The organism is Mycobacterium sp. ST-F2 (genome assembly GCF_001905655.1).
GTDB lineage: Bacteria > Actinomycetota > Actinomycetes > Mycobacteriales > Mycobacteriaceae > Mycobacterium.
Window position 1 is genome coordinate 57,020 of the sequence record NZ_JMHT01000008.1, and the last position, 99,525, is coordinate 156,544.

Annotated in this window: 100 protein-coding genes, 3 tRNA genes and 2 pseudogenes (1 of these 105 running past the window's edge); 59 read left to right on the forward strand and 46 right to left on the reverse strand. The window is 66.8% G+C overall.

Features of this window, described 5'->3' with window-relative positions; translation table 11 throughout:
- On the reverse strand, window positions 1–547 hold the beginning of the coding sequence (locus EB75_RS04790) for an acyclic terpene utilization AtuA family protein (protein WP_073694425.1). Its footprint begins 1,154 nt before the window's first position; the window shows 547 of its 1,701 coding nt (coding positions 1–547); it begins with the start codon at window positions 545–547; the stop codon falls past the left edge of the window.
- A gap of 241 nt (window positions 548–788) precedes the next feature.
- Here EB75_RS04790 and rpmF point away from each other — a divergent pair, with 241 nt between their 5' ends.
- The 5 genes from rpmF to EB75_RS04815 all read left to right on the forward strand — a co-directional run bounded on the left by rpmF (window position 789) and on the right by EB75_RS04815 (window position 5,344).
- Window positions 789–965: a 50S ribosomal protein L32 gene (gene rpmF, locus EB75_RS04795; protein ID WP_061005745.1), complete on the forward strand. Its 177-nt coding sequence runs from the start codon at window positions 789–791 to the stop codon at window positions 963–965.
- A gap of 78 nt (window positions 966–1,043) precedes the next feature.
- Entirely contained in the window at window positions 1,044–1,730 is a 687-nt protein-coding gene (locus tag EB75_RS04800) for a response regulator transcription factor (RefSeq protein ID WP_020099048.1), read from the forward strand.
- A gap of 53 nt (window positions 1,731–1,783) precedes the next feature.
- Window positions 1,784–3,271, forward strand: a complete 1,488-nt coding sequence (locus EB75_RS04805) for a HAMP domain-containing sensor histidine kinase (RefSeq protein WP_061005743.1) — start codon at window positions 1,784–1,786, stop codon at window positions 3,269–3,271.
- 112 nt (window positions 3,272–3,383) lie between these two features.
- Window positions 3,384–4,799 (forward strand): S1C family serine protease, encoded by a 1,416-nt coding sequence (locus tag EB75_RS04810; protein ID WP_073694340.1) that lies wholly within the window; start codon window positions 3,384–3,386, stop codon window positions 4,797–4,799.
- A gap of 20 nt (window positions 4,800–4,819) precedes the next feature.
- On the forward strand, window positions 4,820–5,344 hold the full coding sequence (locus EB75_RS04815; protein ID WP_174557624.1) for a MogA/MoaB family molybdenum cofactor biosynthesis protein: 525 nt from the start codon (window positions 4,820–4,822) through the stop codon (window positions 5,342–5,344).
- A gap of 795 nt (window positions 5,345–6,139) precedes the next feature.
- On the opposite strand, the gene EB75_RS04820 is transcribed toward EB75_RS04815, so the two are convergent.
- The 3 genes from EB75_RS04820 to EB75_RS04830 form a co-directional block, all read right to left on the reverse strand.
- On the reverse strand, window positions 6,140–6,955 hold the full coding sequence (locus EB75_RS04820) for an ExeA family protein (RefSeq protein ID WP_073694342.1): 816 nt from the start codon (window positions 6,953–6,955) through the stop codon (window positions 6,140–6,142).
- The gene (locus tag EB75_RS04825) at window positions 6,952–8,397 is read right to left on the reverse strand and encodes a DDE-type integrase/transposase/recombinase (protein ID WP_073694343.1); all 1,446 of its coding nucleotides are present in this window, start codon (window positions 8,395–8,397) and stop codon (window positions 6,952–6,954) included. Before EB75_RS04825 ends, EB75_RS04820 begins: the two co-directional genes overlap by 4 nt.
- A 107-nt stretch (window positions 8,398–8,504) precedes the next feature.
- Complete coding sequence (locus tag EB75_RS04830; protein WP_073694344.1) at window positions 8,505–9,104, reverse strand: hypothetical protein; 600 nt, start codon at window positions 9,102–9,104, stop codon at window positions 8,505–8,507.
- Window positions 9,105–9,274: 170 nt separating this feature from the next.
- On the opposite strand from EB75_RS04830, the gene mspA (EB75_RS04835) reads away from it, so the two are divergent.
- The 4 genes from mspA (EB75_RS04835) (at window position 9,275) to mspA (EB75_RS04850) (ending at window position 12,306) form a co-directional block, all read left to right on the forward strand.
- Window positions 9,275–9,919, forward strand: a complete 645-nt coding sequence (gene mspA / locus EB75_RS04835; protein ID WP_073694345.1) for a porin MspA — start codon at window positions 9,275–9,277, stop codon at window positions 9,917–9,919.
- Between the two features lie 149 nt (window positions 9,920–10,068).
- The gene (gene mspA / locus EB75_RS04840) at window positions 10,069–10,713 is read left to right on the forward strand and encodes a porin MspA (protein WP_073694346.1); all 645 of its coding nucleotides are present in this window, start codon (window positions 10,069–10,071) and stop codon (window positions 10,711–10,713) included.
- Window positions 10,714–10,863: 150 nt separating this feature from the next.
- Window positions 10,864–11,508 carry a porin MspA gene (mspA, locus tag EB75_RS04845; RefSeq protein WP_073694347.1) on the forward strand — a complete coding sequence of 215 codons (645 nt, stop codon included), beginning with the start codon at window positions 10,864–10,866 and terminating at the stop codon, window positions 11,506–11,508.
- Window positions 11,509–11,661: 153 nt separating this feature from the next.
- Window positions 11,662–12,306, forward strand: a complete 645-nt coding sequence (mspA, locus tag EB75_RS04850; protein WP_073694426.1) for a porin MspA — start codon at window positions 11,662–11,664, stop codon at window positions 12,304–12,306.
- A gap of 76 nt (window positions 12,307–12,382) precedes the next feature.
- Here mspA (EB75_RS04850) and mscL read toward each other — a convergent pair whose 3' ends face one another.
- The 4 genes from mscL to EB75_RS04870 all read right to left on the reverse strand — a co-directional run bounded on the left by mscL (window position 12,383) and on the right by EB75_RS04870 (window position 14,783).
- A complete protein-coding gene (gene mscL, locus EB75_RS04855) occupies window positions 12,383–12,751 on the reverse strand; it encodes a large-conductance mechanosensitive channel protein MscL (RefSeq protein WP_073694348.1) in 369 nt (122 codons plus the stop codon).
- Between the two features lie 142 nt (window positions 12,752–12,893).
- Complete coding sequence (locus EB75_RS04860) at window positions 12,894–13,559, reverse strand: SAF domain-containing protein (RefSeq protein WP_073694349.1); 666 nt, start codon at window positions 13,557–13,559, stop codon at window positions 12,894–12,896.
- Between the two features lie 63 nt (window positions 13,560–13,622).
- Window positions 13,623–13,940, reverse strand: coding sequence for an FmdB family zinc ribbon protein (locus EB75_RS04865; RefSeq protein ID WP_073694350.1), 318 nt, complete (start codon window positions 13,938–13,940; stop codon window positions 13,623–13,625).
- Between the two features lie 267 nt (window positions 13,941–14,207).
- Window positions 14,208–14,783: a 5-formyltetrahydrofolate cyclo-ligase gene (locus EB75_RS04870; RefSeq protein WP_073694351.1), complete on the reverse strand. Its 576-nt coding sequence runs from the start codon at window positions 14,781–14,783 to the stop codon at window positions 14,208–14,210.
- A 135-nt stretch (window positions 14,784–14,918) separates the two neighbouring features.
- On the opposite strand from EB75_RS04870, the gene EB75_RS04875 reads away from it, so the two are divergent.
- From EB75_RS04875 to hchA, 6 genes are all read left to right on the forward strand, one after another.
- The gene (locus tag EB75_RS04875) at window positions 14,919–15,833 is read left to right on the forward strand and encodes a sugar phosphate nucleotidyltransferase (RefSeq protein ID WP_073694352.1); all 915 of its coding nucleotides are present in this window, start codon (window positions 14,919–14,921) and stop codon (window positions 15,831–15,833) included.
- Between the two features lie 86 nt (window positions 15,834–15,919).
- On the forward strand, window positions 15,920–17,158 hold the full coding sequence (glp, locus tag EB75_RS04880; RefSeq protein ID WP_073694353.1) for a molybdotransferase-like divisome protein Glp: 1,239 nt from the start codon (window positions 15,920–15,922) through the stop codon (window positions 17,156–17,158).
- A gap of 3 nt (window positions 17,159–17,161) precedes the next feature.
- The gene (locus EB75_RS04885) at window positions 17,162–17,815 is read left to right on the forward strand and encodes a GNAT family N-acetyltransferase (protein WP_073694354.1); all 654 of its coding nucleotides are present in this window, start codon (window positions 17,162–17,164) and stop codon (window positions 17,813–17,815) included.
- A gap of 182 nt (window positions 17,816–17,997) precedes the next feature.
- Window positions 17,998–19,170 (forward strand): divisome protein SepX/GlpR, encoded by a 1,173-nt coding sequence (sepX, locus tag EB75_RS04890; protein ID WP_073694355.1) that lies wholly within the window; start codon window positions 17,998–18,000, stop codon window positions 19,168–19,170.
- Window positions 19,171–19,218: 48 nt separating this feature from the next.
- Window positions 19,219–19,291, forward strand: a tRNA-Ala gene (locus EB75_RS04895).
- Between the two features lie 124 nt (window positions 19,292–19,415).
- Window positions 19,416–20,291, forward strand: coding sequence for a glyoxalase III HchA (gene hchA, locus EB75_RS04900; RefSeq protein ID WP_073694356.1), 876 nt, complete (start codon window positions 19,416–19,418; stop codon window positions 20,289–20,291).
- Window positions 20,292–20,318: 27 nt separating this feature from the next.
- On the opposite strand, the gene EB75_RS04905 is transcribed toward hchA, so the two are convergent.
- The 7 genes and pseudogenes from EB75_RS04905 to EB75_RS04935 form a co-directional block, all read right to left on the reverse strand.
- Window positions 20,319–20,579, reverse strand: a complete 261-nt coding sequence (locus tag EB75_RS04905; protein WP_073694357.1) for an SHOCT domain-containing protein — start codon at window positions 20,577–20,579, stop codon at window positions 20,319–20,321.
- Window positions 20,580–20,699: 120 nt separating this feature from the next.
- Window positions 20,700–21,941: an MgtC/SapB family protein gene (locus EB75_RS04910; RefSeq protein WP_073694358.1), complete on the reverse strand. Its 1,242-nt coding sequence runs from the start codon at window positions 21,939–21,941 to the stop codon at window positions 20,700–20,702.
- 14 nt (window positions 21,942–21,955) lie between these two features.
- Window positions 21,956–22,753 carry an enoyl-CoA hydratase/isomerase family protein gene (locus EB75_RS04915; protein WP_073694359.1) on the reverse strand — a complete coding sequence of 266 codons (798 nt, stop codon included), beginning with the start codon at window positions 22,751–22,753 and terminating at the stop codon, window positions 21,956–21,958.
- 69 nt (window positions 22,754–22,822) lie between these two features.
- A complete protein-coding gene (locus tag EB75_RS04920) occupies window positions 22,823–23,737 on the reverse strand; it encodes a lysophospholipid acyltransferase family protein (RefSeq protein ID WP_073694360.1) in 915 nt (304 codons plus the stop codon).
- A gap of 301 nt (window positions 23,738–24,038) precedes the next feature.
- Window positions 24,039–25,085: pseudogene (locus EB75_RS04925) on the reverse strand (MFS transporter); the annotation flags it as partial.
- Between the two features lie 119 nt (window positions 25,086–25,204).
- Complete coding sequence (locus EB75_RS29565; protein ID WP_073694361.1) at window positions 25,205–25,435, reverse strand: WhiB family transcriptional regulator; 231 nt, start codon at window positions 25,433–25,435, stop codon at window positions 25,205–25,207.
- A gap of 125 nt (window positions 25,436–25,560) precedes the next feature.
- Window positions 25,561–25,812, reverse strand: a complete 252-nt coding sequence (locus tag EB75_RS04935) for a type B 50S ribosomal protein L31 (protein WP_073694427.1) — start codon at window positions 25,810–25,812, stop codon at window positions 25,561–25,563.
- Window positions 25,813–25,959: 147 nt separating this feature from the next.
- Between EB75_RS04935 and pat the strand changes: the two genes are divergently transcribed.
- Window positions 25,960–26,958, forward strand: a complete 999-nt coding sequence (gene pat / locus EB75_RS04940) for an acetyltransferase Pat (protein WP_073694362.1) — start codon at window positions 25,960–25,962, stop codon at window positions 26,956–26,958.
- Window positions 26,958–27,794 (forward strand): shikimate 5-dehydrogenase, encoded by an 837-nt coding sequence (locus EB75_RS04945; protein WP_073694363.1) that lies wholly within the window; start codon window positions 26,958–26,960, stop codon window positions 27,792–27,794. Before pat ends, EB75_RS04945 begins: the two co-directional genes overlap by 1 nt.
- Window positions 27,795–27,797: 3 nt before the next feature.
- On the opposite strand, the gene EB75_RS04950 is transcribed toward EB75_RS04945, so the two are convergent.
- Entirely contained in the window at window positions 27,798–28,502 is a 705-nt protein-coding gene (locus EB75_RS04950) for an LpqN/LpqT family lipoprotein (RefSeq protein WP_073694364.1), read from the reverse strand.
- Window positions 28,503–28,651: 149 nt separating this feature from the next.
- Here EB75_RS04950 and EB75_RS04955 point away from each other — a divergent pair, with 149 nt between their 5' ends.
- Together EB75_RS04955 and EB75_RS04960 are read left to right on the forward strand one after the other, a co-directional pair.
- Window positions 28,652–29,317 carry a DUF5642 family protein gene (locus tag EB75_RS04955; protein ID WP_073694365.1) on the forward strand — a complete coding sequence of 222 codons (666 nt, stop codon included), beginning with the start codon at window positions 28,652–28,654 and terminating at the stop codon, window positions 29,315–29,317.
- A gap of 10 nt (window positions 29,318–29,327) precedes the next feature.
- Entirely contained in the window at window positions 29,328–29,990 is a 663-nt protein-coding gene (locus EB75_RS04960) for a DUF5642 family protein (protein ID WP_073694366.1), read from the forward strand.
- Window positions 29,991–30,042: 52 nt separating this feature from the next.
- Here EB75_RS04960 and EB75_RS04965 read toward each other — a convergent pair whose 3' ends face one another.
- Both EB75_RS04965 and EB75_RS04970 read right to left on the reverse strand, forming a co-directional pair.
- Window positions 30,043–30,654: an alpha-ketoglutarate-dependent dioxygenase AlkB gene (locus EB75_RS04965; RefSeq protein ID WP_073694367.1), complete on the reverse strand. Its 612-nt coding sequence runs from the start codon at window positions 30,652–30,654 to the stop codon at window positions 30,043–30,045.
- A gap of 101 nt (window positions 30,655–30,755) precedes the next feature.
- Entirely contained in the window at window positions 30,756–32,294 is a 1,539-nt protein-coding gene (locus EB75_RS04970; protein WP_073694368.1) for a dolichyl-phosphate-mannose--protein mannosyltransferase, read from the reverse strand.
- 23 nt (window positions 32,295–32,317) lie between these two features.
- On the opposite strand from EB75_RS04970, the gene rsmI reads away from it, so the two are divergent.
- A complete protein-coding gene (gene rsmI, locus EB75_RS04975; protein WP_073694369.1) occupies window positions 32,318–33,172 on the forward strand; it encodes a 16S rRNA (cytidine(1402)-2'-O)-methyltransferase in 855 nt (284 codons plus the stop codon).
- Here the strand turns inward: rsmI and EB75_RS04980 are convergent.
- From EB75_RS04980 to metG, 5 genes are all read right to left on the reverse strand, one after another.
- Window positions 33,156–34,385 carry an aminodeoxychorismate synthase component I gene (locus tag EB75_RS04980; RefSeq protein WP_073694370.1) on the reverse strand — a complete coding sequence of 410 codons (1,230 nt, stop codon included), beginning with the start codon at window positions 34,383–34,385 and terminating at the stop codon, window positions 33,156–33,158. The two genes, rsmI and EB75_RS04980, sit on opposite strands and share 17 nt — an antisense overlap.
- Before the next feature lie 13 nt (window positions 34,386–34,398).
- Window positions 34,399–35,316 carry an RNA polymerase sigma-70 factor gene (locus EB75_RS04985; RefSeq protein ID WP_142239425.1) on the reverse strand — a complete coding sequence of 306 codons (918 nt, stop codon included), beginning with the start codon at window positions 35,314–35,316 and terminating at the stop codon, window positions 34,399–34,401.
- Entirely contained in the window at window positions 35,313–36,482 is a 1,170-nt protein-coding gene (locus EB75_RS04990; protein WP_073694371.1) for an NAD(P)/FAD-dependent oxidoreductase, read from the reverse strand. Before EB75_RS04990 ends, EB75_RS04985 begins: the two co-directional genes overlap by 4 nt.
- A gap of 170 nt (window positions 36,483–36,652) precedes the next feature.
- Complete coding sequence (gene gdhA / locus EB75_RS04995; RefSeq protein WP_073694372.1) at window positions 36,653–38,008, reverse strand: NADP-specific glutamate dehydrogenase; 1,356 nt, start codon at window positions 38,006–38,008, stop codon at window positions 36,653–36,655.
- A 9-nt stretch (window positions 38,009–38,017) separates the two neighbouring features.
- On the reverse strand, window positions 38,018–39,610 hold the full coding sequence (metG, locus tag EB75_RS05000; RefSeq protein ID WP_073694373.1) for a methionine--tRNA ligase: 1,593 nt from the start codon (window positions 39,608–39,610) through the stop codon (window positions 38,018–38,020).
- A 25-nt stretch (window positions 39,611–39,635) separates the two neighbouring features.
- Between metG and EB75_RS05005 the strand changes: the two genes are divergently transcribed.
- From EB75_RS05005 to EB75_RS05050, 11 genes and pseudogenes are all read left to right on the forward strand, one after another.
- Entirely contained in the window at window positions 39,636–40,469 is an 834-nt protein-coding gene (locus tag EB75_RS05005; RefSeq protein WP_073694374.1) for a TatD family hydrolase, read from the forward strand.
- A gap of 128 nt (window positions 40,470–40,597) precedes the next feature.
- Window positions 40,598–41,725, forward strand: a complete 1,128-nt coding sequence (locus EB75_RS05010) for a resuscitation-promoting factor (RefSeq protein ID WP_073694375.1) — start codon at window positions 40,598–40,600, stop codon at window positions 41,723–41,725.
- Window positions 41,722–42,642: a 16S rRNA (adenine(1518)-N(6)/adenine(1519)-N(6))-dimethyltransferase RsmA gene (gene rsmA / locus EB75_RS05015; protein ID WP_073694376.1), complete on the forward strand. Its 921-nt coding sequence runs from the start codon at window positions 41,722–41,724 to the stop codon at window positions 42,640–42,642. Before EB75_RS05010 ends, rsmA begins: the two co-directional genes overlap by 4 nt.
- 67 nt (window positions 42,643–42,709) lie before the next feature.
- Window positions 42,710–43,678, forward strand: a complete 969-nt coding sequence (locus tag EB75_RS05020; protein WP_073694377.1) for a 4-(cytidine 5'-diphospho)-2-C-methyl-D-erythritol kinase — start codon at window positions 42,710–42,712, stop codon at window positions 43,676–43,678.
- A 291-nt stretch (window positions 43,679–43,969) separates the two neighbouring features.
- A complete protein-coding gene (locus tag EB75_RS05025) occupies window positions 43,970–45,607 on the forward strand; it encodes a fatty acyl-AMP ligase (RefSeq protein ID WP_073694378.1) in 1,638 nt (545 codons plus the stop codon).
- 62 nt (window positions 45,608–45,669) lie between these two features.
- Window positions 45,670–47,886: an ATP-binding protein gene (locus EB75_RS05030; protein ID WP_353651643.1), complete on the forward strand. Its 2,217-nt coding sequence runs from the start codon at window positions 45,670–45,672 to the stop codon at window positions 47,884–47,886.
- A 19-nt stretch (window positions 47,887–47,905) separates the two neighbouring features.
- Entirely contained in the window at window positions 47,906–48,307 is a 402-nt protein-coding gene (locus tag EB75_RS30150) for a response regulator transcription factor (protein ID WP_353651644.1), read from the forward strand.
- Between the two features lie 82 nt (window positions 48,308–48,389).
- Window positions 48,390–48,617 carry a hypothetical protein gene (locus EB75_RS05035; protein WP_073694379.1) on the forward strand — a complete coding sequence of 76 codons (228 nt, stop codon included), beginning with the start codon at window positions 48,390–48,392 and terminating at the stop codon, window positions 48,615–48,617.
- Between the two features lie 137 nt (window positions 48,618–48,754).
- Window positions 48,755–48,985, forward strand: a pseudogene (locus tag EB75_RS05040) (helix-turn-helix domain-containing protein); the annotation flags it as partial.
- Window positions 48,986–49,134: 149 nt separating this feature from the next.
- Window positions 49,135–49,557 (forward strand): hypothetical protein, encoded by a 423-nt coding sequence (locus EB75_RS05045; RefSeq protein ID WP_073694380.1) that lies wholly within the window; start codon window positions 49,135–49,137, stop codon window positions 49,555–49,557.
- Window positions 49,558–49,833: 276 nt separating this feature from the next.
- Entirely contained in the window at window positions 49,834–50,097 is a 264-nt protein-coding gene (locus tag EB75_RS05050; protein WP_142239426.1) for a hypothetical protein, read from the forward strand.
- Window positions 50,098–50,171: 74 nt separating this feature from the next.
- Here the strand turns inward: EB75_RS05050 and pth are convergent, their stop codons facing one another.
- The 3 genes from pth to EB75_RS05065 all read right to left on the reverse strand — a co-directional run bounded on the left by pth (window position 50,172) and on the right by EB75_RS05065 (window position 52,429).
- Window positions 50,172–50,747, reverse strand: a complete 576-nt coding sequence (pth, locus tag EB75_RS05055) for an aminoacyl-tRNA hydrolase (RefSeq protein ID WP_073694382.1) — start codon at window positions 50,745–50,747, stop codon at window positions 50,172–50,174.
- 6 nt (window positions 50,748–50,753) lie between these two features.
- Window positions 50,754–51,419: a 50S ribosomal protein L25/general stress protein Ctc gene (locus EB75_RS05060; protein ID WP_073694383.1), complete on the reverse strand. Its 666-nt coding sequence runs from the start codon at window positions 51,417–51,419 to the stop codon at window positions 50,754–50,756.
- A gap of 140 nt (window positions 51,420–51,559) precedes the next feature.
- Window positions 51,560–52,429, reverse strand: a complete 870-nt coding sequence (locus EB75_RS05065; protein ID WP_073694384.1) for an oxidoreductase — start codon at window positions 52,427–52,429, stop codon at window positions 51,560–51,562.
- 184 nt (window positions 52,430–52,613) lie between these two features.
- Here EB75_RS05065 and EB75_RS05070 point away from each other — a divergent pair, with 184 nt between their 5' ends.
- On the forward strand, window positions 52,614–54,584 hold the full coding sequence (locus EB75_RS05070) for an ABC transporter ATP-binding protein (protein WP_073694385.1): 1,971 nt from the start codon (window positions 52,614–52,616) through the stop codon (window positions 54,582–54,584).
- A gap of 11 nt (window positions 54,585–54,595) precedes the next feature.
- Window positions 54,596–55,348 (forward strand): energy-coupling factor transporter transmembrane component T family protein, encoded by a 753-nt coding sequence (locus tag EB75_RS05075; protein WP_073694429.1) that lies wholly within the window; start codon window positions 54,596–54,598, stop codon window positions 55,346–55,348.
- Window positions 55,349–55,351: 3 nt separating this feature from the next.
- On the opposite strand, the gene EB75_RS05080 is transcribed toward EB75_RS05075, so the two are convergent.
- From EB75_RS05080 to EB75_RS05100, 5 genes are all read right to left on the reverse strand, one after another.
- On the reverse strand, window positions 55,352–56,005 hold the full coding sequence (locus tag EB75_RS05080) for an LpqN/LpqT family lipoprotein (RefSeq protein WP_073694386.1): 654 nt from the start codon (window positions 56,003–56,005) through the stop codon (window positions 55,352–55,354).
- Window positions 56,002–56,340 carry an arsenate reductase (glutaredoxin) gene (arsC, locus tag EB75_RS05085; RefSeq protein WP_073694387.1) on the reverse strand — a complete coding sequence of 113 codons (339 nt, stop codon included), beginning with the start codon at window positions 56,338–56,340 and terminating at the stop codon, window positions 56,002–56,004. The genes EB75_RS05080 and arsC overlap by 4 nt, the downstream gene beginning before the upstream one ends.
- A complete protein-coding gene (locus EB75_RS05090; RefSeq protein ID WP_073694388.1) occupies window positions 56,341–57,321 on the reverse strand; it encodes a ribose-phosphate diphosphokinase in 981 nt (326 codons plus the stop codon).
- A 103-nt stretch (window positions 57,322–57,424) separates the two neighbouring features.
- The gene (gene glmU, locus EB75_RS05095) at window positions 57,425–58,867 is read right to left on the reverse strand and encodes a bifunctional UDP-N-acetylglucosamine diphosphorylase/glucosamine-1-phosphate N-acetyltransferase GlmU (protein WP_073694389.1); all 1,443 of its coding nucleotides are present in this window, start codon (window positions 58,865–58,867) and stop codon (window positions 57,425–57,427) included.
- 70 nt (window positions 58,868–58,937) lie between these two features.
- Window positions 58,938–59,009, reverse strand: a tRNA-Gln gene (locus EB75_RS05100).
- Between the two features lie 85 nt (window positions 59,010–59,094).
- Here EB75_RS05100 and EB75_RS05105 point away from each other — a divergent pair.
- Window positions 59,095–59,688 carry a TetR/AcrR family transcriptional regulator gene (locus tag EB75_RS05105; RefSeq protein ID WP_073694390.1) on the forward strand — a complete coding sequence of 198 codons (594 nt, stop codon included), beginning with the start codon at window positions 59,095–59,097 and terminating at the stop codon, window positions 59,686–59,688.
- On the opposite strand, the gene EB75_RS05110 is transcribed toward EB75_RS05105, so the two are convergent.
- A complete protein-coding gene (locus tag EB75_RS05110) occupies window positions 59,685–60,932 on the reverse strand; it encodes a diaminopimelate decarboxylase family protein (protein WP_073694391.1) in 1,248 nt (415 codons plus the stop codon). The two genes, EB75_RS05105 and EB75_RS05110, sit on opposite strands and share 4 nt — an antisense overlap.
- A 107-nt stretch (window positions 60,933–61,039) precedes the next feature.
- Here EB75_RS05110 and mfd point away from each other — a divergent pair, with 107 nt between their 5' ends.
- Together mfd and EB75_RS05120 are read left to right on the forward strand one after the other, a co-directional pair.
- The gene (gene mfd, locus EB75_RS05115) at window positions 61,040–64,690 is read left to right on the forward strand and encodes a transcription-repair coupling factor (RefSeq protein ID WP_073694392.1); all 3,651 of its coding nucleotides are present in this window, start codon (window positions 61,040–61,042) and stop codon (window positions 64,688–64,690) included.
- Complete coding sequence (locus EB75_RS05120) at window positions 64,687–65,634, forward strand: nucleoside triphosphate pyrophosphohydrolase (RefSeq protein ID WP_073694393.1); 948 nt, start codon at window positions 64,687–64,689, stop codon at window positions 65,632–65,634. The genes mfd and EB75_RS05120 overlap by 4 nt, the downstream gene beginning before the upstream one ends.
- Here EB75_RS05120 and EB75_RS05125 read toward each other — a convergent pair.
- Window positions 65,622–66,314 (reverse strand): alpha/beta hydrolase, encoded by a 693-nt coding sequence (locus tag EB75_RS05125; protein WP_073694394.1) that lies wholly within the window; start codon window positions 66,312–66,314, stop codon window positions 65,622–65,624. The genes EB75_RS05120 and EB75_RS05125 overlap by 13 nt on opposite strands.
- 35 nt (window positions 66,315–66,349) lie before the next feature.
- On the opposite strand from EB75_RS05125, the gene EB75_RS05130 reads away from it, so the two are divergent.
- Window positions 66,350–67,234: an AraC family transcriptional regulator gene (locus EB75_RS05130; RefSeq protein ID WP_073694395.1), complete on the forward strand. Its 885-nt coding sequence runs from the start codon at window positions 66,350–66,352 to the stop codon at window positions 67,232–67,234.
- Between the two features lie 174 nt (window positions 67,235–67,408).
- Window positions 67,409–67,696 carry a hypothetical protein gene (locus EB75_RS05135; RefSeq protein WP_073694396.1) on the forward strand — a complete coding sequence of 96 codons (288 nt, stop codon included), beginning with the start codon at window positions 67,409–67,411 and terminating at the stop codon, window positions 67,694–67,696.
- Here EB75_RS05135 and efeB read toward each other — a convergent pair.
- Genes efeB through efeU form a run of 3 tightly spaced genes read right to left on the reverse strand, consistent with a single transcriptional unit; the run spans window position 67,669 to window position 71,031 of the window.
- Complete coding sequence (gene efeB, locus EB75_RS05140) at window positions 67,669–68,997, reverse strand: iron uptake transporter deferrochelatase/peroxidase subunit (protein WP_142239427.1); 1,329 nt, start codon at window positions 68,995–68,997, stop codon at window positions 67,669–67,671. The two genes, EB75_RS05135 and efeB, sit on opposite strands and share 28 nt — an antisense overlap.
- Window positions 68,978–70,138, reverse strand: a complete 1,161-nt coding sequence (efeO, locus tag EB75_RS05145; protein WP_083611978.1) for an iron uptake system protein EfeO — start codon at window positions 70,136–70,138, stop codon at window positions 68,978–68,980. Before efeO ends, efeB begins: the two co-directional genes overlap by 20 nt.
- The gene (gene efeU / locus EB75_RS05150) at window positions 70,135–71,031 is read right to left on the reverse strand and encodes an iron uptake transporter permease EfeU (RefSeq protein WP_073694398.1); all 897 of its coding nucleotides are present in this window, start codon (window positions 71,029–71,031) and stop codon (window positions 70,135–70,137) included. Before efeU ends, efeO begins: the two co-directional genes overlap by 4 nt.
- Before the next feature lie 251 nt (window positions 71,032–71,282).
- On the opposite strand from efeU, the gene EB75_RS05155 reads away from it, so the two are divergent.
- From EB75_RS05155 to EB75_RS05175, 5 genes are all read left to right on the forward strand, one after another.
- Window positions 71,283–71,951: a lytic transglycosylase domain-containing protein gene (locus EB75_RS05155; protein WP_502689338.1), complete on the forward strand. Its 669-nt coding sequence runs from the start codon at window positions 71,283–71,285 to the stop codon at window positions 71,949–71,951.
- Between the two features lie 97 nt (window positions 71,952–72,048).
- Window positions 72,049–73,338, forward strand: coding sequence for a phosphopyruvate hydratase (gene eno / locus EB75_RS05160; RefSeq protein ID WP_073694400.1), 1,290 nt, complete (start codon window positions 72,049–72,051; stop codon window positions 73,336–73,338).
- Between the two features lie 23 nt (window positions 73,339–73,361).
- A complete protein-coding gene (locus EB75_RS05165; protein WP_073694401.1) occupies window positions 73,362–74,057 on the forward strand; it encodes an FtsB family cell division protein in 696 nt (231 codons plus the stop codon).
- Window positions 74,050–74,541 carry a DUF501 domain-containing protein gene (locus EB75_RS05170; RefSeq protein WP_073694402.1) on the forward strand — a complete coding sequence of 164 codons (492 nt, stop codon included), beginning with the start codon at window positions 74,050–74,052 and terminating at the stop codon, window positions 74,539–74,541. Before EB75_RS05165 ends, EB75_RS05170 begins: the two co-directional genes overlap by 8 nt.
- A complete protein-coding gene (locus EB75_RS05175) occupies window positions 74,532–75,491 on the forward strand; it encodes a Ppx/GppA phosphatase family protein (RefSeq protein ID WP_073694403.1) in 960 nt (319 codons plus the stop codon). The genes EB75_RS05170 and EB75_RS05175 overlap by 10 nt, the downstream gene beginning before the upstream one ends.
- 422 nt (window positions 75,492–75,913) lie before the next feature.
- Here the strand turns inward: EB75_RS05175 and EB75_RS05180 are convergent, their stop codons facing one another.
- The 8 genes from EB75_RS05180 to EB75_RS28670 all read right to left on the reverse strand — a co-directional run bounded on the left by EB75_RS05180 (window position 75,914) and on the right by EB75_RS28670 (window position 84,936).
- A complete protein-coding gene (locus EB75_RS05180) occupies window positions 75,914–76,669 on the reverse strand; it encodes a cutinase family protein (RefSeq protein ID WP_073694404.1) in 756 nt (251 codons plus the stop codon).
- A 218-nt stretch (window positions 76,670–76,887) separates the two neighbouring features.
- On the reverse strand, window positions 76,888–77,568 hold the full coding sequence (locus tag EB75_RS05185) for a response regulator (RefSeq protein ID WP_073694405.1): 681 nt from the start codon (window positions 77,566–77,568) through the stop codon (window positions 76,888–76,890).
- Window positions 77,565–80,093, reverse strand: coding sequence for a DUF4118 domain-containing protein (locus tag EB75_RS05190; protein WP_073694406.1), 2,529 nt, complete (start codon window positions 80,091–80,093; stop codon window positions 77,565–77,567). The genes EB75_RS05185 and EB75_RS05190 overlap by 4 nt, the downstream gene beginning before the upstream one ends.
- Entirely contained in the window at window positions 80,093–80,980 is an 888-nt protein-coding gene (locus EB75_RS05195; RefSeq protein ID WP_073694407.1) for a potassium-transporting ATPase subunit C, read from the reverse strand. The genes EB75_RS05190 and EB75_RS05195 overlap by 1 nt, the downstream gene beginning before the upstream one ends.
- A gap of 2 nt (window positions 80,981–80,982) precedes the next feature.
- Window positions 80,983–83,085: a potassium-transporting ATPase subunit KdpB gene (gene kdpB, locus EB75_RS05200; protein ID WP_073694408.1), complete on the reverse strand. Its 2,103-nt coding sequence runs from the start codon at window positions 83,083–83,085 to the stop codon at window positions 80,983–80,985.
- Window positions 83,085–84,755: a potassium-transporting ATPase subunit KdpA gene (kdpA, locus tag EB75_RS05205; RefSeq protein WP_073694409.1), complete on the reverse strand. Its 1,671-nt coding sequence runs from the start codon at window positions 84,753–84,755 to the stop codon at window positions 83,085–83,087. The genes kdpB and kdpA overlap by 1 nt, the downstream gene beginning before the upstream one ends.
- Window positions 84,755–84,844 carry a potassium-transporting ATPase subunit F gene (locus EB75_RS28665; protein WP_142239428.1) on the reverse strand — a complete coding sequence of 30 codons (90 nt, stop codon included), beginning with the start codon at window positions 84,842–84,844 and terminating at the stop codon, window positions 84,755–84,757. Before EB75_RS28665 ends, kdpA begins: the two co-directional genes overlap by 1 nt.
- Window positions 84,841–84,936: a potassium-transporting ATPase gene (locus EB75_RS28670; RefSeq protein WP_286150084.1), complete on the reverse strand. Its 96-nt coding sequence runs from the start codon at window positions 84,934–84,936 to the stop codon at window positions 84,841–84,843. The genes EB75_RS28665 and EB75_RS28670 overlap by 4 nt, the downstream gene beginning before the upstream one ends.
- A gap of 306 nt (window positions 84,937–85,242) precedes the next feature.
- On the opposite strand from EB75_RS28670, the gene EB75_RS05215 reads away from it, so the two are divergent.
- The 8 genes from EB75_RS05215 (at window position 85,243) to EB75_RS05250 (ending at window position 92,689) form a co-directional block, all read left to right on the forward strand.
- Window positions 85,243–86,901 (forward strand): acyl-CoA synthetase, encoded by a 1,659-nt coding sequence (locus EB75_RS05215; RefSeq protein WP_073694431.1) that lies wholly within the window; start codon window positions 85,243–85,245, stop codon window positions 86,899–86,901.
- Between the two features lie 9 nt (window positions 86,902–86,910).
- The gene (locus EB75_RS05220) at window positions 86,911–88,230 is read left to right on the forward strand and encodes an acetyl-CoA hydrolase/transferase family protein (protein ID WP_073694411.1); all 1,320 of its coding nucleotides are present in this window, start codon (window positions 86,911–86,913) and stop codon (window positions 88,228–88,230) included.
- A 55-nt stretch (window positions 88,231–88,285) separates the two neighbouring features.
- Window positions 88,286–88,663 (forward strand): hypothetical protein, encoded by a 378-nt coding sequence (locus tag EB75_RS05225; protein ID WP_073694412.1) that lies wholly within the window; start codon window positions 88,286–88,288, stop codon window positions 88,661–88,663.
- A gap of 83 nt (window positions 88,664–88,746) precedes the next feature.
- Window positions 88,747–89,763 carry an AurF N-oxygenase family protein gene (locus EB75_RS05230; protein WP_073694432.1) on the forward strand — a complete coding sequence of 339 codons (1,017 nt, stop codon included), beginning with the start codon at window positions 88,747–88,749 and terminating at the stop codon, window positions 89,761–89,763.
- A gap of 143 nt (window positions 89,764–89,906) precedes the next feature.
- Window positions 89,907–90,302, forward strand: a complete 396-nt coding sequence (locus tag EB75_RS05235; protein ID WP_073694413.1) for a YciI family protein — start codon at window positions 89,907–89,909, stop codon at window positions 90,300–90,302.
- Window positions 90,303–90,308: 6 nt separating this feature from the next.
- Window positions 90,309–91,562 (forward strand): RNA polymerase sigma factor, encoded by a 1,254-nt coding sequence (locus EB75_RS05240; protein ID WP_286150085.1) that lies wholly within the window; start codon window positions 90,309–90,311, stop codon window positions 91,560–91,562.
- A 141-nt stretch (window positions 91,563–91,703) separates the two neighbouring features.
- Window positions 91,704–92,528 (forward strand): EAL domain-containing protein, encoded by an 825-nt coding sequence (locus EB75_RS05245; RefSeq protein ID WP_073694414.1) that lies wholly within the window; start codon window positions 91,704–91,706, stop codon window positions 92,526–92,528.
- 87 nt (window positions 92,529–92,615) lie between these two features.
- Window positions 92,616–92,689 (forward strand) — tRNA-Leu (locus EB75_RS05250).
- A gap of 48 nt (window positions 92,690–92,737) precedes the next feature.
- Here EB75_RS05250 and EB75_RS05255 read toward each other — a convergent pair.
- Complete coding sequence (locus EB75_RS05255) at window positions 92,738–93,904, reverse strand: site-specific integrase (RefSeq protein WP_073694415.1); 1,167 nt, start codon at window positions 93,902–93,904, stop codon at window positions 92,738–92,740.
- On the reverse strand, window positions 93,891–94,640 hold the full coding sequence (locus tag EB75_RS05260; RefSeq protein WP_142239429.1) for a helix-turn-helix domain-containing protein: 750 nt from the start codon (window positions 94,638–94,640) through the stop codon (window positions 93,891–93,893). The genes EB75_RS05255 and EB75_RS05260 overlap by 14 nt, the downstream gene beginning before the upstream one ends.
- A 105-nt stretch (window positions 94,641–94,745) precedes the next feature.
- Between EB75_RS05260 and EB75_RS05265 the strand changes: the two genes are divergently transcribed.
- The 8 genes from EB75_RS05265 (at window position 94,746) to EB75_RS05300 (ending at window position 99,521) form a co-directional block, all read left to right on the forward strand.
- The gene (locus EB75_RS05265) at window positions 94,746–94,958 is read left to right on the forward strand and encodes a helix-turn-helix transcriptional regulator (RefSeq protein ID WP_073694417.1); all 213 of its coding nucleotides are present in this window, start codon (window positions 94,746–94,748) and stop codon (window positions 94,956–94,958) included.
- 139 nt (window positions 94,959–95,097) lie between these two features.
- Complete coding sequence (locus EB75_RS05270; RefSeq protein ID WP_073694418.1) at window positions 95,098–95,535, forward strand: hypothetical protein; 438 nt, start codon at window positions 95,098–95,100, stop codon at window positions 95,533–95,535.
- Complete coding sequence (locus tag EB75_RS29190; protein ID WP_073694419.1) at window positions 95,532–95,861, forward strand: hypothetical protein; 330 nt, start codon at window positions 95,532–95,534, stop codon at window positions 95,859–95,861. Before EB75_RS05270 ends, EB75_RS29190 begins: the two co-directional genes overlap by 4 nt.
- A gap of 77 nt (window positions 95,862–95,938) precedes the next feature.
- Window positions 95,939–96,199 carry a DUF2742 domain-containing protein gene (locus EB75_RS30155; protein ID WP_168175985.1) on the forward strand — a complete coding sequence of 87 codons (261 nt, stop codon included), beginning with the start codon at window positions 95,939–95,941 and terminating at the stop codon, window positions 96,197–96,199.
- On the forward strand, window positions 96,196–97,758 hold the full coding sequence (locus tag EB75_RS29570; protein ID WP_174557623.1) for an AAA family ATPase: 1,563 nt from the start codon (window positions 96,196–96,198) through the stop codon (window positions 97,756–97,758). The genes EB75_RS30155 and EB75_RS29570 overlap by 4 nt, the downstream gene beginning before the upstream one ends.
- Window positions 97,755–97,967 (forward strand): hypothetical protein, encoded by a 213-nt coding sequence (locus EB75_RS05290; protein ID WP_073694421.1) that lies wholly within the window; start codon window positions 97,755–97,757, stop codon window positions 97,965–97,967. The genes EB75_RS29570 and EB75_RS05290 overlap by 4 nt, the downstream gene beginning before the upstream one ends.
- A 208-nt stretch (window positions 97,968–98,175) precedes the next feature.
- Window positions 98,176–99,312: a hypothetical protein gene (locus EB75_RS05295; protein ID WP_142239430.1), complete on the forward strand. Its 1,137-nt coding sequence runs from the start codon at window positions 98,176–98,178 to the stop codon at window positions 99,310–99,312.
- Complete coding sequence (locus EB75_RS05300; RefSeq protein ID WP_073694423.1) at window positions 99,312–99,521, forward strand: hypothetical protein; 210 nt, start codon at window positions 99,312–99,314, stop codon at window positions 99,519–99,521. The genes EB75_RS05295 and EB75_RS05300 overlap by 1 nt, the downstream gene beginning before the upstream one ends.
- Window positions 99,522–99,525 lie beyond the last annotated feature (4 nt).

Below are 99,525 nucleotides of genomic sequence, written 5' to 3' on the forward strand. Positions count from 1 at the left end.
CGAGCGCGTCGTAGTCGGTTCGGGTCCAGCCGAAGTGCGCGGCGGCCGGTCCGACGATCACCGAGGCGTCGGTGACCCGGCCGGTGACGACGACGTCGGCGCCGGACTTCAGACAGTCCACGATGCCCCACGCGCCGAGGTAGGCGTTGGCGGACAGTGGGGTGCCGAAGCCGAGCTCGCCGGCGCGCGCCACGAGGTCGTCGCCCTCGACGTGTGCCACGTTGACCGACAGCCCGAGCTTGTCGGCCAGGGCGCGTACCGCTGCTGCCAGGCCGGCCGGATTGAGGCCGCCGGCGTTGGCGACGATCTTCACGCCCTTGTCCAGGGCCAGGCCCAGGGACTGCTCCAGTTGACGCAGGAAGGTCTTGGCGTAGCCGAGGTCGGGGTTCTTGGCCCGGTCCCGCGCGAGGATCAGCATGGTCAGCTCGGCGAGGTAGTCGCCGGTCAGGTAGTCCAGCTCACCCCCGGCGAGCATCTCGTGCATCGCCGCCAGCCGGTCGCCATAGAACCCTGAGCAGTTACCGATCCGGACTGCTGGTGATGTCACACACACTCCCGTCGTTCAACCAACCGGTAGGGAGGTTAGTCGGTACTAGCGGTACCGAGTCAAGGGGGCTGGGGGTTGCGTGTTGCCCGGTTGGGGCGACGTTTTGGAGCCTACGCAGGTCGACGGCTATCCTGAGGTGCAATCGCTGCGCACGCGAGAAGCAATAGAGCGCCCCCAGGCCCTATTTGTTCGCGACGCGGCCGACCGCAAGCAATTCCGTTTAGTCAGAGAGGTGCACATCATGGCTGTGCCCAAGCGCAGGATGTCGCGCTCGAACACCCGTAGCCGTCGCGCGCAGTGGAAGGCCGAGGCCACTGGCCTGGTCAACGTGAACGTCGCAGGTCAGGCACACAAGGTGCCGCGTCGCCTGCTCAAGGCCGCGCGTCTGGGTCTGATCGACCTCGACCGCCGCGCCTGAACCGACTGACGGTTTTTCTCGCGCCCGCGTGGCGCGTCTTCTCAGTCCGCTCTCAGACGGTGGGGTGAGACTGTGCCTGTGCGAATCCTTGTAGTCGACGATGACCGCGCTGTACGCGAATCACTGCGTCGGTCACTGACTTTCAACGGGTACTCGGTCGAACTGGCGCAAGACGGTGTCGAGGCGCTGGAGCGCATCTCCAGCGACCGGCCCGACGCTGTCGTGCTCGACGACATGATGCCCCGGCTGGATGGGCGCGGTGTCTGCCGTCAGCTGCGCAGCAGCGGTGACGACCTTCCGGTGCTGATGCTGACCGCCCGTGACTCGATCGATGAGCGGGTGGCCGGCCTCGACGCCGGTGCCGACGATTACCTGCCGAAGCCTTTCGCGCTCGAGGAGCTCCTGGCCCGGATGCGGGCCCTGCTCCGCCGTACCGGCCCCGCCGACGGCGCCGAGTCGGCGGCGTTGACGTTTTCCGACCTCAGCCTCGATCCGGTGACCCGCGAGGTCACCCGGGGGTCCCGGTCGATCAGCCTGACCCGCACCGAGTTCTCGCTGCTCGAGATGCTCATCCACAACCCGCGCCGGGTACTCAGCCGCAGCCGGATCCTCGAAGAGGTGTGGGGCTTCGATTTTCCGACGTCGGGCAATGCCCTCGAGGTCTACGTCGGGTACCTGCGCCGCAAGACCGAGGCCGAGGGAGAACCACGCCTGATCCATACCGTGCGCGGCGTGGGTTACGTGCTGCGTGAGACGCCACCCTGATGCTCGACAAGCTTCGCGCAACCGTGGATCGGAAGATGCGGGAAGTGCCGCAGATGCCGGCGACGACGCCGGACGGCACGGTGCAACACGACGCCAGTTCGGTGTCGCTGAAATGGCGCGTGATGCTGCTCGCGATGTCGATGGTGGCGATGGTCGTCGTCCTCATGTCGGTCGCGGTGTACGTCGTGGTGTCGAAGGCGCTGTACGGCGACATCGACAACCAGCTGCACAGCCGCGCGCAACTGCTCATCGAGAGCGGTTCCCTGGCCGTCGACCCCGGCAAGGCCATCGAGGGCACCGCCTACTCGGACGTCAACGCGATGTACGTCATCCCGGGCCAGTCGATCTACACCGCGAATCAGCAGGGGCAGACGCTGCCGCTCGGGACGCCCGAGAAGGACGTCATCGCCGGCAAGCTGCTGATGTCGTTGCGCACCACCAACTATCAGCGCGTGCTGGCGGTGCATCTGCAGTCGGGTAACTCGCTGCTGATCTCGAAGAATCTCTGGCCCACCAGCCAGGTGCTCAAACGGCTGGGCACCATTTTGCTCATCGTGGGTGGAATCGGCATGGCCGTCGCCGCGATCGCCGGTGGCACGGTCGCGCGGACCGGGCTGAGACCCGTGGCCCGGTTGACCGAGGCCACCGAACGCGTGGCCCGCACCGATGATCTGCGCCCCATCCCGGTGTACGGCAATGACGAATTGGCCAGGCTGACAGAGGCTTTCAACATGATGTTGCGGGCGCTCGCCGAGTCGAGAGACCGGCAGGCCCGGTTGGTGTCCGACGCCGGTCACGAATTGCGCACACCGCTGACGTCGCTGCGGACCAATGTCGAACTGCTGATGGCGGCCATGGCACCCGGCGCGCCGCCGTTCCCCGAGGAGGAGATGGCGGGCCTGCAGTCCGACGTCATCGCCCAGATCGAGGAGCTGTCCACCCTCGTCGGCGACCTGGTCGACCTGACCCGCGACGACGCCGCGGTGACGGTCCACGAGCCCGTCGAGATGGCCGAGGTCGTCGAGCGCAGTCTGGAACGAGTTCGCCGCCGCCGCAACGACATTGACTTCGACGTCGACATCGCCGGATGGCAGGTGTACGGCGACGGGGCCGGGTTGTCCCGGGCGGTGCTGAACCTGCTCGACAACGCCGCCAAGTGGAGTCCGGCCGGCTCGGTGGTGGTGGTCCGGCTCGGGCGCATCAATCCGACGCACGCCGAGCTCGTGGTGTCCGACTGGGGGCCGGGTATCCCGCCGCAGGAGCGGGCGCTGGTGTTCGAGCGCTTCTACCGGTCGACGACGGCACGGGCGATGCCCGGTTCCGGTCTCGGGCTGGCCATCGTCAAGCAGGTTGTGCTCAAACATGGTGGCGCACTGCGGATCGAGGACACCGTGCCGGGCGGGTCGCCGCCGGGCACGTCGATCCATCTCGTGTTGCCGGGACGGCCCTCGGGCGTGACCGCAACACACCGACCCTCTGGGCTGGACGTAACGGGCGTGACCACGGAAAATGAACCTGCCCGGACGGGGGAGGAAGTCTAGGGTGCGGCCTGTGGTGTCTCAGTGGATTCTCAGCCCGAAAGGGCACCGTCAGGTCATGTCGTTCGTTGTCCCGGCAACGAAAGCGGAAATACAGGAAGAGTGTCGACCAGTAATGACGAATCACCCGAGGTACTCGCAGCAGCCCGAGTCCGGTCGGCGTCCTGATTCCTATCAGTCCGCGCCCGGCTACGGCGCGTCGCCGCAGCAGGGGTCGTCATACGACTGGCGCTACGCCGGCCAGCAGCAGAACACCGGGCAGTACCCCACGGGCAGTTACTCGACCGGTCAGTACCAGACGGGGCCGCAGCAGACCGGTTCGTACACCACCGGCCAGTACTCGACGGGCCAGTACGGCTCGCAGCCGTACGACCCGTACCGCAACGGGTCGCCGAACGGTCGGCCTTCGATCGCGCCCCGGCCGCAAAACCGTTCCCGCACAGGGCCTCTGATCGCCGGTATGGCGGCGGTGGCACTGGTGTCCGCGGGTATCGGCGGCGGCATCGTGATGCTGGCGCAGCCCGACTACTCGAGCAGCTCGACCTCGTTGGGCGGTTCGGCGCGCGGACAGCACGCCGGGAATGCGCCGATCGGTTCGGTGGAGCAGGTCGCCGCCAAGGTGGTGCCCAGTGTCGTGAAACTCGAGACCGACATGGGCCGGGCCTCCGAGGAGGGCTCGGGCATCATCCTGTCCGCCGACGGGCTCATCCTCACCAACAACCACGTGGTGGCCGGTGCCAAAGACGCCCCGCCGCCCGGGGCTCCGCCGGTGCAGACCAAGGTCACGTTCAACACCGGTAGCACCGCGACGTTCCAGATCGTCGGGACGGATCCGAGCAGTGACATCGCAGTCGTGCGGGCCAAGGGCGTCTCGGGCCTGACGCCCATCTCGCTGGGATCGTCGTCCAACCTGGTGGTGGGCCAGCAGGTGGTGGCCGTCGGTTCGCCGCTGGGTCTGCAGGGCACGGTGACCGAGGGCATCATCAGCTCGCTGAATCGCCCCGTCGCCGCCGGCGGCGACGCCAAGAACCAGAACACCGTGCTGGACGCCATCCAGACCGACGCCGCGATCAACCCCGGCAACTCTGGTGGCGCGCTGGTCAACATGAGCGGCGAACTTGTCGGCATCAACTCGGCGATCGCGACGCTCGGTGGGGATTCCGGCCAGTCGCAGAGCGGTTCGATCGGCCTGGGCTTCGCGATTCCGGTGGACCAGGCCAAGCGCATCGCCGACGAGCTGATCAAGAACGGCATCGCCAGCCATGCGTCGCTCGGCGTGCAGGTGGGTAATGACAAGGCCATCGACGGGGCCAAGATCGTCGACGTCACCAACGGTGGGGCGGCGCAGTCGGCCGGTCTGCCGAGTGGTGTGGTGGTGACCAAGGTGGACGACCGGGTGATCAGCAGCGCCGACGCGCTGGTGGCCGCCGTGCGCTCGAAGGCGCCCGGCGACAAGGTCACGTTGACCTACCTCGACACCGCGGGCAAACCGCAGACCGTTCAGGTGACCCTGGGAAAGGCGCAACAGTGATGAGTGCAGGGCCGAGTTCGATGTCAGAGGCGGGATATACGGTGACAGGCATGGAACAGGCAGGGGAATTGGCCGGGCGCGCACTCGTCGTGGTCGTGGATGACCGGACCGCGCACGGCGAAGAGGATCACAGCGGCCCGTTGGTCACCGAGTTGCTCGGTGAGGCCGGCTTCCTTGTTGACGGTGTCGTCGTGGTCCCGGCCGACGAGGTCGAGATTCGCAACGCCCTCAACACTGCAGTGATCGGTGGCGTCGACCTGGTCATCTCCGTCGGCGGCACCGGCGTCAGCCCCCGTGATGTCACACCGGAAGCCACTCGCACCATGCTCGATCGCGAGCTGCTCGGTATCGCCGAGGCGCTGCGGTCGTCGGGCCTGGCCGCGGGTGTTTCGGACGCGGGGCTCTCCCGCGGCCTGGCCGGTGTCTCGGGAAGCACGCTGGTGGTCAACATCGCGGGCTCCCGCGCGTCGGTGCGTGACGGCATGGCGACGCTGGGGCCGTTGGCGGCGTACATCATCGCGCAGCTCTCGAGCCTCGATATCTGATAGCTGAGCCCCGCCGGGGCGGTCGGTCGAACGGAGCAGTCATGAGGTTCGTCCAACTTGAACGATTCATTTCAGCAAAATGTGATCTTAGTCACACCAAGGGAGGTCTGTGATGAGTGATACACAGCCCTCGCGCGACTTAGTTAACAAGGTGTTCGGCGACGTGTTACCGGACATCACCCGGGACGAATGTAACGAGCCGTCGTCGTCCGCGGATGGTGACCGGGATCGCTGGCTACGGGAAAACGTCCCGCCGCACCATTCCTGAGCACCGGCTTTCGCCGACAGTGCGTCGTAGACCGCATTAACTCGCGATTACGCCGGTCAGCGACCTCGTTGAGCCCATGTTTCAGCCCTGTTTCGGCCTAACCGGCCAGTAGGGTCGGCCGCAGCGTGCAGCGAGTTCCCAGCAAACTTTTCCGCATCGGGAATATATGCGCGGTCTTTATGCCGTTCGCATTGCCGGACAGTCCGTACGCCGATATCTTCCTCGTGTCAACGATGAGCAATAGGTAAGAGCAACATGTGAAGTTCGCCTGTACGGCGCACATGAAGGTCTTGCGACGGTCGCGCGGTCAGCTTGCTGGCACCGCCTACTGAGCTAGGGAGAATATGAAGGTATTCAGTCGGGTGCTGGTGGCACTGGTGTTGCTCGTCGCTGAGGGTGCAAAGGATGGCGTCATTCTCGTTGCCGGTGATGTCGAAGTGATGAAGGCCCTGCCCGCGTGAGCGGGCAGGGCCTTGGTCGGATCGGTGACGGCGTCGTCGGGTCGGTGACGTCGCGTGGTTAGTGATTCAGTCGTGGCCGGTTTCGGTGACGGCGATGCGAGCTGATTTCTCGTCGACGATCGCTGTCTTGGCGGCGAAGGCGGCGGTCAGGGCGTGTAGGGCGAGGTTGTTGACTGCGCGTGGGTATCCGCGTGCGGCGTTGTGGATCACGGTGATCGCGTCGTCGGAGAACAGCGGGTCGGTGCGGCCGGCGACCTTGGCGTGATGGCCGATGTAGTCGGCGGTATCGGCAGGTGTCATCCCGGCCAGGGCATAGCGCACGGCGATGCGTTGATCGAGTGCGGCCAGCACGCCCAGGCGTAGTCGTTGACGCAGGGTGGGTTGTCCGACCAGCAACGCGGCGAACGGTGACCCGCTGTCCATGTCGTGGTTGGTGAGCATGCGGATGGCTTCCATTTGCGCGTTGTCGAGCAGGTGAGCTTCATCGATGACCACGACCGGGGTTCGGCCGCGTTCGGCGTGCTCGGCGGCCAGCGCGTCGGCGGCTTGCGGGGCCAGGGTAGCGGTGTAGAAACTGGGCACCCGCCCCAGTGCTGTGACGATGTGGTGCAGCATGCCGCGTACTCCGACTGAGGGGTTGGGTAGGTAGATGATGACGTGGCGCGCCGGATCCAGGGCGGCGGTCGCGGCGCGGATCGCCACAGTCTTGCCGGCGCCGACTTCTCCGGTGATGACTCCGATAGCGTGCTGATCCACACACCAGGAGATCCGGGCGACGGCTTCGGCGTGGCCGGGGTGGCGGTGCAGCATCGCCGGGGCCAAACCCCGCCCGAACGGCATCCGGGTGAAGCCGTAATAGGATTGCAGCCGTTCGATACTCATGCTGATGCCTCGTCCTGGTCGTCGATGCCGGTGATGCTCGGTAGTTCGCAGGCTTTGGGGGTGTGGGCGCCGAAGAGAGCGTCGTAGCCGATGCGCCGATCGGCGCGGATCTGCTCATGATGAATAGCCGCGGTCAACTGCAGATAGTCGATCCCTGTCGCCGGCGGCGCAGCATTCTCGGGAGTTTCGGGCCGGGCCTTGGGATGGACGTGTCGAGTGATGTTGTGGGGCAGGGCTTTGCCGTAACTGGTGTCGTGGTAGCGCACTTCGACGGTTTCTAGGTCAAACGGGGAGAACACCAACTCCACTTTGCGTCCCACCAACCCTTGATCGACCTGGAAGGTGTTGCCGTGCAACGACACTGTCGCGGTCTTGGTCACCACCCGGTATTCCGACCACAGAAACGCCTCGGTCAGATCAGCTGCGGTCGGCATCGCCGGGGTCCGTCCCAGCCGGGACCATCCCTGCTGCCAGCGATCGGCTGGGGACTGCCCGGTCTCGGTATGAATCCGCTGGTGGTACTCGGTTTCTACCCACGCGGTCAGCAACCGGTTGAGCTCGATGAGCGCGGTGCGGGCCTCGAGGCCGGCCGCGGCCAGGTCCTCGGCGCTACTGTCGGTGATTTCGACGAGGAACTGCTCACGCACGGTGCGGAAGAACCGCTCGATCTTGCCCCGTCCTTGGGGCCGGTGCGGGGTGGAATGCACCAGCCGAATCCCCAGTTTCGCGCACGCCCGCAGCAGCCAGGTATCCACGAACGCCGAGCCGTTGTCGACATAGACACTGCCCGGGACTCCGCGGCTGGCCAGCGCCGGCTCGAGTGCAGCGCCGAGCCGCACAGCGTCTTCGGCGAACCCGAACCGATACCCACACAGCAGTCGGGAATGATCGTCGATGAAAGCGAACAGATACGTCTTGCGCCCGCCGATACGGGGGCCGTGCAGGGCGTCCCCGGTCCAGCGGTCATTGGGGTTTTCGGCTTCGAACCGGCCGAACACCGCCGGCTGTTCATCGAGGTTCGGGCCGATCAGCTCGCAGCGGCGGAAATGGCGTAGCAGCGTCGATTCCGAGGGCGCCCAACCCGCGCTGATCCGCAGGATCCGCGCGACTTGGGCGGCGGTGCGGGACGGGTTCTCCCGCTTGAGTGCAGCCGCCAACTCCAGGGTCGCGGCATCGGTACGCGGGGCCACCGACCGGGGCGAGGGAATCAACTCATCGAATCCGCCGGCCCGGTAGCGGCGAATCCAACGGTCCAGAGTGTCACGCGAGTAGCGCACCCGGGCCCCGAACGGATCGGTGTGCTCCCGCGCGGCGATCTGGCGGACCAGCCGACCCCGAGCCTTGGTCGATAGTCCGGGATCGAGCGCCGGGCAGATCAACTGATACCGGAACAACCCCACTGCCTGGGCACGTTCACGTCGCTTGGCCTCTTCGCTTGTCAATCCAACATCTCCTCAACAAGTGATGCCGCCCAAACCCGTTGCCGGGCAGCCATCCCCGCGACGATGAACCATTCCCACCGCGCGCGGCAGAGGCAGCTGGTGTTGCATCACCACGCCACCGACGCCGGTGGCCACCCCCGACAGAGCAGCCGAGCACCGCTACCAGCCACAGCCACCGCAGCAGCCGTCACCGCGCCGAGCAGCATCCCCGGCCCGAACCGTGTAGTGATCGCCTCGGTCGCCGTGCTGATCGCGGCCAACACATCCCCGCACCCTGAGCCGGTCGACTTCGGGATCGACACATCCACCCCCGCAGTGAGCGCGATCGTCACGAACCAGTGCCGCACCGCCTCGGCCCGAGCCGCGATGACCCGCAGCCACCCCCGCACCGTGCACGCCGGGACACCGAGTTTTGCCGCGATCCCGCGGTGCCCCACACCGGCAGCCTTGGCAGCCAACGCCTCCCAGATCACCTCCGCGGCATAAGCCCTACGCAGCAACAACGTCACCGGCAACAACACATGAGTCACCGCACACGTACGGCATCGAGACCGCCGCGGCCGCACCGACCCGGCCGTCCCGACCACCCGACGAGAACGGGCATAGCCCCACCCGGCCAGAACCCCGCCCACACACGACGGACACCGCAACTCCCCAGCGGCCAACCGTGACTCGACGCGCGCAGAATCGACCTCTACCGTGACCATCAGTGCCTTTCGCACTACGCACGGCGCCGCCGGAGAGATCTGCCAAGAATTCAGCGGTGGCGCCGTGCACCCATCAGTTCCTCGTCACACTGACGGTGCAGACCACCAAGATCAAACCCACCCCAAAGCCCGTCCCCGCATCGGCAGAATCAACGACGACTCCAAGCCTCATGGTCGTCACGCCCAGAGACGCTCAACAACTGGTAGCGGCGCTGTCGTCGCTTTTCCTCGGGGCAGGTACGTCCCATGCGGGTCTGGACAATGAGCTGAGCCTGGTCGACGGTCAGGATCGGACGTTGACGGTGCAGCAGTGGGACACGTTCCTCAACGGTGTTTTCCCCTTGGACCGCAACCGGTTGACGCGTGAGTGGTTCCACTCGGGCCGGGCCAAGTACAACTGCGCCGGCAAGGGCTGCGATGAGTTCGCGGGCACGTTGGAGCTGGGTTACCAGATCGGTTTCCCCTGGTCGCTGGGTGTGGGTATCAACTTCAGCTACACGACGCCGAACATCCTGCTCGACGACGTGAACCCGTTCCTCATCCCTATGGGGAGCTTTGGTAATGGTGGCATCATCACGCCCAACCTGTTCCCGGGTGTCTCGATCTCCGCTGACCTGGGCAACGGCCCGGGTATTCAGGAAGTCGCGACGTTCTCGGTGGACGTGTCCGGTCCGGCCGGCGGCGTGGCGGTCTCCAACGCTCACGGCACTGTGACTGGTGCGGCTGGTGGTGTGCTTCTGCGTCCATTCGCCCGCCTGATCGCCAAGACCGGTGATAGCGTCACCACCTACGGAGAACCCTGGAACATGAACTAGGTGAGAGCCGATCACGCCTAGGCCGTATGCTAGGCGCCGACGACGCATTCGGGGCGGCGTCGACAGACCAGTTCGTCTGGTTTTGTCGGCGCCGCCCGTCGTCTGCGCGGAGCTTCATATGGAAGATCAAACCCAGAGAGTGGGGGACCATGAAGGCATTCAGTCGGGTGCTGGTGGCACTGGTAGCGGCGCTGTCGTCGCTTTTCCTCGGGGCAGGTACGTCCCATGCGGGTCTGGACAATGAGCTGAGCCTGGTCGACGGTCAGGATCGGACGTTGACGGTGCAGCAGTGGGACACGTTCCTCAACGGTGTTTTCCCCTTGGACCGCAACCGGTTGACGCGTGAGTGGTTCCACTCGGGCCGGGCCAAGTACAACTGCGCCGGCAAGGGCTGCGATGAGTTCGCGGGCACGTTGGAGCTGGGTTACCAGATCGGTTTCCCCTGGTCGCTGGGCGTGGGTATCAACTTCAGCTACACGACGCCGAACATCCTGCTCGACGGCGTGAACCCGTTCCTCATCCCTATGGGGAGCTTTGGTAATGGTGGCATCATCACGCCCAACCTGTTCCCGGGTGTGTCGATTTCCGCTGACCTGGGCAACGGTCCGGGTATCCAGGAAGTCGCGACGTTCTCGGTTGACGTGTCCGGTCCGGCCGGTGGAGTGGCGGTATCGAATGCTCACGGCACGGTGACCGGTGCTGCCGGTGGGGTGCTGCTGCGTCCGTTTGCTCGCCTCATCGCCAAGACCGGCGACTCGGTGACCACCTACGGCGAACCCTGGAACATGAACTAGGTCATTTCGGCAGCGCCTAGGGCTTATGCTGGGCGCCGACGGCGCATTCGGGGCGGCGTCGACAGGTCAGTTCATCTGGTCTTGTCGGCGCCGCCCGTCGTATGCACGGAGCTCTGTATGGAACATCGTCAAACCCGGAAAGTGGGGACCATGAAGGCATTCAGTCGGGTGCTGGTGGCACTGGTAGCGGCGCTGGCGTCGCTGTTTTTCGGAGCGGGTACGTCCCATGCGGGTCTCGATAATGAGCTGAGCCCGGTTGATGGTCAGGATCGGACGTTGACGGTGCAGCAGTGGGACACGTTCCTCAATGGTGTGTTTCCCCTGGATCGCAACCGGCTGACGCGTGAGTGGTTCCATTCGGGTCGGGCGAAGTACAACTGCGCCGGCAAGGGTTGCGATGAGTTCGGTGGGACTTTGGAGCTGGGTTACCAGATCGGGTTCCCGTGGTCGCTGGGTGTGGGTATCAACTTCAGCTACACGACGCCGAACATCCTGCTCGACGACGTGAACCCGTTCGTTATTCCTCTCGGTAGCTTCGGTAACGGTGGCATCATCACGCCGAACCTGTTCCCGGGTGTGTCGATTTCCGCTGACCTGGGCAACGGTCCGGGTATCCAGGAAGTCGCGACGTTCTCGGTCGACGTCTCCGGTCCGCATGGTGCGGTCGCCGTCTCGAATGCTCACGGCACGGTGACCGGTGCTGCCGGTGGTGTGCTGCTGCGTCCGTTCGCTCGCTTGATCGCCAAGACCGGCGACTCGGTGACCACCTACGGCGAACCGTGGAATATGAATTAGGCCTGAAAAGGGCATCAGTAGGGTGCACGGCCCGTCTACTGAGAGCTGACGACGTACTTTTGGGGCGGCGTTGACAGACCGAATCGGTCAGCCAACGCCGCCCGTCGTTTTGCCGGGATTTGACTATGAAGAACAAGCCCGGGAGTGGGAAAATTGACAGCGTTCGGTCGTGCGTTGGTGGTGTTGCTGGTCGGGGTGTCGTCGCTGTTTTTCGGAGCGGGTACGTCCCATGCGGGTCTCGATAATGAGCTGAGCCTGGTTGATGGTCAGGATCGGACGTTGACGGTGCAGCAGTGGGACACGTTCCTCAATGGTGTGTTTCCCCTGGATCGCAACCGGCTGACGCGTGAGTGGTTCCATTCGGGTCGGGCGAAGTACAACTGCGCCGGCAAGGGTTGCGATGAGTTCGGTGGGACTTTGGAGCTGGGTTACCAGATCGGTTTCCCCTGGTCGCTGGGTGTGGGTATCAACTTCAGCTACACGACGCCGAACATCCTGCTCGACGACGTGAACCCGTTCCTCATCCCTATGGGGAGCTTTGGTAATGGTGGCATCATCACGCCCAACCTGTTCCCGGGTGTCTCGATCTCCGCTGACCTGGGCAACGGCCCGGGTATTCAGGAAGTCGCGACGTTCTCGGTGGACGTGTCCGGTCCGGCCGGCGGCGTGGCGGTCTCCAACGCTCACGGCACTGTGACCGGTGCCGCGGGTGGCGTGCTGCTGCGTCCGTTCGCCCGCCTGATCGCCAAGACCGGCGACTCCGTCACCACCTATGGCGAACCCTGGAACATGAACTGATCCGAGCGGTCCACCTGACATACGACAAAGCCCCCGGCCACTGGCCGGGGGCTTTGTCGTTTTCGCGTCGTATCCGCTACTTCTTGTCCAGCAGATCGCGGATCTGAGTCAGCAGTTCGACTTCCTGCTTGATCGCGTCTTCCTTGGCGGCACGGAATTTGCTGTACGGCAGCACAACCACGAAGTAGATGACGGCGGCGACCAGGACGAAGTTGATCGCCGCGCTCAAGACCGCGTTCAGGTCCATGTAGTTGTCGCCGAGCAGATGGATGCGCAGCACGCCGTACGAGTGGTCACCGCCGGCGCCGATGCTCGCGATCAGCGGCTGGATCACCTGGTCGGTGAACGCCTTCACCAGCGTGGTGAACGCGGCGCCGATGACGACTGCGACCGCCAGATCGACGATGTTCCCCTGGGCGAGGAATTCCTTGAAGCCCTTGAACATGAGTACCCTCCCTGTGATACGACCTGTACCCAGGAACGGTAAGGCTGGCCTGGGGCTTCGCGCAGGAGTCGGCGGCCCGACGATCGCAACAGATACTGTCCAGTGACGAAATTGAAATCGGCCTCGCGGAAAATTTCGCCGATCAGTGCAGGGTGACGGTGATGGCCCGGTGCAACGCAGCGCCCGCGACGGCATTGGCGCTGTGCCTGGGCAGAACGACGAGCACGACGCGCTCGTCGTTGCTCGTCGGCGACGCGAGGCGTTCGGACACCAGTACCACCTTGGCATCGGTGGCGATGACTTCGGCTGCGGCCTGATCGGCTGTGACGCCGGCGTTTTCCGGACCGGCGAGGACGTCCACCGTGTCACCGGCGCGCAGTAGATCCGGTAGGGCGGCGTCAGCCAGATGTAATGGGACCATGCGGGCATCGGGTCCGGCTGCGGCAGTCGTCAGCCTGGAACCCAGCAACCGCACGTCGGTGATGACCTCGCCGCGTCGCGCGGGCGCTGCCAGTGTCGAGCCCACTGCGGCGCTCGATTCGCGCAGTGCGCCGTCGGGAATGCTTGGTGCAGAACGGGATTCGACGACGACATCGTCGGCGGTCAATGCTGAGCCAGGGGATAGGTCATGCTTGGCAATGACGACCGCGACCTGCCCGTCGCGGGGGTCCGGCCGAAATTCGATGACGGCCGCAAGGAGCACGAGTAGCCCGGCGGCGACTCGGCGTGCAGCGGCCGTTCTGGCCCAGTCGGGCCGTAGTTTCTGTGTCAGTCGGCCGAGTAGTGGCGCGTCGAGCGAATCCCCCATGCCGTAACGGTAGGGATTTCGGTCGGGAAAAACAGGTCCGGAGGCTTCCGGCCTGTGGATAACTCAGCTGGACGCGGCAGCGGCCGGTGCGGCCGACGTCGTGCTGTTCGAGCTGGATGACGACGACGAAGACGACGACGAGTCCGACGAACTGGAGCTCGACTCACTCTTGGCCGGTGCGGCCGCGGTGCTGGAGCTCTTCGAATCGCGGTTGTCGGTGCGGTAGAAGCCGCTGCCCTTGAAGACCACGCCGACGGAACCGAACAGCTTGCGCAGCCGGCCCTGGCACTTGGGGCATTCGGTCAGCGCGTCATCGCTGAAGGCCTGCACCGCGTCGAACCGGTTGTCGCACTCGGTACACGCGTAGGAATAGGTCGGCACGTAAACCTCCGAGGTCGTCAAACTTGTTAGCACTCTACCGGTTTAAGTGCCAAAACAGCTATTCGGTGCCTGGCATTCCCGAGGCAGCGGCCCCTGTGGCCTGGTGGCGGGGCCATTTGCTTCCGGGAGGGCGGCAGGACACATAGCATTGTGTGCATGACTCGCATCATGACCAAGGGCGGCTGTGACAACCCGGACTGCACCTGCGAAAACTGCAACTGCGGATCGGGATGTACCTGCGGCAAGGACTGATTGTCTTCCGCAGGTTCAAACTCCCAGCGTGACGAGGCCCGTCCGCGGGGTCAGGGCGTGCGTCATCGCGATGTCGTGCGGTTCAGCGGGCAGCTCCGGCAGCAGGTCGTCGTCAAACACCACCGCGACCAGCTGTGCGTCCGGCGCGGCCAGCGCCAGCGAGCGGTCGTAGAAACCGGCGCCGCGGCCGAGCCGGACGCCGGTTCGGTCGACGCCCAGCGCGGGGATCAGGATCACATCGGCCTGACGGATCGCGTCGGGCGGCAGATGTGGGGTGGGCGGTTCCAGCAGCCCGAATTGCGCCTCGATGAGGTGTCCGCGCCGGTACCAGCCCCAGCTCAGCGGGGCGTCGGGGCGCGTCACCGGCAACAACACCTGTGCGCCCGCGTCCACGAGGGCGTCCAGCATCGCGAGTGAACCCGGCTCGGTACCGATCGGCACGTAGGCACAGACCACTGCGCCGGAGCTGACCAAATCGGGTATCCACCGGGCCAGTGCATCGGCATCGGCCAGACGCTGCGCCGATGTCCGGGCGCGTCGTCGGCGCAGGATCTCGCTGCGCAACTCGCGCTTGCCGGCCTCGGGGCTCACGGCTACCACGGTGTCATATTTGCTCCCGACGTGTTGTACACCTGTCCAGGTAACGGCCATGTGGACGTTGCGGCCGGCTGCGGGAAGGTGAACCTTGGTAGGGCAGATCGAGGCAATGCCGTTATCGTGTGAACAATGACGACACAGCCTTCAGTGCCGATGCCGCGCACCGCGGTGGTCCCGGCGGCTGGTCTGGGCACGCGTTTTCTGCCTGCCACCAAGACAGTCCCCAAAGAGTTGCTGCCGGTCGTCGACACCCCGGGTATCGAGCTGGTTGCTGCAGAAGCTGCTGACGCCGGCGGCGAGCGCCTGGTCATCGTGACCTCGGAAGGCAAGGACGGCGTCGTTGCGCATTTCGTCGAGGACCTGATTCTCGAAGGAACGCTCGAGGCGCGCGGCAAGCACGTGATGCTCGAGAAGGTGCGGCGGGCGCCGGCGTTGATCAAGGTCGAGTCGGTCGTGCAGGCCGAGCCGCTGGGCCTGGGGCACGCCGTCAGCTGCGTCGAGCCGGTGCTGCTGCCCGACGAGGACGCCATCGCGGTCCTGCTGCCCGACGACCTGGTGCTGCCGACCGGCGTGCTGGAGACCATGGCGAAGGTGCGCGCCAAGCGCGGCGGCTCCGTGTTGTGTGCCATCGAGGTGCCGCAGGACGAGATCAGCGCCTACGGCGTGTTCGACGTCGAGACCGTCCCGGACGCGGCCAACCCGAATGTGCTGCGCGTCAAGGGCATGGTGGAGAAGCCCAAGGCCGAGGATGCGCCGTCGCCCTACGCCGCGGCCGGCCGCTACATCTTGGACCGGGCCATCTTCGACGCGCTGCGGCGCGTGCAGAAGGGCGTGGGCGGCGAGATTCAGCTGACCGATGCCATCGCGCTGCTCATCGAGGACGGCCACCCCGTCCACGTCGTGGTGCACCGCGGATCCCGACACGACCTGGGAAATCCCGGCGGCTACCTTAAAGCTGCGGTTGACTTCGCGTTGGAACGTGACGACTACGGCCCGGAATTGCGGCGGTGGTTGGTCGAGCGATTGGGTCTTGCCGAGCGCTGAGCGCCTGACACCGGCGGTACGGTTGGCCCCGACATGCGTGAGCATGCGGTCACCCACGGTGTACGAGGTATGCAGAAAGGCGAGCTGTGCGTTCGGTTGAGGAGCAGCAGGCCCGGGTTACGGCAGCTGCAGTAGCGCCGCGGCCGGTGCGGGTGGCGATTGCCGAAGCGCAGGGCCTGATGTGTGCCGAAGAAGTGGTCACCGAGCGGCCGCTGCCCGGATTCGATCAAGCCGCCATCGACGGTTACGCCGTGCGCAGCGTCGACGTGATGGGCGCGGATTCCGGCGGCGAGAGCGACGTCACCCTGCCTGTGGTCTCGACCATCGCTGCTGGTGAACGCACCCCCACGCGGCTACAGCCGCGGCAGGCCGCACGGGTGCAGACCGGTGCTCCCATGCCCACTCTCGCCGATGCGGTGCTGCCGCTGCGCTGGACCGACGGCGGTGAGTCGCGGGTACGGGTCCTGCGCGGTGTGCGATCCGGCGCGTATGTGCGTCGTACCGGTGATGACGTGCAGCCCGGTGACGTCGCGGTGCGTGCCGGCACCATCATCGGGCCGGCGCAGGTCGGACTGCTGGCGGCGGTGGGCCGCGAACGCGTACTGGTGCACCCGCGGCCGCGGCTGACGATCATTTCCGTCGGCGGCGAGCTGGTCGACATCGCCCGGACGCCCGGCAACGGCCAGGTCTATGACGTCAATTCCTATGCGCTGGCCGCCGCGGGTCGCGATGCGGGTGCCGAGGTGAACCGGGTCGGCATCGTCGACGCCGACCCCAAGATCCTGCGCGACGTGGTTGAAGGACAGCTGAGCCGGTCGGAACTCGTGGTGATCGCGGGCGCTGTCGGCGGGGCCGCGGCAGAGGGCGTGCGCGCGGTCCTCGCCGAGTTGGGGGAGATGGAGGTCGCCCGAATCGCGATGCATCCCGGGTCGGTGCAGGGTTTCGGAACGCTCGGGCGCGATGGTGTTCCGGTCTTCCTGCTGCCGGCCAACCCGGTGAGTGCGCTCGTGGTCTTCGAGGTGATGGTCCGCCCGCTGATCCGGATGTCGCTGGGCAAGCGGCAGCCGATGCGGCGCGTGGTGCCGGCTCGCACGTTGTCGCCCATCTCATCGGTGGTGGGGCGCAAGGGATTTCTGCGCGGCCAGTTGATGCGCGATCAGGACACTGGTGAGTATCTGGTGCAGGCCTTGGGCGGAGCCCCGGGCGCGTCGCACCTGCTGGCCACCCTCGCCGAGGCCAACTGCCTGGTGATCGTGCCCACCGAGGCCGAGCAGATTCGCACGGGCGAATCCGTCGACGTGGCCTTCCTTGCGCAGCGCGGCTGATTCGTGAACCTGCTGCGTTCGAGTGCGATTCATCCGGGCTGGCCGTTGTCGGTCGGTCCGATCCGGGTGCGGGCCGGGGTGGTGCGGTTGCGGCCGGTGCGGTTGCGTGATGGCCCGGTGTGGAGCCGGATGCGGCTGACCGACCGCGCGCACCTGGAGCCCTGGGAACCGGTCGGCGAGGTGGATTGGACTGCGCGCCATGCTGTTTCGTCATGGCCGGCGCTGTGTTCGGGGTTGCGCGGCGAGGCTCGGCGCGGTCGCATGCTGCCGTACGTCATCGAACTGGACGGCGAGTTCTGCGGGCAGCTGACCATCGGCAACGTGACGCACGGGGCACTGCGGTCGGCGTGGATCGGGTACTGGGTGGCAAGCCGGTTCACGGGCGGAGGGATCGCGACGGCCGCGCTGGCGCTGGGCGTCGATCATGCCTTCGGCCCTGTCGGCCTGCACCGGATCGAGGCGACGGTGCGGCCGGAGAACGGTCCGAGCCGGTCGGTGCTGGCGCGTGTGGGCTTCCGCGAAGAGGGCCTGCTGCAGCGGTACCTGGAAGTCGACGGTGCCTGGCGCGACCATTTGCTGGTTGCGAAGACGGTGGAGGAGATGACGCAGTCAGCGTCATCGGCGCTGGTCAGGGATGGTCGAGCCACCTGGGTCTGAGCAATTCGTACCGTCGGCGCCGTGAAATGTGCGCAAATCGCAAATGAGTCTGTGTTGCAGATGTGACATAAGTGACTGATGTGCTTGTAAGTAGCGAATTACAGGTGTGTAATTGAACCTGGCGCGTCGGCTTCGGATGCGCTGGTCACGGACCTAATCTGATGGGGAAAGGAGCCGGCGACATGCCAAGCATCCCCCAATCCCTACTGTGGATATCCCTCGTCGTGTTGTGGCTTTTCGTGTTGGTGCCGATGTTGATCAGCAAGCGCGAAAACGTCCGCCGTACGAGCGATGTCGCTTTGGCGACCCGCGTGCTCAACACGCAGGGCAACAGCCGGCTGCGGCGCCGCAGTGGACCCGCCTCGGGGCACTACAGCGACCCGCACTGGAAGCAGGACGAGGACTTCACCGCGTTCGAAGATGACTTCGCGCGCGGCGACGCGACGACCGATTCGATCCCGGTCGCCGACCCTGAAGCCGGTGCCCCGCGCGCGGTGGTACTGGCTGAACAGGTCGTCGTCGAGGAATCGGCGTATCTGGACGTCGAGGTCGTCGAGATGGACTCCGGTGCGCTGCCGATCGGTGCCTCGGGACGCATGAAAGCCGTGCCCGAGCCTGAAACTCAGGAACAGCCAACACTTTTCGACGACGTCGCGACGCCCACCATGGCGATCCGGACCATCTCCGAGGCCGACTTCGAGCCCGAGGAAGCGCTCACGGACGAGATGGCGGCGGCCGAGCCCGAGGCAGAGCCGACCACCGACGTTCATGAGGCGGTCGCGACCGATGAGGCCGGCGAGACTGTAGAAGAGCCTCAGGCCGAAGCGGAGGACGGCACCGAGCACGACTACGAGTACGTCGACGACACGTCGGGTGTCGAGGCCGTGTCGGAGGACGAGCCGAAGCTGGCCGACTCGATGTCGCACGCCCGCCGCAACCGCTACGAATCGAAGGCCGCCGTTGCGGCCGCCGAGCGCAAGTACCGCTTCCGCAGCCGGATGCTGTCGGGCATGGCGCTGGCCATCCTGTTCACCGGCATCGCGGCCTTCTCGCTGTCGCCGAGCATGTGGTGGGTCTGCGGCGCGGTCAGCGTCATCTCGGTGCTGTACCTGGCTTACCTGCGTCGTCAGACCCGCATCGAAGAGCAGCTGCGGCGCCGTCGTGCCCAGCGCATGATGCGGTCGCGGCACGGTGTGGAGAACACCCAGGACGAGGAGTTCGATGTCGTCCCTTCTAGGCTGCGGCGGCCAGGCGCCGTAGTGCTGGACATCGACGACGAGGATCCGATCTTCGAGCACCTGGAATATGCCCGGATGGCGCGCGACTATGACCTGCCCCGGGCGGCCGGGCAGTAACCGGTTTTCATGTGGCGGACCGGTACTGGTAGCCTTTGCTTCCGGTAAGGGGCTATAGCGCAGTTGGTAGCGCGTCTCGTTCGCATCGAGAAGGTCAGGGGTTCGATTCCCCTTAGCTCCACAGAGATTCAAATGGGGTCGGTGTTCACCGGCCCCATTTGTGCTTTCCGGACCTACCGCTCTGGCCGGGAAGTTCATAGGCTGGCTGGGGTCGCCCCACATCCCGACAACGTCAGGACATCCTCATGAGCGAATCCGAACTGAGCAAGTCCCCGACACCCGATCCGGCTGAGGACAACGCGTTCTTCCCCTCGGCGTACTCGTTGAGCCAATACACCTCGGACAAAACCGATTTCGGTGGCGTCCAGCACGCCGGCGCCTATACCGGCGGGCGGTGGAAGGTCCTGATGATCGCCACCGACGAGCGCTATCTGCTGATGGACAACGGCACCATGTTCTCCACCGGAAACCACCCCGTGGAGATGCTGCTGCCGCTGCATCACCTGATGGCCGCCGGGTTCGACGTCGACGTCGCCACCATCACGGGTAACCCGGCCAAGCTGGAGCTGTGGGCGATGCCCCGCAAGGACGACGCGGTGCTCAAGACGTACGAAGACCTCAAGCCGAAGCTCAAGCAGCCTCTGGCGCTGCGCGAAGTGATCGCGGACAGACTGGGCCCCGACTCCGACTACCTGGCGGTGTTCATCCCGGGTGGTCACGGTGTCGAGGTCGGCATCCCGTTCAGCCCCGAGGTCGGTCAGGTGCTCGATTGGGCACTGGAGAACGACAGGTTCGTCATCACGCTCTGTCACGGGCCCGCCAGCCTGCTCGCGGCCGCGATCGGCAAGGAGGACTCGCCGTTCAAGGGCTACAGCATCTGCGTGTTCCCGGACGCGCTCGACAAGGGCCCCAACAAGGACATCGGCTACCTGCCCGGCGGGCTGCGGCTGTTCATCGCCGAGGCGCTCGAGAATCAGGGGCTCAAGGTGGTCAACGACCAGATGAGCGGGCAGGTCCATCAGGACCGGCGGCTGCTCACCGGGGACAGTCCACTGGCCTCGAACAACCTGGGTCTGCTCGCTGCGGATGCATTGGTCGAGGCGGTGTCGGCAACGGTGTGAGGACTGCCGTGAGCTGGACCGTAGAGGTCACGTTCGCGCGTGTTCACGGAGTACCGCCAGCCTCTCGCGGTACTCCGTTTCGGTGATGTCACCTTGTGCGTATCGCATCGCGAGTACCTGTCGAGCGTCGGCTTCGGCGGGGCCGGGGCACCCGGTCCTCTGCCCGCCGCCGACGCCGCGGACGAGTGCGATGAGACTGGCGACAACCAGTGCCCAGAACAGGAACATCCCGATTGCCATCGCGGCGTAACCCCATCCGCCCATGTCGTGGCCGTACCAGAACATCATGATGCGCTGCTCCTTCCGCTGCTGTGGATCATCGTCCCGCCGTGGACCGGCTCTTCGCTGGTGCCAAAGGGACAGCGGCGATGGGACTTTCGGCACCAGGCAGCCGGCCTGGACGCGCAGCTACGCCATCGTCAGGGCCAAGACAACGCCGAACACCAGCGCCGGCGGCGTCATCCCGGCGAGAAACCGGAGTCCGAACCGTCCGCCTCCGGCAGTGAATGCCAGCACTGTTTTGACGATGAGGTTGGAACCGAGAGCGGCCGCCACCGCGAGAAGCGCGGTATCGACGGTGATGTCGCCCTTGGCGGCAAGGCTTGCGGCGGCGACCGAACCGGCGTGAGCGTCGGCCAAACCCGCGGCGAAGGCAGCGAGGACAGCACCCTGGGTGCCCAGTACGTCGGCTCCCCATCGGCCGACGAGTAGCGCGAGAGTGAGCACTGCGGCCAGGATGAGCGCCGGCCGCAGGGCGAAAGGTCGGCTGGCCGGGGCGCCCTCGACCGCGGTGGTGGCGCTCTGTTCCGGCCGACCGGCGCCCCGGTAGACGACGGCGGCGATGACCACCAGCACGGCGGCACCGGCGGCCACCGGTGGCCACAGCCGCCGGAGCACTTCGATGTCCACCACTGCGATCACGATGAGCAGCTGCACAAAGGTGGCCAGGCTGGCCAGCAAGGAAGCGGCCAGCGGGGCACGCAAGCTGGGTGTCGTGCGGCTCAGCCGCCCCATCGACGCCGTTGTCGCGCTCGCCGAGACGAACCCGCCCGCAATACCCGTGACGAGCAGTCCACGCTCCGGGCCCAGAGCTCGAACACCGATGTAACCCACCCACCCGATGCCGGTGAGCAGGACTACCAGCGCCCACACCTTCTCCGGATTGAGGACGCCGTAGGGCCCCAACCCACGGTCCGGTAGCAGCGGGAGGATCACGAATGCGACGACGAGAAATTTGATCGCGTCTTCCAGTTCGACCTCGGTCATGATGTCGCGGGCGAAACGGTGGATGCGGTTCTTCGAGACGAGCAGGCCGGCGACGACGACGGCGAGGGCCACCGCCACTGCCGGACGGGAATAGGCCAGGGCGCCAAGGAGATACGCGACGAGCGCTGCTGTCGCCGTGGTCGTTCCGGGATCTTCTGCGCTGGTCCGGAAGTAGGCGAGCGCGATCAGGGCGCCGACGCCGAGAAATCCAACGACGATGACCCATTGGCCGAAACCTGCTGCGACCGCCCCAGCCAGCGACAGTAGCGCGAACGAGCGCGATCCGGCAGGGAGCTTGCGGGCATGGCTACGTTCGCGCTCGAGGCCGAGCAGTAGCCCGATGGCAAGCGCCACCAGAAAGGGCTCGATCTGCTGCCAGCTCACGACGGCTCCTGCACCTACTGCGCGGACGGGAACCGGGGCGGACGCTTCTCGCGCAGCGCCGTGTAACCCTCGACCACATCCGGGCCGAGGAACGTCAACATCTCGTAGGCCGCGGACTGGTCGAAGATGGGGCCGGCATTGCGGAGCCAGTTGTTCAGTGCGCGTTTGGTGAGCCGGATCGCCTGCTGCGCACCGGTGGCCAGATTGTCGGCGATGCGGAGCGCCTCGTCCAAAACCTGTTCGCGGGGAAGGGCTTTGGCGACCATGCCAATGCGCTCGGCCTCGATGCCGTCGATCATCTCGCCCGTCATGAGGTAGTACTTCGCCTTGGCGGTTCCGGCGAGCAACGGCCAGATGATCGCGGCGTGGTCGCCCGCGGCCACACCGAGTTTGACGTGGCCGTCGCCGATCTTGGCGTCCTCGGCGATGATCGCCACATCGGCCAGCAGCGCGGCCACGGCACCGGCGCCGACCGCGACGCCGTTGATGGCGGACACGATCGGCTTGTCGCAGTTGATCATGTTGTAGACCAGGTCGCTCATCTCGTCGAGCATGTGCGAGACGCGTTGGTAGTCGCCGGCCATGCGCTCGACCATGGCCAGGTCGCCGCCGGCGCTGAAGGCCTTGCCCGCTCCGGTGATCACGGCCACCCGGGTGTCCGGATCGGCCGCGACGTCCTTCCAGATGTTGGCCAGCTCGGCGTGCATGCCCTCATCGGCGGCGTTGTACTTCTCCGGCCGGTCGAGGGTGATCAGCAGGACCCCATTGTCACGGCGCGTCAGGGTCAGCTGCTGGTAATCGGTGAATGCCATCTCGCGAAGCCTTTCTGGTGCATGCGCCCGGTGGCAACCCACGTTACGGTTTCCCGACCGCCGCGAAGGTCAACCCGCGCGGACGACGGCCTCCGGCGGCTGGGCCGCCCGCGACCACGCCAGCGGATTCAGGTTCCGGTACGGATCGCCGGCCCGGACCTCCAGTAGGCCGGCCAGGATCTGTTCCAGCGCTTGCTGAGTCGTGGTCTTGACCGTCTCCACCCAGCGCGCGTGGTTGGTCCGGCCGGTGGGCGCCGTCGTGCTGATCGGCTCGCCGAACTCCAGGTACATGCGCTGCGGGCGGGGGATCAGCGTCGGCCCGATGCCGCGGACCAGCGGCATCGCCATGTCGGTCCGCCCGCCGAACCGCGCGCCGATGGACTGGCTGAGCCCGCCCAGCGTGCTGTCGCGCTCGACGAGAGGTTCGTAGACGTCGTCACTGCCGACCAGGCCGACGGGCACGATCGGGTAGCCGCTTTCGATGGCCACGCGGGCGAAACCGCTTCGCCCGTCCCATTTCAACTGGTACTCCTCGCCCTTGAACTTGGGCATCTCGCGCCCGCCGCCGGGGAACACCAGCACGGTCTCGTTGTGCCGCATGAGTTCTCGCGCGGTGTCGGGATGGCCGACGACGCCGCCGTACGCGGCGACGAGATCGCCGCCGAACCCCTTGGCCTGTGCCAGGCCCCGCTCGGCAAGCGGGCGCACCTGCACGCCGAGCTCGCGCCGGGTGTAGTACGGCATCAGCAGAATCTCGGCGAAGCCGAATGCGGTGTGATTGCCCACCAACAGAAATCGGCCGTCGCGGGGCAGTCGGTCCAGCCCGGTGACGTACGGCCGATACAGGTCGATCAACGGTTCGAGCGCATCGCCGGTGGCGCCCAGCATGTTTCGCAGTGCGCGGACCCGTTGCGGCGGATCCATGATGGCGGCGATTTCGTCGTCGGTGACAGTCGGCCGGCCCTGTGGCGGTCCGAATCCCATCGGTGCTCCCTCGGTGTCGTGGCGTTGTCACCAAGGTACCGACGATTTTGCTAGCTAAGCTAATAATTCCCTGTGAAGTTCGCAAGCGGGCCTTCCGGAGCACCGCCAGCCCGGCCGGCAGCAGCAGCGCCGCGATTACCAGCAGGATGCGTTCGATGCCCTCTGCCGTCGTGACGTGGTGGTGCTGAAGCACTTCCAGCACGGTTCCGGAGACTGCGACACCGACGCCCGCGAGGGTCACCAGCGCCGTGAGGGTGACGCCCGCTGCCTCGCCCGCGCGCTCGGGTGCGACGACTGTCTGCGTGGCGACCGTGGTGAAGGCGTACACCAGGCCCATGGTGAATCCGCAGACCGTCAATGCCACCAGGTACGGCGCCCAATGCCGCGAAACAGCAAGCCCGGCAAGCGATACCGCCGCCGCGGCGCACCCGGTACCCATGACGAGTACCGGTGGGAACCGGGCGCCGATGCGGCCCGACAGCACGCCGCCGAGTGCGGCGCCGGCCGAGGGGCCGAGGAACGCGATGCCGGCGGTCAGTGGACTGAGGCCGCGTACCAGCTGCAGGTTCAGCGTCGACAGGAACACTGTCACGGTGTAGGCGACGTTGGCGATGGTGCCCGCGACGACCAGGATGGTGAAGGTCGGGTTCCGCAGCAGCGCCAGGTTCACCAGCGGTGAGCGCACCCGTTGTTCCACGACGACGAATCCCGCCAGCACCACCACCGCGACGACGAACGCCGTCACCGTCTGGGGTGACAGCCATCCCCACGTCGGGGCCCGGTCGAAGGTGACCGTGAAAAGCCCGATGCCCGTGGTGATGAGGGCCAGGCCGCCGATATCGAGCCGGCGGTCTGCGGTCGCGTCGGAGCTCTCTGGAATGGTCATGGCTCCGATGAGCAGCGCGACGGCCGACAGCGGAACGAGCAGCAAGAAGATCGCGCGCCACCCCGGGGTCTCGGTCAGCAGGCCGCCCACCAATGGCCCGGCCGCGTTGCCCAGCCCGGCGATGCCGTAGGCCAATCCGATTGCCTGACTGGACTTTTCCGAGGAGAAAGCATTGGTGAGGGCGCTGACCGAGACCGGAAAGATGAAGGCGGCGCCGATACCCTGCAACGCCCGGAACCCGATGATCACGGCGGCCGTGGGTGCCAGTGCGCAGCCCACCGAGGCGATGCCGAACAGGGCGATACCGCCGAGCAGCGCGCGGCGACGGCCGAAGATGTCACCGATGCGGCCGGCCGGGACCATGAAGGCGCCGAGGGTCAGCATGTAGATGCTGACGACCCACTGCAGATCGGTTGTCGTAGAGCCCAAGTCGGCGGCCATGCGGGGCAGCGCCAGATTCATGGCGAAGTAGTCGAGTTGCACACAGAACAGCGCCGTGGAGACCGCCGCGAGGATCCATCGCGAGCGCACGCGATCAACCGGGGGGATCACGCGTCGACGATACGGCGCGCGGGGTTGAACTACGGCCGAATCGGCGACCCCCGCAGCGCGGCTCGTTCCTTCGGTGTCGTCGCACCCCAGATACCGTAGGGCTCCTCGGCCTCCAGGGCATGACCGAGGCAATCGCGTTGCACCGGGCAGCGGTGGCAGATCTGCTTGGCGTGTTCTTCGTGGGCGGCCCGCCGGGCACCGCGGTCGTCGTCGCCGGTGTAGAACACCTCGGCCGGCAGGCCGCGGCAACTGGCGTGCAACTGCCAGTCCCAGGCCGCGGTCGTGGCCGCGCCCCGGCTGTGGGCCCCGGGGCGCGGGCGGTGTCGGGTGGTCCTTGGTGGAGAGGCGAATATCTCAACGGGGCAAGGGGATACCCGCGGCAATGTCATCGGCCGTACTTGCGATTGAACTTCTCGACGCGTCCGGCGGTGTCCAGGATTTGCCGCTTGCCGGTCCACACCGGGTGTGAGTCCGACGTGATGTCGACGACGATGAGGGGGTAGGTGTGAATCCCGTCGGCGGTCCGCCACTCGATGGTTCGCGAGCTCGTGGCGGTGGAGCGGGTCAGGAATGTCCGTCCGGTCGTGGCGTCCTGGAAGACGACATGGTGGTAGTCGGGGTGAATGCCGGTTTTCATGGGTACCTCCGTCAACCAGGTGAAAATCATTGTCATTAAGGCGTGGCCGACGATACCCGACGCAAGCAGGCTTGTCGAAAACTGTTTTCAATAAGGGGCGTCCCAACGGCACCACACGGCGTCCCGTCCGCCGGTAACGTTTGCACCGTGCCGGAATCGACGACGGATGAGCTGGCTTCGCTGGGGTTCTTCGCCAGTTGCCACCGAGCGGATCTCGACCGGCTCGCGCCCCTTCTGCGCCCGCTGACAGCCGAACCCGGCAAGGTGCTGATGACGCAGGGCGAAGTCGCGTCGTCGTTCATTCTGATCAGCTCCGGCAGTGTCCGGGTGACGCATGCCGCGCCCGACGGCGAACTCATCGTCCACAACATCGGCCCGGGCCTGATCGTCGGTGAGATCGCGCTGCTGCGGGGTGGTACCCGCAACGCCACGGTGGTGGTCACAGAACCGCTGGCCGGCTGGACCGGCGGGCATGACGCACTGACGGCCATGCTCGACGTGCCCTGTATGGCCGAACGCCTCGTGCGTACGGCACGCCAGCGGCTCGCGGAGTTCATCACGCCGCTTCCGGTGAAGCTGAGCGACGGTAGCCAGATGTACCTGCGGCCCGTGCTGCCGGGCGATAACCCGCGCGTGCGCCAGGGGCCCGTCGAGTTCTCGACCGAGACCATGTACCGCCGATTCCAGACCGCTTACCAGCCCAGCCCGGCACTGATGGCCTACCTGTTCGAGGTCGACTATGTGGACCATTTCGTCTGGGTGCTGACCGACGGTGTGGACGGACCCGACGGGCCGATGGTCGCCGACGCGAGATTCGTTCGGCTGCACGAGAATCCGACCGTCGCCGAAGTGGCCTTCATGGTCGGCGACGACTATCAGGGCAAAGGCATCGGGACTTTCCTCATGGATGCGCTGGTGCCGGCCGCTCGGGGCTCAGGCATCGAGCGGTTCGCGGCACGGGTGCTGTCCGACAACTTTCCGATGCGCAAGATTCTCGAACACTACGGTGCGACCTGGGAGCGGGATGACCGCAACATGATCGTCACCGAGTTCGACGTCCCGGCGCCCGACCAATTGGCGTTGTCGCACAAGCAGTATCGCGACATCTACACCCTGGCGCAGCATGTGATCAAGGCGGTCGGCTGATGACGGAATCGTTGTACTCCGGGCGTCCGCTGCTGAACAAGGACACTGCGGTGTGCATCTCGCTGGCTGCCCGGCCGAGCAACATCGGCACCCGCTTCCACAACTACCTCTACAACGAGCTCAGCCTGGATTTCATCTACAAGGCTTTCACCACGACGGACATCGTCGCGGCGATCGGCGGGGTCCGGGCCCTGGGCATTCGCGGCTGTTCGGTGTCCATGCCGTTCAAAGAAGACGTCATCGCGCTGGTCGATGAGCTGGAAGAGTCTGCGCGCGTGATCAATTCGGTGAACACCATCGTCAACGACGGGGGCCGGCTCACCGCGTGCAACACCGACTACCTCGCGATCGCCCGGCTCATCGACGAGCACGGCCTGGACCCGGGCTCATCACTGCTCATTCGCGGCAGCGGCGGGATGGCCAGCGCCGTCGCAGCGGCGTTCCGGGACAAGGGATTTCAGTCCGGCACCATCGTGGCCCGCAACCAGGAGACGGGCGGCCGGCTGGCCGACCGGCTCGGCTACCGCTACGCGGCCGACGCGTCAGGCGGCGCCGACATCGTCGTCAACGTCACCCCGATCGGGATGGCGGGTGGCGCCGAAGCCGACGACCTGTCCTTCGAACCCGAGGTTATTGCCAAGGCGCGCACGGCGTTCGACGTGGTGGCCCTGCCGTCGGAGACCCCGCTGGTGCGCGCGGCGCGTGCTGCCGGGGTTCCGGTGATCACCGGTGCGGAGGTCATCGCGCTGCAGGCCGCCGAACAGTTCGAGCGGTATACCGGCGTGCGGCCGACTGCCGAGCAGGTGGCCGCGGCGTCGGCGTTCTCCCGCGCCTGAAACTCAGGGTGTGGTGATCGCCAGTGACTTGTCGATCGCCGACGTGGCATCCATCAGCGGCCCGATGGTCTCCCGGGTGCCGTTGGCGTTGATCTGCAGGACGATCACGCCGTCCTTGACCGGGATGGCTGCCGTCTTCTGGGCCATCAGCCGGTCCTTGCCGTCTTGCGTGTACATGCCGCCGACCTGACATGCCTTGTAGCCGGCGAGCTTGGCGTCGCAGTTGGTGCCGGCGTCCTGCCAATTGTGCAGGTTCTGCAGCTCGCCCGGTGCGTACTGCAGCACCTCGTCCGCATTGCCGCCAGGCAACTTCGAGATCAGCACAATGATGGTCGGTGGGTCGGCCTTCACCGCCGGGTCATCGAATTTGCTTGCGCTCCAAGCCCATTTCGGGGTCAGCGGGCCGGCGTCCACCCAGCCCTGCGGGAGCGGCATGGTCAGCGTCGGCGCCCCCGGGTCACCGGGATGCAGCTGCTGCTCGGTGATGTTCTTCTCGTGCAGGTAGTCCCGGATGGTCTTCTTCGGCGCGGCCGGTGCGGCCGGTGCGCCCGGCGCCGAAGACGACGGTGCCGCTGCGGCACTGGTGCTCGTGGCACTGCTCGACGAGGACGACGAAGGAGCGGGTTTCGAGTCCGAGTTGCACGCACTCGCTCCCAGCGCGGTCACTGTCACGGCCAGCGCAACGCCGGCAACCCTCATCGGCAACATTTCCGTCTCCTGTCGTTCGGTTGCAGACTACGGGGCGGACGCGGCCGGAGAGGCAAGCTTTCGCGCTATGCCACCCCGAGCAAAACACGCTTCGGCGTGGCGGCGGGCATTGTCGGGGGTCGGCGCGTCTGCCGTGCTATCAACAGCAAATGCGCGCAGTGGCGTGGTCGGTGGCGGTTCTGCTGTGCGCTGCGTGCGGTTCGCCGGCCGCGCCCGAGCGGCCTGCCACGACGACCGCCGCGAAAGCCACCGATCCGGCCGCGATCGGCCGGATGCGCCGACAACTGCCCAAGGAGCTGCAGGGCTATGAATTCGGGGCATTGCCCACGCCGGCCGCGCCGACGACCCTCTGGGGCATGTCATCCGGATCGACGGCGGACCCGCCGGACTGCGGCGCGCTGGTGGCCGCGCCCGCTGACGGCGCCCGTGGCTGGTCGGCGTCAGGGCCGGGCGGCATCGTGTACGCGACCGCGGCGCCGGCGGCGCCCGCGCTCGCCGGCGGTTGCGATACCTGGACGCTCAGCACCGCCAGGGCCCGGGCGGCCGTCGACCGCACCGATGCGCCTCAGATCGCCGGCGCCCGGACGCTGGGGATGACGGCTCACATCACCACCAGCGTCGAGAACGGCGCGCAAACCCATACGCAGGCAACGACTCTGATCGCGTATGTCGATGCACTGGCGGTTTCGGTGACCATGGTGACCGACCCGGGGGCCGTCGTGCCGCCGCTACCGGCGGATCTCCCGGCGACGTTGTTGGACGCGGCCGTGCGGTCGGTGCGGGGCATCCCGGCGACAGACGGGTCGGCCCGGTAGATTCGCCACAATGCGCAGAACGGTGATCGCAGTGGTCTCCGCCGGTCTGGTGGCGGCATGCACGTCCCACGCCCAGGTGGTCGCGGACCCGGACATCACGAAAATCCTTGATCTGAAGGGCACTTTCGGGCCGGACTACCAGGTCAAGACGGTGGCGCCGACGGGCATCGACCCGCGCGCGTTCGCCCCGCAGACGCTGCCCCCGGGCCTGAAATTCGAGCCGCCGGACTGCGCGAAGTTCGCCTCGGGCACGGCCGTCGCGCCCGGCGCCAAGGGCAACATGACCGCCGTCACGGCCGAAGGGCAGGGCAACCGGTTCGTCATCCTGGCGGTGGAGACGTCCGAACCGATCGCTCCGGCCGACCCGGGCGATGCCTGCAAGAAGGTCGCCTTCTCTGGTACGGGTGTGCGCGGGTTGGTCGAGGAGGTGCCGGCCCCGGCCATCGACGGGGTGAAGACCCTGGGCACCCACCGTTTCATCGAGACAGTGGCGGGTGGCAAGCCCGCCACCGGCCAGCTCTACAACTACGTCGCCGGTTTCGGCAGGTTCCTCGTGATCGTGACCGCCAATTCTCTCGTCGAGCCGAACAAGCCTGTCGCGCCGGTGAATACACAGAAGGCGACGGAGCTGCTGACCAAGTCGGTCGCGACAGTACGCGGCACCGCCCAGTGACTTGTGCACGATTTTCCGCGGGTGGCGCGGAAAATCGTGCACAAATCACGGGTTAGCGCACGTCGCGCGGCCGGAACTGGATGCTGATGCGCGGTCCGGTGGGGCGGGCGGTCTTGGGCACCGCGTGCTCCCAGGTGCGCTGGCAGGAACCGCCCATCACCAGCAGGTCGCCGTGGACTTGGGGCAGCCGGACGCTGGTGCGCCTGCCGTCGGCGCCCGCAGTGCGTGGACGCAGGGCGAAAACCCTTGTCGCCCCGAGGCTCAGCACTGCGACCATGGTGTCCTCGGTGCTGCTGCGGCCGATGGTGTCGCCGTGCCACGCCACGCTGTCGGAGCCGTCGCGGTAGAGGCACAGGCCCACGCTGGTGAACGGCTCGCCCAGTTCATGGGCGTAGGCGTCGTTGAGTCGGACCCGCAGCCGCGCCAGACCGGGATGCGGTGCGCGTTCCCGCGCCAGGTCGTGGAAGCTGACCAGGCGCGGGACATCGAGCACCTTGTCGTACATCTGGCGCTGCTCGGCACGCCACGGAATCGCGGTCAGCAGCTCGTCGAAAAGGCTGTCGGCGCCCGTCAGCCAGCCGGCCCGGACGTCGACCCAGGCGCCGTCGTCGAGCCACCGCCGTTCGGCATGGTCGAACAGCGACCCCTGAACCGCCAAGGACACCCGACGATCTTATCGCACAGGCGTTCGATCTGCCGGAACCTGTCCGTTGACTCCGCGCGGGCGGCCTTCGCCACGCGCACTCTTGCGCTGTAGACGCAGGCTCAACGCCAGGAGGGCAGGACGATCTCCATGTTCCAAGTGTTGGGCGAGATCGGCAGCCCGGTGAGAATCGGGTACATCCACGCGAAGTTGGTGATCACCAGCGCAACGTAGAAACACACGACGAGCAGACCGAGCGTTCGTCGTTCCGGTTCCGTCGACCTGGGATACAGGATGTCGCCGAGGATCAGCGTGATCAGGATGATGAGGAACGGCGCCATGGGCGTCGCGTAGAAGAAGTACATCTGCCGGTCGATGTCGGCGAACCACGGCAGGTACCCCGCGGCGTAGCCGGTGAGCGCGGCGGCGTAGCGCCAGTCGCGTTTGATGAACGTCCGCCACACGGCCCAGGCCAGCACCGGCACCGCGATGAACCACATGGCCGGTGTACCCGCGAGCATCACGGCTTTCACGCACGACTGTGCGCCGCAGCCCGGCACGTTGTTGTTGTCGATGGCGTACAGGACGGGCCGCAGCGACATGGGCCACGTCCACGGCTTCGACTCCCACGGATGGTGATTGCCCGCGGCGTTGGTCAGCCCGGAGTGGAACCTGTAGACGTCGTGCGTGTAGTACCAGAGTGAACGCAGCGCGGAGAAGGCGCCGTCGCCGATGTTCCGGCCTTCCATGTGCCGGTCGATCGCGGTCTCGGACGCGAACCATGGCGCGTACGACGCCAGATAGACACCGACCGGGATGAGCGTCAGCGCCCACATCCCCGGCAGGACGTCGCGGCGCAACGTGCCCAGCCAGGGCCGCCGCACTCGGTACGCGCGCCGGGCTGCGACGTCGAAGGCAACGGTGAGCAGGCCGAAGAACACCATGTAATAGAGGCCCGACCACTTCACCGCCAGCGCAAGCCCCAGCAGCACGCCGGCACCGAAGCGCCACCACCGCACGCCGAGGCGCGGGCCCCACACCGTGTCGGCGATGCGACCTTCGGTCATCGCGACGTGCATGCGGGCGCGCACCTGGTCGCGGTCGACGATGAGCGCGCCGAACGCCGCCACGATGAACACCGTCTGGTAGACGTCCAGCAGCGCCGTGCGCGCCGAGACGAAGCTGACGCCGTCGGCGATGATCAGCAGCCCGGCGATGCCGCCCAACAGTGTCGAGCGCGTCATGCGCCGCACGATCCGCGCCACCAACAGCACCAGGATGACGCCGCACACCGCGCCGGAGAACCGCCAGCCGACGCCGTTGTAGCCGAAGATCCACTCGCCGATGGCCATCAGTTGTTTGGCGACCGGGGGATGCACCACCAGGCCGTAGCCGGGGTTGTCCTCGACGCCGTTGTTGTGCAGCACCTGCCAGGCCTGCGGCGCGTAGTGCTTCTCGTCGAAGATCGGCGTGCCGGCATCGGTCGGGGAGCCCAGGTTCAGGAACCGGGTGATGACGGCCAGCGCGGTGATCACCGCGGTCATGGTCCAGCCGCGCAGCCGATCGGTCGGGCCGAAATCGGCGGCAGGCGTCAGCGGCGCCGGACTGATCACGGGGACCTCGCGCTCGGCGTCGGAGGCGTCGAGAGCGGGGGCGGTCACGTCAGCGATCGTAGGCTGTCCCGGTGACATCAGTTTCTGGTCCGCCTGCTGACGCTGGTCGGCTGCTGCTCGCGGCCACTCCGCTGGGCCGGCCCGGCGACGCGTCGGCCCGCCTGATCGAGGCGCTCGGCAGTGCCGATGTGATCGCCGCCGAGGACACCCGACGGGTGCGGGCACTGGCCGCGTTGCTGGACGTCCGGCCCGTTGGGCGCATCGTCAGTTTCTTCGACCAGAACGAGGCGTCCCGGGTGGCCGGGCTGGTCGAGTCCGTCGCCGCGGGGGAGACGGTGCTGGTGGTCAGCGACGCCGGCATGCCGCTGATCAGCGACCCGGGATACCGGTTGGTGGCGGCGTGCGCCGAAGCCGGCCTGGTGGTCAGCTGCCTGCCGGGCCCGTCGGCGGTGACGACGGCGCTGGCGGTGTCCGGGTTGGCGTCGGACCGGTTCTGCTTCGAAGGCTTCGCGCCGCGCAAGGGCCGGCGGGCCTGGCTGGCCGGGTTCGCGACGGAGCGACGGACGTGTGTGTTCTTCGAGTCACCGCGCCGGCTGGCCGAGTGCTTGGCCGACGCGGTGTCCGCGCTGGGACCGGACCGGCGCGCTGTGGTGTGTCGTGAGCTGACCAAGACCCATGAGGAGATTCGTCGGGGCACGCTCGCGGAATTGGCCGAGTGGGCTGCCGAAGGCGTGCTCGGCGAGATCACCGTGGTGCTGGCCGGTGCGACACCGGTGGCGGACATCGACGCGTTGGTTGCACTCGTTCAGGAATTGGTCGACGACGGCGCCCGCGTCAAAGACGCCTGCGCCCAGGTGATCGCCGACAACCCCGGCGCGCCGTCCCGGCGCGAGCTCTACCACGCGGTCCTCAAATCCCGCGACTGACAGTTTTTCCCCCGGCTCGTGAGTGCGAGAGGCCAACGGTCGGGGCGGCCTTGTGGAGGCACTCTTCCCACTCGCGGTCGGGGTCGGAGTCGGCGGTGATGCCGCCGCCCACCCCGAGCACCGCGGCGCCGTCGGCGTCGAATTCGACGGTGCGGATCGCGACGTTCAGTTCGGTACCGGCCGCGGGCGAAGCCAAGCCGACAGTGCCACAATAGATTCCGCGGTCGTATGGTTCCCACTCGGAGAGCAGTTCGCGGGCGCGGCACTTCGGCGTGCCGGTCACCGACGCCGGCGGGAAGGTGGCATCCAGGACTGCCGTCATCGGCGTGTCGGTAGGAACCTGCGCCGACACCGTCGACACCAGGTGCCAGACGCCCGGGGCGGGTTCGACGGCCAGGAGTTGCGGCACCCGGACCGAGCCGACGTTCGCGACGCGGCTCAGATCATTGCGGACCAGGTCGACGATCATGATGTTCTCCGCGACATCCTTGACCGACGAGGCCAACTCCGACGGCGGATGGTCAAGGGGGAGAGTGCCTTTGATGGGGCTTGAGGTGACGATCTCGCCGCGGCGGCTCAGGAAGAGTTCGGGGGACAGGGACGCCACCGCACCCCAGGAGCCCGCGACGAACGCGGCCCGGGCCGGCGCGGTCCGCGCCACCGCGTCGACGAAAAAGTCAACGGGCGCACCGGATATCCGTCCGGTGAAGCGGGTGCAGACGCAGGCCTGGTACACCTCGCCGGCGGCGATCGCCTCCAGACAGGACAGCACCCCGGCGCGGTGGCTGGAGCGGTCGGGCGCACACCAGTCGATGGCATACGGCGCGGGTGCGGCCGGTTCCAGCTCGGCCAGCCAGCCGGGAAGTGGTGCCCCGGAAAGGCTTTCGTACCACCATGCGCCGGCCGCGTCCTGTCGGAGCACGCAGTCCGACCAGCCCCCCGCCGCCGCCGGGATCCGGTTGCCCCCGTCCGGGTACGACAGGTATCCGAACCAGCCGCCGCCGATCACTTCGTCGGCACCCGGCGACACGTCGAAAACATCGGAGGCGGCGACGGGTTCGATGGCGACGCTCGGCGCGATGACGGCCGTCGACCCGAACCAGTCGCCCAGCAGCGCGGCCGGCGGTGGCAGGCCGCGGCCGGCGGCGGCGTCGGCGACAGCCTTCAAGACTCCCGGGGCGTCGCCCAGGTCGGCCAACCGCTCGACTCGCACGCCCCACAGCTTGTCAGACGGTCCGCCGGATCTCCCGCTCGACCAGCACTCCACCGAGCTTCTCGGGGTTGCGCACGGCGTAGAAGTGGCTGATCTTGCCGTCCTCGATCTCGATCAGGATGACGCCCTCGAGCTTCTCGCCGAGGTAGAGCACCAGTGCCGGGGCGCTGTTGTACGTCGCGAGGTCGATCCGGGCCTCGGGGTAGCCCGCCGCGCCGCGCATGAGCCCGAGCAGCAGTCGCCCGACCCGGTCCGGCCCGTACACCGGCCGCCGGGCCGCACTGACCTTGCCGTCGCTGTCCGCGGTCCAGGTGACATTCGGCGCCAGCAGCGTCATCAAGCCGTCCAGATCACCGGTCGCGGCCGCCGTCAGGAACTGCGTCGTCACCTCGGCGGACTTTTCGGTGTCGGGTGTGAACCGCTTGCGCCGGGCCTGCACATGTTCGCGGGCGCGGTGTGCGACCTGCCGCACTGCCGCGGTGGATTTGCCTACGGCCCCGGCGATTTCGTCGTAGTCGAACCCGAAGACCTCGCGCAGCACGAACACCGCGCGTTCGTCGGGGCCCAACGTTTCCAGGACGACGAGCATCGCCATCGAAACCGATTCGGCGAGAACGACATCCGATGAGGCGTCGCGCTCGTCGAGCAGCAGCGGCTCGGGCAGCCACGGGCCGACGTACTCCTCCCGGCGCCGCGCGCCGGCCCGCAACGCGTTCAGCGCCTGCCGGGTGACCAACTGCGCCAGGTACGACTTGGTGTCCCGCACGGTGTCGAGGTCCACCTCGGCCCACCGCAGATAGCTGTCCTGCAATACGTCGTCGGATTCCGTTGCGGAGCCCAGGATTTCGTAGGCGATGGTGAAGAGCAACGGCCGCAGGTGGGTGAACCGCTCGGCGTGTTCACCCCCTGCTGCCCCGGTCACACCGGTCATACGGCCACTGCCTCCGCCAGTTGTTCGGCGCGCTTGCCGCCCGTCATCACGAAGATCGCGCTGGGCTTCCGTGCCGCGCGCCGGATGCCCCACAGCGTGCCCTTGCAGATCGCTTCCTTCAGCTTTGCCGCGGTGCGCCCGCCGAGGTAGAAGTTCACCGACGAATCGTCCTTGCGGGCGAACTGCACGGTTGCCGTGTGGCGGCCCAGGCTGATGCACGACCCGGCGAACACGGGGTCCAGCGTGGCGGGCTCGGTGCCGGCGATGCGGCTCAGCACGGTGCCCACGGCGGTCACGGTGAGGGGGCTCGAGGCTTGGCAGCTCATCCGCAGCGGCTGCCCCGACGGCGCCGCGGCGTCGCCGGTCGCGACGATGCGCGGGTCGTCGATGCTGGTCAGGGTCTCGTCGGTCAGCAGGCGGCCCAGCGCGTCGGTGCGCAGCCCGCTGGCGGCCGCCAGGCCCGGGGTGCCGAAGCCCGCGGTCCACACCGTCACGGCGCTGCTGATGAAGCGCCCGTCGGCCAGCGTCACCCGATTGGCGGTGACGGAGCTGACGTCACCTTCGACGACCGTCACGCCCAGTTTGGCCAGGGCCTTCGCGACCGACCGGCGGCCCGGAGCGCTGAGCGACGGCCCCAGCTTGTCGCCGACCAGCACGACGTTGCGACCGGCCTCGGCGAACTCGGAAGCGGCCTCGATGCCGGTCAGGCCGGCGCCGACGACCACCATCTGCGCGGAGAGTGGCACGTCCTGCAGGCGGGCTGCCAGCCGCTCGGCCTGCTCGAATTCGGCCAGGGGATAGGCGAATTCAGCGGCACCGGGCACCGACGCCGGGACGGTTCCGGTGCTGCCGACGGCGTAGATCAAGTAGTCGTAGTCCAAGGTGTCGCCCGACGCCAGCTCGACGGTGCGGCCCGCGGCGTCGATGCGGGTGGCGGTGTCGACCACCAGGCGCACGTCGTCACCGAGCAGCGTGTCATAGCCGACGGTGGCGTTGTAGTTCCCGGCAGCGTGCTGGTGCAGGCGGATGCGCTCGACGAACTTGGGCCGCGGGTTCACCAGGGTGACGGCCACATCGTCGCGCATCCGGACGCGATTGGCCGCCAGAGCGCCGGCGTAGCCGCCGCCGATGACGACGACGCGGTGGGGCTTCTGGTTTCCGGTCATCACTGCATCTCCTTCGGGTTGGTTATGCCCTCAAGACACCGGCGGAGCCGAAAGTGTGACAACCGTACCTGCGGATGTGGCCCAGATCACTCGACTCGGCGTGCTGACCCTGCGGCCAGGGCGCAAAAGTGCGAGTGCCAAGCGCCGTCACCGCAGGGTCAATGCCCAGGTCAGACCACTCCGAGCGCCGACATGGCGTCGGCGACCCGGATGAATCCGGCGATGTTGGCCCCGGCCGCGTAGTTGCCCGGCTGGCCGTACTCGTCGGCGGTGCTCAGGCAGCGGTCGTGGATGCGGCCCATGATCTCGGCCAGGCGCTGCTCGGTCTCGTCGAACGTCCAGGAGTCGCGCGACGCGTTCTGCTGCATCTCCAGCGCGCTGGTGGCGACGCCGCCGGCGTTGGCGGCCTTGCCGGGCGCGAAGGCGACCTTGGCCTCGGCGAACATCTTCACCGCCTCCGGGGTGCACGGCATGTTGGCGCCCTCGGCGACCACCTGGCAGCCGGACTCGATCAGCGCTTTCGCGTCGTCGCCGTCCAGCTCGTTCTGTGTGGCGCAGGGCAGCGCGATGTCACACGGCAACTGCCAGATCGAGCTGTCCTCGACGAACTGCGCAGCGCCGCCGCGCATTTCGACGTATTCGGAGATGCGGCCGCGGCGCACTTCCTTGAGCTCCTTCAGCAGCTCGAGGTCGATGCCCTTCTCGTCGACGATGTAGCCGCTGGAGTCCGAACAGCCGACGACGGTGCCGCCGAGCGCGTGCACCTTCTCGATCGCGTAGATCGCGACGTTGCCGGACCCGGACACCACCACCCGCTTGCCGTCGAACGACTGCCCCGAGGCGTGCAGGATCTCGTCGACGAAGAACACCGTGCCGTAGCCCGTGGCTTCGGTGCGGACCTGCGAGCCGCCCCACGTCAGACCCTTGCCGGTGAGGACGCCGGACTCGTAGCGGTTGGTGATGCGCTTGTACTGGCCGAACAGGTAACCGATCTCGCGGCCGCCGACACCGATATCGCCGGCGGGGACGTCGGTGTACTCACCGATGTGCCGGTACAGCTCGGTCATGAACGACTGGCAGAACCGCATCACTTCGTTCTTGGAGCGGCCCTTGGGGTCGAAGTCCGACCCGCCCTTGCCACCGCCGATGGGCAGGCCGGTCAGCGAGTTCTTGAAAATCTGCTCGAACCCAAGGAATTTCACGATGCCCAGGTACACCGACGGGTGGAACCGCAGGCCGCCCTTGAACGGACCCAGCGCGGAGTTGAACTCGACGCGGAAGCCACGGTTGATCTGCTCGGCGCCGGCGTCGTCGATCCACGGCACGCGGAAGATGATCTGCCGCTCCGGCTCGAACAGCCGTCGGATGATGGCGGTGTCGGAGTACTCGGGGTGCTTGTCGACGACCGGGCCCAGGCTCGTCAGAACCTCGTAGACGGCTTGGTGGAATTCGACCTCGCCGGCGTTGCGGCGGGTGACTTCCTCGTAGACGTCGTGCAGCCGCTCGTGTAAGCCGTCCTGCGCCATATCTTTTCGTTACTCCTTGGTCTCCGCTTGATAGCGGGGAAATACGCCTTCGGGTGTCGGCAGCACCGTCCCCGGTGCCAGCCGGGTACCCAGGGCACGGAAATCCCGTGCCGAGGCGTCCTGCCCAAGAAGGTCGAGCAGCTTCCCCCCGGACTCCGGCATCACCGGCTGCACCAGTAGCGCGGCGATCCGGACCGCCTCCAGCGTCGTGTATAGCACTGTGCCGAAACGGGTCTGGTCCGACTCAGCGGGAGACTTGCGCAGCACCCACGGTTCTTCGGCCGAGAAATAGCGGTTGGCGGCGCCCAACATCTGCCAGATGGCCTCCAGGGCCAGATGCATCGCCGGCACGTCGTAGTGCGCCCGCACCTGCTCGAGCAGTGCGTCGGCCTGCTTGAGCAATTCGAGGTCGGCGGCGGTGAATTCGCCTGGCTCCGGGACGATTCCGCCGAGGTTCTTGTTCACCATCGACAGCGAGCGCTGTGCCAGGTTGCCCAGTTCGTTGGCCAGGTCGGCGTTGATGCGGCCGATGATGGCTTCCTCGCTGTAGCTGCCGTCCTGACCGAACGACACCTCACGCAGGAAGAAGTAGCGCACCTGGTCCAGGCCGAACGCGTCGATCAGCGCGATGGGGTCCACGACGTTGCCCACCGACTTGCTCATCTTCTCGCCCTTGACGTTGATGAAGCCGTGCGCGAAAACCCGTTCCGGAAGGGCGATTCCGGCCGACATCAGGAACGCCGGCCAGTACACACTGTGGAACCGGATGATGTCTTTGCCGATCATGTGCAGGTTCGCCGGCCAGTACTTCTCGAACGCCTCGGCAGACGTGTCCGGAAAACCCACGCCCGTCAGGTAATTCGTCAACGCGTCCACCCACACGTACATGACGTGCTCGGGGTGGTCGGGCACCGGGACGCCCCAGTCGAACGTGGTGCGCGAGATCGACAGATCCTTCAGCCCGCCCGAGACGAAGCTGACGATCTCGTTGCGCCGCACGTCGGGCCCGATGAACTCGGGGTGCGCTTCGTAGTGCGCCAGCAGCCGGTCGGTGTAGGCCGACAGCTTGAAGAAGTAGGTCTGCTCCTCGGTCCACGTCACGGGCGTGCCGGTCTCGATGGCGAAGCGGCCGCCATCGCGCACCTCGGTCTCGTCCTCGGCGAAGAAGCGTTCGTCGCGGATGGAGTACCAGCCGGCGTACGTGCCGAGGTAGATGTCCCCGGCCTCGTTCATCCGTCGCCAGATTTCCTTGGACGCCTCGTAGTGGTCGGCGTCGGAGGTCCGGATGAACCGGTCGAAGGAGATGTTGAGCTTCTCCTGCAGTGCCTGGAACACGTCGGAGTTGCGCGTGGCCAGCTCCGCAGCCGTGATGCCCTCGGCCGCCGCGGCCTCGGCCATCTTCTGGCCGTGCACGTCGGTGCCGGTCAGGTAGCGGACGTCGAAGCCGTCGAGCCGCTTGAACCGGGCGATCGCGTCGGTGGCGATGTACTCGTAGGCGTGCCCGATGTGCGGTGCGCCGTTGGGGTACGCGATGGCGGTGGTGATGTAGAACGGGTCCCCGGGGGTGCGCGTCCTCGCGCCGGGGGAAGTGTCGGTGCTCATTTGGCTTCAACTCTAAGGTGTCGCTGTGAGCGCTAAACGAGAGAAGCCGCCCGCCCCCGAACCGCTGCCCGGCCTGATCGACGCCCACACCCACCTGGACGCCTGTGGCGCGACCGACGCCGAGAGCATCCGCGTGATCCTGGACCGGGCCGAGGCCGTCGGCGTCGAGAAGGTCGTGACCATCGCCGACGACCTCGAGGCCGCCGAATGGGCCGTGGGTGCCGCCCATGCCGATCCGCGCGTCTACGCCGCCGTCGCGCTGCACCCGACGCGCGCCGACGCCCTCGACGACGCGGCCAGACGCACCCTGGAGAGCCTGGCCGCCGACCCGCGCGTGGTCGCGGTGGGGGAGACCGGCATCGACATGTACTGGCCGGGCAAGCTCGACGGCTGCGCCGACGAGGCGACGCAGCGCGAGGCCTTCGCCTGGCACATCGACCTGGCCAAGCGCGTCGGCAAGCCGTTGATGATCCACAACCGGGACGGAGACGCCGAGGTCCTCGACGTCCTCAGGGCCGAGGGCGCGCCGGAGACCGTCATCTTCCACTGCTTCTCGTCGGATGCCGCGATGGCGCGCACCTGTGCTGATCACGGCTGGCTCATGAGCCTCTCCGGCACCGTCAGCTTCCGGAATGCGCACGCGCTGCGGGAGGCCGCCGCGCTCATTCCGGCCGAGCTGCTGCTGGTCGAAACCGACGCGCCGTTCCTGACGCCGCACCCGTTCCGCGGCGCGCCCAATGAGTCGTATTGCCTGCCGTACACGGTCCGCGCGCTGGCTGAAATCAGAGATTCTTCGGCGGCCGAAATCGCCGCGGTGACCTCGGAAAATGCTTCGAAAAGCTATGGACTGTATCATTAGTCCAAGTTGCCGCCTCCCGGGGCTGTTCGTTACCGTTCTGTGATCAACCCGGTCGAGGTGGCTTTTATGCGGTCACCGCGGCCGCTGCTCGGGGCCACCTCGGGCCCGAAAGACACGGGATTGACGCCTTGAACGTTCTGAACAAGTTGCATGATGCGCGCTCGCCGATGCTGCGCGGCGTCACAGGAGCTTTCCTCGCCACGCTGACCGTCGCCGGAGGGTTCGCCGTCGCGAACCACAAGACCGTCACCCTCACCATCGACGGCGCACCGATGACGGTGCAGACCATGAAGACCCACATCGGCGACGTCCTGACGGAGAACGGCTTCTCCGTCGGCGAGCGCGACGACCTCTTCCCCGCGGCCGACCAGGACGTGCACGAGTCCGACAACATCGTGCTGCGCCGCAGCCGCCCGCTCGAGATCTCGCTGGACGGCCAGAACACCCGCCAGGTGTGGACCACCGCCGCCACCGTGCAGGACGCCCTCAAGCAGCTGTCCATGACCGATACCGCGCCCGTCGCCGCCGACCGCGCCACCCGCGTGCCGCTGGGCGGCATGTCGCTGCCCGTGGTCAGCGCCCGCAACGTGACCATCGTCGACGGTGGTGTGCCGCGCCAGGTGCACCTGGCCGCGGCCAATGTGGCCGGGCTGCTCGCCACGGCCGGCGTGCCGCTGGAACAGCGCGACACCGTCGTCCCCGCCGCGGCCACCCCGGTGACCGAGGGCATGCAGATCGACGTGACCCGCATCCGGCTGCAGCAGGTGACCATGGAAGCGCCTTTGGCGCCGACGATGAACACCGTGCCGGACCCGGCGCTCAACATGAGCCGCAAGGTCGTCGACGATCCGGGTCAGCCCGGCACCCAGAACGTCACGTTCGCTGTGTCCACGGTCAACGGTGTCGAAACCGGCCGCCTGCCCGTCTCCAACCAGGTGCTGACGCCGGCGCGGGACGGCGTCCTGCGCGTCGGCGCGAAGCCCGGCACCGAGGTGCCGCCGGTGACCCAGGGGGCCGCCTGGGATGCCCTCGCGCGTTGTGAGTCCACCGGGAACTGGGCCATCAATACCGGCAACGGATTTTACGGTGGAGTCCAATTTGACCAGAACACCTGGGAACGACAGGGCGGTCTGCGTTATGCTGCGAGAGCTGATCTTGCGACACGTGAAGAGCAGATCGCGATTGCTGAAGTGACGCGAGCCCGCCAAGGTTGGGGTGCCTGGCCTGTGTGTAGCGGCAGAATTGGGGCACGATGACGATCCGCCTACTCGGTCGAACCGAAATCCGGCATCTGGCGAAAGAGCTTGATTTCCGACCGCGTAAAGCGTTCGGTCAGAACTTCGTGCACGACGCCAACACGGTGCGTCGCATCGTGTCGGCCTCCGGTGTCAACCGGCAGTCCCACGTCCTGGAGGTGGGCCCGGGTCTGGGCTCGCTGACGCTGGCGCTGCTGGACAGGGGCGCGAAGGTCACTGCCGTCGAGATCGACCCGGTGCTGGCCCGCCAGCTGCCGACCACCGTCGCCGAGCACTCTCACAGCGAGATCGGCCGGCTGACCGTTGTGAACCGCGATGTGCTCGACCTGATGCCGTCCGACCTGGACGAGCAGCCGACCGCGCTGGTCGCCAACCTGCCGTACAACGTCGCGGTGCCGGCCATCCTGCACCTGCTCTCGGAATTCCCGACCATCCGCACCGTCATGGTGATGGTCCAGGCCGAGGTCGCCGAGCGGCTCGCCGCCGACCCGGGCACCAAGGACTACGGAGTCCCCAGCGCCAAGGTGCGCTTCTTCGGCAACGTCCGCCGCTACGGCATGGTCTCGCCGACGGTGTTCTGGCCGATCCCGCGCGTCTACTCGGGCCTGGTCCGGATCGACCGGTACGAGACGTCGCCGTGGCCGACCGACGACAACTTCCGCTCGAAGGTGTTCGACCTGATCGACATCGCCTTCGCGCAGCGGCGCAAGACCTCGCGCAATGCCTTCGCCGAGTGGGCGGGTTCGGGCAATGCCTCGGCCGAGCGTCTGCTGGCCGCCAGCATCGACCCGGCACGTCGGGGCGAGACTCTGGCCATCGCCGACTTCGTCCGGCTGCTGCAGCGTTCGGGGGAGCTGGACCGCGAGCAGGAGACTGTCGCTCCCGAGTCGGACCAGCAGGTCGACGCCAACCACTAGGCCTGTCGCACTGGGTTTCTCGGCACTTGGTGCCCGAGGCCCTCGTGTCGGGCGTTACTGTCGTGGCGTGTCTGCGTCGGATGGAAACACTGCTTCTGAGTGGGTGCCCACTGGCTCGGTGACCGTCCGTGTGCCGGGCAAGGTCAACCTCTACCTCGGCGTCGGTGACTGCCGCGATGACGGCTATCACGAGCTGACGACGGTCTTCCACGCCGTCTCCCTGTTCGACGAGGTGACGGTCCGCAACGCCGATCTGCTGTCGGTGGAGATGCTGGGCGACGGCGCCGAAGGACTGCCGACCGATCACCGTAATCTCGCCTGGCGGGCCGCCGAACTGATGGCCGAGCACGTCGGCCGCGCGCCCGACGTTGCCATCTCGATCGACAAGTCCATCCCCGTCGCCGGCGGTATGGCCGGTGGCAGTGCCGATGCGGCGGCCGTTCTGGTTGCGATCAACAACCTGTGGGAGCTGGGCGTCCCGCGCCGGGACCTGCATGCGCTGGCCGCCCGCCTGGGCAGCGACGTGCCGTTCGCGCTGCACGGCGGCACCGCGCTCGGTACCGGCCGCGGAGAGCAACTGGCGACCGTGCTGGCGCGTAGCACTTTCCATTGGGTGCTGGCCTTCGCCGACGGCGGGCTGTCCACACCGAAAGTCTTCGCCGAGCTCGACAGTCTGAGAGCCGCCGCCACACTCGGTGGGCCGCCGGCGTTGGACGAACCCGAGCCGCTGCTGGCGGCGCTGGCGTCCGGCGACCCGCGAGAACTCGCACCGCTGTTGGGCAACGACCTGCAGGCCGCGGCGGTCAGCCTGGACACCGGTCTGCGCCGCACTCTGCGAGCCGGCGTCGAAGCCGGGGCCCTGGCGGGCATCGTGTCCGGTTCCGGACCGACGTGCGCATTCCTGTGCGCCTCCGCCGACGACGCGGTCGAGGTCGGCACCCAGCTTTCCGGCGCCGGCGTGTGCCGGACGGTACGCGTGGCCAGCGGGCCGGTGCACGGCGCTCGGGTGGTGCCGGCGCCCAGCAGGCAGGCCTGATCAGGGTGTGACTCAGCCCTCAATTCGGCCAACAGTTTGTTAGTTACTTAAGAGTCTCTTAAGATGATCGATGGTGTATGCCAGCGGCCAGGCGTGGAACGCAATGGTTTCTCTCACCGGCGGTGTCGGTGAGAGATCGTGGTGTGCCAGGGCAGCGTTGCCCGCGCATTCAGAGCCATCGTTTCGAGATATAACCGCGGCCGAATTGTGCGTGCGCGCCTCTACGAGTGCGCCTGGCACCGGACGGACTATGGAACGACGGGCAGTGGCGCCTGACCTCAGGAGGTTGTCGTGAGCCGATTTACCGACAAGATGTACTACAACGCTCGTACATCGCAGCGGGGCATGGTCACCGGTGAACCGCACGAGCCGGTGCGTCACACGTGGGGTGAGGTTCACGAGCGCGCCCGGCGCATCGCCGGCGGGCTGGCAGCCGCGGGCATCGGCCCCGGCGACAAGATCGGTGTGCTGGCCGGGTTCCCCGTGGAGATCGCCCCGACGGTGCAGGGCATCTGGATGCGCGGCGGCAGCCTGACCATGCTGCACCAGCCGACCCCGCGCACCGACCTGGCGGTCTGGGCCGAAGACACCATGAACGTCATCAGCATGATCGAGGCCAAGGCCGTCATCGTCTCCGAGCCGTTCCTGGTCGCCATCCCCGTGCTGGAGGAGAAGGGCCTGCAGGTCCTCAAGGTCGGTGACCTGCTGGAGGCCGAGCCGATCGATCCGCTCGAGACCGGTGAAGACGACCTCGCGCTGATGCAGCTGACGTCCGGTTCCACCGGATCGCCCAAGGCCGTCCAGATCACGCACCGCAACATCTACTCGAACGCCGAGGCCATGTTCATCGGCGCCGAGTACGACGTCGACAAGGACGTCATGGTCAGCTGGCTGCCGTGCTTCCACGACATGGGCATGGTCGGCTTCCTCACCATCCCGATGTACTTCGGTGCCGAGCTGGTCAAGGTCACCCCGATGGACTTCCTGCGCGACACCCTGCTGTGGGCCAAGCTCATCGACAAGTACAAGGGCACCATGACGGCGGCCCCGAACTTCGCGTACGCGTTGTTCGCCAAGCGGCTGCGGCGCCAGGCCAAGCCGGGCGAGTACGACCTCTCCACCCTGCGGTTCGCGCTCTCCGGCGCTGAGCCCGTCGACCCCGCCGACGTCGAAGACCTCATCGATGCCGGCAAGCCGTTCGGCCTGAAGGCGTCGTCCATCCTGCCGGCCTACGGCATGGCCGAGACCTGCCTCGCCGTGTCGTTCTCGCCCTGCAACGCAGGCCTGGTCGTCGACGAGGTCGACGCCGACCTGCTCGCCGCGTTGCGTCGCGCCGTGCCCGCGGCGAAGGGCAACACCCGTCGTCTCGCGTCGCTCGGCCCGCTGCTGCGCGACCTCGAGGCCCGCGTCGTCGACGAGGACGGCAACGTCCTGCCCGAACGTGGTGTCGGCGTCATCCAGCTGCGCGGTGAATCGGTGACCCCCGGCTACATCACCATGGCCGGCTTCCTGCCGACGCAGGACGAGAATGGTTGGTACGACACCGGTGACCTCGGGTACATCACCGAGGAGCAGAACGTCGTCGTGTGTGGCCGCGTGAAGGACGTCATCATCATGGCGGGCCGCAACATCTACCCGACCGACATCGAGCGGGCCGCGGGCCGCGTCCAGGGCGTCCGCCCGGGCTGCGCCGTCGCGGTGCGCCTGGACGCCGGCCACTCGCGTGAAACCTTCGCTGTCGCAGTCGAATCCAACGCCTGGCAGGACCCGGCCGAAGTACGCCGGATCGAGCATCAGGTGGCGCACGAGGTGGTGACCGAGGTCGACGTGCGGCCGCGCAACGTCGTCGTGCTGGGGCCGGGCACCATCCCGAAGACCCCGTCCGGCAAGCTCCGTCGCGCCAACTCGGTGGAACTCGTCACCGGCTAGTGCGTTGACGCCGCGGTTGCTCATCCCTGGCACTCACCGTCGGGCACTTCTACGCTGACGTCGTGCGCCTGAGCTGGCCGCTGCGCGGCCGTGTCGAGGAACTGCAGAGCATCGAAGCCGCACTCGCGGCTCCGGAGCTCTGCGGGATGGTGGTGTGCGGGGCCGCCGGCGTCGGCAAGAGTCGGATCGCCCGCGATGCACTCGATGCCGCGGCGTCGCGGGGATGCGAAATCCGGTGGGCGGTCGCCTCATCGTCGGCTCGGTCGCTTCCCTTGGGTGCCTTCGCGTGCTGGGCGCCTGCGGCCGCGGCCGACACCTTGAACCTGGTGCGCGGCGTGATCGCGGCACTGACCTCTGATTCCACGCCGGTGGTCATCGGTGTGGACGATGTTCACCTCCTCGATGACCTGTCGGCATTTGTCCTGCATCAGATCGTGCAACGGCGCGCTGCGAAAGTGGTGTGCACGGTGCGCGACGGCGAACCAGTGCCCGCAGCGGTCGAGGAGATATGGAAAGCCGGCCAATTCGACCGCCTCGACCTGCAACCGTTGTCACGCGACGAAACCGTCACGCTGGTGTCGGCAGCGCTGGGCGGGCCGCTGGATCCCGATGTCGCCCGCCGGCTGTGGACGCTGACCCGCGGCAACGTCCTCTACCTGCGCAACATCGTCGAGCAGGAGGTCGCGGACGGGCGACTGGCGGCCCAGCAAGGATATTGGCGCTGGACCGGCGAGCCGGTCGTGTCGTCTGGCTTGGTGCAGACGATCGAATCGCGCATGGGGGCGTTGCCGGGTGCGATCGGTGAGGTGATCGATGCCCTCGCAGTCGGCGAACCCCTTGACCTGGCGACTTTGAGCCGGATCACCGACCCGGCGGCAGTCGAGGACGCCGAGATGCGTGGCCTGGTAACCCTCGATCAGCTCGATGGCGGGGTGCAGGTGCGGTTGGCGCACCCGCTGTACGGCGAGGTACGTCGCAAGCGTGCGCCATCGTCGAGGCTGCGTCGGTTGCGTGGACGCGTGGCGGCGGAGCTCGCCGTGGGTGGTGATCCCGACGACATGCGAACCATGGTGCGGCGTGCGGAGTTGAGCCTGGAGTCCGACCTGCAACCTGATCCGGACCTGTTCCTGCGGGCGGCGCTGGGTGCCAGGTCGCTGGCGGATCTGTCGTTGGCGAACCGACTGGCCACCGCAGCAGTTCGAGCTGGAGCCGGAGCCGAGGCGAACTTCATTCTCGGACAAACACTCATGTGGCTAGGCCGCGGCGAAGAGGCCGAAGCGGTGTTGGCTGCCAGTCCCACCGACGGATTCACCGATACCGACCGTGCCAGGCTGATCTGCCTTCGTGCCAGCAACATGCTGCTGGCACTGGCGGACGCGACGCGGGCCAAGACCCTCGTCGACGACGCGTGGGACCAGACACCGGTTGCCGGCCGCAGCTGCCTCAACGCCTTCCTCGCCAGGTACTGGGCCTTCCTGGGTAATCCGGACGCGTCACGGAAGGCATCCAAAGACCTTGTCCTGGAGGACTTGCCGGGAAGCAACGGTCTGGATGTCGCCTGGTCGATCACTCAATCATCGGGCGACATCGGTCGCACCGCCGAAGCAGTCGAAGCGGCAAGCGCCGGATACCAGTTCGTGACGCGCACGTTGGAGACGCCGCACGTAGTGGGTTTCATCGCGATAGCGCATGTGAGCGCGCTTGTGCTGTCCGGATACCTCGCCGACGCACGAAAAGTAGCGGAGCGGGTGCGGGAACAGGCGGCCGACTTGCCGGGTGTCGTTCCGCCGCTTGCCGGGCTGGCGGCGGGTCGGGCCGACCTCGCCGCCGGTCGCCTCGAAGAGGCCTGTTCGGCATTGGAAAACCTGGTTGAGCTGTTCCCGCTTCCCCGTGAGATCTACCCGCGGTACCTGACCCAACTGGGAGTCGGGACCGCGCTGGCCATGCGTGGTGCCGCAGCTGAGGCGGCCGCCGTACTCGGCGCCCTCCCTAGCAACAGCGATCCGAAGTTGCGGTGGGCGGATCATGAAGAAGACATCGCGAGAGCATGGACTTCAGCCGCGCAGGGCGCCGTGAGTGAGGCCATCTCGCGAGCGTTGTCGGCAGCCGAATCGGCAAGAGCCAAGCGACGATTCGCCGTGGAAGTGAAGTGCCTGCAGACCGCCACCCAATTCGGTGACCGATCCAGCGTCGCGCGGCTGCGCGAGCTTGCGGCGATCCGTCGAGGGGCCCCGCGCGGCGATAGCGGCCCGGTTCGCCAGTGCCCTGTCCGCGGGTGACGGGGCTGAACTCGCTGCGGTGTCCGAGGACTTCGAGCGGATGGGTGACCTCGTTGCTGCCGTTGACGCGGCCGCCCACGCGGCATTGGCGTATCGGCGGCAGAACCTGCGTGGGTCCGCCCTGGGGTGTTCGACACGAGCTGACGCGCTGGCCCAACAGTGTGGAGCTCGTACCCCGGCGCTTCGGCAGGCAAGCGAGACGCTCCCGTTGACACCGCGGGAGCGTGAGATCGTATCCCTGATCGGGCAGGGCCTGTCCAATCGCGCAGTGGCAGAACGGCTCACGCTGTCCTATCGCACCGTTGAGAACCACGTCCACAACGCGAGGAGCAAAACCGGCACCACCAACCGTGATGAACTCGCCGCCCTGCTCGCGGGTTCCGCGTCCACGCCGTGCGGATATCGCGGGACGACAAGCTAGCCGGCCGGCGCGACGCGTCGGCGACAACATTGAGTGTTGATCCACTCACTCGCCGAAATCACCGCTGACGCAGGCTGATCAGATGGCCGATGAAGTCAGCGCAGAGGAACGCGCGTTGCGTGAACTACCGTTGCCCTACTCACTGGCGTTGAGACTTCGCAATGCCGGCGTGGCCGATGAGCTGATATGCGAATACGTCAACGTCGAGGAAAAGGCTCTGGACGGCATCTACCGCATCGCCGAGGCCAAACTCCGTGCGGCACAACAGCACTTGGGGCGTCCTCTCGTGGACCGCGAATCTCGGCCGTGAATCCCGCGGCACCGACCCGTAGTAGGTGCTTCTGGCGTTGCGGGAGGCGAATTTGAGTAGGCCGGCACTCAGGTGATCCGGTCGCTCGCGGCAAACACTTGTGGAGACGGAATCGATGGAAAGGACACAGCCGTGGCAGATTACGCCGTGAGCTACGGAGCGCTGGCGCTCCTCACCCCGCGGGCGAACGGCGGGTCGCCGAACTGTCCGCGACGGGGTTGACCAATCGATTGGTGGCCGCCGCACTGTTCATCAGCCCGAAGACAGTGGAGGTTCACCTTTCTCGCGTCTATCACAAGCTGGGCATTCGCTCGCGGGCAGAACTCGGCGGAGTCATGGCGCACAACATTGTCGTGCGCTCGGCGTGACTGCCTGGAGCTCGCTACAGCGCGGTGTGGCTGCACCGAAATCGGGGTTTTCGCGTTTGGTTCCCGGGTGTGGGATTGATCGCTTGCTGAGCGAAAGCTGTGAGCCCCGGGTAATCTCGCCAGTTATTGACGAGAGGACCGGCATATTCATGGGGCGTGTGGTTTCGGCAGTGGTGGCAGTGCTCGGCGCGAGCGTCCTCGCCGCGGTACCTGCCTGTGCTGAAGCCCCAGCGGGCTTGGTCGAGGGCACGAATGACATCGCCGCGGCGGTGGGCTCCGGGGTGCGGGGCGGTGTCATCGTCGGCTTCTCCGCGACCGGACCGGATGTCCCCGCTGCCTCGGCGGCGGTGATCGCGGCGTGCAAGCGTGCCGGCGCGGTCCAGTGCACCAGCGACGAGGTGACCAACGACCGGTTGTGCATCGTCAACGTGAACGCCCCCGAATCCGGTGTGGTCGCCGGTGGCGCCGGGCGGACGGTCGAGGAGGCCCGGCAGGACGCGTTCAACCGGGCCGCGGCCAACAACACGCCGCTGGCTCCGGGATCGGCCACGCTGGCCTGGTCGTGCCCGTGAACTGAGTCACGGGCCGGCGCTATTCCGCGAATTCCGTTGCCTGGGAAAGTTCCTCGGCTATTTGGTGACCTTCCTCACCGGTGTTTCCAGGATCGCCAGGTCAACGCATTTCTATGAATCACTTATATGTGAGTTCGCAATGAGTTAATGGCTTGGTCACCTGGCTGAAACATATAGTCGACCTAACATGCATTGTTGGAAGGCGCACAATGGATTTCGGCCCGGTGATTTCGCGGGCAGGAGATGGGCGGCCTTCCCCGATAGTGAGAAGGTGACATGACTCATCGAAGCAAGCGCACGATGGCAGCTCTGCTGGTGGGCCTGGTCTCGGTCAGCGGCATCATGGCGCCCGTCGCCGGTGCCCGCCCGACCTGTCAGGATGCGGGCAGCACATCTACGTGCGAGACCAACGGCAGCGTGGCGATCAAGGCGACGCCGGGCATCCGAACTCAGGACACCACCCAGAGTTCGCGAGTGGGTGCCCAGGGCCGTCGCAACTGCTACACCGATGCCGTTGACCGGCAACACATCTGCGGATAAGTCTTCCCGCGAACAGTTGCGAAACCCCCAAATTCGGTGGAATTTGGGGGTTTTCGTGGCTTTTGACGGTTCGGCTACCAGGCGTGGACGGTGTTCTGCGCTGCCTCGACGCCGTGCTGCAGCAGCAATTCCGTTGCGTCAGCCGCTTGTTCGAGGATGGTGCCCAGCTCGGGCCGCTCGCGAGAATTGAAGTTCTCCAGCACGAACGCGGCCGGATCCTGGCGGCCCGGCGGCCGGCCCACACCGATGCGGACACGTTGAAAGTCCTTGGTGCCCAAGGCGGAAGCGATCGAACGCAGGCCGTTGTGGCCACCCTCGCCGCCGCCGAACTTGAGCCGGATGCGGCCGAAGTCGATGTCCAGCTCGTCGTGGAGCACCACGATGTCGGCGGGATCGACCGAATAGAACTTCGCCAAAGGTCCGACGTGCCTACCGGATTCGTTCATGTAGGTGCGCGGCTTGGCGAGCACCACGGACCGGCCTCCCAGCCGGCCCGTGGTGACCTCAGCTCCGGATTTCTTGTGCACCTTGAATCCTGAGCCGATGCGCTCGGCCAGGATGTCGGCAACCAGAAATCCAACGTTGTGCCGCGTTGTTTCGTAGCGCGGCCCAGGATTGCCCAGGCCGACCACCAGCAGTGGCTCGGCCAAAGCGGACTACTCCGACTCGGCAGCGGCCTCTTCGGCCGCCTCGCCCTCGGCAGCGGCCTCGCCCGAAGCGGCCTCTTCCTCGCCGGCGCCCTCGGCGTCCAGGTCCTCAGCGGTCGGCGCGGCGACGACGTTGATGACCAGGGTCTCGGCGTCGGTCACCAGGGTGACGCCCTTGGGCAGCTCGACCTGGCCGGCCAGGATCTGGGTGCCGGCCTCGACGCCCTCGACCGAGACGGTCAGAGACTCGGGGATCGACAGCGCCTCGGCCTCGATCTGGATGGTGTTGGCGTCCTGGGTGACCAGGGTGCCGGAGGCGGCATCACCCTCGACGACGACGTTCACGTCGACGGTGACCTTCTCGCCACGCTTCACGACGATGAGGTCGGCGTGCTCGATGTTGCGCTTGATCGGGTGGACGACGACCTGCTTGGTCAGCGCGAGCTGCTCCTTGCCGGCGATGTCGAGGGTCAGCACGGCGTTGGTGCCCGAGTTACGCAGCACGGCGGCGAAGTCGTGGGCGTTGATCTCGAGGTGCTGCGGGTCGGTGCCGTGGCCGTACAGGACGACGGGCACGCGGCCTTCGCGACGGGCGAGACGCGAGGCGCCCTTGCCGGTCCGGGTGCGGACCGCAGCGGTCAGATTGTTCGAGGTGGGGGCCGCGTTCTTGGCCATGTGAATCGCTCCTGATGCCGTATCTACTGGGTGGCACGGCCAGGGCTGAGCACGAAAGTGCTGAACTCCCGTCGATAACGGTCGTCTGAAACCAGACCGACCCTCGCCGTGATCGTCAGTCAGACTAGCGGAACTGCCCCTTACAGCGGAAATTCAGTGGCGGTGAGCTGGGCAGACAGGTCCCAGAGCGCCGTCGCGGTGCGCGCCGAGCGGGCGGCCGGCTTGATCAGCTGCGTCGGACCGGTGGGCCCGCGGAAGCAGAATTTCGGGCCGACGAACGTATTGCCGGGTAGGTCCTGTGACGCCGCGAACAGCGTCTGCTGGGCGCCGAAGGCGGCGGGGGTGGCGATCTTGTTGGCGGCGATCCAGAACTTGTCGCCGAACTCGTTGCCGGTGTGGCCCTGCAGGTTGGTGGCCGAGTAGCCAGGGTGTGCAGCCAGGGCTCGCACCGGGGAGCCGGCCAGCGACAGCCGGCGCTGCAGGTCCTTGGTGAACAGCAGGTTCGCGAGCTTCGACTGCCCGTACGCCAGCCAGGCCGAGTACGGCCGCGACTTCCAGTTCAAGTCCTTGAGGCTGATGTAGCCCAGCGCGTGCAGCCCCGACGACACCGTGACCACGCGGTCGGTGATCTTCGGCAGCAGCAGATTGGTCAGGGCGAAATGGCCCAGGTGGTTGGTGCCGATCTGGCTCTCGAAACCGTCGACGGTCAGGGAGAACGGCACGGCCATGATCCCGGCGTTGTTGATGAGGACGTCGACCTTGTCGACGTCGGCCGCGAACTCGCGCACCGAAGCCAGGTTCTGCAGATCCAACTGCCGGACCTCGACGTCGCCGGTCATGCCAGCGGCTGCGGCGTCGCCCTTGGCGGTGTTGCGGCAGGCCAGGATGACCTTGGCGCCCACGCGGGCCAGTTCACGGGCGGTGACCTCGCCGAGGCCACTGTTGGCGCCGGTGACGATGACGGTGCGGCCGGCGAAAGAAGGAAGGTCGGCGGCAGTCCATTCGCTCATGGGGCAAGCCTAGATCCAGTCCCTTGCGTGCGCTCGCAGCCGACCCTAACGAATCCGTTAATAACGATGTGGTGGGATTGACGGGGTTATCGGAGGGTTTCGTGGGTTGCTGTCAATGGCAGACCTGGAACATAGTCCACGTGAAGTGGGGGAAATTCGGGTGGTGAACCGTTGCCGTAATGGAATGCAGCCGGCGGAGTTCGCACAGGCGGCGATGACTGCCGCGCTGATGGGTGCGATCGCGGTGGTGTCGATCGTTCTCCCCGGCGCGGTGGTGTTTGCGTGGCTTGGCGCTGTGCCGATGGGCGTGCTGAGCTATCGGCACCGAGTGCGGGTTGGGTTCGCGGCTGCCATTGCCGCGTGCTTGATCGCCTTTCTGGTCTCCGGCTTCGGCGGACTCGTGTCGGCTTTCACATGTGCCTACATGGGCGCGATTTCGGGTCAGGTGAAACGGCGTGGGCGCGGCGCGTTCACCATGCTCGCCGTGGCCGCGGGCTGGGGCGTGGTCGCGGCAAGCTTTTGCGTGGGTCTGTTCGCGTCGCTGGTCCATCTGCGGGAAGTGGTCATCGGTGCCATCGGCGCGAATGTCGGTGGGCTCGCGCTTCTCACGCACGGAATACCTGGGCTAGGCGCGGCAACCGGCGCGTTCCATCGCGCAGTCCAGGGCTGGTTGGTGCACTGGCCGTGGTTCTTTGAGATCTCGGTGTGGCTGCTCGTCATCTTCGGCACGTCGTTCGGCTGGAGAGTGTTGGGGCCGGTGTTGCGCCGCATCGAAGCGGTCACAGATCTGTCGATCGACGGAAGTCTTTCTGCCATCGACAATTCCGCTCCTGCCGGCCCGCTACCAGTGGTGCTCGACGAGGTGAGCTACCGGTATCCCGGTGCGGATTCGGACGCATTGGCGCCGGTGAGTTTCGACGTCGATTTCGGAGATCACGTCGCGGTGACCGGTCCCAACGGTTCCGGGAAATCCACGCTGATGCGCATTCTCGCCGGAAGCCAACCCACCGGTGGGCGAGTGGAACGTCCGGCGGGGGTCGGTCTCGGTCAGGTGGGCGGTACGGCCCTGGTTCTCCAGCATCCCGAGAGTCAGATCCTCGGCCTCCGAATGGCCGACGATGTGGTGTGGGGGTTACCTCATGATCGCGAAGTCGACGTCGACGGCCTGCTGAGCGAAGTGGGTCTGGGCGGTATGGGGCATCGTGACACCGCCGGACTGTCGGGTGGCGAACTTCAGCGTCTCGCCGTCGCCTCCGCGCTGGCTCGTCAGCCGGCCCTGCTCGTGGCGGATGAAGTCACCACGATGGTCGATCAGGCCGGCCGGGATTCGGTGATCAAGGTCCTCGACGGTCTGACTCAGCACCACCGGCTGGGCCTCGTGCACATCACGCACTATCCGGGCGAGGCGGCTTCTGCTGATCGGGTCGTTCAACTCGGTGGCCCCCGGACGTCCACGCCGGCCCCTCTGAAGCCTGAACCCCCGGAAATCGCGACGGCGACAACAGTTCTCGATATCCGAAACGTGTCCTTCGACTACGCGCCGGGCACCGTGTGGTCGCGGCCCGTGCTGCAGGACGTCTCGTTGTCGGTGTCAGAAGGCGACGGGGTACTGCTGTGTGGGGGTAACGGCTCCGGCAAGTCCACCCTCGCCTGGATCATGGCCGGCTTGCTGTCACCGACATCCGGCGAATGCCTCCTCGACGGTCGGCCTACCGCGGAGCAGGTCGGCGCAGCCGCGTTGTGCTTCCAGGCTGCCCGGCTGCAGTTGTTGCGTGGGCATGCCGGTGGTGCTGTTGCGGCGTTGGCTGGCCTGGCCGGCGCCGACACCGAGAACATTCAGCAGGCGTTGTCATCGGTGAGCCTCGATCCCGGCATCGCAGACGTGCTCGTCGACCGGCTCAGCGGTGGCCAGCTGCGACGCGTCGCTCTCGCTGGACTGCTTGCCCGCTCGCCTCGACTGCTCATCCTCGACGAGCCATTGGCTGGGCTGGATATCGATGCCCAATCGGACTTGATCGACCTGCTGCTGAGCATCCGAGCCAAGGGACAGACCGTGATCGTGATTTCTCATGACGTCGACAGCCTGTCGCCTCTGTGTCCGCGAGTCATCCACCTCGAGCGCGGAGCTCTGGCGGAGCAGGCGGCCCAGCGATGAAGCGGCCATTGATGTTGATGCGGCCGGTGCCGGGGCCGTCGCCCGTCCATAGCCTGTGGGCAGGAACCAAACTTGTTGCCGTCCTGGCAGTTTCGGTCCTGCTGACGGTTTCTCCGTCATGGCGCGCCATTGGGCTCACCGCGCTGCTGATTCTGATCACGGCGGTACTGGCTCGCATCCCGTACACGTGTATTCCGTCGGTGCCGCGGTGGATTTGGGTCGTCGTGGTGGTGGGTAGCGTGTTCACGATCGCCAACGGTGGTGCGCCCTACCTCGAAATAGGTTCGGTGACAGTCGGTCTCGGCGGTTATCTGGATTTCCTGCGAGTCACCGCGCTGGGCCTTGTTCTGCTGGGTATGGGCGCAGTGGCGTCGTGGACAACCGAACCCGCCGACATCGCGCCGGCTGTCGCAAGGCTGGGCCGGCCGTTGCGGTGCCTGCGGCTGCCTGTCGATGACTGGGCGGTGACGATCGCCCTCGCGTTCCGCATGTTCCCGATGCTCACCGAAGAGTTTCGGTTGCTCACCGCGGCCCGGCGACTGCAGCCGCCTCCGCCTGAAAAGCGTTCCCGCCGAGCTGAAGTGGTCGACGTGTGTACCGCCGCGATGGTCGTGTCGCTGCGCCGGGCCTCCGAGATGGGTGACGCGATCACCGCCCGCGGCGGCACCGGGCGCATCTCTGCGAGCTCTGACCGGCCGGGATGGCCGGACGTGCTTGCGATGGTCGTCGTTATGGCGATTTTCGTGCTGGCGTTGGCCTTTTGACCGCTACTTCGGGCCGACGGAGAAGCCCATGATGATCGCCTCGATGTCACCGGCTTGTTCTTTGGCCTGCTCGGCGTAGGTCGTGACGGTCAGCTGGATCAGGTAGTGGATACCCGGCCGTGGCGGGGACGGCTGGGCGATGATGATCCGGTTGTAGGACTGCATCCGGCGGTTGTGCAGGTCGTAGCTGCCCTCGATCATCGCCGACGGGTAACCCTGGAAATCCTGGTTGGAGCTGTAGAGCTTCTTGAAGTTCTCGGACAGCAGGGCATCGGCGTCGGAATGCTGGAGCGCGTCCTTGACGTCGAAGTCGCCGGACAGCTGGAACACCATCAGCATCGCCAGGGGATATGTGTCGTTCTTGGCGATGGTCACGGTGCCGGGCGAGTAGTTGAGGTTCTTGTATCCCGTCCAGCCCTGCGGCCGGGGCAGCGTCACCTTGAAGTCGGTGAGCTGGTCGGGGATGACTTGCTTGCTCTGCACGCCGAGCTTGTTCAGGTAGTCCGGGAAGGGAATGAGACTGGCCTTGTCCACCGGCGCCGTGGTGGTGGTCGGCGTCGTCGACCAGATCGACTTGTAGTCAGGCGTTTTCGCCTCGCACGCGGTGAGTGCCAGAGCGATGGACGCCGACGCCACGGCCACCCGAAGCAGGGTCACAGAATCTCGCGGACCGCGTCGATCGGGCGGGCCAGCCGGGTGCCCTTGTCGGTGACGACGAACGGCCGCTCGATCAGGATCGGGTGCTGCGCCATGGCGTCGAGCAGCTGCTCGTCGGTGGCGTCGGCCAGATTCAGTTCGGCATAGAGGGATTCGCGCTTACGCACCGCGGTGCGCACGTCGATACCGGCATCGTTGATCATTGCCACGAGCTCGGCCCGGCTCGGCGGCGTCTTCAGGTACTGCACGACCTCGGGCTCGATGCCGTTCTCCCGCAACAGATCCAACGTCTTGCGGGAGGTCGAGCACTTCGGATTGTGGAAAATCCGGGCCATTTAGGCGGATCCGTCGAAAAGGCCGGTGACCGAGCCGTTTTCGAACACCGCGCGGATGGTCGACGCCAGCAGCGGCGCGATCGACAGCACGGTCAGGGCGTCGAACTGCTTGTCCGGCGTGATGGGCAGTGTGTTGGTGACGATGACCTCGCGGGCGCCGCAGTCGGCGAGGCGCTGGGCGGCCGGGTCGGACAGCACACCGTGCGTGGCGGCGATGATGACGTCCTTGGCGCCGTCCTCGCGCAGCAGCTTGACCGCGCCGGCGATGGTGCCACCGGTGTCGATCATGTCGTCGGTCAGGATGCAGGTCTTGCCCTTGACCTCACCGACGACGCGGTTGGCCTTGACCTGGTTGGGGACCAGCGGATCGCGGGTCTTGTGGATGAAGGCCAGCGGCACGCCGCCCAGGGAGTCGGCCCACTTCTCGGCGACGCGCACGCGGCCGGAGTCGGGAGAGACCACGACCAGGTCGGAATCGGAGTACTTGTCACCGATGTAGCCGCACAGCAGCGACTGGCCGCGCATGTGGTCGACGGGGCCGTCGAAGAAGCCCTGAATCTGGTCGGTGTGCAGGTCGACCGAGACGATGCGGTCGGCACCGGCGGTCTTGAGCAGGTCGGCGACCAGGCGGGCCGAGATGGGCTCGCGGCCGCGGTGCTTCTTGTCCTGGCGCGCGTACGGGTAGAACGGCAGGATCGCGGTGACCCGCTTGGCCGACCCGCGCTTGAGCGCGTCGATCATGATGAGCTGTTCCATCAGCCAGTGGTTCAGCGGCGCGGGGTGGCTCTGCAGCACGAAGGCGTCACTGCCACGCACCGACTCGTCGAAGCGGACGAAGATCTCGCCGTTCGCGAAGTCCCGGGACGTCTGCGGGGTGACCTCGATGCCGAGCTCTTTGGCGACCTGTTCGGCCAGTTCGGGGTGCGCGCGCCCCGAGAAGAGCATCAGATTTTTGCGGTTGTCGGTCCAGTCCGTGGCCACTGTGTGCTGCTTTCGCGGTGGGGGATCGATACGCGGTAATGGTACTTGCCGGTAACCCGGAACTGTTGCCGGGTTACCAGAACGCCAACAACAAACGTCGAGCTCAGCTCTCGCCGCGCGCTTTCCTGGCGGCGGCGGCGGCCTTCGAGTCGGGCCGTTTGCGCTCCACCCAGCCCTCGATGTTGCGCTGCTCGCCCTTCGAAACGGCCAGCGCACCGGGCGGTACGTCCTCGCGGACGACGGTGCCGGCACCGGTGTAGGCGCCGTCGCCGACGCTGACCGGCGCGACGAACATCGTGTCGGAGCCGGTGCGCACGTGCGAACCGATGGTGGTGCGGTTCTTGACCTCGCCGTCGTAGTTGACGAAGACGCTGGACGCGCCGATGTTGCTGTACTCGCCGATGTCGGCGTCCCCGACGTAGGTCAGGTGTGGCACTTTGGTGCCGGTGCCGATCTTCGAGTTCTTGACCTCGACGAAGGCGCCCAGCTTGCCGTCGGCGCCGAGCTCGGTGCCGGGCCGCAGGTAGGTGAACGGCCCGACGGTCGCGCCGGCGCCGATGACGGCCAGCTGCCCGTGGGTACGGATCACCTCGGCGCCGTCACCGACCTCCATGTCGGTCAGCGTGGTGTCGGGGCCGATGACGCAGTTCGCGCCGATGTCGGTGGCGCCCAGAAGCTGGGTGCACTGCTTGATGACGCTGTCGCGGCCGATGCTGACGTCGACGTCGATCCAGGTGGTGGCCGGGTCGATGATCGTGACGCCGGCGCGCTGGTGACCGGCGATGATGCGACGGTTCAACTCGGCGGCCACCTCGGACAGTTGCACGCGGTCGTTGACGCCGGAGACCTGCGCGCTGTCGTCGACGTGGTGGGCCCGGACGATCTGGCCGTCACCGCGGACGATCGAGATGGCGTCGGTGAGGTAGAGCTCCTGCTGCGCGTTGTCCGAGCGCAGCCGGCTCAGGGCCGAACGCAGTGCCGCCGCGTCGAAGGCGTAGACCCCGGAGTTGACCTCGCGGATGGCGCGCTGGGATTCGGTGGCATCGGCCTGCTCGACGATGCCGATCACCTCGTGATCCTGTGTGCGCAGGATGCGGCCGTACCCGGTCGGGTTGGCGACGGTGGTGGTCAGGACTGTGGCTGCGGCGGTCGCGGAAGCGTGGGTGTCGACGAGGTCTGCGAGGGTGTCGGCGTCGAGCAGCGGCACGTCACCCGCGGTGACGACGACCGTGCCGGCGAAATCCTCGGGCAGCGCCGACAGGCCGCAGCTGACAGCGTGCCCGGTGCCGAGCTGCTCCTCCTGGATGGCGACGGTGACGGTCCGGCCGAGGCCGCCCGCGATCTCGTGCACATGCGCGGTGACGCGCTCACGCTCCTTGCCGACGACCACGACCAGGTGAGTCGGGTTGACCTTCGCCACGGCATGCAGGGCGTGCGCCAGCATGCTGCGGCCGGCCAGCGTGTGCAGGACCTTGGGAATGTCGGAGCGCATCCGGGTGCCCGACCCGGCCGCCAGGACGATGACGGCGGCTTCGCCTCGAGTCACGTACGCCTCTCCTACACCGGTTGATCGGCGAGCCCAAGCCGTTGGCTCGCTCGGCAAGCCTCGCTCACTGCTCCGTCGCCAGGACTCGAACCTGAACTATCTGAACCAAAATCAGAGGTGCTGCCGATTACACCACGACGGATTACTCGCCAGAGACTCTAATGCAAGCGGATAGGCTGGCGACCATGGCAGCGGCGGAGAACGGGGCGCGCAGCCCTCGCGCGCGCATGACCGGCAGTGAACGCCGTCAACAGCTCATCGAGATCGCCAAGTCGCTGTTCGCCGAGCGCGGTTACGACGGCACGTCCATCGAGGAGATCGCGCAGCGCGCCAACGTCTCCAAGCCCGTCGTCTACGAGCATTTCGGCGGTAAAGAAGGTCTGTACGCCGTCGTGGTGGATCGCGAGATGTCCGCATTGCTCGACGGCATCACGTCGTCGCTCACCAACAACCGGTCCCGGGTGCGGGTCGAGCGGGTGGCCCTGGCGCTGCTGACGTACGTCGAGGAGCACACCGACGGCTTCCGCATCCTGATCCGCGACTCACCCGCGACCATCACCGCCGGTACCTACGCGACGCTGCTCAACGACGCCGTCAACCAGGTGTCGTCGATCCTTGCCGGTGACTTCTCCCGGCGCGGGCTCGATCCGGAGTTGGCGCCGTTGTACGCGCAGGCGCTGGTCGGTTCGGTGTCGATGACGGCGCAGTGGTGGCTGGACGTGCGGCAGCCCAAGAAGGAAGTGGTCGCCGCGCATGTGGTCAATCTGTGCTGGAACGGCCTGACGCATCTCGAGTCCGACCCGGAGCTGCACGAGGGTTAACCGCAGTCGCGCAGCAGCAGGTCCGCGGTGGTCTCCCGCCGGATCAGCGGCCGAACGCGCCTATCGCAGACGGCGATGACCGGCGGGCGGGTCGTCATGGTGAAGTTCGACGCCATGCTGTGGTGGTAGGCGCCGGTGCACGCGGTGGCGAGTAGATCGCCGGAGTGAACGTCGTCGGGGAGGTCGAGATCGTCGGCGATGACGGAGCCGTCGCGGCCGACGACTGTGGACACGCGCGTGGGTCCGAGCGGATGCCGGTTGGCAAGGGCGACAGTGTAATTCGCCGCCGGTGCCGATTGGGGATGGCTGCCGTCCACGGTGACGACGGCACGGCCGTCGGTGCGGACCGACACCGATTGAACCCGGTGCAGCGTCACCCCCGCGTGCCCGCTGATGGCCCGACCGGGTTCGACGACGAGCCGGGGGCGGGGGAACCGGTTGGCTGCGCAGGCGGCGTCGAGGGCGTCTTCCAGGAAGCCGGCGAGTGCGGTCACGTCGAGTTCGGGTTCCCCGGTCCGGTAGGCGATGGCGTGCCCGCCGCCGATGTTGAGCTCGGTGAGCACCACGCCGTGGGCGGTGCGCACGTCGGCCAGGGTGTCGACCAGCCGCCGCACGGCTTCGACGTAGACCTCCGGCTCGGCGATCTGGGTACCGAGGTGGCAGTACAGGCCGGCCAACGGCAACTGGGGTGTGGCCAGCGCCCGGCGGACCGTCGGCAGCACGTCGACACCCGGCCGCACCTGCAGCAGCATCGCCTGCGGACGGCGCACGACACCGGCGAGGTAGGCCACTTCGATGGGCGAGTCGAGCACGATGCGACCGACGCCGGCGCCCGCCGCGGTCGCCAGCTCGTCGACCGACTTGCCGCTGCCGTGGACGACGATGCGCGCCGGGTCCATGCCGCCGGCGAGGGCCGTGGCCAGCTCGGCTGTCGAACACACCGCCATGCCGAGGCCGGCCTCGTTCACCCAGCCGGCGACGGTCCTGGTCAGCAGGGACTGGGCGCCGTAGACAACCTCGACGCCGCGCAAAGCGGCGCGGTAGTGCTGGGCCCGGTGGCGGAAGTCGGCCTCGTCCAGAACATAGGCCGGTGTACCGAACTCGTCGGCGACGTCGGTGAGTGCCACCGACCCGACGCAGAGTCGTCCCAGGGCGTCGACCTGTGTGGTCGACGACCAGATGGTGGTGTCGATGCGCGGACGCATGGCGCCCCGCAGGGACGGCAGGATGTCGAGCAGTGTCATGACTCCACCCTGCGCCCGGATTCGCCGGGTGAGCGCCCCGTTGACGATCCCTTGACGGGACGCTGCCCAATCTTGACGAAGTCCTGCGAACTACAATCGGGGGCATCATGACCTCCCCGGGGCAGCAATCGATCCAAACCCCGTTGGCGGGGCTCGTCCAACTCGCACTCACCGATCCTGGCCTGCAGGAACTGACGCGGCAGGCCGCTGAAGGCGTCGCCGAGCAGGCGCTGGTGGGCCCGGTCAGCGCCCGCCTCCCGGTCGCGGCGGCGCTGGCTGCCGCCGGCCCGGTGCTGGTCGTCACCGCCACCGGCCGCGAGGCCGACGATCTCACCGCCGAACTGCGGGCCGTGCACGGCGACGCCGTGGCGCTGTTCCCGTCGTGGGAGACGCTGCCGCACGAGCGGCTCTCGCCCGGTGTCGACACCGTCGGCGCCCGGTTGACGGTGCTGCGCCGGCTGGCCCTGCCCGACGACGCCCGGCTCGGTCCGCCGCTGCGCGTGGTGGTCACCACGGCGCGGTCGCTGCTGCAGCCGCTGGCCGGCGGGCTCACGGACGCCGAGCCGGTGACGCTGACCATCGGCGGCGAAGCCGACTTCGACGACACCGTCGCGCGGCTGGTCGAGCTCGCCTACACGCGCGTCGACATGGTCGGCAAGCGCGGCGAATTCGCCGTCCGCGGAGGCATTCTCGACGTCTTCACGCCGACCGCCGAGCACCCGGTCCGTATCGAGTTCTGGGGTGACGAAGTCACCGAGATGCGCATGTTCTCGGTGGCCGACCAGCGGTCCATCCCCGAGATCGCCATCGAGACGGTGATCGCGATGCCGTGCCGCGAACTGTTGCTGACCGACGACGTCCGCGAGCGTGCGGCGGAAATCGGCGCGGGCCTGCCGAGCAGCGACAACCAGGTCACCGGCAGCGTCGCCGACATGATGGCCAAGCTCGCCGAGGGCATTCCCGTCGACGGCATGGAAGCGCTGCTGCCGGTGCTGCGCCCCGGCGAACTGGCGCTGCTCACCGACCGGCTGCCGGCCGGTGCGCCGCTGCTGATCTGCGATCCGGAGAAGGTCCGCACCCGCGCGGCCGATCTGATCAAGACGGGTCGCGAATTCTTGGAGGCCTCGTGGTCGGTGGCCGCCGTGGGCGGCGACGCGCCGATTGACGTTGAGCAGCTTGGTGGTTCGGGATTCCGGGACTTCGCGGAGGTTCGGGAATCCGCGGCCGCCGGCGGTCACCCGTGGTGGACGCTCAGCCAGCTGGCCAACGAGACGGCGCTCGAAGTGGACATCCGGCCGGCGCCGTCGGCCCGCAGCCAGCAGAGCCTCGAAGAGATTTTCGCGATGCTGCGCGCGCACATCGCCACCGGCGGGCTCGCCGCGGTGGTCACCCCCGGTACCGGTACCGCGCACCGCGTGGTCGAGCAGCTGAGTGAATCCGATGTCGCCGCAACGATGTTGGAGCCCGGTGCGGCGCCCAAGGCCGGAGTCGTCGGCGTCATCAAGGGTCCGCTGCATGACGGTCTGATTCTGCCCGGCGTCAATCTCGTGGTCATCACCGAGACCGACCTGACGGGTAACCGGGCCACGGTCACCGAGGGGAAAAGGCTTGCCGCCAAACGGCGTAACGTCGTCGACCCCTTGGCGTTGACGGCCGGCGACCTGGTGGTGCACGACCAGCACGGCATCGGCAAGTTCGTCGAGATGACCGAACGCGTGGTCGGTGGCGCCCGCCGTGAGTACCTGGTGCTGGAGTACGCGTCGGCCAAACGCGGTGGCGGTTCCGACCGGCTGTACGTGCCGATGGACTCGCTGGATCAGCTGTCGCGCTACGTCGGCGGCACCGAGCCCACGCTGAGCCGGCTCGGCGGCAGCGACTGGACCAACACGAAGACCAAGGCGCGCAAGGCGGTTCGTGAGATTGCCGGCGAATTGGTGTCGCTGTACGCCAAGCGGCAGTCCGCGCCGGGGCATGCTTTCGCGCCGGACACCCCGTGGCAGGCCGAGATGGAGGACGCGTTCGGCTTCACCGAGACCATGGACCAGTTGACCGCCATCACCGAGGTCAAGGCCGACATGGAAAAGCCGGTCCCGATGGACCGGGTCATCTGCGGTGACGTCGGCTACGGCAAGACCGAGATCGCGGTCCGCGCGGCGTTCAAGGCCGTACAGGACGGTAAGCAGGTCGCAGTGCTGGTGCCGACGACGCTGCTGGCCGACCAGCACCTGCAGACCTTCACCGCACGCATGGCCGGTTTCCCGGTGACGGTCAAGGGGCTGTCGCGGTTCACCGATCCGGCCGAATCTCGTTTGGTGATCGAGGGTTTGAAGGACGGCTCGGTCGACGTGGTCATCGGCACGCACCGGCTGCTGGCGACCGGCGTCACCTGGAAAGACCTCGGCCTGGTGATCGTCGACGAGGAACAGCGGTTCGGCGTCGAGCACAAAGAGCACATCAAATCGATGCGCACCCACGTCGACGTGCTGACCATGAGCGCCACCCCGATCCCGCGAACGTTGGAGATGAGCCTGGCCGGCATCCGGGAGATGTCGACGATCCTGACGCCGCCCGAGGAACGCTTCCCCGTGCTGACTTACGTTGGGCCGCATGACGACAAACAGGTCGCCGCGGCCCTGCGGCGCGAACTGCTGCGTGACGGGCAGGCGTTCTACATCCACAACCGGGTGAAGTCGATCGACAGCGCGGCCGCGCGGGTACGGCAGCTGGTGCCCGAGGCGCGAGTTGTCGTGGCGCACGGGCAGATGCCCGAGGAGATGCTCGAGAAGACCGTCGAGGGCTTCTGGAATCGCGAGTACGACATCCTGGTGTGCACCACGATTGTCGAGACAGGCCTTGACATTTCGAACGCCAACACGCTGATCGTAGAGCGCGCCGACACCTTCGGCCTGTCGCAGCTGCACCAGCTGCGGGGCCGCGTCGGCCGCAGCCGCGAGCGTGGCTACGCGTATTTCCTGTACCCGCCCGAGGTGCCGCTCACCGAGACCGCGCACGACCGGCTGGCCACCATCGCGCAGAACAACGACCTGGGTGCCGGCATGGCCGTCGCGATGAAGGACCTCGAGATTCGCGGCGCGGGCAACGTGCTCGGTGTCGAACAGTCCGGGCACGTCGCGGGCGTCGGCTTCGATCTGTACGTCCGGCTGGTCGGTGAGGCCGTCGAGGCCTACCGGGCCGCGGTGGACGGCAAAACCATTGCCGCCGTGGAGGAACCGAAGGAGGTGCGGGTCGACCTGCCGATCGACGCGCATCTGCCGCCGGACTACATCGGCAGCGACCGGCTGCGGCTGGAGGCCTACCGCCGGTTGGCTGCGGCGTCCGATCATGCCGCCGTGGCGTCCGTGGTCGAGGAGCTGGTGGACCGCTACGGACCGCTGCCCGAACCCGCGCAGCGGTTGGTCGCCGTGGCTCGGTTGCGGCTGCTGTGCCGCGAGTACGGCGTCACCGAGGTATCCGCAATCTCGGATTCGACCATCCGCCTGACGCCGCTGACACTCCTGGACTCGGGGCAACTGCGGCTCAAGAGGATGTATCCGGGCGCCACATATCGGGCGACGACATCGACGGTGCAGATCCCGATTCCGCGGGCCGGTGCCGGGGTCGGTGCACCGCGCATCCGCGACCTCGAACTGGCGCGTGCGGTGGCCGGTTTGCTGCTGGTGCTCGACGGGAAAGCGGCCGGTGAAGTTGATATCACCGACTTGGGAGGTAGTGCGGTGGGAGAGGCGGATCGCGCATGACGGTCGTCCTGGTCGATCCGCGCCGTCCCTCGCTGATGCCGATCGACGCGCTGGTCCTGCTCACCGGCGACGTCCAATACACCGAGGAACTGCCGGTCAAGGTGCCGTGGTCGCTACCGTCGGGCCGGCCGTCCTACGGGGACACCGACAATCCGGCGCCGGTGCTGTTGTCGTCGGATCCGGAGCACCCGCAGGTTCGGGCCCGGCTCGCCGCCGGCGAGCGGCTGATCGCGGCAGACGGTTCGCAGCCCGGGGAGCGGCTCATCGACGCCGTCACGATGATGGACAAGCTGCGCACCAACGGTCCGTGGGAGAGCGAGCAGACCCACGACTCGTTGCGTCGCTACCTGCTGGAGGAGACCTACGAGTTGTTCGACGCGGTCCGGGGCGGCAACGCCGACGACGTCCGCGAGGAACTCGGAGATGTGTTGCTGCAGGTGCTGTTTCACGCGCGCATCGCCGAAGACGCGCCGCTGCACCCGTTCGGTATCGACGACGTGGCCGATACCCTGATCCGCAAACTGGGCAACCGGGTGCCGGCAGTGCTTGCCGGACAAGAGATTTCGCTGGAAGACCAGATCGCGCAGTGGGAAGAGCGTAAGGCGCTCGAGAAAGCGGCGCGGACGTCGTGCATGGACGAGGTGCCGACGGCGCTGCCCGCGCTGGCGCTGGCGCAGAAGCTGATCGAACGGACCGGCACGGCCGGGTTGCCCGCCGATCTGCTGCCGGCCGGACTCACCTCGGTGACCCTGGAACTCGGTGTCGACGCCGAAAGTGCCTTGCGCACAGTGGCTCTCGAATTCATCGACACGGTGCGGGCGACCGAGCGCCGCATCGTCGCCGCCCGCCGCGGCGACGAAGTGGCGGTGGAGTTGGACGCGGCGCCGCTGGGCGCCGTGTCAGAGGATGAGTGGCGGGAACACTGGCCGGTTCAGGCCGACTGAGTCGCGGCCTCGTCGATCAGGTCGGCCACGGCCGCTGCCTGTGAAGCCAGCGACGCGTGGCTGGCGTCCAGTTCGATGATCTTGCGTGGGTTGATCCGCTGCGCCATGCGGCGTTCGTTGTCCGGGTGGATCATCCGGTCCTGTGTGGAGACCTGGTACCACGACGGCTTGACGCGCCACGCCGGTGCGGTCACCGTGTCACCGAAAGTCGATGCCAGTGGGGCCTTTTGGGTCACGGCCATGACGAGCGCGTCATCGTCGGACAGGTCCTGGCAGAAGCTCTCGTGGAACTTATCCTGGAGGACCCAGAGGTAGCCGTCGGAATCGGGCGCCAGGTTGGCGGCCGCCGCGGGCGGCATCTCCTGCGTGATCCCGCCCGGGCTCTCGCCGGCATCGGGCGCGAAGGCCGCGATGTACACCAGGGCCGTGACGTTGGGCAGGTCTCCGGCCTCGGTGATGACGGCGCCTCCATACGAGTGGCCGACCAGGACGACGGGGCCGTCGACCTGACTGACCATCTTGCGGGTGCGCTCGGCGTCGTCGGCCAGCGACGTCAGTGGGTTCTCCACCGCGCGCAGCGACGTGTAACCGCGGCGGTTCAGTTCGACGATCACGTTGGCCCAGTGGGCCGCACCGCCCCAAAATCCGTGTACCAGGACAACTGTTGGCTTTTCGGTCATGTGGGTGACACTATTTGGACGATGAGGCAAGTTCAATGACCGATTCCGCGTCAAACTTTGCCAATTCACCGGACTCGACGGTCGATGCGTTCTCCGAGATCCTCGACACCGTCCGGCTGCGCGGGCAGACCGTCGTCCGTTACGCGCCCGGATCCGCGCCGTTCAACATCGAGGTACCCGGCCGGCGCCTCCTGCACATCGTCGAGCACGGCAACCTCCGGCTGCGCTTGGCCGGTGGCGGGCCGCCGATCATTTTGAGCGACGGTGATCTGGTGCTGCTCGCGCGAGGCGATCGCCACCGGCTCCAGTCCGTCGGCGACGCCGCGCGGTGGGTGACGGGGACGTTCCTCGTCGACGATGCTGTGGCTGACCCGCTGCTGTCGGTGCTGCCCGCGGCCATCGTGGTGTCCGGGCGGGGCGAGGACCGTGAGTGGTTGGAGGTCAGCCTGCGGTTGCTGGTGGCGGAGGTCGCCGGGCCGCAGCCGGGGTCGGCGGTGATGATCTCGCGCATCCTGGATCTGCTGTTCATCCACACGCTGCGGGCCTGGTCGCGGGACGCCTCGGCGCCGCCCGGATGGTTGACGGCGGCGTTGGATCCGATACTGGGCCAAGTCCTTTCGGCCATTCATCAGGATCTGGCGCGGCCGTGGTCGGTCGCCGAACTCGCGGCGATGGCCAACCTGTCGCGGACCGCCTTCGCCGAGCGCTTCACCCGGCTGCTGGGGCGGCCGCCCGCGGGTTACCTGATCGATCGTCGACTCGACCGGGCGGCTCAGCTGTTACGGACGGACGCTACGTCCGTGGCCGGCGTCGCTGCGGCAGTGGGCTACACCTCGGAGGCCGGGTTCAGCCGGGCCTTCAGCCGGCGGTTCGGTGCCCCGCCGCTGCGCTGGCGGAACACCTCGGGCCGCGCCGGTTGACTCCGCGCGAGCTCGACCGCGAATGTGCAGCTAGCGCGCCTCAGCCGCCGGATCTGCGATCTGTGCGCACACTCGCGTCGGCGGCGGGCCCGGAACTTGGGATCGGTAGCCGAGCCGCCCCGGTGTGATTGCTCCAACGACGCCGACAACGAGCGTCCAACGAAAGGAAACACCGTGAAGCTCCCCGCCGCAATCGAACAGCACGTCAACCGCTTCGACCGCCAGCAGAGCCTGATCATCGCGATCAGCACCGGCCTGCTGGCCTTCTGGTCGGGCTACCGCGTCGCCTGGTCGCTGTACCTGACGCTGGCCTACGACTTCCTGTTCGGATCGCTGGTCTTCCAGATCGCGCTGTGGGGCGTGATCGGTGCTGCGGCCGCGGTCGCGGCGTTCGTGTTCTACAACCGCTACCGCACCGCGGACCAGGCCGACGCTCAGCCGAAGAGCGTCGAACCCCAGTAATCCGACGAACCATCACGCACACCCGGCGGGCAGGCAAAGATGCCGCTGCCGGTGTGCGTGATGTATTCGTTGAGGGCGTCGTTGTCGGACAACGACCGCTGCATCGGGATGAACGATTCGGCCGGGTTGCGGACGAACGCGATGAAGAACAGGCCGGCGTCCAGATGGCCGAAACCGTCTGAGCCGTCGGTGAAGTTGTAGCCGCGGCGCAGAATCTGCGCCCCCTTGTTGGCCTCGGGGGAGGCCAACCGTACGTGTGAGTCGAGGGCGACCATCGGTTCGCCGTCGGCACCCTTGCTGTCGAAGTCCAGTGGGGTGAATTCGTCGGTGTACCCGTTGGGTGCGCCGTTGCCCTTCTGCCGCCCGATGACCCGCTCCTGCTCCGCCAGCACCGTGCGGTCCCAGGATTCGATGAGCATCCGGATGCGTCGGCTGATCAGGTACGACCCGCCCGTCATCCAGGCCGGTCCGTCGCCACCCGCGACCCAGACGTGCTTGTCGATGGCCGCCGTGTCCTCGGCCTTCAGGTTGTTCGTTCCGTCCTTGAACCCGAACAGGTTTCGGGGCGTGGACTGAGTGACCGTCGTCGACGAGGTGCGGCCGAACCCGAGCTGTGAGTACCGCACCGCGACGGTGCCGAAGCCGACGCGCGCCAGGTTGCGAATGGCGTGCACCGCGACCTGCGGGTCGTTGGCGCAGGCCTGCACGACGATGTCGCCGCCGCAGCGGGCCGGGTCCAGCTTTTCGTTGCGGAACTTGGGCAGGTCCACCAGATGTGCCGGCCGTTGCGCATCGATGCCGAACCGGTCCTTGCCGTCCTTGCGGAAGAAGCCCGGGCCGAAGCCGATGGTCAGTGTCAGCGCGGAGGCCGAAAGGCCAAGGGCCTCACCGGTATCGGCGGGCGGAGCGTAGGGGTTCAGGCCGATGGCCCCGTGCGGGACGGCCTCGTGGCCGAGCGTCATGCGTTCGGCCATCTCGGTCCACTGCTTGAGCATCGCGATCACGTCGGACTTCTTGTCCGTCGTGACGTCGAAGGTCGCGAAGTGCATCCGGTCCTGCGCGGCGGTGACGATGCCCGCCTGGTGTGTGCCGCGGAATGGCACCGGCTTGCTCAGGCTGTCCTCCACCACGGCCGCGGATGAGCGGCCGGCCAGCGCGCCGGTGGCGGCGGCGCCGACCACGGCGGCCGTCACCCCGGCCGCGCCGAACAGTTTGCGTCGGCTGAGCCCGCCGTGTCCGCTCTGCTCGGTCACGGCCGGCGCAGCGGCGTCAGGCTGGGGCTCACTGCTTGGCGATGACACCCTGCACCTCGCTGACCTCCTTGCTCAGGGCATCGACGGCACGCGAAAGTTCTTGCCGCTCAGGCTCGGTCACCTTGTCGTAGGAGATGAAGCCGTCGCCCTGGCGCCACTTGTCCAGCAGCTTCTGCACCTTCTCGAAGGCCTCGTCGACCTCTTTGCCCAGGCTGGGGTTGCGCTCGTCGAGAATCGGGTCGACCGAGCCGACCGCGGTCCGCGAGCCCTCGATGTTGGCCTGGATGTCCCACAGGTCGGTGTGGCTGAAGATGTCTTCTTCGCCGGTGATCTTGGTCTTGGCGATCTCGTCCAGCAGTTCCTGCGCGCCACCGGCGATCTTGGTGGAGTCGATGGTCCATTTCGGATCCTTGACGCCCGCGTCGAGTTCCTTGACGTCCTTGACCAACTGGTCGGCCAGGGCGTTCGCATCGGGCTGCAGGCCGGTGACCCAGAGCTGCTTCTCCAGGACGTGGAAGCCGGTCCACTTGTCGCCGGGTTTCACGTCGGCTTCACGCAGGTCGATGCGCGGGTCCAGGTCGTCCGGGAACGACTCGGCGACCGGCTCGATGCGCTCGTAGTAGGTGCGGGCCTTCGGGTACAGCGCCTTGGCTCCGGCGACGTCACCCTTCTTCACCGCGGCGGCGAATGCCTCGGTGGCGGGCACCAGCGCGGTGGTCTGCTCGACGACGTACTTCTTGTAGAAGTCCGCGGCCTCCTTGAACTTGCCGGTGTCGTCGATCTTGACGGTGTCACCGGTGACGGTGAAGTCACCACGGATGCCGTCGCCGACCATGCCGGGCTTGCACGCGGTCTTGTAGGTGCCGGCTTCGGGCAGCTGCACGATCAGCTTGCGCTGCAGGCCGGGGGAGACGTTCTCGATCTCGCCCATCACCTTGTCGCCCGGGCCGTAGACGTAGAACTCGGTGACCTTGGTGCCGTTGTTGGTGACGACGAACGTGCTCGGGCCCGTCTTGGCCGACGTCGCCGACAGCTTGCAGGCGTCGTCGGAGGCGGTCACCGTGATCTCGCCGGAGGCGGACTTGTTCTCGTCCGACTTGGAGGTGCACGCGGAGACCGCGGTCAGGCCGGCGAGTAGGGCAGCCGAAGCAGCCAGACCGGTCTTGACGTTCAGAGCAGCGAGATTCACGAAGCGGACCTTTCGAGGGTGGCAGCAGGGGTGGGTTTGGCTGCGACGGGTCGCAGGAACAGCGTCAGGACGACCGCGAGGTAGGCCAGCCAGCAGACGAACTGCAGGATCGAGGGGGCGGGGCTGATGTTGAAGACGCCCTGGATCACCTGGCCGTACCACGAGGACCAGTTGAAGGCGCCGGTCATGTCGAAGGCCTTCACACCCAGTCCGGGCAGCCAGCCGACGGTCTGCAGGGCGTGGATGGCGTACGACAGGATGCCCGCGGCGACGACGACCAGGAAGGCGCCGGTGTACTTGAAGAACTTGGCCAGGTTGATGCGCACGGCGCCGGCGTACATGCCGTAGGCGAAGACGACGGCGATGAGCAGGCCGATCACGAGTCCGGCCAGCGGCCATGCGGTCGAGGCGTTGGCGTAACCCACCATGAACAGTGCCGTTTCGACGCCTTCGCGACCGACGGCCAGGAAGGCCAGTGTGGCGACGGCCCAGCCGCCGGTCTCCAGGGCGCGCGCCATGTCGCTGCGCAGCTCACCGGAGATGGTCGCGGCGGCTTTGCGCATCCACAGCACCATGGTGGTGACGATGATCACCGCTACCAGGGAGGCGACACCGGCGATGGCTTCAGCTGCGAGTCCGGAGATGGTGTTCTCGCTGAGCTGGATGGAGAGGAAGACGCCGATGGTCATCGCGATGGCGCCGGCGACTCCGAGCCAGACCCATTTGAGGGCGTCGCGGCGGTCGGATTTCACGAGGAACGCGATGAGGATGGTGACGACGATCGCAGTTTCGAGGCCTTCACGGAGGCCGATCAGCAAGCTGCCAAAAAGCTGTGAGGAAATGCCGGGCCCAGCGGCTACCAGCGATGTCGAGACCGCGAAAGTGGTGGTCATCCGCAATCCTTAGATAGTCTATATAGTCACTCAGGTTTGCCTTGCCAAAGGAAGGCAAGCCAACCTTATCAGCGGATCGACGACGGTCGTAGCTTCATGTCGGAAAGCTCGCGCTCCCGGGGGCACTCAGCTCGGCATGCGACGATGGCGTGACGACGAATCCGTCGAGAATCTCAGTGCATGGGGGAGTGGCAGTGTTGCGAGCGCGTCTGCTGCGGGTAACCGCTGTCGTCGCCGCAACGGCGGTTCTGATGGCCTCGAGCTGCTCCTTCCAGCCCGGCTACCTGCGCGGAGTGCCGCCGCCGGCGGGTCCTCCCGTGCCCCCTATCAACACCCATGTGAAGGGTCGGGGCGCCGACCAGTTGCGTGATTGGGCCGAGCATCTGGCTCCGCCGCTGGGCATTCCGGTCATGGCGCTCGAGGCCTACGGGTACGCCGCGCGCGTTGCCGAGGTCGAGAACCCCAAGTGCCACATCGCGTGGACGACGCTGGCCGGCATCGGGATGGTCGAGAGCCACCACGGCACCTACCGCGGCGCGACCATCGCCCCGAACGGCGACGTCACGCCCCCGATCCGCGGCGTGCCACTCGACGGCACCATGAACAACCTGCGGATTCCGGATTCCGACTCGGGAAGCATGGACAGCGACGGCGCCGTCGACCGCGCCATGGGGCCCATGCAGTTCATCCCGGACACGTGGCGGTTGTACGGCGTCGACGCAAACAACACCGGCTTCGCCAGCCCCGACAACATCGACGACGCTGCGCTGTCGGCGGCGGGCTACCTCTGCTACCGCGGCAAGGATCTGTCCAGTCCGCACGGCTGGATGGACGCGCTGCACGCCTACAACATGTCGGACGACTACGCCCGCGCCGTGCGGGACTGGGCGACGGCGTACGCGAACGGGCACCAGAGATAAGTAGCGATAGGTACCGGTAGCTGCCGCACTTCTACTACGGGCACCGTTTAGGCTGATGGGCGTTCGCACGAGTCCGTGACGCCAAAGGGAGACCCAAGTGCCAATCATCGAACAGGTCGGAGCCCGCGAGATTCTCGACTCCCGGGGAAATCCGACGGTCGAGGTCGAGGTCGCTCTGACCGACGGAACCTTCGCCCGCGCGGCGGTGCCGTCGGGTGCGTCGACCGGTGAGCACGAGGCCGTCGAGCTGCGCGACGGCGGCCCCCGCTACCTCGGCAAGGGCGTCGAGAAGGCCGTCGAGGCCGTGCTCGACGAGATCGCTCCCGCGGTCATCGGCCAGGCTGCCGACGACCAGCGCATCATCGACCAGGCGCTGCTGGACCTGGACGGCACCCCGGACAAGTCGCGCCTCGGCGCCAACGCCATCCTGGGCGTCTCCCTGGCCGTGGCCAAGGCCGCTGCCGACTCCGCCGGCCTGCCGCTGTTCCGCTACATCGGTGGCCCGAACGCCCACATCCTGCCGGTGCCGATGATGAACATCCTCAACGGCGGCGCCCACGCCGACACCGGCGTCGACGTCCAGGAGTTCATGGTCGCCCCCATCGGTGCGCCGACCTTCAAGGAGTCGCTGCGCTGGGGCGCCGAGGTCTACCACTCGCTCAAGTCGGTGCTGAAGAAGCAGGGCCTGGCGACGGGCCTCGGTGACGAGGGTGGTTTCGCGCCCGACGTCGCCGGCACCCACGCCGCGCTCGAACTGATCAGCACCGCCATCGACGCCACCGGCCTGAAGCTGGGCAGCGACGTGGCCCTGGCGCTCGATGTCGCGGCCACCGAGTTCTACACGGACGGCACGGGTTACGCCTTCGAGAAGCAGACCCGCACCGCCGAGGAAATGGCAGCGTTCTACGCCTCGCTGCTGGATGCGTTCCCGCTGGTGTCCATCGAGGACCCGCTGTCGGAGGACGACTGGGAGGGCTGGGTGGCGCTGACCACCGCGATCGGTGACCGCGTCCAGCTCGTCGGCGACGACCTGTTCGTCACCAACCCGGAGCGTCTGGAAGAGGGCATCGAGAAGGGTGCTGCCAACGCGCTGCTGGTGAAGGTCAACCAGATCGGCACGCTCACCGAGACTTTGGACGCTGTCGCCCTGGCGCACGCCGCCGGCTACAAGTCGATGATGAGCCACCGCAGTGGCGAGACCGAGGACACCACCATCGCCGACCTGGCCGTCGCCTGCAGCTGCGGCCAGATCAAGACCGGTGCCCCGGCCCGCAGCGAGCGCGTCGCCAAGTACAACCAGCTGCTGCGCATCGAGGAGACCCTCGGCGACGCCGCGCGCTACGCCGGCGACCTGGCCTTCCCGCGTTTCGCGGTGGAAGCCAAGTAGTTTCGCGGGTCTGACCTTCCGATATGGCCGATCCCAAACGGCGTTCCCCCGCCTCTCGTCCCGCCAAGCCCGGCGAGGCGAAGCGGGGGCGTGCCGGGGCCGGCACGTCGGCCGCCAAGGCGGGTAACCGGCCCAAGGCCGAGCCGCGGCGGGTCCCGGACAATCTGCCGGTTCCGGTCACCGAGCCCATCCGTCAGGCGTATGCGGAGTCGGTCGAGCACCATGCCGAGCAGCGGCTGGGGTCAGCGGCGCGGCGGGCGGCGATTCTCGCCGTCGTGGTGTGCGTGCTGACCCTGACCATCGCCGGACCGGTGCGCACGTTCTTCGCCCAGCGCACCGAGATGCAGCAGCTGGCCGCTGCTGAATCCCAATTACGTTCGCAGATAGCCAATTTGGAGCAGCAGAAGGTGAAGCTGGCCGACCCGGTGTACATCGCCGCGCAGGCCCGTGAGCGGTTGGGCTTCGTGATGCCGGGGGATATCCCGTATCAGGTGCAACTGCCTCCCGGTGCCGTTACGACCCCCGTCGCGCCGGCGCCGTCGCCCACCGCCAAGAGTAACCAGCCCTGGTACACCGCGCTGTGGCACACCATTGCCGATCAGCCGCACGGACTGACGCCGGCTCCGGCCGTGGTCCCGCCTGGCCCGGACGGGGTCACCCCGGACACTGACGTGCCCCCGACCGATGTGCCCGCACCTCAGGCGCCGCCCGGTGGTTGACGCTGCTGATCTCGAAGCCGTTGCGGCCCAACTGGGGCGGGAGCCGCGCGGTGTCCTGGAGATCGCCTACCGCTGCCCCAACGGCGAGCCCGGTGTGGTCATGACCGCGCCGCGGCTGCCCGACGGGACCCCTTTTCCCACTTTGTATTACCTGACGCATCCGGCGCTGACGGCTGCCGCCAGTCGGCTGGAGTCGTCGGGTCTGATGCGGGAGATGACCGAGCGTCTGCAGGCTTCCGAAGAGTTGCGCGCGGCGTATCTGCGTGCGCACGAATCGTTCCTCGCTGAGCGGGACGCCATCGAGTCGCTGGGGACGACGTTCTCCGGCGGCGGAATGCCGGACCGCGTGAAGTGCCTGCACGTGGTGATGGCGCATTCCTTGGCAAAAGGCCCGGGCCTCAACCCCTTTGGTGACGAGGCGCTGGCATTGTTGGCAGTCGAACCGGCGATGGCCGGGATTCTGGATCCGAAGGTGTGGGTGTGAGTTCGCGGGTCGCCGCTGTTGACTGCGGTACCAACTCGATCCGTCTGCTCATCGCGGACGTCGTCGATGGCCGGCTGCGGGACGTGCACCGCGAGATGCGGATCGTCACGCTCGGTGAAGGTGTCGACGCCACAGGCGAATTCGCGCCCGCCGCGCTCGCCCGCACCGAAGCGGCACTGGCCGACTATGTCGAGACGATGCTGGCGCACGACGTGACCAAGGTGCGGATGGTGGCGACCTCAGCGGCCCGCGACGCCGGAAACCGCGACGAGTTCTTCGCCATGACGGCACGGCAATTGGGCCGGGTGATGCCGGGTGCAGTGGCCGAGGTGATCACGGGAACCGAGGAAGCCGCGCTGTCGTTCCGCGGTGCTGTCGGCGAATTGGACTCGGCCACAGGGCCTTTCGTCGTCGTCGACCTGGGCGGTGGCTCGACCGAGGTGGTGCTCGGCGGGTCCGGCGCTGCCGTCGCGGATGTCGTGGCCAGTTTCTCGGCCAACATCGGCTGCGTGCGGCTTACCGAGCGCTGCTTGCAGTCCGATCCGCCCACGGCCGACGAAGTGGCCGCAGCGCGTGCCGTGGTTCGCGAAAAATTGGCCGAGGCGTTGGCTGTCGTGCCCATCGAAGGGGCTGCGACGTGGGTCGGCGTGGCCGGCACGTTCACCACGGTTGCCGCACTGGCGCTGGGGCTGCCGGAGTACGACTCCGAGGTAATTCACCTGTCCCGCATCGGGATTCCGGATGTCGTCAAGGTGTGTGACGAGCTGATCGCGATGCCGCGGGCGCAACGTGCCGAGCTCGGCCCCATGCACCCGGGCCGAGTGCCGGTGATCGGCGGCGGTGCGGTGGTCGTCGAGGAATTGGCCCGTGAATTCGGTCAGCGGGCGGGCATTACAGAATTGGTGGTCAGCGAGCACGACATCCTGGACGGCATCGCTTTATCGGTCTGACGCCGAGCGTGGGGGTTTACGCGGGAAATCGAAATCCCGCGTCAACCCCCACGGTCGACGATCGAGATTGCTGCTTAGACCTTGCAGTTCGGGCGGTTGTGGCAGTGGTGTCCGTCGCGGCAGGCGTTGCACTGACAGCCACAGGTCGACACGTTCTTGGTGGAAACCTTCATTACTGATCACCCCTGTTGTCTCGGCTTATCGAGATATGACTACTTCACCATAGTTCGGTCGCGGGGCGGAGTGAAGGTTGCGGGAGAGACCGGCGCGACGCCGAGGGTGACGACCAGCGCGGTGACGCGCGCGAAAATTCGGGCCGTGAGCGCCACGTTCGGCGTAGGCGCCTGGACCGTGTCGTGACATACCGACGGCCGGAACCAGTCCCTCGTGAGACTGACTTCCGGCCGTCGGCAGGGGGTGATTCAGTTGGCTGTGTCGTCCGACGCCTGGACGATCGGGGCGGCCGGAGCGGCGGGCGCACCCAGCTGACGGGCGACGAAGTCCGCGGCCTGGTTGGCCATGCCGTTGAACTTGTAGGCGCTGTGGGCGGAGCGATCCAGGCCGCCGCCGCAGATCGGGTCGCCGGGGGCGCACAGCTGGATGGTCTTGCCGGCGTAGGCGCTGCCGATGTTGATGGCGGGGGCGCTGCGGTCGGCGACGCTCAGCACGAACGGGCTCGGGGTGCCGAACAGGACGACGGCGGCGACGTGCGAGGCGACCGAGGCGGGCATCGGGCCGGAGATGCCGGCGGGCAGGACGAATCCGGCGGGGACGCTGCTCATGGTGCTGTAGCCGGCGACGGCGGCGCCCTGCGAGTAGCCGCCGATGACGATCTTGGTGGCGGGGCACGAGGCGGCGATGGACTCGATGCGGTTGGTGGCGTCGGCGACGCCGTCGGCGGCTGCGCCGAAGTCCAGCGAAGCCGGGTAGTTCACGCCGTAGGCGTCGATGTTGCGTCCGGGCATCCGGGCGTTCAGTGCGTCGACGAAGGCCTGGCCGGTGGCACCGACGCCAGGGCCTTCGAAAGTGCCGCGGGCGAAGACGACCTCGACGTTGGCACAGGAGTCGTCGGCGGCGTTGGCCGTGGCGACCGGGCCGGCGATGGCGCCGGCGATGATCGTGAAGGCGGCCACGGCGGTCAATGCCACCTTGCCGGCCGCGTTACGAATGGCGCTCATGTTGTTTTCCCCGTCCCTTGAAGTACCAGTTGCCTGGTATAAGCCGAACGGGTGACCTGCGATTCCGGTCGATCGGTGTGACGTACCACATATCTAGGATGGCTAACCATCGGGGATGAACTGCAGGCCTGAATGCGTTGGATTCAGCCCGTCCGTCGAGCGTTGGGCTGTGTGCCAAAGATCCGCGAATCCTCGACGACAACCCAACACTCGACGACCTACTCCTGGAAGCGATACCCCATCCCGGCCTCGGTCAGCAGGTGCTTGGGGTGTGACGGGTCGACCTCGAGCTTGCGTCGCAGCTGAGCCAGGTACACGCGCAGGTAGTGGGTCTCCTTGGCATAGGCCGGACCCCACACTTCCTTGAGCAGCTCTTCGCGGCCGACCAGCTTGCCGCGGTTGCGCACCAGCATCTCCAACATGCCCCACTCCGTCGGGGTCAGATGCACCTCAACCCCGCTCCGGGTCACCCGCTTGGCGGCCAAATCGACGGTGAACGAGGATGTTTCGACGACGGGCTCGTCGGTCTCGGATGCCGCCGCTGCGCGCCGGACCGCGGCGCGCAGCCGGGCCAGGAACTCGTCCATGCCGAACGGCTTGGTGACGTAGTCGTCGGCGCCGGCGTCGAGGGCTTCGACCTTGTCCATCGAGTCGGTGCGCGCGGACAGCACGATGACGGGCGCGGTGAGCCAGCCCCGCAGCCCGGCCAGTACGTCGATGCCGGACATGTCGGGCAGGCCGAGATCGAGGATCACCACGTCGGGTTTGTGCTCGGCGGCGGCCTTCAGGGCCTCGGCCCCGGTGGCGGCCACGGTGACGTCGTATCCGCGCACCGACAGGTTGATGCGCAACGCCCGCAGAATCTGTGGTTCGTCGTCGATGACCAGAACCCGTGTCACGCCCGATCCTTTCCGGCGGCTGCCAGGTCCACCACGACGGTCAGTCCGCCGCCGGGGGTGTCGGTGGCCGAGATGGTGCCACCCATCGCTTCGACAAAACCGCGGGCCACCGAAAGTCCAAGTCCCACACCGGTGCTGTTGTCATGGTCACCGAGCCGCTGGAACGGCGCGAACAGTTGCTCCTCGGCGCCGCGCGGAATACCGGGCCCCTCGTCGACGATGGTGATGAGCACCCGCTCGCCGACCTGTCCGGCGTTCACGCGCACCACGCTGCCCGCGGAGTAGCGCAACGCGTTGTCGATCAGATTGACCAGCACCCGCTCGAGCAGCCCTGCGTCGGCCAGTGCGACGGCGTCGCCCACCTCGACCTTCACCCGGTCGAGCCCGCGGTGGCCGTAACCGGTTGCCCCCCGGCTGATTCCGAGCAGTGCCCGCTGCACGACCTCTTCCATGTACACGCGCCGCAGCTCCGGCTTCACCACGCCGGCGGCCAGCCGCGACGAGTCCAGCAGATTGCCCACCAAAGCGGTCAGCTGGTCGACGGACTCCTCGACGGTGGCCAGCAGTTCGGCGGTGTCCTCGGGGGAGAAGCCGACGTCCTCGCTGCGCAGGCTCGACACGGCGGCCTTCGCAGCGGCGAGCGGCGTGCGCAGGTCGTGGCTGACGGCACTCAGCAGCGAGCGGCGCAGTTCGTCGGCTTTGGCCAGCGCCTCGGCGCGGCCGGCTTCCTCTGCCAGTGCCCGCTGCCGGACCAGACCGGCTGCCTGCCGGGCGACGGCGCCGAGCACCCGGCGGTCGCGGGCCTCGGTCTTGCGGCCGGCCATCAGCAGCCAGTATTCGTCGTCGGTGACCTCGATGGCGGTGTCGGCGGAATCGACTGTCACACAGGGGTCTTTGCCGACGCACGCGACGATGCCGTCCTCCTCGTGCAGGAGGCTGACGGCCCGTTGCGCGTACGTCTCTCGGACACGTTCCAGCAGCGTCGTCAGGTCGGCGCCGCGCAACACGCTGCCGGCGAACAGGGCCAGCAGCTCGGCCTCCTGGGAGGCGTGCCGGGCTTCCCGGGACCGTTTGGCGGCGCCGTCGACCAGCGCCGCGACGGCGACCGCGACCGCGAACAGCACCACGATGGTCAGTGCGCTGTCGGGGTCGGCGATGGTGAAGCTGTACCGCGGAGCGACGAAGAAGTAGTTGAGCAGCAGCCCGGACAGCACGGCGGACAAGGCGGCCGGTGCGACGCCACCGAGCAGCGCGACGATCAGCACACCGATGAAGAAGATCGCGCTCTCGCCGCCGACATGGAGGAACGGATCCAGAAGCGAGGTGATGGCGGTGATGATGCTGGGCACGACGAGCGCGGCGAGCCACGACGCCAGGTGCCGCTGCCCGCGGGTCGCCGTCGACCACGACCAGCCGGGTTGCGACTGCTCATGGGTGACCATGTGCACGTCGATCTTCCCGGAGTTCTGCACGGTCTTGGCGCCGATGCCCTCGTCGAAGAGCCGGGCCCACCGCGACCGTCGCGACGTGCCCAGCACCAGCTGGGTGGCGTTCATCTCGCGCGCGAAATCCAGCAGGGCACTGGGCACGTCACCGTCACTGCCGCCGACGACGGTGTGCAGCGTGGCTCCGAGGCTGGCCGTCAGCTCGCGCACCTTGCCCATCTGCGGGGCGGAGACGCCCGTCAGGCCGTCGCCGCGGACGACGTGCACCACCATCAGTTCGGCGCTGGATTTCGAGGCGATGCGTGACGCCCGCCGGACCAAGGTCTCCGATTCAGGGCCGCCCGTCACTGCCACGACGACGCGTTCGCGCGCCTCCCACGTGTCCGAAATATTGTGCTCGGCGCGGTATTTGGCGAGGGCGGCATCGACCTGGTCGGCCAGCCACAACAGCGCCAGTTCGCGCAGGGCAGTGAGGTTGCCCTGCCGGAAGTAGTTGGACAGCGCCGCGTCGACACGTTCCGGCGCATAGACGTTGCCGTGAGAAAGCCTGCGCCGCAATGCTTCCGGGGTGATGTCGACCAGTTCGATCTGGGCGGCGCTGCGCACCACGGAGTCCGGCACCGTCTCCTGCTGCTCGATGCCGGTGATCTGGGCGACGACGTCGTTCAGGCTTTCCAGGTGCTGGACGTTCACCGTGGAGATGACGGTGATTCCGGCGTCGAGCAGCTCTTCGACGTCCTGCCAGCGCTTGGCGTTCTTGCTGCCGGGTGTATTGCTGTGGGCCAGTTCGTCGACCAGCACCACCTCGGGGTGGCGCGCCAGTACGGCCGGCACGTCCAGTTCGGCGAACGTCCCGCCGCGGTAGTCGATGAACCGCGGCGGGATGCGTTCGATGCCGGCCAGCGCCTCGGCCGTCTTCTTGCGGCCGTGCGTCTCCACCACGGCCGCGACCACGTCGGTGCCGCGCTCGAGCCGGCGGTGCGCCTCGCCGAGCATCGAGAAGGTTTTGCCCACGCCGGGGGCCGCACCCAGGTAGATGCGTAGTTCGCCCCGCTTGTCCGGCGTTCCCATGTCTCCCATCATCCAATACGTGCTGGGTGCTGCTGGTCCAACGCGAGATTCAGCTGCAGGACGTTGACTCGCGGCTCACCCAGGAAGCCGAGGGCGCGGCCGGTGGTGTTGTCGCGCACCAGGGTCCGGACCTGGTCGGCCGAAAGGTGCCGGGCCTTCGCGACCCGGTCGACCTGAAGATCGGCGTAGTCGACGGAGATGTCCGGGTCCAGGCCACTACCGCTGGCGGTGACGGCATCGGCCGGCACCTGCGGGTCGGCGGGCGCCGCGCCGCGGACGGCCACGATCTGACCGGTGCTGTAATCGGCCCCGTCCGTGGCGCATTCGATGTGCACGCCCTCGTATGTCGCGAGGAACGGCGCCTTGGTGGTGGCGCACGGCTGGTTGACGCTGACCACCTTGGTGGGGTGCGTGACGCTGCCGGTGGCATCGCGGGGGCCGATCACCGACAGCACCGCGCCCACACCGTCGGCGGTGCAGAACGGACGGGCACCGGCGGTGTGGTCGAGGCCTTCGGTTTCGGCGACGGCGTAGCTGCGGGTGCAGACCTGGGTCAGCAGGCTCGGCTTGCCGCCGACATCGACGATGCTCTCCGGGCCGAGGTTGCCGGCACCGCTGGCCATCGGGTCGTATCCCGTGCCGGCATTGGACGGCCGGCTCTGGAAATACTGCGGCAGCGCATTGCCTTTGGCGTCGGTGAACAGCTGGCCGATCAGCGAGCTGCCGACCACCTTGCCGTCGACGGTGACGAGCGATCCGTCGGCGTTGTCCTTGAGTCCGGGCAGCTGGGCGATGGCCCAGACGAGCACCGGGTAGGCCAGACCGGTGATGACGGTCAGGACCAGCAGCGCGCGCAGCGCGGCACTGTGGACGCGAATCAGGTTGCCGATGTTCATGATTAAGACATCCCCGGGGTGAACTGGATGAGCAGGTCGATGAGTTTGATGCCGATGAACGGGGCGATGATGCCGCCCAGGCCATAGACGTACAGGTTGCGGCTCAAGAGCTTTGACGCGCTGCTGGGGGTGTACCGGACACCGCGCAACGACAGTGGGATCAGCGCAATGATGACAAGGGCGTTGAAGATCACCGCCGACAGGATCGCCGACTGCGGGCTGTGCAGCCGCATGACGTTCAGCAGATCCAGGCCGGGGAACAGGGCCACGAACATCGCCGGGATGATCGCGAAGTACTTCGCGATGTCGTTGGCGATCGAGAACGTGGTCAGCGCGCCACGGGTGATCAGCAGCTGCTTGCCGATCTCGACGATCTCGATGAGCTTGGTCGGGTCCGAGTCGAGGTCGACCATGTTGCCGGCCTCTTTGGCCGCCGAGGTGCCGGTGTTCATCGCGACGCCGACGTCGGCCTGCGCCAGCGCGGGCGCGTCGTTGGTGCCGTCACCGGTCATCGCGACCAGCTTGCCGCCGGCCTGTTCCTTCTTGATCAGCGCCAGCTTGTCCTCGGGCGTGGCCTCGGCCAGGAAGTCGTCGACTCCGGCCTCGTCGGCAATCGCCTTGGCGGTCAACGGATTATCGCCGGTGATCATGACCGTGCGGATGCCCATCTTGCGCATCTCGTCGAACCGCTCGCGCATGCCCTGCTTGACGACGTCCTTGAGATGGATGACGCCGAGCACTTCGGCCTTCTCGTCCTGGATGCGGCCCACCACCAGCGGGGTGCCACCCGCCGCGGAGATGCCGTCGACGATCTCGCCCAACTCGATGGGCACGGTGCCACCGTGTCCCCGAATCCATTCCGCGACAGAGTTGGCAGCGCCTTTGCGGAGCTTCTGGCCGTCGTGCAGATCGACGCCGGACATGCGCGTCAGGGCGGTGAACTCAACCCATGTGGCGTCGGTCAGTTCGCCCGGTGTGCGGGCCCGCAGGCCGTGAGCCTGCTTGGCGTACACCACGATCGACCGGCCCTCAGGGGTCTCGTCGGCGAGGCTGGACAGCTGCGCCGCGTCGGCGAGTTGTTCGGCGGTCACTCCGGGCACCGGGATGAAGCCCGCGGCCTGCCGGTTGCCGAGCGTGATGGTGCCGGTCTTGTCGAGCAGCAGCGTGTTGACGTCACCTGCTGCCTCGACCGCCCGGCCCGACATGGCGAGCACGTTGCGCTGCACCAGGCGGTCCATGCCGGCGATGCCGATGGCGGACAGCAGCGCGCCGATTGTGGTGGGAATCAAGCACACCAGCAGTGAGACCATCACTATGCCGGTGACGCCGAAGCCGTCGAGCGCCTCGGTGTCGGGCACGCCCGGGTTGCCCGCCTTCGAGTAGATGGCCAGCGGCTGCAGCGTCGCGACCGCGAACACGAAGATGATCGTCAGCGCGGCCAGCAGGATGTTGAGTGCGATCTCGTTGGGGGTCTTCTGCCGGTTGGCGCCTTCGACGAGGGCGATCATGCGGTCGACGAAGCTCTCGCCGGGTTTCTGGGTGATCTGCACGACGATGCGGTCGGACAGCACCGTGGTGCCGCCGGTGACAGCTGACCGGTCGCCACCGGACTCCCGGATGACGGGCGCCGATTCGCCGGTGATCGCCGACTCATCCACGGAGGCAATGCCTTCCACGACATCACCGTCACCGGGGATGACCTGCCCGGCCTCGACCACGACGATGTCGCCCTGCTGCAGCAGGGGAGCGGCGATCTCCTCTTCGGTACCGGCACTGCCCGGCGCCCACCCGACCAGCTTGCGGGCCATGGTGTCGGACTTGGTTTTTCGCAGGCTAGCGGCCTGGGCCTTGCCGCGTCCCTCGGCGACTGCTTCGGCGAGGTTGGCGAAAACGACTGTCAGCCAGAGCCAGAACACGATCAGCCAGGCGAACCAGCTGGAGTTCAGCACGGCCAGGACCGTCGACCAGACGGCGCCGACCTCGACGATGAACATCACCGGGTTGCGCCACAAGGTGCGGGGGTCCAGCTTGCGCAGGGCGTCCGGCATGGACTTCCACAGCATCTTCGGGTCGAGCAGGCCGCCCTTTACCGCGGTATCGGACATCAGTGAATTCCTTCAGCAAGGGGGCCGAGCGCCAGCGCCGGCAGGAAGGTCAGGGCGACCAGGATCAGCGTCACGCCGGCGACCATGCCGACGAACTGGGGGCGGTGCGTGGGCAAGGTGCCGATGGACGGGGGCGTGCTGCCCTGCTTGGCCAGGGAACCGGCCAGCGCGAGCACGAGGATCATCGGCAGGAAGCGGCCGATCAGCATCGCCAGGCCCAAAGCCGTGTTGTACCAAACGGTGTTGACAGACAGACCCGCGAACGCCGAGCCGTTGTTGTTGGCGGCCGAGGTGAAGGCGTACAGCACTTCGGACAGACCGTGCGGGCCGGCATTGAGCATCGCTGCACGTTCACCCGGCAGAGCCATGGCAAAAGCGGTGCCGGTCAACACGATCAGCGGCGTGACCAGGAAATAGCTTGCGGCCAGCTTGATCTCTCGCGGGGTGACCTTCTTCCCCAGGTATTCGGGCGTGCGCCCAACCATGAGGCCCGCCACGAACACCGTGATCACCGCGAGGATCAGCATGCCGTACAGGCCGGACCCGGTACCACCCGGCGCGACCTCACCGAGCTGCATGTTGAACATCGTCATCATGCCGCCCAGGGACGTGTACGAGTCGTGGAACGAGTTCACCGCACCGGTCGAGGTCAGGGTGGTTGCGGTGGCGAAGACCGCCGAATTGGCGACGCCGAAGCGCTGTTCCACGCCTTCCATGGACGCGCCGATGGCGGTGGGCACGGTGCCGTGGTGCTGGTTCTGGAACAGCAGCATGAGGCTGCAGCTGATGACGGCCAGCGTCGCCATGACCGCGACGATCGCGTAACCCTGCTTGCGGCTGTCGACCATGCGGCCAAAGGTGCGCGGCAGCGAGAACGAGATCACCAGCAGCAGAAAGATTTCCACCCAGTCGGTCCAGGCTGTCGGGTTCTCGAACGGGTGCGCCGAGTTGGCGTTGAAGAAACCGCCGCCGTTGGTGCCCAGCTCCTTGATCACTTCCTGGCTGGCCACGGGACCGCCGGTGAGCGTCTGCTGTGCACCGGCCAGGGTGTTGGCAATCTGGTCGTGCAGGTGGAAGTTCTGGATGGCACCGCCGGCGACCAGGATCACCGCGGCAATCACCGCGAGCGGCAACAGGATTCGGATGGTGCCGCGCACCAGGTCGACCCAGAAGTTGCCCAGCTCGCCGGCGTGCCGGCGGGCGAACCCGCGGACCAGTGCCACGGCCACGGCCATGCCGACCGCAGCCGAGACGAAGTTCTGCACTGACAGGCCGGCCATCTGCACCAGGTGACCCTGGGTGGTCTCACCCGAATAGGCCTGCCAGTTGGTGTTGGTGACGAAGCTGACAGCGGTGTTCCAGGCCAGGTCGGCCGTCATCGGCGTGGCCGGGTTGTTCAGATGCAGCGGCAGCACGCCCTGAACCAGCTGGAAGACGAACAGGAACAGCAGGGAGACGGCCGAGAAAGCGAGCGCACTGCGGGCGTAGGCGCCCCAGTTCTGTTCCGCCTCGGGATCAGCGCCGATCGCCTTGTAGATGAGACGTTCTACGCGCGAATGCTTTTCAGATGTGTACACGCGGAACATGTAGTCGCCCAACGGCACATGCACCGCGGCGAGGGCGACGATCAGGGACAGCAGGAACGCGATTCCCGCGGCGGTGGGGCTCACTAGAACCGCTCCGGAAACAGCAGCGCGGCGACCAGGAACAGTGCGATCACCAGACACAGCACCAGGCCGATGGCGTTGGCGAAGTTCACAGGCGCTCGACCACCTTCTGGATCACGCCGAACAGGGCGAAGATCGCCACCGTCAGCACCACGAACACCACTACAGACATGGGTTCTCCCACACGTAACCGCGTCGCCGGCCCTCGGCGACCACGTCAGCATCGACCCGTCGGAGAGGGCTTCCGCCGATCTTGACGCCTTCTTTACGCCCGGCCGGGCGTCCTTTACGGAATTCCCCACGAGGGCGGTCCCACGCGTGCGCGCCAACCGACAAATGCCTGCTCATGTGATGTTTTGCACAGCTTGAGTGGGTGGTGCCGCGGCATTTACGGCCGGCCCGACCTGACGTAGTGATGCCCTCGCGGCGCCGAACCGGCTAACGTGCCAGCGTGTGGGGCCGACCACGCCTCAACCTTCGGGAGGTATTGGTGATCGACGTCATCGGTGAAGTCCGGCAGAAACTGGACCGGCTTGCGGAGTCCGCGCAGGCCGTGCGCAGGCTGTATGAGACCGGCTTTCTGGATCTGACCAAACCCGGGGTCATGATCGAGACCGCCAAGAACGCGCCGTTGTTCGGCCCGCAGGCGACCATGGCCATCCAGGGCGGACGCAAGTACGCGGGCCTGCCGGCGCTGGTCGATGAACGCGGCACGCTGACCTACCGACAGATCGACAACCAGTCCTGGGCCCTGGCCCGCGGTCTTCAGAGCCTGGGCGTGACAGAAGGCTCCGTGGTCGGGCTGCTGTGCCGCGACCATCGTGGCCTGATCCTGGCCATGGTGGCGTGCGGAAAGCTCGGGGCCCGACTGGTGTTGATGAACACCGGTTTCGCCAAGCCGCAGTTCGCCGAGGTCTGCGAGCGCGAAGGCGTCAAGGTGGTGCTGCACGACAGTGAGTTCCTCGGACTGCTCGACGCCCTGCCCGCGGACATGCCGCGAGTGCTGACCTGGGTGGACGAGGGCCATGACGAGGGCCATGACGTGCCCGAGTCGGCACAGACACTCGACGCGATCGTTGCGGCCAACACCACCGAACCGCTGCCGCCGCCGAGCAAGGCGGGTGGCTCGGTCATCCTCACCAGCGGGACGACGGGCCTGCCGAAGGGCGCGCCCCGCAGCTCGGTGTCTCCGTTGGCCACGGCGCAGATCATCGACCGAATTCCGTTCCCGCGCAAGGGAACCATGGTGATCGTCTCGCCGATCTTCCACAGTACGGGGTGGGCTACGTACACCGTCGGCGCCGCCTTGGGGAACAAGGTCGTGACCGCCCGGCGATTCAACGCCGAGCGAACCCTGCAGCTGATCGCCGAGCACAAGGCCCAGATGCTCGTCGCGGTGCCGACGATGCTGCACCGGATCGTCGAACTGGGGCCCGACATCATCGGTAAGTACGACACCTCGTCGCTGACGACGATCCTGATCGCCGGATCGGCGTTGAGCCCGGAGTTGTCCAACCGGGTCCAGGACACCTTCGGCGACGTGCTCCACAACTTGTACGGCTCGACCGAATGCGCCATCGCCAGCGTGGCCACGCCGGCCGAACTGCGTCTCGCCCCGGGCACCGCCGGACGGGCGCCGGTGACGTGCGAGGTGGTGCTGTACGACGAAAACGACCGTCGTATCAAGGGAAACAACAAGCGCGGCCGCATCTTCGTCCGCAACGGCGCCCCATTCGCCGGATACACCGACGGCCGGACCAAGCAGATCATCGACGGCTACATGTCCAGCGGCGACATGGGGCACTTCGACGAGCACGGGCTGTTGTTCGTCGACGGACGTGACGACGACATGATCGTCTCCGGCGGCGAGAACGTGTTCCCTCAGGAAGTCGAAGAACTGCTGGCCGAGCGCGATGACGTGTACGACGCGGCCGTGGTCGGCGTCGACGACGTCGAATGGGGAAAGCGCCTAAGGGCTTTCATCGTGTCGCAGCCGGGCGCCGCACAGGACGCTGACGAGATCAAGGCGTTTGTCAAGAATAATCTGGCCCGGCACAAGGTCCCCCGCGACGTGGTGTTCATCGACGAGCTGCCGCGCAACACCACCGGCAAGCTGCTGCGCCGGGTGTTGATCGAGATGGACGTCTAGAGCAGCTCCATGCCAACCGAACTCAGTGCCGATGATGCTGCTGCCCAGCTGAAGCCTGCGGACACACTGGGCATCACCCTCGGCCCCGGCCAACCGCCGGCCATCCTCAGGGCGCTCGGTGCGCGCCGGGACTGGACGAATCTGCGGGTGTTCGGGGCGCTGTTGGCCGTTGGTACCGAACTGTTTTCGCGGCCGGGCGTGCACTATGTCTCCGGCTTCTTCGGGCCGATCGAGCGGGCGCTGCGGGACATGGGCGCCGACATCGAGTTCGCCGCCGCGGATTTCCGCCGGTTCGCCCCGCTGCTGGAGCGGCAATCCCCGCGGGTCATGACGACCGTCGCCACGCCACCAGATGCCGACGGTTGGTGCTCGTTGTCCCTGCACGCCGGCGGGACGGTCGCCGAGTTGCGCCGCGCCGGCGCAGACCCGCAACGGCTCCTGATTGTCGAGGTATCCGACTCATACCCAAAGACTTTCGGGTATGGATCACGGCGGCACGCCCTGCATGTCGACGAGATCGACATTCTCGTGCGCTCGACCGACGCCCCGCTGGCCCTGCCCGGCGCGGACGTGCCGCCAACCGAGGTGGAACGGTCGATCGCGCGGCATGCCGTCGGCTTCATCGGTTCGGGTGCCACGCTGCAGACCGGAATCGGCGCAATTCCCAACCAGATTGCCACCCTGCTGGCCGAGGGCGACGGCAGCGGGTACGGCCTGCACACCGAGATGTTCACCGACGGCTGTATGCATTTGCATCGCGCGGGCAAGATCACCAACACCGGCAAGGGCCAGTACGACGGCGTCAGCGTCACGACCTTCGCGTTCGGCTCGCAGGAGCTCTATGCGTGGCTCGACGGCAACCGCGATGTCGCGTTCCTGCCCGTCGATATCGTCAACTCGCCGGAGGTGATCGCCGCCAACACCGACATGATCTCCATCAATGGCGCTCTCGCCGTGGACATTCAGGGGCAGGTCATCGCCGACACCATCGACGGCGGACAGTTCAGCGGGATCGGCGGTGCGGAGGACTTCGTCGCCGGCGCCGGGCTGGAGCTGTCGGATCGTTCCCTCATCTGTCTGCCTTCGACTTTCGTGAAAGATGGTGAGCTGCGGTCGCGGATCGTGCCGTGGTTCGGCCCTGGCGCCGTCATCACCACGCCGCGGCAACAGGTCGACGTCATCGTCACCGAATACGGGGCGGCAGAACTCGAAGGCAAGACCGTCCGGGAGCGCGGCGAGGCATTGGCCGCCGTCGCCCATCCGCAGTTCCGGGACGTCCTGCTGGCGGCGGCGCTGCGCGCAGCGAAGGGGCGTTCGCCCGTCGGCTAGTGCCCGGCTCGGCGGTGTACCGGCATAGGAGCGCAATTCGTGATTCACTGCCGCCATGACGAGTAGCGACCAGCCATGGTGGATCTCCGCGCCGGTCGCTGAGCTCGCGGCGGCGGTCCTGCCGATGTTCGGGCACTCGTCGTTCGACAGCGAGCGAGGCGCAATGACCGACGTCGTGGCATGGCTGCGAACCGGTGCCCGGGATCCACGCGGAGTGTTCTCTGCGGGCGTTTCCTCGCGCGGCGATGTGTTCCAGAACCCCGACCTGCGGGCCGTCGCGGAGGCCATGCAACTGCTCGAGCGCTCGGGCCTGCTGCTTCGGGTTCTGGTTCCGTCGAGCCATTCGAGCTTCGACGTCGGCTTGACGCGGCTCGGGTGGCACGCCGTCCAGACCGGGACCATCAGGCAACATCTCGGCCTGGAAGACCGCTAGCCGAACACCTCTTGACATTCATATGGGACCCGCGGTCCCATTAAATGCAATGGGCAACGATGCCCGTCGCGTGGGAGGTCGTCATGGCAGTTACGAAGATGGTGCGCCGGTGGCGGGACCGGATGGTGGTCACCGGGGACGAGGATTACTGCGACCGGCTGCAGACCCTCTCAGACGGGTCGGTGCGCAGGAACTTCAATCCGTACCTGGACATCCCGTGGGATTCGCCGCAGTTCCGCGTGACCCCGAACGACCCCCGATGGGTGTTGGCCAAATGCGATCCCATCGGTGCGAGCGCCTGGTACCAGGCGCAACCGCAGGAAAAGCAGATCGCGATCGGCATCTGGCGTCAGACGAACATCGCCAAGGCTGGTCAGCAATTCGAGAGCATGCTGATCCGTGGCCTGCTCGAGTACACGTTCTGGGTGCCCAACGGCAGCCCCGAATACCGGTACTGCCTGCACGAGGCCATCGAAGAGGGCAACCACACCCTGATGTTCCAGGAGATGGTGAACCACACCGGTGTGGACGTTCCCGGTCTGCCGCGGTGGGTCAAGTGGATCAACTGGCTGTTCCCGCTCTTTGCGAGCCCGATGCCGGCCTTCTTCTTCATGATGGTGCTGTGCGGCGAGGAGCCGATCGACCACCTGCAGAAAGAGATTCTGCGCGAAGGCAATTCGATACACCCGATCATGGAGCGCGTCATGGCGATCCACGTCGCCGAAGAGGCCCGGCACATCTCCTTCGCTCACGAATTCCTGCGTCGGCGCATCCCGGAGATGCGGCCGTTCAACCGATTTGTGCTGTCTCTGTTCTATCCGCTGGGCTTCCGCGTGGCGGCCTCGCTCATCGCCAAGCCGCCCCGCTCGTTCTGGCGTGAGTTCCAGATTCCCAAAGCCGTGAAGAAGGAGATTTTCTGGCGGGCACCGGAATCCAGGACGATGCTGCGCGAGATCTACGGCGACGTTCGGATGCTCGCCGAAGATACCGGCCTGATGAATCCCCTTGCCAAGGTGTTGTGGCGGATCTTCCGGATCGACGGTCCGGCGTCGCGATTCCGCAGCGAGCCGGCGCGTCATGCCGCCGTCCCCGTGGCCTGACTGAGCCGCATTCGCACTCGGCGTTGTTCGGGCGCGATGAACTTTCGCTCGATCGCGAGTCAATTTTCCTGAGCCATGTCGAAATCGGCCCCACTCGTTCGACGTGTGTGTGAAGGATTGACTCGACGACGAAAGGTCACGCAATGCGCTACATGGGTTTGGTCATCATGGATCCCAACCAGGGCCCGCCGCCGCAGGCACTGATGGACGCCATGGAGGTGTACGTCGGAAAGAACGCCGCGGACGGCATCTACCTCGACGGCGGCGGTCTGGGACAAGGCGAGAACCGCATCGGCTACCAGGTCCGTTCGGGCCAAATGAGCACCACTGACGGCCCTTTCACCGAGGCCAAAGAGATCATCGGTGGGTACGCCATGCTCGAGTACCGCAACCACGCCGAGGCCGTCGAGGGGGCCCGGTCGTTCACCGAACTGCATCGTGAGCACTGGCCCGAATGGGAAGGGCGGGTCGAGATGCATCTGATCGAAGGCCCCGAGGCCACCGGATGTCCCGCCGGCGAGCAGCAACCGGGCGCCTGATTTGCGGTGACCCGTACCGGAGGTGCCGGCTCGGCCGGCGCCGAGGCAGTGACCGCCGCGTGGCGCGCCGAATCGGCACGCCTCGTGGCGGCGCTGGCCCGCATGACCCGCGACATCGACCTCGCTGAGGACGTGGCGCAGGATGCGCTCGTCGCCGCGCTCGAGGAATGGCCCGAGCGCGGAATACCCGCAAACCCCGCCGCGTGGCTCATGACCGCCGCGAAGCGACGTGCCATCGACCACATCCGCCGGGCCGAGACACTGCGCCGCAAGACCGAGGAGGTCGGGCGCCGGCTGGAGAAGGTCGAGATGCCGGATTTCGAAGCGCAACTCGACTTCATCGAGGACGACGTGCTTCGGCTGATGTTCTTGACGTGTCACCCTGAGCTACCTGCGCCGTCGCGCGCGGCGCTCACGCTCCGACTGGTGTCAGGTCTGAGCACCGGCGAGATCGCCCGCGCCTTCCTGGTGCCGGAATCGACCATGGCGCAACGGATCACCCGCGCGAAGAAGAGCCTCCACGGCGTGGACATGGAGCTGCCGGTCGGGGCCGAGCGTGTCGACCGCATCGACGACGTGCTCGCCGCCATCTACCTGACCTTCAACGAAGGCTATGTGGCGACCACCGGCGCGGATTGGACGCGACCGGACCTCTGCTTCGAAGCGATCCGGCTGGCGCGCATGGTGGCCGCCATGGTGCCCGATGTTCCGGATGTCCTTGGGCTGCAGGCACTCGTCGAACTCCAGGCGTCGCGGATTCCCGCCCGTGTCGACCGCAACGGGGCGCCGGTGTTGTTGGACCATCAGGACCGGGCGCGGTGGGATCACCTGCTGCGGCGTCGCGGGCTCCAGGTGCTGGCTCGGGCCGAGAAGCTCGCTCAGGCGGGTGCGCCCGTCGGGACGTACTTCTTGCAGGCGGCCATAGCGGCGTGCCATGCGCGCGCAATCCGGGCCGAGGACACCGATTGGCACCGGGTCGCGGACCTGTATGACGTGCTGGCCTTGGCCGCGCCCGGTCCTGTCGTGGAGGTCAACCGTGCGGTGGCGCACGGCCGCGCTCACGGCGCCGAGATCGGGCTGGCGGTGCTCGATGCGCTCGGCCCGGACCCCATGCCCAGATCACCCCTGCCCCACGCGGTGCGCGGAGACCTGTTGGAGCGCTTGGGACGAACTGCCGAGGCGTCGGCGGCGTTCGCTCATGCCGCCGCACTCAGCAGCAACGAGGCCGAGCGCTCAGTGCTGCTGAGTCGGTCCGAATGACCTGGGCGGTGTCCCGCTCTTCAGAAGATTCGGGCAGCATAGCCTCCAGGTCCGCACGTCGGAGGGTGCAGCTATTGCGGCTCGACCACCCGGACACGACGTTATTGACCATCGCGATACCCTTGGTGAGGATTAGCTGAAGTGACCCGTTGCGGTCGCGGGCGTCGACGTGAGGCGGGTGAACGGGCCATCGCACAGCTCCTCGCAGATCTCCGTCAGGCGATCGACGGAGATCAACTCTCGCTGGTCTACCAGCCCAAGTTCGACGCGCGCACAGCCGCGGTCGTGGGGGTGGAGGCGCTGTTGCGATGGCGTCATCTAGACCGCGGATTACTGCGGCCTCACGAATTCCTGCCGCTGGTCCGGCAGTACGGCCTGATGGATCAGGCCACGGATCTGGTCGTCAACATGGCGCTCGATGACACCCTGCGGTGGTATACCGCAGGCGCGGAAGTGCCTGTGGCCGTTAATCTTTTCGCGCCGCTGCTGAGCGACCTGAACCTGCCGGACCATCTGTGCCGCGCACTGGACGACCGTGGGTTGCCGCCGTCGGCACTCGCCGTCGAGATCACCGAGGACCTGTTCGTGGACAACATGGAAGACACCCAGACCGTGCTGGCCGGCCTGGCTGACCGCGGCATCAGGATCGCCCTCGACGATTTCGGCACCGGGTACTCCGCGCTCACTTACCTGTCCGACCTGCCGATCGATGAGATCAAGCTGGACCACGATTTCATCGCGCGGGTCACCGCCGACGAGCGCGCTGCACTGGTGGTGAGCACCATCATCGACCTCGCGCACAAGCTCGGCTTCCAGACCGTCGCCGAGGGCATCGAGAGTGCCGAATCGGCTGTGCTGTTACGGGATCTCGGTTCCGATGTGCTGCAGGGCTACTTCCTGAGCCCGCCGCTGCCGTCCGCTGATGTGCTCGGCGTGCTCGAACCGGGTGCCCGTCCGACGTTCTAGGTGGCGCGGACTCGAGCCGCGTGGGATCGGGGTCGGGTTCAGCGGCCTGGTATTCAGGCCATAGGTTGGTAGCCGCTTGATCACCAAGCCCCCATAGCCCAATTGGCAGAGGCAGCGGACTTAAAATCCGCCAAGTGTCGGTTCGAGTCCGACTGGGGGCACTGTAATTACATCGGCATACATACAGGTAGAGGCGCTATTTGCGCGATCTACACTGCGGTCTTGGGGCGTTTTGCCCACATTTTGCCCACAGTCTCGTCTAACTTATCGGCAACTCCGGTGAGATCGTCGTCGAAAAGATCGGCGTAGACATCCAACGTCATCGCCGCCGACGAGTGCCCCAGCATCCGCTGAACCACCTTCACGTTGGCGCCGGCCGAGATCGCGAGTGACGCCGCGGTGTGCCTCAGCGCGTGCGCCGTGACCCTCGGGAACACCGGCGTGGTCGGTTCCTTATCGCCCTTGCTTTCCTTGGCCCTGGCTGCCGTGGCCGCGGTCTGGCACCGTTCGACGGCGCCCGACAGCCAAGAATCATGCGACGACGGGGGGCCGAGGTGGCCACCGTCTCTGGCGGGCCAAATCAGGTCACCGTGGTCCTTGCCTCGGCATGTCTTCGCCAGCTCTTCGACGACGAACTTCGGCAGTACTACCGTGCGTTCCTTGCCAGACTTCAGCGTGCCCACGTGGACATCTGCGCCCACCGTCACGGCGTTTTCGTGCAGCACCACTTTGCGTTTCAGGAAGTCGATGTCACCGACTCGCAGTGCGGCCGCCTCGCCCCACCGGGGTCCGGCCATGCCGAGCAGCAGCACCAGTGACCTGTACCGGCCGGACTCGAGCGCGAGCGCCTGGAGCTGCGCAGCAGTCAGATAGACGTTCTTCCGCTTAGCCCGCGCTGGGAGCTTGACCCCGCGCGCAGCATTGCGGGCCAACCGACGATCCTTCACCGCATCATCGAGGATCCGCGCCAGCACGTCGTAGGCAGTGCGAACGACCGTGCCCTTGCGGCGGCCGGCAAGTTCCGAGACCCATCCCTGAACGTCTGAAAAGTTGATGTCCGCGATTGCCTTTGTCGCCCAACGTGGTTCGACGTGCACCCGCCATGCCGACTCTACCGAGTGGAAGGCTGACGGTTTGATGATGGCCTTCTGGCGAGCCAGCCAGCCCGGTCCCAGCTCGCCGATAGTCACCTTGCCCAGGGCCGGAGCCACGTAGCTGCCGGTGAGCTTCTCGACCTCAACGGTAGCCGCGAACGCTTCGGCATCACGCTTGGTCTTGAAGCCTCGCTTATCGGTCTGGCGCCGATCCGGCGTGCGGTAGCGAACCCGGTAACGTGTTGCGCCGGAGGTTGTTTCATACTTCTCAATCGTCGCCATGCGAAAGCTCGGCCTCCAACTCGGCTCTCAGTTCCCTGGAGATGCGGCCCTTCTTCTGCTGGTTGGCGTCGGGACCCGCGCGTAGGTCTCGTTCCTCACTAAAGTTTTTCTGCCACAGTCGAAATGAGGCGAGTGCAAGTTCCGCCGGCTTGACGTGGAGTTGTGACACCAACCGGTCCTCCGTGACGCTTGACCGCTGGAGCATTGAGGCCAGCTGCTGTGGCTCTACGCCCGCCGCTTCCATGTCTTCGAACGTGACGCCTAGTTCTTCCTCGATCTCCATGCCGCTGGCCAGAGCGTGAACGAAGAGCAACCGCTGATCTTGTGGTGTGAACGAACCGGCCGGGGGTTCTGGCGAATACTCGCCAACCCCAGGACCGATGGTGACAACCTCACCGTTGCACAGTCCGGCAAGTTCCGATCCCCAGACTTGCAGGGCTCCGGTTAGCTCAACGAGCCCATCGTGCTCGACCGAGACTAGGTCCACGAGGCTGACCTCCTGGGTGCTACCCCGATCTAGAGCAGCGCGCTGGAGTGTCAATGTCAAAGTGAGCACGGTCGCGAATGTCGGTGACGAGCGTCCGGACTCGAAGTCTGCAACAACTGAGGCGCGCCAGCGGAGACCAAAATGGCGTGCGCTGACAGCTAGCTCACTTTGTGTCATGCCGAGCTCGTTGCGGATCCGCTTGCAGTTCCGCCCAACGACGGCAGCGAGCGACCGGTCTGCATCGGACATGCCGCTGACATTACGGGAATCTACGACCCTTGACAACGCGCCACTCGCCATGCTGTCCTATCACTGTTCGTGAATTTACGAACCCAGACGACGAAAGGAGGCGGAATGTCCAATCCGCTGGACACATTGACGGCGAAGCAAGTAGCGGCGATCTTGCACACATCCGAAGCTGGACTCGCTCAGATGCGATATCGCGGCACTGGTCCAAAGTTCGTGAGATCGGGACTACGAAAGGTGATCTACACGCGTCAGAGCGTGGAAGATTTCTTGGCGGAGAACACGATTCAGCGCACCGACGACCCCCGGGGCGCCGCGTGAACCAGGCGGACCGAGATCGCATCGAGGACTTGGGGTTAGTCGAGGACGACCACACCCCGGATATGCGAAAGGCGCCGGTTGCCGCCGACGCCCTTCGAACCGATCACCGAGCAGTCACCACAACCACCGAGGAGATCTAGTGACCACGATACCCACCAATCCGGCCCAGCCGGTAGACGGCGATCCGTTCGCCGACGCCACCATCGGCTGCACCAGTTGCACGGTGCCGACCGATCGCGCTGACGGCTTGTGCACGTTCTGCGCGTCCTACGTACCGCCGGCGATGCACGAGCACCGCTGCACCCACTGCGGAGATGTGCAGACCGTGCCGTGCGACCAAGAAGTTCAACACGGACTTCTTGCCGAGAAGCAGAACACCGCCGATACCCGCCTGATCGCCGCCACCAACTGGTTATCCCTCGCGCTCGAGGACCTGGAGGACGCGATGGGCACGCTGCCGGCCGACGCACCGCTGTGGGTATCGGTCGATATCACCAGGGCCATGCGGCATTTGCGCGCCGCTATCCGACTGGCCGAGTCCGCGGGCGCCCAGCTCGGCCAGGCGGTGACCCAGTGAGCGGCCACGTCACCTGTACCTGCCCGACCGTCCCACCGGGCACCGAATTCGTCGACATCTGGGAGACCCTCGACGGCCACACCAGCCGCGTTGTCTCCGGCGGCGACACCTCATTCGGACCCGACCTGAGGTGCATCGCGTGGGCCGACGCCATTCAGAACCGCAATGGCACCATCCACTCGGCCGCGATCCGTGTGGACATCAGTCACGAGACGGATCCGTTGACCGCCGAGCAGGCACGCATACTCGCCGAGACGCTGGTCCGGCTGGCCGACCAGGTCGACGCCTGGGACACGTGGAGCGACGCCAGGGCGGCGACCGAGTGACCGACCACACGGCAGGAGACCGGCCCGCATATTCGCGGGCCGGTTCTCCGGCGTCACGCGAAATCTCATGCACCGCTGTGTACCAACGTCTTTACCCTCTGCTCGGCGAACCCGGCCCGACGCTCGGGACCCCGGCATGGCTCCAGCTCGACGACACCGACCCAGCGGCCTGGCGATCCGTCTTGTGGGCCGCGCTGCAGTGGGCAGTCGCACAGGACGCCACGCAGGAACACCTTGCGGTTGCATCGAAAGCCATTGCCGCCGCGGAGAACTGGGCCAGAGTTGCGCGGCGCGTCCAGCGCCGGAGCGAGATCTACATTCAGAGGAGGTCGGCGTGACGCCGAAACCGCAGTGGTGCTGGGACTGCGAGAAAGAGCGGGGCAACTGCACATGCAGGTCAACCCCGCTGTACTACGACATGAAGGCCCTGCTGGCCGGTGAACTCCCGCCGCCGCCGCAGCCGGCAATCGGGTGCCGCAACGACGGACACCACATCTTCTACGCCGAGCAGGTGAACCTGGTGTTCGGCGACCCCGAGACTGGCAAGACGTGGCTGTGCTTGTGGTGCGGGGCAAGCAAGTTGATCAACGACCCGACATCGCGGGTGGTGGTCATCGATCTGGACCACAACGGACCGACAGCGACGGCGGCCCGGTTTCTGGCGTTCGGCGTCCCCAAGGAAGCGCTGTCCGACCCGGAACGGTTCCGGTATGTCGAGCCTGATGACCGGCTGCACATGGCCCAGGTGGTCAATGACCTGACCGCGTGGCGGCCGACCATCGCAGTCGTGGACTCACTCGGGGAGCTGATGCCGCTCTACGGCGCGAACTCCTATTCGGGCGACGACTTCACCGACGTGAACGCGCGGGTGCTAAAGCCGTTGGCCAAGGCCGGTGCCGCTGTGCTGGTGATCGACCACCTGTCGAAGGGTGCCGACTCCCGCAATTTCGGTCCGGTCGGTACAGCGGCTAAGCGGCGGGCGATCGGTGGGGTATCGCTGCGCGTGACCATCAAGGACGCATTCACGCCCGGCTCCGGTGGGGCGGCATACCTGAAGGTCAACAAGGATCGGCACGGTGGTCTGCGCGAGCACTGCCCGACCGGTGACCGCGAACCGCTTGCCGGCACCTTCACCATGCGCGTATTTCACGATGCACTCACGGGTGAGATCAAGGCCGCCGATGGCACCGAGAACGTCACTGACGACCACGCTCTGAGTGCCAGCCAGGCCCGTGATGTCGCCGCCGATGTTGCCCTTCTCGAAGCACTTGATCCGCCGCCGCAGTCGAAGCGCGATGTTTGCCAGCGAATGAATTGGGGTGACTCTCGATCACAAACCGCTTTGAAGGCGTGGCGGGAGTCGACAGGCCGGTCAGCGCCGAAGAATCAACACACGGCGACCACGCAAGGAGGTGGCGGAAATAGTGATTCCGCTGGAACCGGTTCCGGCACACCCTATGTATCAGTTCCAGCGGTTCCAGCACCAATTGTCGACCCCAATATTGGTCTTGAGCTGGGGTTACCGGTCGAATCTGCTGGAACTCACACACGCCAGGCGAACGCCACCGTCACTGACATCGGATCGCGCCGACCACCATGCTCCAAATGTGAATCCGGCACCGCTCGACCGGACACCGGCAGGTGCGATTTCTGCACTCGCAAGACAATGACAGCAGGCGACTTTCTCGTTTGCTGGTTCCGTCATCACACCGACCCTGGCGAGTGGGTTCCACCGTTGCGCGTGTACCAGGAAGCCGAACCTATCGGTTGGAATCGGCACACCGTCATGACGGCAAAGAACAGCCTCCGTGGGGTGATCGAATCCTCCAGCAGGGGCCGGGGGTCGGAATGGCGACTGGACCCCGCGAGCCACACCAACACCGAGGATGCATCATGACTGAATACGAACGCTTGACCGCTTTCGCTCGCCTGCTCTCGGACGTATCGGCGGCACTGCGACTGCACGGCCGCACCGAGGCCGCAGACATCATCCACGCCGAAGCTGTCCACTTCGCCACCGAGCGCGACATCGCCAGAGCGGTGGCCGACGCCGAACTCGACACTCCGATGCAGACGGTCGACCTCGGCCGATTGTCCGACGACTGAGATACGCTTAGGACACAACCAAATCGGAGTAGTGCCGCGTGACAGGGCGAAACCCATTGCGCGGATGGGCGAAACGCAAACTTCATATTGCCGGGAGGGCGACACCCACCGGAGTCTGTAACGAAACCCTCATCAACGTGAGGCAGTCGTTACCACGCGAAAACTGGTTACCACCAACACTTTTCGGGCTCTGGGAGGGGCTCACAACATGGCAATGAAATCTCTTGCAACAGAACTCATGGAGCGCCGTAGCGTTCTCATCAACGAAGCCCGCGCAATCGCCCAGCGCGGCGTAGACGCGAAACGCGACCTCACCGAAACAGAGCAATCCGACTTCGATCAGCGCATCGCAGACGCCAACGCACTCGAGGCCCGCGCCAAGGAGATTCACGACGGCGAGCAGCGCGCTCACGAACTCGACGAGTCGTTCCGCAACGTCACCGGCGCATACCCAGGGCAGCCCAGCGCATCCGGCTGCCCGTCTCTGCTGGTGTCCCGCGACAACATCGCCAAGCACGCCGAAGCACTGCGCGAAGGCCGCGTATTCGGCGCCGTCGAAGAAGGCCGCGCCCTGGTGCAGGTCAACCCGTCCGCCGCCAACGCGTTGGGGGGCCCGCAAGCATGGGCGCAGATCGGCCCACGCGAACCCCTGCACCTGATCCGGTTCGCCGGCATCCCGGTGCAGACCCTTACCGGTGTGTCCGCAGTGATGCCCGCATTCACCCTGCCGGCCAGCGCCGCAGGGGTGAACGAGTCCACCGCGCACGGCGAATACGACTCGGTGGTCGACGTGCCGCTGTCAGCGCTGCGGTACGGCCGCTGGACGGCAGTCTCGGCGGCCGCATCCCAGTTCGACAGCCTCAGCGGCATCGCCAACTTGCACAGCGTCGGTATCGCCAAGGACCTCGACAAAAAGGCCGTTGGCGATATCCAGACCGCCGCAGGCACTCCGGTGACCTACGCCGCCGACATCGCCGGCAACGTGCGTAAGAGCCTGCTGACCGTCTCGGCCGCGGTGCTCGTCCCGGTCGACCAGCTCGTCATCTTCGGCACCCCGGGCGACATCGCACTGCTCGGCGACACCACGCCCGCCAACGGCCCCGACGTCGGGTCTGTCACCGAGCGGTTCAACGGCGCACGGCTCTATGCCACCAACGACGCCACCGCCGGCCAGGTGACCATCTTCGACCCGGCCTCGTTCCTCGTGTTCATGAGCCAACTGCAGTCGGCGTCAACCATCGACCCGAAGGACGGCAGCAACTCGTTCGGTTCGTGGCTGCACTCGACCGGCGTCGGCCAGGGCCTCACCGGCTCCGCGCAGGCCGTCGACACCGTCAGCCCGTAGTGACTGATCCTCGTTTCGGTGCCGGTCCACCCGCAGACGACGGGTGGCCGGCAACCGACGAATGGGCCGACGACTGCGAGCAGCAAGCACAGTCGTGGACGAGCCGCATACAGAAGCAACTAGGCCACTGGTTCGGCACCGCCGAACGACCCGAGAACCAGACGAGCAATGATCAGAACCTGTGGATGAGCCTCGGCGAGGCGGCGTAGGAAA

Bases quoted from the DNA above. Each gene is read 5' to 3' on its own strand.
- EB75_RS04960 (WP_073694366.1), top strand. From the start codon at position 29,328: ATGCGCAGAACGGTGATCGCAGTGGTCTCCGCCGGTCTGGTGGCGGCA.
- mspA (WP_073694345.1), top strand. From the start codon at position 9,275: ATGGTCGTCACGCCCAGAGACGCTCAACAACTGGTAGCGGCGCTGTCG.
- EB75_RS05060 (WP_073694383.1), bottom strand. From the start codon at position 51,419: ATGGCCAAGAACGCGGCCCCCACCTCGAACAATCTGACCGCTGCGGTC.
- EB75_RS05195 (WP_073694407.1), bottom strand. From the start codon at position 80,980: ATGAACATCGGCAACCTGATTCGCGTCCACAGTGCCGCGCTGCGCGCG.
- EB75_RS05220 (WP_073694411.1), top strand. From the start codon at position 86,911: ATGCCAACCGAACTCAGTGCCGATGATGCTGCTGCCCAGCTGAAGCCT.
- EB75_RS04935 (WP_073694427.1), bottom strand. From the start codon at position 25,812: ATGAAAACCGGCATTCACCCCGACTACCACCATGTCGTCTTCCAGGAC.
- gdhA (WP_073694372.1), bottom strand. From the start codon at position 38,008: ATGGCGCAGGACGGCTTACACGAGCGGCTGCACGACGTCTACGAGGAA.
- EB75_RS04955 (WP_073694365.1), top strand. From the start codon at position 28,652: ATGCGCGCAGTGGCGTGGTCGGTGGCGGTTCTGCTGTGCGCTGCGTGC.
- EB75_RS05165 (WP_073694401.1), top strand. From the start codon at position 73,362: ATGGCCGATCCCAAACGGCGTTCCCCCGCCTCTCGTCCCGCCAAGCCC.
- EB75_RS04915 (WP_073694359.1), bottom strand. From the start codon at position 22,753: ATGGCATTCACCGATTACCAGCAGCTGACCCTGACGCGCCGTGACAAT.
- EB75_RS05065 (WP_073694384.1), bottom strand. From the start codon at position 52,429: ATGAGCGAATGGACTGCCGCCGACCTTCCTTCTTTCGCCGGCCGCACC.
- EB75_RS04945 (WP_073694363.1), top strand. From the start codon at position 26,958: ATGACGGAATCGTTGTACTCCGGGCGTCCGCTGCTGAACAAGGACACT.
- EB75_RS05255 (WP_073694415.1), bottom strand. From the start codon at position 93,904: ATGGCGACGATTGAGAAGTATGAAACAACCTCCGGCGCAACACGTTAC.
- mscL (WP_073694348.1), bottom strand. From the start codon at position 12,751: ATGTTCAAGGGCTTCAAGGAATTCCTCGCCCAGGGGAACATCGTCGAT.
- efeU (WP_073694398.1), bottom strand. From the start codon at position 71,031: ATGACCACCACTTTCGCGGTCTCGACATCGCTGGTAGCCGCTGGGCCC.
- EB75_RS05130 (WP_073694395.1), top strand. From the start codon at position 66,350: ATGACCGATTCCGCGTCAAACTTTGCCAATTCACCGGACTCGACGGTC.
- EB75_RS05070 (WP_073694385.1), top strand. From the start codon at position 52,614: ATGCAGCCGGCGGAGTTCGCACAGGCGGCGATGACTGCCGCGCTGATG.
- EB75_RS05035 (WP_073694379.1), top strand. From the start codon at position 48,390: ATGGCCGATGAAGTCAGCGCAGAGGAACGCGCGTTGCGTGAACTACCG.
- EB75_RS04990 (WP_073694371.1), bottom strand. From the start codon at position 36,482: ATGACCGGAAACCAGAAGCCCCACCGCGTCGTCGTCATCGGCGGCGGC.
- rpmF (WP_061005745.1), top strand. From the start codon at position 789: ATGGCTGTGCCCAAGCGCAGGATGTCGCGCTCGAACACCCGTAGCCGT.
- EB75_RS04985 (WP_142239425.1), bottom strand. From the start codon at position 35,316: ATGACCGGTGTGACCGGGGCAGCAGGGGGTGAACACGCCGAGCGGTTC.
- mfd (WP_073694392.1), top strand. From the start codon at position 61,040: ATGACCTCCCCGGGGCAGCAATCGATCCAAACCCCGTTGGCGGGGCTC.
- arsC (WP_073694387.1), bottom strand. From the start codon at position 56,340: ATGGCCCGGATTTTCCACAATCCGAAGTGCTCGACCTCCCGCAAGACG.
- EB75_RS04875 (WP_073694352.1), top strand. From the start codon at position 14,919: ATGACGACACAGCCTTCAGTGCCGATGCCGCGCACCGCGGTGGTCCCG.
- EB75_RS04830 (WP_073694344.1), bottom strand. From the start codon at position 9,104: ATGGTCACGGTAGAGGTCGATTCTGCGCGCGTCGAGTCACGGTTGGCC.
- kdpB (WP_073694408.1), bottom strand. From the start codon at position 83,085: ATGTCCGATACCGCGGTAAAGGGCGGCCTGCTCGACCCGAAGATGCTG.
- EB75_RS05125 (WP_073694394.1), bottom strand. From the start codon at position 66,314: ATGACCGAAAAGCCAACAGTTGTCCTGGTACACGGATTTTGGGGCGGT.
- mspA (WP_073694347.1), top strand. From the start codon at position 10,864: ATGAAGGCATTCAGTCGGGTGCTGGTGGCACTGGTAGCGGCGCTGGCG.
- EB75_RS05230 (WP_073694432.1), top strand. From the start codon at position 88,747: ATGGCAGTTACGAAGATGGTGCGCCGGTGGCGGGACCGGATGGTGGTC.
- EB75_RS05050 (WP_142239426.1), top strand. From the start codon at position 49,834: ATGACTCATCGAAGCAAGCGCACGATGGCAGCTCTGCTGGTGGGCCTG.
- rsmA (WP_073694376.1), top strand. From the start codon at position 41,722: ATGACGATCCGCCTACTCGGTCGAACCGAAATCCGGCATCTGGCGAAA.
- EB75_RS04920 (WP_073694360.1), bottom strand. From the start codon at position 23,737: ATGGGATTCGGACCGCCACAGGGCCGGCCGACTGTCACCGACGACGAA.
- EB75_RS04820 (WP_073694342.1), bottom strand. From the start codon at position 6,955: ATGAGTATCGAACGGCTGCAATCCTATTACGGCTTCACCCGGATGCCG.
- mspA (WP_073694346.1), top strand. From the start codon at position 10,069: ATGAAGGCATTCAGTCGGGTGCTGGTGGCACTGGTAGCGGCGCTGTCG.
- EB75_RS05295 (WP_142239430.1), top strand. From the start codon at position 98,176: ATGGCAATGAAATCTCTTGCAACAGAACTCATGGAGCGCCGTAGCGTT.
- EB75_RS05105 (WP_073694390.1), top strand. From the start codon at position 59,095: ATGACCGGCAGTGAACGCCGTCAACAGCTCATCGAGATCGCCAAGTCG.
- EB75_RS04815 (WP_174557624.1), top strand. From the start codon at position 4,820: ATGTCAGAGGCGGGATATACGGTGACAGGCATGGAACAGGCAGGGGAA.
- EB75_RS05190 (WP_073694406.1), bottom strand. From the start codon at position 80,093: ATGGGAGACATGGGAACGCCGGACAAGCGGGGCGAACTACGCATCTAC.
- sepX (WP_073694355.1), top strand. From the start codon at position 17,998: ATGCCAAGCATCCCCCAATCCCTACTGTGGATATCCCTCGTCGTGTTG.
- EB75_RS05155 (WP_502689338.1), top strand. From the start codon at position 71,283: ATGGCCTCGAGCTGCTCCTTCCAGCCCGGCTACCTGCGCGGAGTGCCG.
- EB75_RS04810 (WP_073694340.1), top strand. From the start codon at position 3,384: ATGACGAATCACCCGAGGTACTCGCAGCAGCCCGAGTCCGGTCGGCGT.
- EB75_RS04805 (WP_061005743.1), top strand. From the start codon at position 1,784: ATGCCGGCGACGACGCCGGACGGCACGGTGCAACACGACGCCAGTTCG.
- EB75_RS05110 (WP_073694391.1), bottom strand. From the start codon at position 60,932: ATGACACTGCTCGACATCCTGCCGTCCCTGCGGGGCGCCATGCGTCCG.
- EB75_RS04950 (WP_073694364.1), bottom strand. From the start codon at position 28,502: ATGTTGCCGATGAGGGTTGCCGGCGTTGCGCTGGCCGTGACAGTGACC.
- EB75_RS05265 (WP_073694417.1), top strand. From the start codon at position 94,746: ATGTCCAATCCGCTGGACACATTGACGGCGAAGCAAGTAGCGGCGATC.
- hchA (WP_073694356.1), top strand. From the start codon at position 19,416: ATGAGCGAATCCGAACTGAGCAAGTCCCCGACACCCGATCCGGCTGAG.
- metG (WP_073694373.1), bottom strand. From the start codon at position 39,610: ATGAGCACCGACACTTCCCCCGGCGCGAGGACGCGCACCCCCGGGGAC.
- EB75_RS05075 (WP_073694429.1), top strand. From the start codon at position 54,596: ATGTTGATGCGGCCGGTGCCGGGGCCGTCGCCCGTCCATAGCCTGTGG.
- EB75_RS05045 (WP_073694380.1), top strand. From the start codon at position 49,135: ATGGGGCGTGTGGTTTCGGCAGTGGTGGCAGTGCTCGGCGCGAGCGTC.
- EB75_RS05225 (WP_073694412.1), top strand. From the start codon at position 88,286: ATGACGAGTAGCGACCAGCCATGGTGGATCTCCGCGCCGGTCGCTGAG.
- EB75_RS05260 (WP_142239429.1), bottom strand. From the start codon at position 94,640: ATGTCCGATGCAGACCGGTCGCTCGCTGCCGTCGTTGGGCGGAACTGC.
- EB75_RS04905 (WP_073694357.1), bottom strand. From the start codon at position 20,579: ATGATGTTCTGGTACGGCCACGACATGGGCGGATGGGGTTACGCCGCG.
- EB75_RS05120 (WP_073694393.1), top strand. From the start codon at position 64,687: ATGACGGTCGTCCTGGTCGATCCGCGCCGTCCCTCGCTGATGCCGATC.
- EB75_RS05180 (WP_073694404.1), bottom strand. From the start codon at position 76,669: ATGAGCGCCATTCGTAACGCGGCCGGCAAGGTGGCATTGACCGCCGTG.
- EB75_RS05290 (WP_073694421.1), top strand. From the start codon at position 97,755: ATGACTGAATACGAACGCTTGACCGCTTTCGCTCGCCTGCTCTCGGAC.
- EB75_RS05235 (WP_073694413.1), top strand. From the start codon at position 89,907: ATGCGCTACATGGGTTTGGTCATCATGGATCCCAACCAGGGCCCGCCG.
- EB75_RS04860 (WP_073694349.1), bottom strand. From the start codon at position 13,559: ATGGGGGATTCGCTCGACGCGCCACTACTCGGCCGACTGACACAGAAA.